This window comes from Devosia chinhatensis, from assembly GCF_000969445.1.
In the GTDB taxonomy this organism is placed as follows: Bacteria; Pseudomonadota; Alphaproteobacteria; order Rhizobiales; family Devosiaceae; genus Devosia; species Devosia chinhatensis.
In genome coordinates this window covers 1,309,186-1,424,528 of record NZ_JZEY01000054.1, presented here as the reverse complement: position 1 = coordinate 1,424,528, position 115,343 = coordinate 1,309,186, and the positions used below count along the sequence as shown (strand labels likewise).

The window sequence follows — 115,343 nt, the reverse complement described above, 5'->3', positions numbered from 1 at the left end:
CGCAATGGGCGCTCATATCGCCTATATTTATGTGCGCGGCGAATTCATTCGCGAGCGCCAGCATCTGGAAGCTGCCGTCCAGCAAGCCTATGACGCCCGCCTGATCGGCAAGAACAACGTACATGGCTGGGACTTCGACATCGTCGTTCATCACGGCGCCGGCGCCTATATCTGTGGCGAGGAAACGGCACTGATGGAATCGCTGGAAGGCAAGAAGGGCCAACCCCGCCTCAAGCCTCCATTCCCGGCAGCGATGGGCGTCTATGGCAATCCGACCACGGTCAATAACGTCGAATCCATTGCTGTCGTCCCCGAAATCCTGCGGCGCTCGGGTGCGTGGTTCGCGTCCATCGGCCGGGCCAACAATACCGGCACCAAGCTGATGTGCGTCTCGGGCCATGTGAACCGGCCGGCGACGTTCGAAGAGGCGATGGGCGAAAGCTTCAAGGACATCATTGAAAAGCATTGCGGCGGCGTTCGCGGCGGGTGGGACAATCTGCTGGCCGTCATTCCCGGCGGTGCCTCGGTGCCTTGCGTGCCTGGCGAAAAGATCCAGAACGCCATCGTCGATTTTGACGGTCTGCGCGAGGTGGGATCATCCATGGGCACGGCTGCGATCATCGTCATGGACAAGTCCACCGATATTATCCGGGCCATCTGGCGCCTCTCGGCCTTCTACAAGCATGAGAGTTGCGGTCAGTGCACGCCCTGCCGCGAAGGTACTGGCTGGATGATGCGCGTCATGGCGCGCATGGTCGAAGGTCGTGCGCAAAAGCGGGAGATCGATATGCTGTTCGAGGTGACCAAGCAGATCGAAGGTCACACCATTTGTGCCCTGGGCGACGCCGCTGCGTGGCCGATCCAGGGCCTTATCCGCAATTTCCGTCATGTGATCGAAGAGCGGATCGACCAGTATACCTATTCGTCTACCAGCGACGGCGCCGTGCCGTCGATCGCTGCGGAGTAACTCGATGGCACAGATCAAGGTCGACGGCCTGCTCGTCGAAGTTCCCGATCATTACACGCTCATGCAGGCCGCAGAGGCGGCCGGCGCCGAGATTCCACGCTTTTGCTACCATGATCGACTGTCGGTCGCGGGCAATTGCCGCATGTGCCTTGTCGAGGTAAAGGGCGGGCCGCCAAAGCCGCAGGCCTCCTGTGCCATGTCGGTGAAGGACCTGCGTCCTGGACCCAACGGCGAAGCGCCAGAAATGTTCACCAACACGCCCATGGTCAAAAAGGCCCGGGAAGGCGTGATGGAGTTCCTTCTGATCAACCACCCGCTCGATTGCCCGATCTGCGATCAGGGCGGCGAATGTGATCTGCAGGACCAGGCCATGGCCTATGGTGTCTCCGGCTCACGCTTCTTCGAAAACAAGCGCGCCGTTGAAGACAAGTATATGGGCCCGCTGATCAAGACCTCGATGAACCGCTGCATCCATTGCACGCGGTGCGTTCGCTTCACCACCGAGGTGGCGGGCATTTCCGAACTGGGTCTTATCGGTCGCGGTGAAGACGCAGAGATCACACCTTATCTCGAGCGTGCTCTGTCGAGCGAGCTGCAGGGCAATGTCATTGATCTTTGCCCGGTTGGCGCGCTGACCTCCAAGCCATATGCGTTTCACGCTCGTCCGTGGGAACTGAGCAAGACCGAAAGCATCGACGTCATGGATGCCGTCGGTTCGGCAATCCGCGTCGATAGCCGTGGCCGCGAGGTCATGCGCATCCTGCCGCGTGTGAACGAGGCGATCAACGAAGAGTGGATTTCCGACAAGACGCGCTTTGTGTGGGATGGTCTGAAGAGCCAGCGGCTCGATCGGCCCTATGTGCGCAAGGGCGGTAAGCTGCAGCCTGCAAGCTGGGACGAGGCGATCACCGCCGTTGCCGGCCGCATCAAGAAGGCCGGTAATAAGGTCGGTGCCATTGCCGGGGATCTGGCCGCTGTCGAGGAGATGTATGCGCTCAAGGCGCTGCTTGCTTCGATTGGCTCGGGCATGACCGACGTCCGTCCGGCGATGTCGGGCATAGACCCCTCGATGCCGCGTTCGGCCTATATCTTCAACCCCACAATTGCGGGTATCGAAGAGGCCGATGCCATCGTCATCATCGGGTCCAATCCTCGCAAGGAGGCCTCAATCATCAATGCGCGCATTCGCAAGACCTGGCGCGCTAAGGGCCTGCCTATTGCCGTGATCGGCGAACAGGCCGACCTGACATACGATTACACGTATCTGGGTAATGGCCTCGAGACGCTGGCCGACCTTGCAGCGGGTAACGGTGCCTTTGCCAATACCCTCGCCAACGCACAGCGTCCCTTGATCATCGTCGGGGAGGGGGCCGTTTCGCATGCTTCCGCCGGAAAGCAGGCTGGTCGGGACACGATCGCGCTGGCGGCCAAGCTTGCGCGCGGCGCCAATGTTGATGACGGTTGGAACGGCTTTGCGCTGTTGCACAGCGCGGCAAGCCGCGTCGGCGGTCTCGATATCGGCTTCGTGCCCCATGATGGTGGTGTCTGCTCTGCCGACCAGATTGCGATGGCTGGCAAGGGCGAGCTCGATGTCCTGTTTCTTCTCGGGGCAGACGAGTATGACACCTCCGCCATGGGTAAGGCCTTTGTGGTCTATATTGGCTCGCATGGCGACAAGGGTGCTCATCGGGCAGACGTGATCCTTCCGGGCGCGACCTACACCGAAAAGTCGGGCACCTACGTCAATACCGAGGGCCGCGTCCAGGTCACGACTCGCGCAATTTTCCCGCCCGGCGACGCGAAAGAAGACTGGGCAATTATCAGGGCGCTCTCGGGTGCCATCGGCCAGCCGCTGCCTTTCGCTTCGCTGGCTCAGCTGCGCTCCACGCTTTATGCCGAATTCCCGCATCTGGCGCGCATCGATGAGATCGCTCCTGGTTCGGTCGGCGATGTCGCCAAGCTGGCCAAGGCTGCCATCAAGACCAAGTCAGCGTCCTATGCCACGCTGATCGACGACTTCTACCTCAGCAATCCGATCGCGCGGGCTTCCGCAACGATGGGCGAGTGTGCCGCCATGGCCGCTGGTCTCAGGCAGGCGGCGGAATAGGGGAGCATTATGGACTTTCTTCTCGCTGCCCTAGACTACCTGCTCGGTATTCCATTTCTCGGATGGGGGACGCAGATCGGCTTCATTTACAAGGCCCTGGCGCTTTTGGTGGGCCTGCTGATCTTTACTGCATTCATCCTTCTGGGTGACCGAAAGATCTGGGCTGCGGTGCAATTGCGCCGCGGTCCGAACGTGGTGGGTCCATTTGGTCTGTTGCAGTCCTTTGCCGATCTCTTGAAGTTTGTGTTCAAGGAAGCCATCATTCCGGCCGGCGCGGATAAGGTATTGTTCCTAGCTGCGCCGCTGATCACCGGTACGCTTGCCCTTGCAGGCTGGGCCGTTGTTCCGGTGGCTGACGGCTGGGCTATGGCCAATATCAATGTGGGTATCCTCTACCTGCTGGCCATCTCCTCGCTGGGGGTCTATGGCGTGATTATCGGTGGCTGGGCTTCGAACTCGAAGTACCCGTTCTTCGGCTCCATCCGCGCCGCTGCGCAGATGGTGTCCTATGAAGTGTCCATCGGCCTCGTCATCATCACGGTCTTGCTCTGCGTTGGCTCCCTGAACCTGAACGACATCGTCATCGCGCAGTACGAGATGGGTCTTGCCCATGCCCTGGGCGTGCCGTGGCTGAGCTTTCTCAACTGGTTCTGGCTGCCGCTCTTCCCAATGTTCGTGGTGTTCTACATCTCGGCCCTGGCAGAAACCAACCGTCCGCCCTTCGATTTTGCCGAGGGTGAGTCGGAACTGGTCGCAGGCTTCATGACTGAATATTCGGCCACGCCTTATCTTCTGTTCATGTTGGGCGAATACATCTCGATCCTTTTGATGTGCGCCATGACCACGATCCTGTTTCTCGGGGGCTGGGCTGCACCGATCGACCTGCCGCCCTTCACCTGGATTCCCGGGATATTCTGGTTCTTCATCAAGGTAACCCTCGTTTTCTTCATGTTTGCCATGGCAAAGGCTATCGTGCCTCGCTATCGCTACGACCAGCTCATGCGGATCGGCTGGAAACTGTTCCTGCCGCTTTCGCTGATCATGGTCGTCATCGTTGCATTCGTGCTTCAGCTGACTGGCTGGGGCTGGAACGGAGGGGTCGCCTGATGCGCGCCGGCCAACTCGTCAATACGCTTCTGCTCAAGGAATTCGTTTCGGCCTTCTTCCTGGCCATGCGCTATTTCTTCGCGCCCAAGCCCACTATCAACTATCCGTTCGAAAAGGGTGCGGTCAGCCCGCGCTTCCGGGGCGAGCATGCCCTGCGCCGCTACCCCAATGGGGAAGAGCGTTGCATTGCTTGCAAGCTGTGCGAGGCCATCTGCCCGGCCCAGGCCATCACCATCGAAGCCGGCCCGCGCCAGAATGACGGCACCCGGCGTACCGTGCGCTACGACATCGACATGGTGAAGTGCATCTATTGCGGTTTCTGCCAGGAAGCGTGCCCGGTGGATGCCATCGTGGAAGGCCCCAACTTCGAATTCGCAACCGAAACGCGCGAGGAATTGTACTTCTCCAAGGAGAAGCTCCTCAGCAACGGTGACCGTTGGGAGCGTGAAATCGCCGCCAACCTCGCCGCTGATGCGCCCTATCGCTGAGAGGGAAGACGATGAGCCTTCCACTATTTTTCTTCTATGTATTCTCGGCGGTCGCCGTCGCTTCGGCCTTCATGGTCATTTCGGCGCGCAATCCGGTGCATGCGGTCCTGTTTCTGATCCTGACCTTCGTGAATGCTGCCGGCCTGTTTATGTTGGCGGGTGCAGAGTTCCTGGCACTGATCCTGATTGTCGTCTATGTGGGCGCCGTAGCGGTTTTGTTCCTCTTCGTCGTCATGATGCTCGATGTCGACTTTGCCGAGCTCAAGTCGGGGCTGTTGCAATATGCTCCAATCGGCATTCTGGTCGGGGTGGTTCTTTTCCTTGAGCTACTGCTGGTTGCCGGTAGCGCCTTTATCTCTCCCGAGATCACGGGTGGAGCCGCGCTCCCGATCGACAACACAATCGAAAACACGCGTGCCTTGGGCCAGGTGCTCTACACGCGCTACGTGTTCCTGTTCCAGGGCGCTGCTGCCGTATTGCTGGTCGCCATGATTGGGGCGATCGTCCTTACGCTGCGGCACCGTCCAGGCATCAAGCGGCAGAGCACTGCCTCGCAGATCGGTCGCAAGGCCGGCGATACGCTCAAGGTCGTCAAAGTCAAATCGGGCCAGGGGCTTTAGGGGGTTATCATGGGTCTGGAAATCGGGCTCGGTCATTACCTGACCGTCGCTGCCATCCTGTTCACGCTTGGCGTGTTCGGCATCTTTATCAACCGCAAGAACATCATCGTCATCCTGATGTCTGTCGAGCTGATCCTGCTTGCCGTCAATCTCAACCTGGTGGCCTTTAGTGCGCAGCTCAACGACCTGCAGGGTCAGGTGTTCGCGCTGATGATCCTGACCGTGGCCGCTGCTGAAGCTGCCATCGGTCTGGCCATCCTCGTAATCTTCTACCGCAACCGTGGCACAATCGCGGTTGAGGACGTCAACATGATGAAGGGCTAGGGCACCCGCTATGATCATTCAGGCGATTGTTTTCCTGCCCCTTATCGGGGCGCTTATTGCCGGCCTTTTGGGCCGCCAGATCGGACATCGTCCGGCTGAGTTCATTACCACCGGACTCCTGAGCGTAGCAGCGGTGCTCAGCTGGGTCGTGTTCCTTCCGGTCGCTTTTGGCGACGGGCTGGTGGGTGCCGTGGGCGACGGCCATGCGGCCGTGCTCAAGGTCGAGATCATGCGTTGGATCCAGGTCGGTGACATGGACCTGCGCTGGACCTTACGCGTCGATACGCTGACTGCGATCATGCTGGTGGTGGTCAACACGGTTTCAGCACTCGTTCACGTCTACTCCATCGGCTACATGAACGAGGATCCGCATCGCTCGCGCTTCTTCGCTTACCTGTCGCTCTTCACCTTCGCCATGCTCATGCTGGTGACTGCCGACAACTTCCTCCAGATGTTCTTCGGGTGGGAAGGCGTAGGTCTTGCGTCGTACCTGTTGATCGGGTTCTGGTACACCCGGCCGTCTGCCACCGCTGCAGCGATGAAAGCCTTCGTGGTCAATCGCGTCGGCGATTTCGGTTTCGCGCTCGGTATTTTCGGCGCCTTCATGGTGCTCGGCCACATCGATTTCGACGGCGCCTTCCAGGCCGCCGATGAATTTGCGACTACCGGCCTGCCGGTGATCCAGTTCCTGGGTTGGCAGCTCGACGCCATGACGGTGATCTGCCTGCTGCTTTTTATGGGCGCTATGGGCAAGTCGGCGCAGTTCCTGCTGCACACCTGGCTACCGGACGCCATGGAAGGCCCGACGCCAGTATCGGCTCTCATCCACGCCGCTACCATGGTGACTGCCGGTGTCTTCATGGTCGCTCGGCTTTCGCCATTGTTTGAAACGTCACCTGTGGCGTTGACAGTGGTCATCGTGGTCGGCGCCATCACGGCATTCTTTGCCGCTACCGTCGGCCTCGTGCAGAACGACATCAAGCGGGTGATTGCTTATTCGACCTGCTCGCAGCTCGGCTATATGTTCGTTGCTTTGGGGGTTGGCGCCTATTCTGCAGGCGTGTTCCACCTGTTCACGCATGCCTTCTTCAAAGCCCTGCTGTTCTTGGGAGCAGGTTCGGTCATCCATGCGATGCATCACGAGCAGGACATGCGGAACATGGGCGGCCTGCGCAAGAAGATCCCCATCACCTATGCGATGATGATGATCGGTACGCTCGCCCTCACCGGCGTGGGCATCCCCGGCACCAATTTCGGCTTTGCTGGCTTCTTCTCCAAAGATGCCATTATCGAAAGCGCCTATGCGTTCGGCGGCAATGCGGGCACGATGGCGTTCTGGCTGCTGGTGATTGCAGCCCTGTTCACCAGCTTCTATTCCTGGCGCCTGGTCCACCTGACGTTTCACGGCTCACCCCGCGATGCCCAGCATCACGGTGAAGGTCCGCATCCGGACCCGGCTCATTCGGCCCTGGAAAGCCACGACGAGCCGATCGACGACAGCAATGCGGACGATCACGGCCATCATGGTCACCACCATGGCTCGGCTTATGACAATGCGCATGAATCGCCAAATGTCATGCTGGTGCCGCTTTATGTCCTCTCCGTGGGTGCAGTGCTGGCAGGCGTGGTGTTCTACGGCATGTTCTTCCACGACGTTGAACATATTGAACACTTCTTTGCCGGGTCGATCTTTGTCGATCACCAGATCATCGAGGACGCACATCATGTCCCGACCTGGGTGAAATGGAGCGCAACCATCGCCATGATCGCGGGCTTCGTTGCGGCCTGGTTCATGTATATTCGTCGCCCGGAAACGCCGGCAAAGCTCGCGGCGTCCAATCCGGGGCTCTACAAGTTCCTGCTCAACAAGTGGTACTTCGATGAGCTCTACAACACGATCTTCGTGCGCCCCGCGCTCTGGATCGGTAACGCGATATGGAAAGGGTTCGATGACTGGCTGGTTGACGGCAAGATCACCGAAGGCCTTGGCCGTCGCGTTCAGAATGTCACCAGCTGGGTCGTCAAACTGCAGTCCGGCTATCTGTACCATTATGCCTTCGCCATGCTCATCGGCATTGCGGCGCTGCTGACCTGGGCCATTACGGCCGGGGGGCTCCTCTGATGACCTTCGACAATTCGATACTCACGATTGTAACCTGGCTGCCCATTCTGGGTGCGGCCCTTTTGCTGGCGACACCCAAGACGTCGATCGGGGCGATCCGCTGGATTTCGCTCGCGACCACGCTTGTGGTCTTCGCGCTGTCGCTTGCGCTCTGGAATGCGTTCGACGCGTCCAATGCCGGTTTCCAGTTTGTCGTGAACATGCCGTGGATTGGCGACAATATAGGCTACCGGGTCGGCGTGGACGGCATTTCGGTGCTGTTTGTGGTCCTGACCGCGCTTCTGATGCCGGCGGTCGTGCTTGCCAGCTGGGAAGTCGAGACGCGGCTCAAGGAATACATGATAGTCTTTCTGGTGCTCGAGACGCTGATGATCGGCGTGTTCACCACGCTCGACCTGGCCATGTTCTACGTGTTCTTCGAAGGTACGCTTTTGCCGATGTTCCTGATCATCGGCATCTGGGGCGGATCACAGCGCATTCAGGCGGCATACAAGTTCTTCTTCTACACCTTCGTCGGCTCGGTGCTCATGCTCCTGGCCATGATGGCGATGTATTGGGATGCCGGAACGACTGATATTTCGCGCCTGTTGAACCACGATTTTCCGGCAGGGATGCAGACGTGGCTGTGGCTGGCCTTCTTCGCGTCGCTGGCAGTGAAAATGCCGATGTGGCCGTTCCACCGCTGGTTGCCCGAGGCTCACGTTCAAGCTCCGACCGCAGGTTCGGTGATTCTGGCGGCTATCCTGCTCAAGTTGGGCGGCTATGGTTTCCTTCGCTTCAGCCTTCCCATGTTCCCGGATGCCTCTGCTCAGTTCGCCAACTTCGTCTTTGTCCTGTCGGTGGCCGCCATCATCCTGACCTCGCTGGTCGCGCTGGTGCAGACCGACATCAAGAAGCTGATTGCATACTCGTCCGTGGCACATATGGGCTTTGTGACCATGGGCATCTTTGCGGGCAATGCGCTCGGCATTCAGGGTGCGATGTTTCAGATGATTTCGCATGGCATCGTTTCGGGCGCGCTGTTCCTATGCGTTGGCGTGATCTACGACAGAATGCACACTCGTGAAATTTCGGCCTATGGCGGGCTGGTCGAGCGCATGCCGCAATATGCCTTCGCCTTCATGGTCTTCACGATGGCCAATGTTGGACTGCCGGGCACTTCGGGGTTTGTGGGCGAGTTCCTCACCATGATGGGCGTATTCCAGGTCAATACCTGGGTGGCGTTCGGTGCTGCGTTCGGCGTGATTTTGTCGGCCTGCTACGCGCTCTGGCTCTATCGTCGGGTGATTTTCGGCGCACTCACCAAGGACAGCCTTAAGGGCATCCTGGATCTCAACCTGCGCGAAAAGATCGTGATTTATCCGCTGATCGTGCTCACCATTGTGTTCGGCTTTTACCCAGCGCCAATCCTGGATACGACGGCGGCAGCCGTCGACAATCTGGTGGTGCAGTATTCGACCGCCGTTGGTCGCGACGCTGCAGTGGACCTGGCCGACCAGCGCATCCAACTCGATTACGCCGCGCCCACGGGCGAGGCACAGCCGGCCACAGCGCCTGCTTCGCACTAGGAGACAGTCGTGAATTCTGACATTACCGATTTTGCGAGCCTGGCTCCGGCCTATCCGGAACTGCTGATGGCCGTCGGTGCGCTGGCGCTGTTGCTCGTCGGCATCGTGGTCAACAAGGAGAAGTCCAGTCTGGTCAACTGGTTGGCTATTGGTCTTCTGATCGCTACCGGTCTTCTGGTTGTGCTGCAACCTGCCGATGGCATCATCTTCAATGGCCTTTTCATTGCAGACGGCTTTGCCCGCTACATGAAAGTGTTGGTGATCGGTGGCGCCGCGCTGGCATTGATCCTGGGTCTTTCCAATGCCGAAGAGAACGGCATTCATAAATACGAATATGCAATTCTGGCCGTCCTCGCGACGCTGGGCATGATGGTGATGGTTTCGGCCAATGACCTGATGAGCCTCTATGTGGGTCTTGAGCTGCAGTCTCTGGCGCTCTATGTCATGGCCGCCATCAAGCGCGACGATAGTCGCGCCACCGAAGCGGGCCTCAAGTATTTCGTGCTGGGCGCGTTGTCGTCGGGCATGCTGCTTTATGGCGCCTCATTGGTCTATGGCTTTACCGGCCATACCAACCTCTCCGAGATCGTCATCGCGATTTCGAACGAAGGTCGTTCGGTTGGGCTGATCTTTGGCATGGTATTTCTGCTGGCAGGTGTCGCCTTCAAGATTTCTGCGGTTCCGTTCCACATGTGGACGCCGGACGTCTATGAAGGGGCTCCAACGCCGGTCACCGCCTTCTTCGCCATGGCGCCGAAAGTTGCGGCAATGACGTTGATGGTCCGCTTGGTCATGGACACATTCTCGCCCATCACCAGCGACTGGCAGCAGATCGTCATTTTCCTGTCGATCGCTTCCATGGTTCTGGCAGCCTTCGCAGCCATCGGGCAGAGCTCGATCAAGCGTCTGATCGCCTATTCGTCGATCGGTCATGTGGGGTTTGCCTTGGTGGGGCTATCTTCCGGGACCCAGGTCGGGGTCGAGGGCGTTGCAATCTACATGGCGATCTATGTCGGCATGACAGTCGCGCTGTTTGCCTGCCTTCTGTCGCTGCGCACCGAAAAAGGTTATGTCGAGACCATTGAGGACCTGGCAGGAGCGTCCAAAACCCGTCCTTTCGTTGCGGCGGTCATGGCGATCGTCATGTTCTCGCTGATCGGTCTGCCGCCGCTGGCTGGATTTTTCGCGAAGTGGCAGGTGTTTCTGGCCGCCATCGAAGCCAATCTTTATGTCCTGGCTGTCATCGGGATGCTGGCATCTGCGATAAGCGCCTTCTATTACCTGCGCGTCGTCAAGGTGATGTATTTCGATGAACCAAGATCGGATTTCATCGCCGTGCCCGGTGAGCTCAACATCATCATGGCGGTGTTTAGCTTCCTCATCGTCACGTACTTCTTCACGGTGGGCAATCCGCTCTCGGCCCTGGCGCACAATGCTGCCGGAAGCCTCTTCTAGGTGAGTGACTTCTCGCTGGGCCCCAACGCGCGGTCAGCCGGTTACAGGCTGACCGGTTTCGATGAAATCGGGTCGACAAACAGCGAAGCGCTTGCCGCGGCGTCATTGGGCGATCCCGGCGGAATCTGGTTTGCGGCCCGCCACCAGACGGCAGGTCGGGGCAGGCGGGGCCGCCAATGGCACAGCGTGCGTGGAAACCTGGCCGCAAGCCTTCTCATTGTGCCCGATGCTGCGCCAGAGCAGATTGCGACCCTGGGGTTTGTGGCCGGTGTCGCGCTTAATCGGGCTTTGGCCGCCGTCCTGCCGCAGGGTCGCTTCCGAGTTGGCATTGACGGAATGGACGGGGCAGATGGCCGATCGCGCATTGCGCTCAAGTGGCCAAACGACGTCTTGGCCGATGGCGAAAAGCTCTCGGGTATCCTCCTTGAAGCCAGCAAGACACCCGATGGTCGCAGCGCAATTGTCATCGGTTGCGGTGTCAACGTGGTTGCCGCGCCAGAGGGCACGCCTTATCCGGCAACAAGCTTGCTGGCCCTTGGGGTGGAACGCAGCGCCGAGCAGGTCTTCGAGGCTTTGTCAGATGCCTGGGTAGATGTCTTTGCCCTCTGGGATGACGGCCGTGGCATCGCTGCCGTTCTTGAGCTGTGGCGGAGTTCGGCAGCGGGTATCGGTGCTCCGGTAGCGGTATCGCAGGATGGCGTGGTGCGACGTGGAATCTTTGAAACTATCGATGCTGCCGGTCGGCTGATCATTCGCGACGAAGACGGTTCGCGCTTTCCGATCACCGCAGGCGATGTGCATTTTGGGGCAACGGCCAGCGCCCGAAGCTGACCACAACAGACGTGCGGCGACCGGCGACCAGAGTTCGCGCGGCGCAGCGTCAATTAGAAGGAAAACCCATGGCTAAGACCCAAAGGGATGAACTCGTCTTCGTACCGCTTGGCGGCGTTGGCGAAATCGGAATGAACATGGCTGCCTATGGCTTCGGTCCAGAGCGGTCGCGCAAATGGATCGTGGTGGATTGCGGCGTCAGCTTTGGCGGTCCGGACCTGCCAGGCATCGAACTCATCATGGCCAATCCGGAATTTCTTGAGGAGAATGCCGACGACGTCTTGGCCCTGGTTCTCACCCATAGCCACGAGGACCATTACGGGGCCGTGCTCGATCTCTGGCCCGTCTTCGACAAGCCGGTCTATGCCACTCCGTTTACCGCCGCCATGTTGGCTGCCAAGCGGGCAGGGGACGGTATCGTCGAGAATGTCGACATCACCATCATGCGCCCAGGCAAGCCGTTTTCAGTCGGGCCCTTTACCATCGAGCCGATCAATGTTGCCCATTCGATCCCTGAATCCAATGCGCTGCTGATCACGACGCCGGTTGGTCGGGCGCTGCATACCGGGGACTGGAAGCTCGATCCGACGCCGATCACCAGTGCTCCTACGGACGTTGCGCGTCTCGAAGCGATCGGCGCGGAAAGCGCGTTGCCCTTGGCTTTGGTCTGCGACTCCACCAATGCGATGAAGGATGGCGAGAGCCCAAGCGAACAGGAAATCGGAGACAATCTGGCCCGCCTGATTGCCGAAGCGCCGCACCGGGTCGCTGTCACAACCTTTGCGTCCAATGTTGGTCGCGTCGTCTCCATCGTTCGCGCGGCCCATAAGGCGGGGCGCGAAGTTGTCATGTCTGGCCGCTCGCTGCACCGCATCATGGGCATTGCCAAGGAGCTTGGCATGCTCGAGGGCCTGCCGACCCTGCATGATCAGGACATGTATAAGTCAATCGCACGCGACAAATGCGTGTTGATCTGTACGGGCAGTCAGGGCGAGGCCCGCGCCGCCATTGCCCGCATCGCGCGAGGCGATCATCCTGTGATCGATCTGAATGCTGGCGATCGCATGATCTTCTCGTCCTGGGCCATTCCCGGCAATGAGCGCGAGGTGCAGGACATCCAGAACCAGTTGATCGACAAAGGCGTCGAGGTCATCACAGCCAATGACGCACTGGTTCATGTCACTGGCCATCCGCGTCGTGGCGAATTGCGCAAGCTCTATTCCCTGGTCAAGCCGGAGGTGCTGGTCCCGGTCCACGGCGAAGCCGCGCATCTGGCAGCTCACGCCAAACTCGGCCGCGAGGCTGGCATCGCCAATGTCTGCGAGGCGCGGAACGGCGATCTGGTTCGTCTCTTCCCTGAGGCTATGACCTTTCCGGCAGAGGTGCGTACGGGCGAGCTTTATCTTGATGGCCTGGTTCTCTGCACACCCGAGGAGAGCGGCGTCAAGGGACGGCGGAGACTGTCTTTCGGCGGCATGATCATTGTCAGCTTGGCCGTCAATGGCAGCGGCCATGTCGTGTCTGGCCCGGAAATGGTAATCGAGGGGCTACCTGAAACGGAAGAAGAATCGGTCGCCGAACTGGTCGAAGACACAGTCAGTGGGGTCATCAAATCAATGCCGCCAAAGCGGCGGTCCGATACCGAGGTGCTCAATTCTGCGCTGTTCAAGGCAATCCGCAATGAGGTCAATGCATTCTGGGGACGCAAGCCCAATGTCAGCGTCTTCGTGCATCGGGTTTGATATGGGGTCTCGCATCTGCCCCGGCATCTTGCCGGGGCGGCCTGCTACCCGCGACACGTTGGCTGCTTCCGCTAGCGGCCTGTGACGGCTAAGAAGGCAATATGCAAATTGCTTCGATCATCGCGGTTTATTTCGTTGTCTGGTGGCTCACCTTCGTCATGGTGCTGCCAATCGGCAATCAAAGTCATCATGAGGCCGGTGCCGAGATCGTGGCAGGTTCCGATCCTGGCGCACCGCTGAAGCCGAGGCTGTTGTACAAACTGCTGCTGGCAACCGGCCTGTCAGTGGTGTTCACGGCGCTGCTGCTTTGGGGCCTCTCCAACGAGACACTCTATCAATACTGGAATCGCTGACCTGCCTGAGCGTTCTTTGCCATCAGGCTACGCTGTATGAACAGCGTCTCAGGAAAAGCCTTCGGACAAGGCAATAGCTGGTTGATCCAAAACAAAAAAGCGGGGCTCGAAGGCCCCGCTGAATTGAGTTTGTTCGACAATACATTGGTCTTAGGCGCGCTACAAAGCGGCAGCCAATGCTCCTCCCTTGACGTTGTCGACGTCCGGCGGTTTGGGCCGCCTTTGTTTTATTGGCCCGGACCCTAACAACACTTTTTGGGTCTGCCAAGTAGATTCTGCATAGCTTGCATGCTTGCATCGAATGGACGGTTAGGATTTGAGTGGGCATCAACTGTCGTCACGAGTCGAAGCACCTGTTTTGTGGAGTTCCCATGCGTCTTTCGAGATATTTCCTGCCGGTGCTGCGCGATGTGCCCAAGGAAGCCGAGATCGTTTCGCATCGGCTTATGCTGCGCGCTGGCATGATCCGCCAGCAGGCTTCGGGCCTCTATTCGTGGCTGCCCATCGGCTACAAGGTGCTGATGAAGGTGCAGAAGATCATCGAGCAGGAGCAGAACCGCGCCGGCGCGGTGCAGCTGCTGATGCCGACGATCCAGTCTGCAGACCTTTGGCGCGAGTCTGGCCGGTATGAGGCCTATGGCAAAGAGATGCTGCGCATCGAGGATCGGCACGAGCGCGAATTCCTCTATGGTCCGACCAATGAGGAGATGATTACCGATATCTTTCGGACCTATGTGAAGTCCTATAAGGACCTGCCGCTCAACCTCTATCATATCCAATGGAAGTTCCGCGACGAGGTGCGCCCGCGCTTCGGCACCATGCGCAGCCGCGAGTTCCTGATGAAGGATGCCTATTCCTTCGATCTCGATGAAGCCGCGGCCGTGAAGGCCTTCCAGCGCATGTTCGTGGCCTATCTTCGCACTTTCAAGCGCATGGGCCTGGTCGGCGTACCAATGCGTGCTGATACCGGCCCGATCGGTGGCAACCTGTCCTACGAATTCCACGTGCTGGCGGATACAGGCGAGAGCGAGGTTTTCCTGGACAAGGACCTGCTCGACAAACCCGTTCCCGGCGCCGACACCGATTTCTTCGGCGACCTTGAGCCGATTTTTAGGGATTGGACTTCGCTCTTTGCCGCTACCGACGAGATGACGACCGAAGAGGCCTTCCGCGAGGCCGTGCCGGCCGACAACCAGCTCAAGGCGCGCGGCATCGAAGTTGGCCACATCTTCTACTTCGGAACGAAGTATTCCGAGCCGATGAAGGCCAATGTCACCGGTGCCGACGGCAAGGATACGCCCGTCCATATGGGCTCCTACGGCATCGGGCCGACGCGCGTAGTTCCCGCGATCATCGAGGCTAGCCATGATGAGAACGGCATTGTCTGGCCCGTTCCGGTTGCCCCATTCGAAGCGGTGCTGATCAATCTCAAAGCGGGTGATGCCGACACCGACGCTGCTTGTGACGCGCTTTACGAGCAGCTGTCCGGCGCCGGTCTCGACATGCTGTACGACGATCGAGACCAGCCCGCCGGCAGCAAGTTTGCGACGGCCGATCTTGTCGGCATTCCTTATCAACTGATCGTGGGGCCGCGTGGCCTTAAATCGGGCGAAGTCGAGATCAAGCATCGCAAAACCGGAGAGCGCGAAACGTTGCCGCTTTCGGGGGCCGTCGAGCGCCTCAGGAGCCTGATAGAACCTCAGCGGATGACCGACATTTGACCCTTAGCACGCAAGACGCCCCGGCGAGCCGGACACGACCTTTCGCCCGGTTCGAGTGGATGATCGCCGGACGCTATCTACGCGCCCGGCGCAAAGAGGCCTTCATTTCCGTCATTGCCAGCCTGACCATGGTTGGTGTGGCAATCGGCGTAGCAACGCTGATCGTCGTGATGTCGGTAATGAATGGCTTTCGTGGCGAATTGCTGGACAAAATTCTTGGTCTCAATGGGCACTTCACTGCCTATCCGATCGAAAGCCAGTTCACCGATTACAAGGAAACGGTCGCGGCGCTCGAGGAGGTGGATGGTGTCCGTTTTGCGGTCTATTTCGTCGAGGGCCAGGTGCTGGCCTCAGGGCAGGGCAGTTCGTCCGGCGTGACTGTGCGTGGGATGGATGAAGAGAACCTGCGTAAGCTGACCTTGCTGTATAATGGTGCAGAGCAGGGCGGGTTCGACCAGTGGGACCAGAGCCGTGGTGTTGCGATCGGTTATCGGCTAGCCCAGACCCTGGGTGTGGGGATCGGCGATCAAGTTCAAATCATCAATCCCGAAGGCACGATGACGCCCTTTGGATCGACGCCGCAGATCCGTTCGTATCCCGTCAATGCCATCTTCAACTTGGGCATGGTCGAGTTCGACTCGTACTTCATGTACATGCCGCTCGAGCCGGCGCAGGATTATTTCAAGCTCGTGGACGAGGTTCTCAAGCCCGGTATGGGGCCGCTCGATCCGCTTGCGACAGACGCGGAAATCGACGCCGCCTATCAGCGCATTCCGCGGGCATCGGCGGCGGAAATTTTTATTACCGATCCCGATGCAGTCGGGGTGATGCGCGAGCGCCTGCAAGCCGCATCGGGCGTACGTCCTCTGATCCTGACCTCCTGGCAGGAACGCAACCAGACTTTCTTCTCGGCCCTTCAGGTCGAGCGGGTCGTGATGTTCACCATCCTGTCCATGATCATCCTTGTCGCCGCGTTCAACATCATTTCCAGCCTCATCATGCTCGTGAAAGACAAGAGCGCCGATATCGCCGTCTTGCGTACCATGGGCGCGACACGCGGCTCGATCATGCGGATTTTCTCGATCACCGGAACGGCGATTGGGGTCATCGGCACCTTAGTAGGCTTCGTGCTGGGGCTCATCATCGCCTCTAATGCGGAAGCCATCCGCGCTTCGATCTCGAATTTCCTCGGCGTCACGCTGTTTCCGCCCGAGGTGTTCTTTCTCTCGTCACTCCCTAGCCGTGTTGATGCGGTGGAAGTGACCGTTGTAGTGTCAATGGCTCTGGGTCTGAGTTTCCTGGCAACGCTTTATCCGGCGTGGCGCGCTGCCCAATATGATCCGGTAGAGGCCCTGCGCTATGAATAAGCCCCATCTCCGCCTGGCAGGCGTACATCGTCATTACGGCGAAGGCGAACGGATGGTTCGCGTTCTCGAGGCTGCCGACCTGACGGTAGAAAGTGGCGAGATGGTCGCGCTTGTGGCGCCGTCCGGCGCCGGCAAGTCCACGCTCTTGCATCTTTGTGGTTTGCTGGAATCGCCCCAATCGGGCGAGATCGAGATTGTCGGCCAGCCGACCAGTAAGCTCAACGATCGGGGGCGGACCCAATTGCGGCGCTCGACTGTCGGCTATGTCTATCAGTTCCATCACCTGCTGCCGGAATTTACCGCACTCGAAAACGTTGTGATGCCGCAACTGATCGCGGGCAAGGACGGCAAGCAGGCCGAACTTCGGGCGTTGGAATTGCTTGACCTCCTGGGCGTTGCCTCCAGGGCTGCCCACAGGCCGGCCGAGTTATCCGGCGGCGAGCAGCAACGTATCGCCATTGCCCGCGCCGCGGCCAATCATCCGCGGGTCATCCTCGCCGACGAGCCGACCGGCAATCTCGATCCCGAGACCAGCGACCGCGTCTTCGAGGCTCTGAAGGCTCTTATCCGCAATGAAGGCGCTGCAGCTCTGATCGCTACCCACAATTATGACCTTGCCAGGCGTGCCGATCGCATCGTGACGATCAAGGGTGGTCTTGTGGTACCGCACACGCTCTGACCAAAGTCGTTCCGCACGCTCATTGATCGCGGCATTGAACACGCACGCCCCGATGACCATTCGGGAAGCTTCCCGATGCAAAGGGCATACGTAAGGCTGCAAGGTCTTGCGAAAAATTCCGGCTGCGCGCTGAAAGTTTTGAACCACAAGCAAGAGAAGCGTCTTTGCCCAAGGCGTGGCGGCGGTCACAACACCCTTGATAGGGTGAGGCCGCACCAGTCATTGCCCGCAATGTTGTGCGGTGCGAGTCCTAATGCGGCAGAGACTTTTCCTAACGCTTTCCTAACCAATTAACCTCCGTCCCCGGTTTCACCAATGTTCCCAGGTGGACAGGAACAAACAAGGAACATATAAGAACAATACAGAAACAAAGGAGACAGAGATGCTCGATTTTGCCAAGGACTTCGCCGCTTTCGTGACCTTGGGTGTCTTCACCTTCGGTTCGCTGACCTGGATGGACATCCTGACCAAGCTGATGTGATCGGTTGTGGATTGAACGCTCTGTGGTTTGACCTGAGGGAGTGGGTACCACAGAGTCGGAGCAGGAGATGCTCATGCACGGCCCCGGCTTTATTCACCTTCACGTCCATTCTGCATTTTCCCTTCTAGAGGGAGCTCTTCAACTCGAAGCCATATTGAAGATGGCCGCCGAGGATGAGCAGCCTGCCTTGGGCATTGCCGATACAAACAATCTGTTCGGGGCGCTTGAGTTTTCCGAGAAGGCGACCAAGAAGGGCATTCAGCCGCTGATCGGCGTTGAAATCCCTGTTGATTTTGCCGCACACGAAGAGCGCCTGAGTGAACGCGGGCATATGGCGTGGACGGGCAAGTCCAGCATCGTGCTGATGGCGCAGTCCGAGCACGGTTTCTCAAACCTGTCGCAACTTGTGTCCCGCGCTTATCTCGAAAGCGAGGACGGACTGGCCCGTGTCAATCTCGACTGGATGAGCCGTGACAGCCTGAGCGGCATCATTTGTTTGTCCGGCGGACCGGAGGGCGCTATCGACATGCCCTTTGCCCAAGGGCAGGATGCCAATGCCCTGCGACGGCTCGACAGGCTTGCCGAGATCTTCGGAGACCGCTTCTATATCGAACTGCAGCGGCATGGCCGGCCAATGGAAGCAGCCGTAGAACCGCGGCTCGTGGATTATGCTTATCGCAAAGGCATTCCGCTGGTCGCGACCAACGAGCCATTCTTCAAGAGCGCTGCCCAGTTCGAGGCGCATGATGCACTCCTCGCCATCGCTGGCGGTTCCGTGCTCGCCCAGACAGAACGCCGCAAGTTGGGCGACCAGTACTATTTCAAGTCTCGCGCCGAAATGGTGGCGCTTTTCTCGGACCTGCCCGAAGCCCTCGATTCCACTATCGAGATTGCCCAGCGCATCGCCTACCGACCACGGACGCGTGGGCCGATCCTGCCCAAATTCGCGGCCGGATCGCACGCAACGGAAGACGAGGTCGTGGCAGCGGAAGGCGCAGAATTGCGCCGGATCGCCACAGAAGGACTCGACAAGCGGCTTCAAGTAACCGGTATTGCGCCGGGCAAGACGGAAGCCGAATACCGTGAACGGCTCGACTTCGAGCTTAACATCATCGAGAAGATGAAGTTCCCCGGTTACTTCCTTATCGTTGCCGACTTCATCCAGTGGGCAAAGGCGCATGATATTCCCGTAGGTCCAGGTCGCGGCTCTGGTGCCGGCTCGCTTGTGGCCTATGCAACGACGATCACTGACCTCGACCCTCTTCGGTACAATCTGCTGTTCGAGCGATTTCTCAATCCCGAACGCGTATCGATGCCCGACTTCGACATCGACTTCTGCCAGGACCGGCGCGAAGAGGTCATCGACTATGTTCAGGACAAGTATGGGTCCAGCCAGGTCGCGCAGATCATCACCTTCGGAACGTTGCAGGCCCGCGCCGTCCTCCGCGACGTGGGACGTGTCCTGCAGATGCCGTATGGCCAGGTGGATCGCATCTGTAAGCTCGTGCCCGCCAACCCGGCCGATCCCTGGTCGGTTGAGCGGACGCTCAAGGAAGTGCCGCAGTTCAAGCAGATGGTGGACGAGGACGAGACCGTCGCTCAACTGGTCGAGATCGCCCAGGCGCTCGAGGGACTGTTCCGCCATGCCTCGACCCACGCCGCGGGCATCGTGATCGGGGATCGGCCCCTTCAGGAATTGCTGCCGCTCTATCGCGATCCGCGCTCCGATATGCCGGTGACGCAGTACAATCTCAAATGGGTCGAGCCGGCCGGCCTCGTCAAATTCGATTTCCTCGGCCTCAAGACGCTGACCACGATCCGCTATGCCGTGGACATGGTGAAGAACAGGGGCATTGCACTCGATATCGACGCGATCCCGATCGACGATGCGGCCACCTACAAGCTCTACGCGCGTGGCGACACCTACGGCATCTTCCAGTTTGAATCTGCGGGCATGCGCCGGGCCTTGATGGAGCTCAAGCCCGACCGTATCGAAGACCTTATCGCCATGAATGCTCTCTATCGGCCGGGCCCGATGGACAACATCCCGAGCTTCATCAATCGCAAGCACGGCACCGAGGACGTGAGCTATCCTCACCCTGCCTTGTCGACCGTGCTCGACGAAACCTATGGCATCATCGTCTATCAGGAGCAGGTGATGCAGATTGCCCAACTCCTGTCGGGCTATTCGCTCGGCGAGGCCGACATGCTGCGACGCGCCATGGGTAAGAAGATCAAGGCGGAGATGGACAACCAGCGCATCCGCTTCCGAGAAGGATCAGGCCCCAACGGCGTGAGCGAGGCGCTGGCCGACGAAATCTTCGATCTTCTGGCCAAGTTCGCCAATTACGGCTTCAACAAGAGCCACGCGGCCGCCTATGCCTGGGTTTCCTACCAGACCGCTTATCTCAAGGAGCATTTCCCGCACGAGTTCTATGCGGCGTCCATGACGCTCGACATGGCGCAGACGGACAAGCTGTCCGACTTCCGGCGCGAGGCCGGCAAGAAAAAAATCGAGGTCGTGCCGCCCTGCGTCAACCGCTCGGAAGTCGTTTTTTCCGTCAAGGAAGACCGCATTCATTATGGTCTTTCGGCGGTCAAGGGTGTCGGTCGAGCGATGGCGGAGCATATCGTCGAGGTGCGCGGCGATGTGCCATTCAAGGATCTGGGTGACTTCGCGCGGCGGGTGGATCCGCGCGTGCTGAATAAGCGTACGCTCGAGACCCTCGTCAATGCAGGCGCTTTTGACGCGCTGGCGCCGCGTCGGGAAGTGGCGTTTGCGGCCGTGGAATCGGTGATCGCCACGGCGCAATCGCTAACGGCAGATCGGTCCAGCGGACAGGTGTCCATGTTCGATAGCGTCGAAGAAGAGCCGTTCCGCCTGCCGACGGGCGTGGCGGTCTGGAACTCTACCGAGCGCGCCGATCGGGAATTGTCAGCAATCGGCTTCCATCTGTCGGCACATCCGCTCGATGCCTATGCCGACATGTTCGAAAAGCTGCGAGTGCAGCGGTGGAGCGATTTCGAGAGGGCGGTGAAGGACGGCGCCGGGGCAGGGCGATTGGCCGGAACCATTTCTTCTCGAAACGACCGGCGCACCCGCAAGGGCACGCCCATGATGATCCTGACCCTGTCCGATCAAAGCGGGACGTTCGAATGCATCGCCTTTTCCGAGCAGATCAATGAATTCGGCTCGATTCTGCAGCCGGGCAATTCGGTCATTCTGCAAGTTGGAGCCGACGAGCGGGCGGAGGGCATCAGCCTGCGCTTGATCTCTGCAGAACCCATAGAGGGAATGGCGGAACGCGTGGACCGGCAATTGACGATCTTCATGGCCGACGCCAAGGCGCTGGGGCCGACGACTGCACAATTGAAACGCGGCGGCAACGGGAAGGTCAATTTTGTCGTCATCCGCGACGGGGGGGCGCGTGAATATGAAATCGAGCTTCCCGGCAAATATGCCGTCACGGCCGAGGTCGCCGGAGGGATCAAGGCGCTGGACGGGGTTACGGATGTGCGCTTCGCGTAAAGCGCAGGAGAGGCGAGCCTGAGCCCTTCCTCTCCCGCTTTGGGGCTTTCACCCTTGGCCCCGCGTCGCGGCGCGGGTCCATGAATTGAAAACCGGCGGCCACCGTATCGGTTGCTTGAAGTGTTCGTGAAGAGGTCAGCAGGTAGCGGCCACGGGGCAATTCGCTTGCGCACCCGGCAATGATGGCCTATATGGCGCACGCGTTCGGCGTGGTGCTGGACGTGATCACACACACGAAACGGGCTTTCGCATCAGCGAAATCCATCCGGTGGCGGGTTTCCGTCGCAAGGTTTCGTGGAGGCATCAACCGGTAAAGGAGCAGCCCATCATGGCACTGCCAGAATTCTCCATGCGTCAGCTTCTGGAAGCTGGCGTTCACTTCGGTCATCAGAAGCATCGCTGGAACCCGAAGATGGAACGCTATATTTTCGGCGTTCGCAACGATATCCATATTCTTGACCTGTCCCAGACCGTGCCGGCTCTCAGCCGTGCGCTGCAGCTGGTCAGCGACACCGTCGCCGATGGCGGCCGCGTGCTGTTCGTCGGCACCAAGCGCCAGGCCGCACCGCTGGTGGCTGACGCCGCCAAGCAGTCTGCACAGTACTATGTGAACTCGCGTTGGCTCGGCGGCACGCTGACCAACTGGCAGACCATTTCCAATTCCATCGCCCGCCTGCGCGAGCTGGAATCGATGAGCGAAGCCGATCTGGCTCTGCGCACGAAGAAGGAACGCCTGATGATGTCGCGCGAGCAGGAGCGTCTCGAGCGCGACCTGGGCGGCATCAAGGACATGGGCAACCTGCCGAACCTGCTGTTCGTGATCGACACCAACAAGGAAGCCAACGCAATCAAGGAAGCCCGTCGCCTGGGTATTCCGGTGGTGGCAATCGTCGATACCAATTGCGATCCTGACACCGTCGACTACGCCATCCCGGGCAACGACGACGCCAGCCGTGCTCTCGAGCTCTATGTGTCGCTGATCTCGCGCGCTGCCATCGACGGCATCGGCCGCTCGTCGAGCGCTCTCGGCGCCGATATCGGTTCGTCGTCCGAAGCTCCGGCCGAAGATCTGCCGGCTGAAGGCGAAGCTGCCGTCAACTAATCGTCGTTTCGACGTGATTTGCGTGGGAAAGGCGGGCTCCGCCTTTCCCAAAAGCATTTAGGGCCCGGCATTCGGGCTGATTTTTCGAACAATTTCCCCTCCGAGGAGGGGCCGCCAAGAGGTGAACCCATGGAAATCACTGCTGCAATGGTCAAGCAGCTCCGCGACTCGACCGGCGTCGGGATGATGGACTGCAAGAAGGCCCTTGCCGAAACCAATGGCGACATGGAAGCAGCGGTCGACTGGCTGCGCACCCGTGGCCTGGCAAAGGCTGCCAAGAAGGCCGATCGCGTCGCCGCCGAGGGTCTGGTCGGTGTCGCAACTGCCGGTACCAAGGCCGCTGTGGTCGAAGTCAATTCCGAGACCGACTTCGTTGCCCGCAACGAGCAGTTCCAGAACATCGTCGGCAACATTGCCAAGCTGGCGCTCGACGCCGATGGCGATGCCGTCAAGCTCGGCGAAATGCCGTTTCCCGGCAGCGGCCATTCCGTTTCTGCGGAACTCACCGAAGCCATCGCCAAGATCGGCGAGAACATGAACCTGCGTCGCACCCAGACCGTCGAAGTGACCGACGGTGTGGTCGAGAGCTACATCCACAATGCCGTTAAGCCGGGTCTTGGCAAGATTGGTATCCTGGTGGCTCTCGAGTCCACCGGTGACAAGGCTGCCCTCTCCGCGCTGGGTAAGCAGCTGGCCATGCACATTGCTGCCGCTCAGCCGCAGGCAATTGCACCCGAAGAGCTGGATCAGGACGTTGTCGCGCGTGAGCGCGCCATCATTCTCGAGCAGGTCAAGGAAAGCGGCAAGCCGGCCGATATCGCCGAGAAGATGGTCGATGGCCGTATGCGCAAGTACTTCGAGGAAGTCACGCTGCTCAGCCAGGTCTTCGTCATCGATGGCGAGACCAAGGTTGCAGACGCCATCAAGAACGCCGAGAAGGATGCCGGCGCTCCGATCAAGCTGACCAAGTTCGTTCGTTACGCGCTCGGCGAAGGCATCGAGAAGGTCGAGTCGGACTTCGCCGCCGAAGTGGCTGCAACGGCCGGCGTGAAGTAAGACTGACAGCATTTCCGGGCGCGCCTTTGTGGCGGGCCCGGATCTCTCCGGTGCGCCCGTATCCGGATCGAGTTATCAATATCTCATTCAATGCATGCGCAAGTTCGCCTTCTTTTGAAGGACGTTTTGCCATAGGGTCTGCCCGGTCCCCGGGAATCGGCGGCCATCACTCCAGTTCGAGGTCCGTCCATGTCTTCTGCCTGTAAGCGCATATTGCTCAAAGTTTCGGGCGAAGCGTTGGCGGGAGACAATTCCTTCGGTATCGAGCCTCCGTTCCTGCAGGGCGTTGCGGCACAGATTGCCGATGTGGCGAGAGGCGGCACACAGGTCGCCATTGTCGTCGGCGGCGGCAATATCTTTCGCGGCATGGCAGGCGCTGCCGATGGCACCGATCGGGTCACTGCAGATCTCATGGGCATGCTTGGCACCATGATCAATGCGCTAGCCCTGAGCAACGCGATTTCGCGCCAGGGCATCAAGTCCAAGCCGTTCAGCGCCGCGACAATGCCATCGGTGGCAGACACGTTCACCGCGCGCGACGCCAAGCTGGCCCTCGAAGAGGGTTTTGTGGTCGTTCTGGGCGGGGGCACAGGCAATCCCTTTTTTACCACCGATACGGCGGCCACTTTGCGTGCCATCGAGCTGGAATGCGATGTGGTGCTCAAGGGGACCAAGGTCGATGGCGTCTATTCCGCGGATCCGATGAAGGACCCCAGTGCGACACGCTACTCGCAGATCAGCTATGACGAGGTGATCGGCCAGAACCTCAAGGTCATGGATACCGCGGCATTCGCACTTGCCCGTGACAATTCCATGCCGATAATCGTGTATGCTTTGGACGATGCGGCCGGCCTTGCCGGCGTGTTGGAAGGGAGAGGCCGCTCAACGCGCGTGGGCAAGCCCGTCGACGACAAGTAAATTGGGTCTCGCCGGCGCATTGCCGGACGCGACATGTTAAGCTGACGACCGGGGGCACACCCGGCGCCTCCAGCGACTGGAAGGACTATGGCAATGGCCAGCTACGATCTGAAGGACCTCAAGACGCGCATGCAGAAATCGATCGCCTCGCTCAAGGACGAGCTGGGTGGTCTGCGCACCGGGCGCGCGAGCGCCAGCCTGCTCGAGCCAGTGACTGTCGATGCCTATGGATCACGCATGCCGCTCAACCAGGTGGCCACCGTGACCGTGCCCGAGCCGCGCATGCTTTCCGTGCAGGTCTGGGACCGCGGCATGGCGAATGCCGTGGAGAAGGCCATCCGCGACAGTGGGCTGGGGCTCAACCCGATGGGCGAAGGCCAGGTGATCCGGGTTCCGCTGCCGGAGCTCAACGAGCAGCGCCGCAAGGAACTGGCCAAGGTTGCCCATACCTATGCCGAACAGGCACGTGTCGCCGTGCGCCATATTCGTCGTGACGGCATGGACGCCTTGAAAAAGGCGGAGAAGGACGGCGACATGAGCCAGGATGACGCAAAGAAGCAGTCCGAGCTCGTGCAGAAGGCTACCGATGACGCCGTCTCCGAGATCGACACCATCGTGGCGACCAAGGAACAGGAGATCATGCAGGTCTGATTGACCCGCTGGTCTCGCGCCGGGAGGGCGTCGATGGCAGGGGAACCCGCCGCGCATTTGACATCGCAGACAGGGCCGGGGTTACGTATTCCGGTCCATCTGGGCGTTATCATGGACGGCAATGGGCGCTGGGCGAAGCTGCGTGGCAAGCGCCGGACGGAAGGGCATGTCGAGGGCGTCAAGTCGCTTCGTGGGCTTGTCGAGCATTGCATCTCCTATGGCGTGTCCTACCTGACCGTCTTCAGTTTTTCCTCCGAGAACTGGGCGCGCCCGGCCGAGGAAGTCTCGTTCATCTTCAATCTGCTGCGCCGGTTCGTCGCGTCTGACCTTCAGCGGCTGATCCGCAACAACGTCAAGGTGCGCATTATCGGCACGCGGGAAGGGCTGGAACCGTCCCTGGTTCGGCTGATCGACGACGTGGAAGCCAAGACCGCGCACAATTCGGGCCTCACGCTGGTTGTGGCTTTCAATTACGGATCCAAGGCCGAAATTGTCGCCGCTGCCCGGCATCTGGCCCGTGAAGTCGCCGCGGGTCGTCTCCACCCTGATCAGGTCGACGAGGATCGCCTGGCCTCATCCCTGTTCACCGCCGGCGTGCCTGACCCCGATCTCATCATCCGCACCAGCGGCGAGCAGCGGCTTTCCAATTTCCTGCTTTGGCAGGCAGCCTATGCAGAGCTCGTCTTTGTCGAGGAGAACTGGCCGGATTTCAACGAGGCCAGTTTCGTTCGTGTTCTCGAGGCTTATACGCTGCGCGACCGGCGTTTCGGTGGAATAGGAGCGTAACGGCATTGACGACACCCGGGGGGCCACTTCCTGATCCGACGCCGCCCGGCCGCCGTTCGTGGTCCGATATCGGGCCGCGCCTTGCCTCGGCATTTGTGCTTGTCGCCCTTACGACCACGGCGCTTTACATCGGAAGCTATCTCTTTGCGGCCGTGGTGGGCGCAGTCTATGGCGGTGCGTATCGGGAATGGGAAGCGATGGTCTCTCGCGCTCCCATAACGCCGCTTGGCATGGTGCTCGTCGGACTGGTGGCGCTGTCCGGTTTGATATTTCCTTTGCTTGGCGCTGTCTGGTCTCTGGTCGTAATCGGTATTGCCTGTCTCGTCGCCCTTGCCATGGGGCGGGAGGGGTTTGCATGGCGGGCAGGCGGGCTTGTCTTGTTTGGACTGCTCATTGTTTCTGCGTTGACCATGCGTGGCGAGGGATCGATCGGCATCTGGGCCGGCGTTTACCTGGGAACAGTGGTTTGGATGACCGATTCCGCGGCTTTCTTCACAGGGCGGCAGATCGGCGGTGAGAAGCTTGCGCCGGAAATTTCTCCGTCCAAGACCTGGTCCGGCGCCCTGGGAGGGCTCGCGCTCGGGACTGGTGCGGGATTGCTTGTCTGGGTGCTCGTGACCGATTCACCGATCTGGATCGGACTGATCCTGTCTGCGTCAATCAGCATACTGGGCCAATCGGGCGATCTGGCCGAGAGTGCCATCAAGCGCCATTTCCGCATCAAGGACAGCGGGGACATCATCCCCGGTCACGGTGGGCTCATGGATCGCTTGGACAGCCTCACATTCGGCGTGTTCTTCATCGTCATAGTGGGCGGGCTGCATGCGGGTTTCGGCGCCGTGGCAAAAGGACTGCTCTACTGGTAGCGCCGAGCCGCCTCGTTCAGGAAGCATCATGTTGGATTTCGTCTTCTGGCTCCTCTCCTACGTCGTTCCGTTTCTCGCAGTCTTGACCATCATCGTGTTCGTTCACGAGATGGGCCATTACCTGGTCGCTCGGTGGAACGGCGTGGCGATCCAGACCTTCTCGGTCGGCTTCGGACGGGAGCTGATCGGATGGAATGACCGACACGGCACGCGCTGGCGGCTGTCTGCCGTTCCTCTGGGAGGCTATGTGCGCTTCGTTGGGGATATGAACGCTGCCAGCATTCCAGATCCGGAGGCGAACGCGAACGTCGATCCCGCCCTCGCGCCGCGGCTTTTCGTCAACAAGTCGGTTTGGCAGCGTATTGCGATCGTCGCCGCCGGACCCATCGCGAACGTGCTGCTGACCTTTCTCGTTCTCTACGCGCTGCTTCTCGGTTATGGGCGTTATACGATCCCGCCGGTGATTGGAGAGGTCGTGTCCGGCTCTGTGGCGGAATCGGCAGGGTTCGTACCAGGCGACAGGATCACGGCCGTCGACGGTTATGCCGTGCATGGTTTCGAAGATTTCCAGCGCTACGTGGCAACGAGCCCGGAGCGTCAGGTCGTGGTGGAACTGTTGCGGGACGATCAAGCGGTGACGCTGTCGCTGGTTCCCGAGGCGGTACAGGTCGAAGATCGGTTCGGCAATAATCAGCGGATTGGCCGAATCGGGGTGGCCCGCAGCGTCGAGGAAACCGACGTGACGCTCTATAGACCCGGTCCGGTTGAAGCCATCGGCATGACCGTCGAGGAGATCCGTTTCATCATCCAGCGCACGGCGGCGTTCATCGGCGACTTTTTCGTCGGACGCGGCGATGTCGAGCAATTGGGCGGGCCGGTGAAGGTGGCCAAGGTATCCGGCGAGGTAGCAACGCTCGGCATCGTGGCGCTTATCAACCTGATGGCCTTGCTGTCGCTCAATATCGGTATCTTCAACCTCCTGCCCATACCGATGCTCGATGGCGGACATCTGATGTACTACATCGCCGAGGCCATTCGGGGACGGCCCCTCAGCATGCGCGTGCAGGAGATCGGCTTTCGTTTCGGGTTTGCACTGGTGATGGCGCTGATGGTATTCACCCTGTTCAACGACACCATATTCGCGCACTTCGGAATTTTGCGCTAACCCCTTGTTAACCTTGGTTTGCAAGGTGTTGCACGAATACAAGGGCGCCAATGAATTGCTAACCGCGTGACGACAGGCCGCTTGTTCCTGGTTAAAAAAACAGTAAAACACTTCAATGGAGTTAGCTTGGGGGAGCGCTGTGCATGGCGATTCTCCGGGCCGGTGCAGAAGGCAATAACAATATGATCCACCCCACCAAGCTGATGCGCGGCGCGGTTTCCGCGATCGCCATTCTCGGGGCCGCGCCCATGGCAGCCGGTCTTCCCGTTCTTGGCGTGACGGCTGCGCAGGCTCAGGAGCAATTGGTTGCGGCGGTGCTTTTCGAGGGCAACCGGCGATTCCCTGATTCTCAGTTGCTGGCGATGGTCGATATCTCGACCAGCGGCATCTTTACACAGCAGCGGCTGGCCGCGGATATCGAGAGTATCCGCCAGGCTTATGATCGTGATGGCTTCATGTCCGTCTCGGTTACTGCAAGGACCGAACAGACCAGCGATGGTCGGGTGCGGGTCATCTTCACCGTGAACGAAGGTGATCGCGCCGGTATCGCCGCGATCAACTTCACCGGCAACAATTCTATCGGCGCCAATAATCTCAAAGGGGCGATGCTCACCAAGGAGACCGGCATTCTCAGCTGGCTGGTGCGCGACGATACCTATGACGAACAGAAGATGGCCGTCGATCGCGAGCGGATCCGTCTGTACTACGCCAATCGGGGTTACCCGGACGCGCAGGTGAATTCCGTTGCCGAGTACGATGCGTCGCGCAACGCCTATTTCGTGAACGTCACCGTGAACGAAGGTCAGCGCTACAATATCGGCAATGTCGGCATCGAAACCAGCATCAACGGGCTCAACACCGATGTGCTGCGTGGCACTGTCCGCACGGGGCAGGGTGCGACCTATTCCGCCGCCGATCTGCAGCGCAGCATCGAGGATATGGCTTACGAGGCCACTACGCAGGGTTATTCCTTCGCCGACGTTCGTGCCCGCCTCGATCGCGATGTTGCGACCAACACCTTCAATGTGACCTATCTGGTCGACGAGGGTGCGCGGGTCTATGTCGAGCGCATCAACATCACCGGCAACGTCAAGACGCGCGATTTCGTCATCCGTCGTGAGCTGGCCTTTGCCGAAGGCGACCCGTTCAACCGCTCTATGGTCATTCGTGGCCGCACGTCCATCGAAGCGCTCGACTTCTTCTCGCGCGTCGATATTTCGACGGCTCCGGGTTCGTCCGCGGACAAGATCGTGCTCAACATCAACGTCACCGAGAAGTCGACGGGTGAGTATGGCGCGACCGCCGGCTATTCCACGCAGGATGGCATCCTGGGCGAGCTCTCGCTCACGGAGCGGAACTTCCTGGGTCGCGGCCAGTATCTGCGGGCTGCCGTTGGCGCCTCGCAGTCAGGCCGTACCTTCGACTTCTCGTTCACCGAGCCCAAGTTCATGGGCCTCAATGTTTCGGCCGGCATCGATGCTTATCGTCGCATTTACGACGAGACCGCAGCCAGCTTCTACGGCTCGGAAGTGACCGGTGGCCAGGTGCGCTTTGGCGTTCCGCTGACCAGCGCGCTGACCGCCAGCGTGTTCGGCGGCTACGAGCATCGGGTCATCCGCGATGGCGATGCCACCAAGAACCCGCCGTTGCCGACCGATTCCAGCCTCGTGACCAACGGGCAGGAATTCCAGAAAGCCTTTACCGGGTACACGATGACCTGGAACGGCGTGGATGATGTGCGCAATCCGACCGAAGGTCTTTATGCGACCTTCAGCCAGCAATACATCAACCTGAACTACAGCAACACCACCGACCACCTGCTCAAGACCGAGGCTCGTGCCCGTTACTTCGTGCCGATCCTGCAGGATAGCGGCATCGTGGGTAGCGTTCGTGGCCAGGCCGGCGTGATCAACAATCTCGGCGGTGGCGGTGTCCATGTCGTCGAGGCCTTCTCGCCAGGCTCGCAGCTGGTGCGTGGCTTCCAGGGTCGCGGGTTCGGTCCGCGCCTGGGGACGGGTGAATATCTCGGAACGACGATGTTTGCCGGTATTTCCGGCGAAATCGAGTTCCCGATCCCTGGCCTGCCTGAGAATTATGGGCTGTCGGGTGCGGTGTTCGCGGATGCGGCCTGGATCGGCGATGCCAGCGACATCATCAGCAGTGGCGGCCTGAACGGTACCAATGCGGTTGCAGGCAGCAATGACGAGCCATGGCGCGCCTCGGTTGGTGCATCCCTGATCTGGGATTCGCCGTTCGGACCTCTGCGTGGCGACTTCGCCCACGTTCTGAACAAGTCGACCGACGACCGGACGCAGGTGTTCCAGTTCACCATCTCCACCTTGCTGTAAGCCCAGCCGTGTGAGACGTTTTCGAGCCGCGGGGCGGTAGCACCGCGGCTCGCTTTTTTTGAGTAGCTCATGGTCGATACTCGTTTTCACCGCTTCGCGGGGCCTGTCGCCATAGGCGCGCTTTTCCATCAGATCGGGCTGGGTGAGCAGGTCGGCTCCCTGGCCGATCCGGAACGGTTGGTGACCGGTGCAGATGAGCTTGAGCGCGCCGAGCCTGGCGACATCGCATTGGCCGCACAGTCCAGTTACGCGGACGATCTCCGCAGGACGTCAGCCGGCATCGTCCTGGTTTCTGCAGCGCTGAAGGAAAAGGTGCCGGCTGCAAGCTCGGCAATCGTGCTTGACCGGCCGCATGAGGCTTTCGCCTCCATCCTGCAGGCACTTTACCCAGACAGTACCCGCAACACGATTGCCGGTGTCCGCGAGGATCTCGGTGCTCCCTTTTACGAACGGGACGTGACGCTGGGCACCAATGTGGTGATCGGTGCCGGCGTCGAGATCGGCCGGGGAACAATCATCGGAGCCAATACCGTCATCGGGCCGGGGGTCACCATTGGTCGAAACTGCATCATTGCAGCCAATTGCACCATTGAATGCGCCCATTTGGGCAATGATGTCGTGATCCATTCTGGCGTCCGCATCGGGACGGAAGGTTTCGGCTGGCTGGATCTTGGGCGGTCCAACCGGAAGATTCCACAATTGGGGCGCGTCATCGTGCAGGACCGGGTCGAAATCGGCGCGAACAGCACGATAGATCGCGGAGCGCTGGGCGACACTGTGCTCGGTGACGGGACCAAGATCGATAACCTGGTTCAGATCGGGCACAATTGCCGCATCGGCCGCAATTGCCTGATCGCCGCCATGACGGGTTTGGCGGGGTCAACCATTGTCGGTGACGGTGTGCTGATGGGCGGCAATGTCGGCACCTCCGGTCACCTGACCATCGGCGCGGGATCAGTGGTCAACGGCCGCGCGGCCGTGACCAAGGACTGGCCCCCGGGCTCCAAGCTTGCCGGTGCGCCGGCGCAGGATATAAGAGATTTCTGGCGTGAACTCGCCGTTTTGCGCAAACTGTCCAAGGGGGAGAAGCGGGGATGAACGAGACCGTCGCCAGCGCCACAGAACTCGACGCCATGAGCATTGGCGAAATCCTGGAGGCGCTGCCGCACCGCTATCCATTCCTGATGATCGACCGGATCGTCGAGATCAATGGCGACGAATCGGCAGTCGGCATCAAGAACGTCACGTATAACGAGCCGATCTTCCTCGGACATTTTCCCGGCAACCCGATCTTTCCCGGTGTACTGATCATCGAAGGCATGGCGCAGACCGCCGGTGCGATCGTGATCAAGCACGATGCCAATGTCGGCGGCAAGAAGATCGTGTTGATGCTCGGTGTCGACAATGCCCGTTTCCGCAAACCAGCCGGGCCCGGCGACACGATTGAGTTCCATATCGCCAAGATGCATCGCCGTCGCAATGTCGGTCGCTACAAGGCCGAAGCCAAGGTCAATGGCGCGGTGATCGCCGAGGCGGAAATCACCGCCATGATCGTGAGTGCCGATCAGTGACAGCTGCCGTAATTCACCCGTCCGCCATCGTCGCCGACGGCGCACGGTTGGGATCGGGGGTTAAGATCGGACCCTATAGCATGGTCGGTCCGCGTGTCGTGCTCGGCGATGATGTCGAGTTGGTGTCCCACGCCGTAATCGATGGGAACACGACTATCGGAACGGGAACGCGTATCTTTCCATTCGCATCCATTGGACACGAGCCACAGGACCTCAAGTTTCACGGCGAGGATTCCCGGCTGGAGATCGGCGAGCGCTGCACGATCCGCGAGGCGGTGACCATCAATCCCGGTACTGAAGGTGGCGGGATGCTGACCCGCATCGGCAATGATTGTCTGATCATGGCCAATGCGCATGTCGCCCATGACGCGATCATCGGCAACAATGTCATCATGGCCAATTATGTCGGTATTGCCGGGCATGTCCATGTCGGCGACAACGTGATTTTCGGTGGCACGTGCGTGATCCACCAGTTCACGCGCATTGGCTCCCATGCCTTTGTCGGTGCGCAGTCCATGGTCGATGGCGACGTCATCCCCTATGGGATGGCCGTAGGCAACCGCGCCGCACTGACCGGCCTGAACCTCGTGGGTCTTAAGCGCCGCAAGTTCGATCGCGAAGCCATTCACCGTTTGCGGGCCGCTTACCGGCAGATTTTTGCCAGCGAAGGCACGCTGATCGAACGCGTCGAGGATGCTGCCGAGCTGTTCGAGCACGATCAGCTGGTGCAGGATGTCGTCGCCTTTATCCGCGACGCAAAGGACCGGCCCATCCTGTCCCCCCGCCATTCCAACGAAGGCGAATAAGGCGGAGCGGAACATGCCTCAATCGCTGCGCCTGTTCATCCTGGCCGGCGAGCCATCGGGCGACCGGATCGCTGCCGACCTCGTTGCCCGGCTGAGAGAGCGTGTAGACGTGACGCTCGCGGGTGTCGGTGGCGATGAACTGATCGGGCAGGGTCTCGTGTCGCTCTTTCCGATGTCCGACCTGGCAGTGATGGGCGTCACCGATGTTGTGCTCAACCTACCGAGGCTCCTCTGGAGGCTGGAACAGGCTGCGAGGCATATTCTGGCGTTCCGGCCTGATGTCGTGGTTTTGGTCGACGCGCAGGACTTTTCAAAGCTGCTGGCCGCGCGCCTGCGCAAACGGGGCTATACCGGCACGCTGATCCTTTATGTGGCGCCTTCCGTCTGGGCGCGGAATCCGGAGCGGGCCGCCAAGCTCAAGCCCATCTTCGACGCCGTGCTGGCAGTGCTGCCTTTCGAGCCGGAGGTGATGGCGCGGCTCGAGGGTCCGCCCACATTCTATGTCGGCCATCCGGCCCTGGGGGAGAGGCTTCAAACTGCTGCCGCGCCTGAGAGCGGTCCCATCGTGATCTTGCCCGGTAGTCGGGAGGGTGAATTGCGGCGTCACCTGCCGATACTCAGGGATATGGCTGAGGCACTGAGCAGGATCGACGGGGCGACGCACCTGGCCTTGCCGACACTGCCTCGCCTGCGCAGCCGGCTTGAACGGGAAGTGGCGACCTGGCCGGTGCCGGTGTCAATCATCGATCGCCGCGCGGATCGCCACGCGCTTTATGCCGATGCATTGGGGGCCGTTTGTGTGTCTGGAACAGTGACGCTGGAGCTGGCGCTCGCGCGGGTGCCGATGCTGGTGCTCTATGCGCTCGACAATCATCAGGCGAAGATATTTAAGACGCTCGGGCGGCCACAGGTGTCCCTGCCCAATATCATTCTGGACCGGCGTGTCGTGCCGGAATTTGTCGCCACGCCTCTGGTCGCGGGCGAAGTCCTGCCGGCAGCGCTTGCGCTTCTGGGCAATAAAAATGCCCGCCAGGCGCAGGTGGACGCATTTGGCGAGCTTTCAGATATGATGGAGGCGGGCAGGCCGCCGTTTGGACGTCAGGACCCGGCTGAGCGGGTCCTGGAGATATGGGGCCGTCAGCGACCGCTGATCGGCTCGTAATCGCGAGCAATCGAGCCGTTATAGAGCTGACGCGGGCGACCGATCTTCTTTTGCGGGTCGCCGATCATTTCCTTCCACTGGCTGATCCAGCCCACGGTGCGCGCCACAGCAAAGAGCACTGTGAACATGGAGGTCGGGAAGCCGATGGCGTCCAAGATCACGCCGGAATAGAAGTCGACGTTCGGATAGAGCTTGCGGTCGATGAAGTACTGATCCTCGAGCGCGATGCGCTCGAGTTCCTGAGCCACCTGCAGGGTCGGGTTGTTTTCGACACCGAGAATCGCCAGGACTTCCTTGGCGGTCTGCTGCATGACCTTAGCGCGCGGATCGAAGTTCTTATAGACGCGATGGCCGAAGCCCATCAGGCGGAACGGATCGTTCTTGTCCTTGGCGCGGGCGATGAACTCGGGAATGCGATCCACCGAGCCGATTTCGCGCAGCATGTTGAGGCAGGCCTCGTTGGCGCCGCCATGAGCCGGGCCCCAGAGGCAAGCCACGCCAGCTGCGATACAGGCGAAGGGGTTGGCATCGGACGAACCGGACAGGCGCACAGTGGAGGTCGAGGCGTTCTGCTCGTGATCGGCATGGAGCGTGAAGATCAGGTCCATGGCCCGGGCGATCTTGGGATCGACCTTGTATTCCTCGGCCGGAACCGAGAAGCACATGTGCAGGAAATTGGACGCATAATCGAGGTCGTTACGCGGGTAAACGAAGGGCTGACCCACCGAATACTTATAGGCCATCGCAGCGATGGTCGGCATCTTGGCAATCATGCGGATCGAGGCGATCTCGCGCTGCTGCGGATCGTTGACGTCCGTGGAGTCGTGGTAGAAGGCGGCCATGGCGCCAACCACCCCGGTCATGATGGCCATGGGGTGCGCATCGCGGCGGAAGCCGCGATAGAAGTAGTGCATTTGCTCGTGGACCATGGTGTGGCGCGTCACGAGCTGCTCGAACTCGGCAAACTGGGTCTTGCTCGGCAGTTCGCCATAGAGCAACAGATAGCAGACTTCGAGGTAATTGGAATTTTCGGCCAATTGTTCGATGGGATAACCGCGATACAGCAGCTCGCCCTTGTCGCCGTCGATATAGGTGATGGCGCTATCGCAGGCAGCCGTCGACGTGAATCCGGGGTCGTAGGTAAACAGGCCCGTCTTGGCATAGAGCGAGCGGATATCCATCACATCGGGACCAACCGAACCACTCAGTATCGGGAATTCGTGGGTCTGGTCTCCGATGACGAGTTTGGCGACTTTATCTGTCATTGGGCTCTCCTCGTTTCACCTGCGCGCCCGCCAAAGCATAAGCGATTCCAACGGCGCGAGGGCCGGCGCCTTGGAAGCGCCGATTTGTCGTGCAGAGGTATCAGGTCTTGCCTGCGGCAAGCAACTGATAGGTAAATATGACTTATCCACCTGACGCAGCCATTACGGGCGTGCCAGGCCTTGTCAGCCGGTGACCTGGTCGCCGAGTCGGGCCATGCTTTCCTCGCGACCAATCAGCACCATGACCTCGAAAATGCCCGGAGATACTGTGCGTCCGGTCAACGCTGCGCGCAGAGGCTGAGCGAGTTTACCGAGCTTGAGCCCCTTTTGCTCGGCCAGTTGGCGCATAGCCGCATCGATTGCAGGCACTGACCATTCGGCAAGGCCCCCTAACGTTTCGGCAATGCCGGCGAGGACTTTTCGGCTGTCCTCGGTCAGGAGCGCGGCTGCCGCCGCATCGGGCTGGATCGGACGAATGGCATAGATGAACTGCGCGAGGTCGATCAGCTCCAGAACCGTCTTGGCGCGAGGCTGCAGTTCGGGCAGGGCGGCCAGCACCGTTTCGTGGTTGGCGCGCAGACCCTTGGCATCCTCGTCGCGGCCGACTTCCTCGGCGGTTTCGACCATGACCTGATAGAGGTAGGTTGGATCGGCTTCGCGGATGTAGTGGCCGTTGATGTTCTCGAGCTTGACGAAGTCGAACCGGGCCGCGCCCTTGTTGAGCGCTTCGAGGCTGAACCATTCGACCATCTTGTCGGTGGAGAAAATTTCGTCGTCGCCGTGGCTCCAGCCCAGACGCGCGAGGTAATTGCGGACGGCCTCGGGTAGATATCCCATCTGCCGATAGGCCTCGACACCGAGCGCTCCATGGCGCTTGGAGAGCTTGGCCCCATCCGGGCCGTGGATCAGCGGGATGTGGGCCATCTCGGGGACGGTCCAGCCCATGGCGTTGTAGATGACGATCTGCCGGGCGGCGTTGGTGAGGTGATCGTCGCCGCGGATGATGTGGGTGACGCCCATGTCATGATCGTCGACAACCACGGCATGCATATATGTCGGCGTACCGTTCGATCGCAGGATGATGAAATCGTCGAGGTTCTCGGTCTTGAACACCACGTCGCCCTGCACATGGTCATGCACGACGATTTCGCCACTAAGGGGCGACTTGATGCGGATGACCGGCTTGACGCCCTCGGGGGCTTCAGACGCGTCGCGATCGCGCCAATAGCCGTTGTAACGGGGAGGCTTGCCGGCGGCGCGGGCCTCCTCGCGCATCTGGTCGAGTTCCTGGGGCGAACAATAGCAATAATAGGCGTGCCCCATGCGCACCAGCTCATGCGCCACTTCGGCGTGGCGCGCGGCGCGGGCGAACTGGCTGATCGGCTCGCCGTCCCAATCCAGGCCCAGCCACTTGAGGCCATCGATCAGCGCGGTCACGGCCGCATCGGTCGAACGCTCGCGGTCGGTATCCTCGATGCGTAACAGCATCTTGCCGCCCTTGTTCTGGGCATAGGCCCAGGAGAACAGCGCCGTGCGGGCACCACCGATATGCAGATAACCGGTGGGCGAAGGAGCGAAACGGGTGACGACCTGAGACATGGCAACCAAGATATTTGAGGAATTGCGGGCCGTGTGTACCATAGGCCCGCTTGAGCGCAAGGGCAGGGGCGCGGCGTGGCCGAGATGGACGCGGGGAGAAGCCGGGTAGGGGCGGTCAATCGACGGCAATGGCCACCGATTGCCGAGAAGTCCAACCTCGCGCAAGAATGGCTTATCGGTCTGCGGTCCGCGCTGGTCGACGCAGCCGACAATCGCCGGCTTTTCGTGCTCTTGCCATTCAGTCTCATTGCCGGGCTGGCGCTTTACGCGTCGCTGTCCAGCGAGCCTTCTCTGCCACTTCTGGCGGGAGGCGCGACGGCAGCGCTCAGCCTCGCCCTCTTCGCACTGCTCTTGAAATCCCTCGTGGTGCTGCGCCTTGCCGTGCAGGCAATTGCCTTCGGCGCCGGGCTTGTATTGCTGCCCGTTCATGCCGCCCTGTTCGGGACGAGCATGCTGAGCATTCCGGCCTATGGCATCTACGAGGCCGTGGTCGATGAGGTGCTGTCGGCCGATGACAGCCAGCGGCGGATCATTGTTTCGGCACTTGTGCCACTAGAGGGCGCACGCAATCCGGGCGTCCGTCGTGCGCGACTTTCACTGCCGGCCGACCCGGAATTGCGGCCGGGCGACAGGCTGCGCGCCTCCCTGAGGCTGGCGCCCGTCCCGGGCCCGATCCTGCCCGGATCGCATGACGGGCAGTTCCACGCCTATTTCAATGGCGTCGGGGCCTATGGCTCAGCCACGGGCAGCGTCGAGCGGATCGGAGACGGCAATGACGCCGACTTTGCCCGCACCGTGCAGGGGCTGCGCGCCCATATCGCGGCCAGGATCGACCTCGCGCTCGATGGGCCCAGCGCCGCTATCGGCAAGTCGATGGTGATGGGAGACCAGAGCGACATTTCCGACGAGACGCGAGACATCATGGCGGCCTCGGGGCTGGCGCATGTCTATTCGATTTCGGGCCTGCACCTCTCTATCGTCGCCGGCGGCATCTATTGGATCGTCCGCCTGCTCCTCGCCTCGCTGCCGGGGCTTGTGGGATGGCCGAACAAACAGATCGCCGCACTGGTGGGGATCGTCACGGCCTTTCTCTACCTGCTGCTGGCAGGAGGCGTCGACAATGTGCCGGCGTTCCGCTCGACTTTGATGCTGGCGCTCATTTTCGGCGCCGTGCTGGTGGGACGACGGGCCCTGACGATGCGCAACGTGACGATTGCTGCGCTCGCCATCATTCTTATCGATCCCGCCAGCGTGTTTCGGCCCAGTTTCCAGCTATCCTTTGCCGCCGTCATCGGCCTGATCGGCATTTACGAAATGCCAAGGCGCTTTGCGCCACCCAATACGCGTCTCGAGCGATTGTGGCATCTCATCGCCGCCACGGCCTGGACGAGCTTCATTGCCGGCCTCGCGACCCTATTGTTCTCAGCGTACCATTTTCAGCAGACAGCGCCTCTCAGCGTGCTGGGCAATGTCATGGCACTGCCGTTTGTGGGATTGATCATGTGGGCCGGCGTCGCTGCGATGCTGGTCATGCCGATCGGGCTCGACGGCCTCTGTTTCCAAATCATGGGCTGGGGCATCGAGGGAATGCTGGCCGTGGCAGAGCTGGTTGCCGGCTGGAGCGAGGGCCTGACCGGTAACCCATTGCTTGCCAGTTGGACGCTGGTGGGTGGCTTGGCCGCGCTGGGCTGGTTCGCCTTTGTCGAAACGCGCTGGAGGCTGGCTGCTCCGATATTGCTGCTGCCGGCCGTATTCCTGTTTGGCATCGATCCGCGCCCAGACGTGCTGGTGTCGGACACGACGCAGGCCGTGGCGGTGCGCGATGGTAGCGGCATGGCGCTGGCCAGTGGCAAGACAGGCAGCTTCGCCGTCGATGTGTGGAGCCGGAATTACCAGACCCAGATCGCACCTATGCATCAGGGGGCTGTGTGCGACGGGCTGGGCTGCATCGTTTCGACCCCCGATTATTCCATCGCCATCGTCCGCAATGCCGCGGCTTTCGCCGAGGATTGCGGAGGGCACGATCTTCTCATCGCACGCGTGCGGCCGCCCGGCTCATGCGCTGCGGAGCAGATGCTTATCGGCCCCGACGACCTCGCTGGTGGTGGGGTGCACTGGCTGCACTGGAATGAGGGTGCCGGGCGATTCGATGTTCGCCCGGCAATGGTCAATCGCGACCGGCCGTGGCGAGTTTCGCCACGGTGACACCGGCAGCTTCCATCTCTGGACCACCCAGCACATAGCCGGCTTCGTCGGGTGCGGGGGCAAGGGTCTGCGGTCCGGATGAATAGTTGACGTAGACCCGGAAGTGGTTGCGAGTCCGGCAGCGCACGCCGGCCGGCAAAGCCAGCGTGGGCGTATCTGCCTCGGCGATCAGGTAATCTGCAACCCGCTGGATCAGCGCCCGGTCGCCGCTGGCTGTGAGGTAGAACAACTTGCCCTGGGACAGCAAGACGGGAACGCCTTCGACATCCTCCATTATGACTTCGGCACCACCCTCGGTCTTCTCGCGCCAGAGCCGCGCTGCGCCACCACCCTTGACGGGCACCTCGACCCCGGCAGGCAGGCTGTCTACCCGGATGACACGGGCATCGAGCTGGTTCTGGGGCAGGTCTGGTCCCAAGCGGGCCGGAATGGCGAAGTTCTGGTCCTTTGAGCCTGTGCGGGGGCCGATCAGGACGTGGCCTTCGAAATCGCCGATTGCGGCACGCAGCTCATCGGTCCAGGCGAGCAATGCGGGGATGGCGACAATGTCATACCCAGCCAGGCTCGCTGTCGACGTGGGCAACACATCGACGTCGATGCCGTGTTTGCGGAATGCCGAATAGAGGGCGCGCACATGATCGCCGTGGCGGAAGCCGGCGGCCTGAGGCTGGATTTCCCAGGCCCATTCGCTCTGGTAGTCATAGACCAGAGCGACACGGCCCTTATTGGCGACGCCGCCGATCGCGGTTTCGGCGAGTTCGCGGGCCACCTGGCCGGCTTCGTGATAGCCGGGCGCCGGCTCGCTGTCCGGCCGCAACAGGCCGGCGTGCATCTGCTCCTGCGCGAAGGGAGCCTGACGCCAGCGGAAGTAGGAGACGACTTCGGCACCGTGCGCGAAGGCTTCCCACGCCCAGAGGCGCGCCATGCCCGGCAGTGGATCGGGATTGGCCTGCCCCCAGTTCACCGGCCCCGGCTGCTGCTCCATGATCCACCAGCGGCCATGACCCACCGACCGGTAGAGGTCGTGATGGAAGGCGGCGTTGTCCGGGTCGCCCTGGCGAAGATAAAGCCGCTTGATGTCGTCTGGTTCGTTGCTCGTCGCCAGGTGGCCGATGGGATAGGAATCCCAGGACGCGATATCGAGCGTCTGGCCCACGTCGAAGTGATCGAACTCGGCATAGCGGCTCATGAAATTGTGGATGACCGGCAGGTCGGGACACGCGGCCTTGAGGATGTCGTACTGGACCTTGTTGAAGGCGGAGACCTGATCGGACGAATATCGCCGGAAATCCAGCTCATGCGCAGGGGCTGCCTCGCAGACCAGCAGGTTCGGCAGCTCGATCTGGTCGAAGTGGTTGTATTCCATCGACCAGAACACATTGCCCCAGGCGTGGTTCAGCGCGTCGATAGAGCCATATTTCTGCTGGAGCCAGAGCCGGAAGCCGTCGCGGGCAGCCGGCGAATAGGAATAGGTTGTGCCGTGGCAGCCATATTCGTTGTCGGTCTGCCAGCCGGCCAGCGCGGCATGGTTGCCGAGCGCGTCCGCCAGGATCTGGGTGATGCGCGCCGCTTCCTCGCGATAGCCGAGATGGGAGAAGTCGTAATGGCGGCGCGAGCCGAAGCCTTTACGGCGGCCCTGGGCGTCGACGGCGAGCATATCGGGATGCTTGTCGATCATCCAGCGCGGCGGAGTGGCGGTAGGGGTGCCGACGATGACCTTGAGGCCGTGCTGGCCCAGGACATCCATGGCGCGGATCATCCAGTCGAGCTGAAGATCGCCTGGCTGTGGCTCGAGCCGCGACCAGGCAAATTCTCCGATCCGCACGACCTTGATGCCGAGTTCGGCCATTCGCCGGGCGTCTGTCTGCCACCAGTCTTCAGGCCAATGTTCAGGGTAGTAGCAGACGCCAATCGCGGGGTTCATCGTTGGTCTCAGAGTTGGATGCGCGCTTCGGGCAGGCCGGCGACATCAAGGTCGATGTAGAACAGGCCACCGGCGACCTTTTCCTTGGCCAACTGCTCGGGCGACATGGTCTTGTTGGCCGTGGTGATATAGAGGCGCTTGAGGTCGCGACCCCCGAAAGCCGGGCAGGTGACCTGGCTCACCGGCAGTTCGACGATGCGGTCGATCGTGCCATCGGGAGCATAGCGGATGACGCAGCTTCCGCCCCAGCGAGCGTTCCAGAGATAGCCTTCGCTATCGAGCACGGCGCCATCGGGATAACCGCGATGGTCCGCGACATCGGCAAAGACCGACCATTCGCCCAGGGGCATGCCGGTCTCCGGATCTGTCTGGCAGGTGAGGATTTTCTGTGTGGGGGTATCGGCCCAATAGGCGGTGCGGCCATCCGCGGTAAAGCAGGTCGCGTTGGGGATGGATGCGTCGGAGATGATCTTGCTGACGCTGCCGCGGCGATAATGATAGACCGCGCCTTTGTTGCTGCCTTCATCCTTGACCATGGTGCCGATCCAATAGGCGCCGGAGGGGTGGACGCGGCTGTCATTGGTGCGGTTGGAGGGCACGTCGCGCTCGATATCGACGAGGTGCTCGACCGCGCCTGTGGTCAAGTTGAGCCGCTTGAGGCCGGTTTCCGCGGCAAGCGCCAGGTTTTCATCGTCGATGATCGCGGCTGCGGCCACGATCTCGTCGAAATGCCACTCGCCTTTGGCTTCCCCGTCCTCGTCGGCGGCGAACAGGGTGCGATTGTTGATGTCGAACCAGAAGATCTGCTGGCGGCCATCATGCCAGAAAGGGCCTTCGCCCAAGGCGCACTGGCTGTCGATGAGAAGTTTTGCTGTATCGGTCACGCATTGGCTCCCTTGTCGTAGGCGGCAACGGCCAGGGCGGCCCGGTCGGCGACTTCGGCGACACTCATGCCCGGCTTGAAGAGGTAGGTGCCCAGACCGAAGCCGGTGCAACCCACGGCGAAGAATTCGTGGAAATTGTCGGGATTGGCGCCGCCCACGGCATAGACGGGCAGAGCAGGCGGCAGCACCGCCTTCATGGCCTTGATGCCTTTGGCGCCCAGGATTTCGGCGGGAAAGAACTTGAGCCCCGTGGCACCGGCGCGGATCGCGGCGAAGGCGTCGGTGGGGGAGAAGACGCCGGGATAGGACTTGAGCCCGAGCGAGACCGTTTCGGCGATTACGGCCGGATTGGTATCGGGCGAGACGATGAAGGTGCCGCCCGCGCCGGCTACGGCTCGTACATCTTCTGGCGAGAGCACGGTGCCGGCGCCGATCTCGGCGCGGTCAGCGAGCGCCTGTGCAGCCTTGCTGATGCTCTCGACAGCATTGGGAGAATTGAGCGGTACTTCGATCAGCGTGATGCCGGCATCGACCAGCGCGGTACAGACAGGCACCGCTTCTGCGGTGGTGATGCCCCGCAGGATGGCGATGATGTGGCGATGAGTCATGACGATTTTCCTTGGTGCAGTCGGGCATGGGCGAGCCTGAGACCGGCGAGCACAGCCTCTGTCGCGTCGATCGGGCGACCGCTGGCGCCAGCCATGTCCAGGACGCGGGCATAAAGCCTGCAGAGTACGGTCGAGCCGATCAGCGGCACCGGATCGGTGCCGAACTGGTTACGGTTGGCAGCGATTTCCGTTCCGATCAGCAGGCCGGAAAGATAGCCCGCGCTCCAGGGGGGGCTGCGGTCGGAGAGGAGCATTCCTGCGCGGACCTTGAACAGGCGGCCCAGCAGGTCCTCGGGATGATTGAGGCCTTCGCGGGCGCCGCTATCGAACCCATCGTCCCGCTCGGCGTCGTCGAGCGGACCGGAGAGCGAATGTCGCAAGACGGAATGGGTCTTGAGCAGGTCGAACATCTCGCCTGTCATGGCGGTGGTGAAGCGGGCGATATGCGTGCCGTTCAGCACCGCCCATTTCGAATGTGTTCCGGGCATGCAGACGATGCCCGCATAGCCCGGGACAAGCTCGGAGAGGCCCAGAAGCTGGGTTTCTTCCCCGCGCATGACGTTTTCACCGCCCTGGCGCTGGCAGACGCCCGGCAGGATGGACACGGAGAGCGGCATGTCGCCCATGGGCGGACGCACCGCACGGCCAGCCAGATCCAGGAGGTCGGCCGGCGCGTCGAGATAAGGCGCTTCCATCCAGCCCTGGCGCGCGCCGGCCATGCCGCAGACCAGCACCTCCACCGGGCCCGCAGGCAGCGGAAGATTGGCCAGGACGTCCGTCAGCGCGGCCGGAAACTGACCAGGCGCAAGCTTGCCCATGCCCTTATCCGATCCGGCGGAAGCGACGATGTCCCCTTCAGCGCCCAGACCCCAGGCGCGCAGATTGGACGTGCCCCAATCCACCGCCACCCATTCGATGCTTGTCGTCAAACTCGATCCTCACCCATAATTATGGTCCCGGCATGCGGCACCTTTAGCGGCGCTGCGTCCGCGTCGCCAGCCGCGAAGAATTTGCTCCCGTCCTAGCCCGGGCGGGCCGGTTCTGGCTTGCCGGCCAGTAAGATGGAGCAATCGCTGCGGCAGATGTCTAGCATTTCCATCGGCCCGAAGGAATTGTATGATTTTTTCGCCGGAGGACATTCACATGTTCGGCTGGCGTGCTAGAAGGGTTTCCAGCAAGGCCTCCAAGTCCGGATGCGGACGATTTAGGATGATGATGATGAGTGCAGACACTGGCGGCGCGGGCAGCCGCAAACTGAGATCGCGCGCCTGGTTCGACAATCCCGACAACCCGGACATGACCGCGCTTTATCTTGAGCGCTACATGAATTACGGCGTGTCGCGCGAGGAATTGCAGTCGGACAAGCCGATCATCGGCATTGCCCAGACTGGGTCGGACCTCAGCCCCTGTAATCGCCACCACATGGTTCTGGCCGAGCGCCTGCGCGAAGGCATTCGCGAAGCCGGCGGCATTGCCATCGAGTTCCCGGTGCATCCGATCCAGGAAACGGGCAAGCGCCCGACGGCAGGTCTCGACCGCAACCTGGCCTATCTCGGCCTGGTCGAAGTTCTCTATGGCTACCCGCTTGACGGCGTCGTGCTGACCATCGGCTGCGACAAGACCACCCCGGCCATGCTGATGGGCGCGGCCACGGTCAACATCCCCGCCATCGCTCTGTCCGTGGGGCCGATGCTGAACGGCTGGCACAAGGGTGAGCGGACCGGTTCGGGCACCATCGTCTGGAAGGCGCGCCAGCTCCTGGCCGCTGGCGAGATCGATTATCCCAAGTTCATCGAGCTGGTGGCCTCTTCCGCGCCGTCGACCGGCTATTGCAACACGATGGGCACGGCTTCGACGATGAATTCTCTGGCCGAGGCGCTGGGCATGCAGCTGCCCGGTTCTGCGGCTATTCCGGCGCCCTATCGCGACCGTCAGGAGATGGCGTACCGCACCGGCAAGCGGGCGGTGGAGATGGTGCACGAGGACCTCAAGCCCTCCGACATCCTCACCAAGGAGAACTTCCTCAACGCCATCGTGGTCAACTCTGCCATCGGCGGCTCGACCAATGCCCCGATCCATATCAATGCCATTGCCCGCCATATCGGCGTCGACCTCAATATAGACGAATGGCAGAGCCACGGGCTCAAGGTGCCGCTGTTGGTGAACCTGCAGCCGGCGGGCGAATATCTGGGCGAGGACTATTACCATGCCGGCGGTGTTCCGGCGGTGGTGAACGAGCTGATGGGCCAGGGCCTGATCCACGAGAATGCGCCCACGGTCAACGGCAAGACCATCGGCGAGAATTGCCGGAACACGGTGATCGAGGACGACAAGGTCATCCGGCACTTCGACAATCCGCTCAAGGCGGAGGCCGGGTTCCTGGTGCTGCGGGGCAATCTGTTCGACAACGCCATCATGAAGACCAGCGTGATCTCGCCCGAGTTCCGGGAGCGCTACCTCTCGGACCCGGTTCATCCGGGTATGTTCGAGGGCAAGGCGGTGGTGTTCGACGGTCCGGAGGACTATCACCACCGCATCGACGATCCCTCGCTCGAGATCGACGAACATACACTGCTGTTCATGCGCGGCGCGGGCCCGATCGGGTATCCGGGCGCCGCAGAAGTCGTCAACATGCGGCCGCCCGATTACCTGATCAAAAAGGGCGTGCATTCGCTGGCCTGCATCGGTGACGGTCGGCAGTCGGGCACATCGGGTTCGCCTTCCATTCTCAATGCGTCGCCGGAAGCAGCGGCGGGTGGCAACCTCGCTATCCTCAAGACCGGCGACCGGGTGCGGATCGACCTCAACAAGGGCGAAGCCGATATCCTAATCTCGGATGAGGAAATTGCATCACGCCGTGCGGCTCTCGAGGCCGATGGCGGCTACAAATTCCCCAAGCACCAGACACCCTGGCAGGAGATTCAGCGCGGGCTGGTCGACCAGCTCGGCAGCGGCGCGGTTCTACGTCCGGCGGTCAAGTATCAGCGGATCGCCCAGAATGAAGGCATTCCGCGCGACAATCACTGATTGCTTCGCGCCATCACATATGGCCGGCCCCGAGATGATTGGGGCCGGCTTTTTTTTCGAAGCGAACCCGGCGAGGCGTGGCCTCGGGTAAAAGGTGCGCAAAAGGGGTGAGACGTCCGCCTCGCCGGGTCGACAGGCCAGTGTTCCGCTTCTCTCGCCCCGTGCCGACATGCCTGCCCGCACCGGATCGACTGGACTTCATCTCCGGCGCTGTTGCCGCAAGATGTCGCCGAGATGGCAAGACAGCCACCATCCTGGCAATCCGCAGCCCGGCTTATGGGTCTGCAGGGAGAAAAACGGGCTTCGATATGGGCGACCCCACATCACCTGCCATTGCCGCCCAACCACTCGTCATGACCGCGCTTCAGGAAGCAATGGCGCAAGGATAGGCTCAGCGAATGGTGCCGGGGATAAGTGGCTTGGTGACAATCGGGCGCAAACGCAAAAAGCCCGCCATGGGCGGGCCTTTCCGACAGCGCAGACATTTGCTCAGTATTTGCGAAGCAGGCCCACGAGACGACCCTGGACCTTCACCCGATCCGGCGGGAATATGCGGGTTTCATAGGCGGGGTTGGCCGCCTCGAGGGCCACCGTGTCGCCCTTGCGGCGCAGGCGCTTGAGGGTTGCTTCCTCATCATCGACAAGCGCCACGATGATCTCGCCGGTGGATGCATGTTCCTGCTTCTTGATGAGCACGGTATCGCCATCGAAAATGCCGGCTTCAATCATCGAATCACCACGCACCTCAAGGGCATAATGCTCGCCTGCGCCGAGCATTTCGGGCGGCACAGCGATGGTGTGGGAATGGCTCTGAATGGCCTCGATGGGCGTACCAGCGGCAATGCGCCCCATGACGGGAATGGAAACCGGACGGGCATAATCATCGGACAGACCGCCCGAGCGGGCCGGCGGGGACGCCACCTTGCCCAGATTGCCCTCGATGACGGAGGGCTCGAAGCGCGCCTTGCGACCGCCCAGGGACGGGTTCATCGAATCGGGGAGCTTGACGACTTCAAGCGCGCGGGCGCGATTGGGAAGACGGCGGATGAACCCGCGCTCTTCCAGCGCAGTGATCAAACGATGGATGCCGGACTTGGACGCCAGATCAAGCGCATCCTTCATTTCATCGAAGGAGGGCGGAATGCCGCTTTCTTTCATCCTTTCGTGGATGAACATCAGCAATTCATGTTGTTTGCGCGTCAGCATCGGCCCTCGACCCCAGAATCGGAACATAGACGGAACGACTATAAGTGTTCCATTTATGTTCTGCAATAACCCGTGCGGAATTCTAGAAGGCGTCGATGGGCAGGGCTTCAACGAGCGTGCCCGCGCGCTGGCCGGGATCGTTCTCGGGTTGCACGATCAGCATGTCCGCGCCCGCCAAGGACGAGGTGTGGCCGCTGTCGGTCTGGGCAATCGGCAGGAGGTGCGGTCCTTCCGGCAAGTGGACCAGGCTTGCGCGCATGAAATGGCGACGGGCGGCATTTGGCGGCGTATCGGCCGCCAGCGGAAGACGCCAATGCTCGGGCTCATCGAGACCCAGCCAGGCGCGCAGGGTCGGCTTGATGAAGACCAACGCCGTCACCATGGCCGACACCGGATTTCCGGGCAGGCCGAAGACGAGCGTCTTGCCGCGCGTTCCGAACATCAGCGGCTTTCCGGGTCGCATGTTAATGCGCCAGAAGTCGAGGGTGACGCCCATATCTTTCAAGGCATCCTGCACCAGATCGTGTTCGCCGACCGATGCGCCCCCGGTGGTTATCAGAATGTCGGGGGCGGCGGCAAAGGCGTGCTCCAGCCTGTCGCGAAGAGCGTTAGCTTGGTCCTCGACGATGCCGTGGTCGGTCATCGCTTCGGCATAGGGGGCGAGCATGGCGCCGAGGCCGAAGCTGTTGGACGCCACGATCTGATCCTGGCCAAGGGGCGTGCCGGGCAGAACCAGTTCGTCGCCGGTGGCCAGGAGGCCGATCCGCGGGCGGCGGGAGACGGCGAGCGTCGCGGCATTTGCGGCAGCGGCCACCGCGATGCGCATGGGCGTCAGGCGCGTGCCGATGTCGATGAGGCTCTGGCCATTGGTGAAATCATTGCCGCGCGGGCGGATGCTGTGGCCAAGGCGGGCAGGGGCAGTGAACCGGACAAAATCGCCCTCGCGCACGGCCTGTTCCTGCATGATGACGGTATCGGCGCCGGCGGGCACGGGCGCGCCAGTGAAGATGCGAACCGCTTCCCCTGGAGCAATGCTTCCGGCGAACGCGGCGCCGGCCTGAGACATCCCGACGATCCTCAGGCGTGCGCCTTCCGCGACATCGGCGGCGCGCATGGCATAGCCGTCCATGGCGCTGGCATCGAAGGGCGGCTGGTCATGGCGTGCGAGGAGCGGCTGGGCCAGGACGCGACCCTCCGCGGAAGACAGAGGGACCTCTTCGGCCACGATTTCGGGCACATGGGCGAGAATGGCCCTGAGGGCGTCTTCGACGGGCAGGAGGCTCATGACGTGCGCACGAAATCGCCGGACTTGCCGCCCGACTTTTCGACCAGGCAAAGATCGGACACGACCATGGCGCGATCGATGGCCTTGGCCATGTCGTAAAGGGTGAGCGCGGCGGTGGACGCGGCCAGCAAGGCTTCCATTTCCACACCTGTTTGGCCGGTGGTTTCGGCGCTGGCGAGGATCAGTAATGAGGCTTCGCCATCGGCTTTTATGTCCACGCTGACATGGGTCAGCGGGATGGGGTGGCACAGGGGAATGAGATCTGCGGTCTTCTTGGCAGCCATGATCCCGGCAATGCGGGCCGTGGCCAGCGCATCGCCCTTCTTGAGCCCGCCTTCGAGAATCGTGGCGATGGTCTCGGCCTGGCCGGACAGGCGTGCCTGCGCGACAGCCCGGCGACGCGTAACCGCCTTGTCACCGATATCGACGATGTGGGCCTCGCCCTTGTCATTGAGATGGGTGAGGCGCGGGGAAGTCATGGGCTGACCGTTTCGGGAGCGCCCTTGAGCAGGGTGCGCGTGGCGGCAATGACATCCTCCTGTCGCATCAGGCTTTCGCCGACAAGGAACGTGGCGACGCCGCAGCGGTCGTCGAGCATGCGCAGATGTTCGTGGTTGACGATGCCGCTTTCGCTGACCAGCGTGACGCCGTCGGGGATGCCGGCCGCCAGGGTGATAGTGGTTTCCAGCGTGGTCTCGAAGGTGCGCAGATTGCGGTTATTGATGCCGATGAACCTCGATTCGAGCGCCAAGGCACGGTCCAGTTCGATGCGGTCATGGACTTCCACCAGCGCATCCATGCCCCATTCATTGGCGGCGTCGATGAGGTAGCGGGCCACGTCGTCGCCAATGGCGGCGAGGATGATCAGGATGCAGTCCGCGCCCCAGGAGCGGGCCTCGGCGACTTGATAGGTTTCGAACAGGAAATCCTTGCGCAGCACCGGCAGGTTGGTGGCGGCGCGGGCCTCGATCAGGTAGCTCGGCGAGCCCTGGAAGCTGGGGCGATCGGTGAGCACGGAAAGGCAGGCCGCACCAGCCGTTTCGTAGTCGCGGGCGATCTGGGCCGGATTGAAATCGGCGCGGATCAGTCCTTTGGAGGGGCTGGCCTTCTTCACCTCGGCGATGAGCGCGTATTCGCCCCTGGTCCGCTTGTCCTTGAGGGCCTTGAGAAAGCCGCGCGGAGGCGGCTGGTCATGGGCCTCGGCAACCACTTCGGCCCAAGGTCGCATGGATTTGGCGGCGGCGATTTCCGCGCGCTTATAAGCTTCGATCTGCTTGAGAAAGTCGGTCATTCCGCTCGTCCGTTCGATACCGCCACGAGGCGGGCGAGAGTTGATTTGGCCTTGCCGCTGTCGATGGCCTCGGCGGCCATTGTGATCCCTTGTGCAAGATCAGGCACCTTGTCGGCGACGAAAAGGGCTGCGGCGCTGTTCATCAGAACAATGTCCCGATAGGGGCCGGGCGCGCCATCGAGAAGCCGAGTGAGCGCGGCTGCGTTGTCGGCCGGATCGCCCCCGCGCAAGTCGTCTAGCGTGACCCGCTGGATGCCGAACTGCTCGGGCGTGATCTCGAACGTGGTGAGGCTGCCGCCCTCGATCTGGGCGACATGGGTCGGGCCGGTGGTGGTGATCTCGTCGAGGCCATCGCTGCCATGAACGACCCAGGCCTTGATGGCACGGTTGGCGAGAAGGGCAGCGGCGACCGGCTCGACCCATTCCTCGGCATAGACACCCAGGACATAGCGGCGGACGCCAGCCGGATTGGATTGGGGGCCCAAGAGATTGAAGAGGGTGCGCGTGCCCATGTCGACGCGAGTCGGGCCGACATGGCGCATGGCCGGGTGATGATTGGGCGCGAACATGAAGCCGATGCCGGCATCGCTGACGCAGCGGGCAATGGCGTCGGGGCTGAGATCGAGCTTTACCCCAAGGGCCTGCAGGGCTTCGGCGGAGCCGGACTTTGACGACAAAGCGCGATTACCATGCTTGGCAACCGGGATGCCGGCGGCGGAGACGACGATGGCGCTGGCGGTGGAAATGTTGAGCGTTCCGGCGCCGTCACCGCCCGTGCCGACGATGTCGATGGCATTTTCGGGGGCGGCAACGGGGATCATCTGTTCGCGCATGATGGACACCGCGGCGGCGATCTCCACCACGGTTTCCCCCTTGACGCGCATGCCCATGAGAAATGCGCCGATCTGGCTGGGCGTGGCTTCCCCGGCCATGATCAGCCGCATGACGCCGCGCATTTCCTCACCGGTCAGATCCCGGCGAGACGCGATCTTGTTCAGAGCCGACTTGATGTCCATTACGCCGCCTTCCTGCTGTTGAAGTCGCGGGCGATGTTGAGAAAGTTCTGCAGCAGGGCATGGCCGTTTTCGGAGGCGATGCTCTCGGGGTGAAACTGCACGCCATGAACGGGCAGGGACTTGTGCTGCATGCCCATGATGAGGCCATCGTCGGTGGTGGCGGTGACTTCGAGGACATCGGGCAGCGTCTCGGCCTTGACGATAAGCGAATGATAGCGCGTGGCTTCGAAGCCGGCATTGAGGCCGCGGAAAATGCCTTTGCCGTTGTGGGTGATCCTGCTGGTCTTGCCGTGAAAGAGGCTGGGTGCGCGGATGACGTCGCCGCCCAAAGCCTGACCCATTGCCTGATGGCCGAGGCAGACGCCCAGCATCGGGATTTCACTCTTGAAGCGGTCAATGACAGCAAGGCAGATGCCAGCTTCATTCGGGGTGCAGGGGCCGGGGGACAAAACGATCGCCTCGGGCGCCATGACGGCGATGTCCTCAAGGGTAATCTTGTCGTTACGGCGCACAGTGATGTCGGCGCCAAGTTCGCCCAGGAAATGGACGAGGTTGTACGTGAAACTGTCGTAATTATCGATGACGAGGGTCTTGGTCATTTGGGCGCTGCTTCCTAACCATGGGGTCGTTCCCGCGCTTGCAGGAACCTCTTTATCAGAGCTGACCCCGCCATCGAAAAACGGAGGGCCCCGCATATGCGGGGATGACATGGTGTGTGCCGACGATCGTGCTCACTGTCCCACCTTCGCTTCGCCGGCATAGCGTAGCGCCTCTTCGGCGGCGCTGAACAGGGCCCGCGCCTTATTCTCGCATTCAAGCTGTTCCAGCTCGGGCTGGCTGTCCGCGACGATGCCGGCGCCGGACTGCACATAGAGCTTGCCGTCCTTGACGATGCCGGTGCGCAGGACGATGCAGGTGTCCATGGTGCCATCGGCGCCGAAATAGCCGACGCAGCCGCCATAGATGCCGCGACGCGAGGTTTCGAGTTCGTCGATGATCTCCATGGCGCGAACCTTGGGCGCGCCCGAGACGGTGCCGGCGGGGAAGCCGGCGGAAAGGGCGTCGACGAAATCATATTGCGGATCGAGCACGCCGACCACGTTGGAAACGATGTGCATGACGTGGGAATAATATTCGAGGAAGAACTTGTCCGTAACCTTAACGCTACCGGTCTTGGCAACGCGGCCGACATCGTTGCGGCCCAGATCGAGCAGCATCAGGTGCTCGGACAATTCCTTGGGGTCCGACAGCAATTCATCCGCCAGTTCCTTGTCCCGGGCGGGGGTCGAGCCGCGCTTGCGGGTGCCCGCGATGGGCCGGATGGTGACGTCGCCGTCCTGGACCCGCACCAGGATTTCCGGGCTTGAGCCGGCGACCGCGAAGTCGCCGAAATCGAGGAAATACATATAAGGGCTGGGATTGGTGCGGCGCAGCGCCCGGTAGAGGGCGGTGGGGGGCAGGGTAAAGTCTGCCGAGAAGCGCTGGCTGAGCACGACCTGGAAGATGTCCCCGGCCGTGATGTAGTCCTTGGCACGGGCGACCATGCCGAAATAATCCTCCCGCGAGGTGTTGCTGGTGACCTCGATGGCTTCGAGGTCCGGCAAGGCGGGCGTCGTCGGCAAGGCGCGCGACAGGCGGGCAATGGCGTCGTCGATCCGGCTTTCGGCAGCCTCGAGCGCCTGCTGGGCACTGATGCCGGCCCGCACATAGGCCGGCGCCGTCAGATATAGCTCGTCCTTGACGGTATCGAAAATGGCGAGCAGGGAGGGGCGCATCAGCACGGCTTCGGGCGTCTTGAGATCGTCCGGGTTGCCGTTGGGCAGCACTTCCATATAGCGGACCATCTCATAGCCGAGATAGCCGTAAATGCCGGCCGATTGCGGCGGGAGACCCGCGGGCATGTCGATCTGGCTTTCTGCCACGAGGCTGCGCAGGGCATCGAGCGGCATGGCGTCGACAGGTTCGAAAGCGTCGGGGGACGACTGGGCCTGGCGATTGATCGCGGCGGCGCCGTTCTCGACCTTAAGGATCAGATCGGGCAGGAGACCGATGATGGAATAGCGACCACGGGTCGTGCCGTCCTGCACGCTTTCGAGCAGGAAGGAATGCGTGCGCCCCGCGGCCAGCTTGAGATAGGTGCCGATGGGGGTTTCCAGATCCGCCACGACGCGACGCCAGACAAGTCCAGACTTTCCGGCATCGTATTGCGCGGCAAAGGTCTTGGAAAAGTCGTCGCCCATTTGATCTGGTTCCGTTGGTTTGAAGTCTATTCGCCGAAGTTCTGGACGAGCAGCTGACGCAGCGCCTGCTGGTTTACACGCAGGCCGGCATCGTCACGCAGGGCAGCCACGAACTCCGCATAAAGGGAATTGCGCGCCTCGCTGTCGAGATTGGCGATGACCTGATCGTCCAGCGCGGCGGCGGGAGCGGCGTTGTCAACGACGTCAAAAACGATGAACTCGCCGCTTTCGTTGACCACCGAGCCCTTGTGATCGGGGCCGCCTGCAAAGGCCGCGGAGGCCACCGTGCCATCAACGAAGCCATCTTCCGATCCGAAGCGGGTGAAAGCGGAGCTGATCTGCGGGAACGTGTTCAATTCAAACGCGATATCGGCCAGCGCTTCACCGCTTTCCAGGCGACCGACGATTTCCTCGCCCAGCGCCATTAATGCTTCATTGGTCCGCTCTTCAGTGATGGCGGCGACGATCTGGTCCCGCACCTCATCGAGTGTCTGGTCGCGAGCCGGCTCGACTGCCTCGAGATCGAACCACAGATGAGCATTGCCCGTCAGCGGCACGCTGGGGATGAGCTGTCCGTCCTCGGCGCGAAAAATGGCCTGAGAGACACGCGCAATGTCTTCCGGCGCGAGGTTCGGCAGGGCGGACAATTCCGTGCCGGTTGCGGTCACTTCGAGATCATAGACCGGCAGGCCGAAGCGCTCGGCAATGGTGTCGATGGGCTGGAAGGCCGCACGCAATTCCTCGACCTGATCGAGCACTTCGTTGATTTCGGTGCGCGCCGTGGCGGTGCCAAGGCGCGTAATCACGTCGTCGCGTGCCTCTTCGAGCGTCGGCTGCCCCTGGGCCTCGATGGCCGATACATGCACGGCGCGGCGACCGCCAATGCCATCGATGATCGCAAAGCCACCTTCGGGCAGCGCGAAGGCGGTTTCGGCCAGCCGCGCATCGGTCACCTGGCTGCGTGCCAGAGTGCCCAAGGTCGAGGGCGTGACGCCCGTCTGTGCCACGAGAGTTGCAAAATCGGTTCCTGCCGCGAGGCCGGCTTCGAACTGGGCGAGCTGATCGGCATTGAGAGCAACCTGTTCGATGGTACGGCGCTCGGGCGTGGACAGCGAGTCCCGCACGCGTTCGTACTCGGCTTCGATCTCGCTTTCGTCGAACTGCATGGTGCTGGCCAGCGACGCCAGCGACAGATCGAGAATTTTCACCCGGCGGGTCTCGACGGTGCGGTATTCGGCCTGATGCTCGGACAGATAGGCGGCCAGTTCTTCCTCGGTCGGTTCGATCGTCAGGTCCAGACTGGTCTCGCTCAGCGTGATATAATCGATGGTGCGCGTGGCCGAGGCATAGTCGTTGATCAGCGTGCTGGCGACGGCCGGCAGGGACACATCTGCCATCAGCGTGTTGGTCAGCTGTTCGCGACGGGCCTCATCCCCACGGGCTTCGAAATATTCGGCCTCGGTCCAGCCGGCGCGCTGAAGCGTCTGGCTGAAGAGGGCCGGCTCGAATGTGCCGAGCGTCCCATGGAAGGAGGGGTCCTCGCGCAGCATGCGGGCCAGTTGCGCATCGGAAACGCCGAGGCCGAACTGGTCTGCGAGCCCATCGAGGGCGGCTCCTTCGGAAAGACGCATCAGCACGGCGCTGGGGATGCCCAGGGATTCCGCCTGCGTGGTGGTGGGGATCGATCCCAACTGGGTCGAAATGGCATTAACCTGGGTTTGGTACGCCCGCAGGAATTCACGCGAGTTGATTTCCTCGTTGCCGACGCGGGCCACGGTATTGCTGCCCAGATCGACAATGACATTGTTGATCCCGAAGCCGGCAACGCCCACGAGCAGAAATGCTCCAAGGATCTTTCCCGGCCAGGATTTTGCAAAGTCACGCAAACCATCGAGCATTTCGAACGTTCCAGTTTGGGGTCCGAGACTTTACCCTGGGGCGAAGCCTGGACTAGTAAGACAATTCGACTGCCGGGGTTAGGGCAAACCCCTCTCCGGCGCAAGAGGCAGGAGTAGCAAGATTGACGACCATATCACCGCTGATCGCCGGAAACTGGAAGATGAACGGGCTCACCCACTCGCTCGACGAGTTGGCCGAGCTGGCACGGCTTCTGACCACCGGCGCGGCTCCGCGTGCCGTCGTCGTCGTGTGTCCTCCCGCAACGTTGCTGGCGAGCGTTGCCGCGCAGGGAGCCTCCAGCGGCATCCTTGCCGGAGGGCAGGATTGCCATGCAGAAGCCTCGGGCGCCCATACCGGGGACATTTCGGCCAGCATGCTGGCCGATGCCGGAGCCCAATTCGTCATCGTGGGCCATTCGGAACGCCGTGCCCATCACGGCGAAACGGACGCCGTGGTCTGCGCCAAGGCCGAGGCGGGGATCGGCGCCGGGTTGCGCCCGATCATCTGCGTCGGTGAAACCGAGGCGGAGCGCGATGCCGGTGAGGCCGAAGCCGTCGTGGCGCGCCAGTTGGCCGCATCCATTCCGGACGCTGCCGGGCAGCACGACATCGTTGTCGCCTACGAGCCAGTCTGGGCCATCGGCACCGGCCGCACGCCGACACTGGAAGACATTGCCAGCATGCACGGCACTATTCGTGCTGCATTGTGCGAACGGTTCGGCCAGGAGCGCGGCGACGCGTTGCGGATTCTCTATGGTGGTTCGATGAAGCCGCAGAATGCCCGCGAGATTTTGTCGGTCGAAAACGTCAATGGCGGCCTTGTCGGCGGCGCCAGCCTCTTGGCAAAGGACTTCTATACGATTATCTCCGCGGTGTAGCGGAATGGCAGGCTGATCGGTTGGGGCGAATAATCGCCTCCACCGGCTGGTATTTGCCGTTCCAGGGGTGTATGACCCCGCATCCTTTCATAACCGGGGCTGGTTGATCTTGCCTGGCCCCGGCCTGACGCGAAGACAAAGACTGACATGGCCAATGTTCTGCTCGTCGCCTATCTGCTGATCGTCCTGGCACTGATAGTCGTCATCCTGCTGCAGCGCTCCGAGGGCGGCGCCCTTGGTATCGGAGGCGGCAACAATGGCATGATGACGGCACGTGGATCGGCCAACCTGCTGACCCGGACCACGGCGATCCTGGCGACATTGTTCTTTGCATCGGCCATTGGCCTGACCATCCTGAGCGAACTCGACCGCACGACCTCCAGCATTCTGGACAGCGCTGTTTCGACGCCTGACGGCGCCCAGCCCAGCACCGTGCTCGACGCGCTCAATGCCCTTCAAGGCGACCTTCCCGTTCCTGCCCAGTCAGAGACACCGGCTGCTCCTGCGCAGAGCACGGGCACCGACCTGCCGGTCCCGGCTGCGCCCGCTGAAGTGGAAGCACCTGCCGCAACCGCGCCGACGCCCGAGGCTCCCGCGGCAGTGACGGCTCCGGCGCCAGAGGCTCCTGCGGGCACAGAGACAGCGCCGGCGGCGCCGACGGGTAACTAATCCGCCGCAAGGCGTAGCGAAAAAGGGGATGGCAACATCCCCTTCTTCTTTTTGTGTAGAGCGGGATGACCCCTCTGCGAATCGTTGTTGATATGCTTATGGTGATCGCCCATGGCTCGGTACGTTTTCATCACCGGAGGCGTGGTTTCCTCCCTTGGCAAAGGTTTGGCTTCGGCGGCGCTCGGCGCCGTGCTGCAGGCTCGCGGCTACAAGGTCCGCCTGCGCAAGCTCGACCCCTATCTCAATGTCGATCCCGGCACGATGTCGCCGACCCAGCATGGCGAGGTTTTCGTCACCGATGACGGTGCGGAAACCGACCTGGACCTGGGGCATTACGAGCGCTTCACAGGTCGGTCGGCGAACAAGCGCGACAATATCACAACTGGTCGCATCTATTCGGACCTGCTGGCCAAGGAGCGCAAGGGGGAGTTCCTGGGCGCCACGGTGCAGGTCATTCCGCATGTGACCGACGCGATCAAGAATTTCGTTCTCGATGGCAATGAGGACTTCGATTTCGTTCTGGTCGAGATTGGCGGCACGGTCGGCGATATCGAGGGGCTTCCGTTCTTCGAGGCGATCCGCCAGCTGGGCAATGACCTGCCGCGCGGACACGCCGCCTATCTCCACCTCACGCTGATGCCCTATATTCCATCGGCGGGGGAACTGAAGACCAAGCCGACCCAGCATTCGGTCAAGGAATTGCGCTCGATCGGCATTGCGCCGGACGTGCTGCTGGTGCGCTGCGACCGCCCCATCCCCGAGGGCGAGAAGAAGAAACTCTCGCTGTTCTGCAATGTGCGCGAAACCGCGGTCATTCAGGGGCTCGACGTCGGGTCGATCTATGACGTGCCCATGGCTTATCACCAGGAAGGTCTCGACCGCGAAATCCTGGCAGCGCTCGGCATCACCGATGCGCCCGAGCCGGACATGTCGGCTTGGGAAGAGGTGTCGCGCCGCCACCACAATCCCGAGGGCGAGGTCAATATCGCCATCGTGGGCAAGTATACCGGCCTCAAGGATGCCTATAAGTCGCTGTCCGAAGCGCTGACCCATGGGGGTATCGCCAATAAGGTCAAGGTCAACCTGCAATGGATCGACTCGGAAGTGTTTGAGCGGGACGATCCCGCGCCCTATCTTGAGCATGTGCATGGCATCCTCGTGCCGGGCGGTTTCGGCGAGCGCGGCTCGGCCGGCAAGATCGAAGCGGCCCGTTTTGCCCGCACCAAGGACGTGCCTTATTTCGGTATCTGTTTCGGGATGCAGATGGCCTGTATCGAAGCAGCCCGGAATACGGCGGGAATCAAGTCGGCATCTTCCACCGAATTCGGGCCCACCAAGGAGCCTATCGTGGGCATGATGACCGAGTGGGTGAAGGGCAACGAAACGGAAAGCCGCGCGTCGGATGGCGATCTCGGCGGCACGCTGCGCCTGGGCGCCTATCCGGCACAGCTCACGCGCGGCTCGCGCGTTGCCGACATCTATGGCTCGACCCGGATCTCGGAACGCCATCGTCACCGCTACGAGGTGAACATGGACTACCGCAAGGTGCTGGAAAAGAACGGCCTGCTGTTCTCCGGCGTCTCGCCCGACGGCAAGCTGCCTGAAATCGTCGAGCGCACTGACCATCCGTGGTTCATCGGCGTGCAATTCCATCCCGAGCTGAAATCCAAGCCGTTCGAGCCGCATCCGCTGTTCACCAGCTTCATCGCCGCAGCGATGGACCAGAGCCGTCTGGTTTAAACGTGCATGAGGCCGTGAGGGTCTGGACTTGTCCATTCTGACCCTTACGACATCCATGCCAGAGGTGACATTGCGGCAGCTCGAGCCGAGCGATGCGGCCTGTCTGTTCGGCTAGTGCAGGTTAATGCAAACCACCTGACGCGATGGGGCGACTATGCCGATCTGGTGGCATCAAGCATTGAGGATATCGCGGAGGGGCTGACAGACGAGCCCGACCGCCATTATCGCTTCGGTATTTTGCTTTCGGGCGACATGATTGGGCGGGTCGATCTCATCGGCGTCGCGCCGCCAATTTATGGCCTGGGCTATTGGTTAGCCGCATCGCATGTCGGTCGGGGCGTGGCGCAAGCGGCGGTTCGGCGGGTCGTGCACTTTGCCTTCGACACATGTGCCGCCAGCGACATTTATGCGGGTGTCACCCATGGCAATGATCGCAGCATGAGGCTTCTAGGGCGCCTCGGATTTGAAGCGATATCCCGCTTCGACAACTATACTCGTTTTCACCGCAGGCTGCGTTGAATGGGGCGGTGTGGACTGATCCTGCCCGTCGCCAGACCAGGTCGCGTGGGGTTTATGCGTTCTCGCATCGTCCCGGCAGTTGCAACGCCCCGGCAAGCCCGCTAAGCACTCGACTGAATTCAGAATATCACTCAGGACTGCCAAGTGACCCTCGTCGATACCCGCACCCCTGACAAAAAGCGCCTGATTTCCGGTTCGACCGGCGATTGGGAAATCATCATCGGCATGGAAGTGCACGCACAGGTGACGAGTGAGAGCAAGCTGTTCTCCGGGTCTTCTACGGAGTTCGGCAACCCGCCCAATGCCAATGTCAGCTTCGTGGACGCAGCGATGCCGGGCATGTTGCCGGTCATCAACGAGGAATGCGTACGACAGGCCGTGCGCACCGGGCTGGGCCTCAAGGCTCAGATCAACAAGCGCAGCGTGTTCGACCGCAAGAACTATTTCTACCCCGACCTGCCGCAGGGTTACCAGATCTCTCAGTTCAAGGACCCGATCGTCGGCGAAGGCAAGGTGTTGCTGGACGTCGATGGGGAGCAGATCGAGATCGGTATCGAGCGCCTGCACCTCGAGCAGGACGCCGGCAAGTCGATCCACGACCAGCATCCGAACATGAGCTTCGTCGATCTCAACCGCTCGGGCGTGGCGCTGATGGAAATCGTCAGCAAGCCGGACTTGCGCTCGTCAGAGGAAGCCAAGGCGTATCTGTCCAAGCTGCGCACCATCCTGCGCTATCTGGGCACGTGCGACGGCAATATGGAGCAGGGCTCCATGCGGGCCGACGTGAACGTTTCGGTGCGTCGTCCGGGCGGCGAATTCGGCACGCGTTGCGAGATCAAGAACGTCAATTCGATCCGGTTCGCCGGTCAGGCCATCGAATATGAGGCGCGCCGTCAGATCGACATTCTGGAAGATGGCGGCTCCATCGACCAGGAGACGCGCCTGTTCGATCCCAAGAACGGCGAGACGCGCTCGATGCGGTCCAAGGAAGAAGCGCATGATTATCGCTACTTTCCCGACCCGGACCTGCTGCCGCTCGAATTCGACGATGCGTTCATCGCAGCGTTGGCGGAAAACCTGCCGGAACTGCCGGACGAGAAGCAGGCGCGCTTCGTGGCCGATTATGGAGTGACGCCCTATGACGCGCATGTGCTGACGCTGGATCGCGAAACCGCAGATTATTACGAGGCCTGCGTCGCCCATAACGGCAGCAAGCGCGACGGCAAGGCCGTGGCCAACATCCTCAACGGCGACGTGGCCGCCTTTGCCAACAGCCAGGGCCTGGCCGTTTGGGAAACCCATATCAAGCCCGCCCAGATTGCCGGGCTCGTCGACCTGATCGCAGGCGGCACGATCTCGTCGAAGGGCGGCAAGGATGTCCTGCAGATTCTCATCAGCGAGGAGCCCGAGGGGGATCCGGCGGACATCGTTGAGCGCCGCGGCCTCAAGCAGGTGACCGATCTGGGGGCTATCGAGAAGATCGTCGACGAGATCATCGCCGCCAACCCCGATCAGGTGGAGAAGGTCAAAGCCAAGCCGACGATGATCGGCTGGTTCGTTGGCCAGGCGATGAAGGCTTCGGGAGGCAAGGCCAATCCGCAGGCCCTCAACGAGCTGATGAAGCAAAAGCTCGGCATCGAATAAGACAAAGGCGGCGCTGAGCGCCGCCTTTTTTCACGGATTGATGTCGTGGCCCGGTTCCGGCGGCAATGCCGGATCGGGCCTTTCCGTATCCTGGTCATGCCGCAGCGGCGAAGTGTGGGGATTGTCTGCGTCGCCCGTCGGCAGATGCACCGGCATGGGTGGCGCGGGCTCCGGGTGGCTATGGGGGATATCGGGATCGTGGCGATGCGGATCGGTCATCTAGACCTCTCTTGGTTGCGGTTCGTGGCCGGGTTCGGGCGCAATTTCGGGTTCGCGCGGGGGTAGGGGCTCTTCCACCGGCTGGTCGGGACTGGGAGCCTCTTCGGGTCCCGGCGGCACCGGATCGACTGGCTGAGGCTGCGGCGGTTCGGGCTGTGGCACGATCTCGGGAATCGGGCGCGGATCGATGTCGGGTCTGGGTTCGGGCATGGTCATCTCCTCGCTGGCCAACGGCGGGATGGGAGAATTGTTCCGCCGTTAACCCGGCTGGCCCACCCGCCAGATGCGTCGGACCCGTCCGTCAATGAACAGCAGACCGAGGAAAATGACGAGCATGCCCAGAAGCTGGATGGGCAGGATGGTTTCGCCGAGAACGGAGACGCCGATGATGAGTGCGGAGATCGGCGCGATGAAGGTGGTGGTGGCAAAGTTGGTGGCGCCCACCCGCGGCAGGATGCGATACATGATCTGGAAGGTGAAGGCGGTGGACAAAAGGCCGATGGCGAGTGCCGCGCCCCAGCTTTCCGGTCGGGTCATGACGGGAAGCCCTTCGGCCAGCAAGGCCAGCGGAATGGCGATGACGGCCGCGACGGTCAGGGCAATGGCCGCAAAGGCAGTGGGCTCGACATGCCTGTAGCTGCGGGTGATGTTGAGCGAGAGCGCATAGCACAGAGTGGCGCCCAGGCAGGCGGCGACGGCCCAGAGCTGCGAGCTTCCCCCCGATGCGAGCGCCGGCGACACCAGGATGGCCGCGCCGGCAAAGCCGATCAAGACGCCGGTGAACTTGGTGCGCGTGGCTTTCTCCCCGCCGATCCAGAAATGGGAGACGATGGCAGTGACCATCGGCGTCAGGGCGTTGATGATGGCCGCAATGCCGCTGGCGAGATGGGCCTGGGCGAGCGGGAACAGCGCAAAGGGAACGGCATAGGCAATGACACCGAGCGCGCCCAACTGCAGCCAGAGCCTGGGCTCGCGTGGGATCGGCTTGCGCAGGGCGAGCAGAAAAGCCCAACAGCCGAGGGCACCGATGCCGACACGCAGTGAGGTGACCCAGAGCGGACCGATCTCCCGGATCAGGATGGCATTGAAGACGAAGGAGCAGCCCCAGATGGCGCCCAACATGATGATCAAGGCCCAGTCACGCAGACTCATGGCGTCCCCTCCGTAAAGGCCGGCACGCTATTCCTGACGCTGCACCAGGTCGAACCGATTTTGACGATGGACCGGATCAATTCCAGTGATGGACGATCAGATGTGGACCTCACCGGCGGCCAGCATTCGCAGGGCCTGGGGATAGATGCGATGTTCCTCGACCAGCACGCGGGCGGAGAGGGTCTCGGGCGTATCGGTGGCGAGGACCGGCACCCGGGCCTGGAGAATAGCCGGGCCTTCATCAAGGCCTGGGGTGACGAAATGGACCGTGCAGCCATGCTCCGTCGCGCCGTCCGCGATCGCGCGCTCATGGGTGTGAAGGCCTTTATAGGCGGGAAGCAGCGAAGGGTGAATGTTGATGAGCCGGCCCTGCCAGCGATCAACGAAGTCCTCGCCAAGGATGCGCATGAAGCCGGCGAGGCAAACGATCTCCGTTTCCCAGCTTTCAAGCACCTGGGTCATGGTGTCTTCGAACATATCGCGGCTGGGGAACTTGCTTTGGGCGAGCGATGCCGTGGCAAGGCCATGGGAAGCTGCGAGCGCAAGGCCTGGGGCGCTGGCCCTGTTGGACAGCACGCCGACGATCTCCGCGGGATAATCCGCGGCCTGTGCAGCCTCGATCAGCGTGGCCATATTGGAGCCACGGCCGGAAATCAGGATGGCGACCTTTTTGCGGGTCACAGCGCGAGCTTGCCCCGGAAGGTGACGGCGTCGCCGTTGCGTTCCGCCAATTGGCCGACAATCGAGGCAATTTCGCCCGAAGCCGTCAGGCTCTCAACCAGCTTGTCGGCATCCTCGGGGGAAACGGCGACCAGCATGCCGACGCCGCAATTGAAGGTGCGCAGCATTTCACGCTCTTCCATGCCGCCGGTCCTGCTGAGCCAGCCAAAGACCGCCGGGACGGTCACCGCCGCAAGATCAATGTCGGCCGCCAGGTGCTCGGGCAGGACGCGCGGTATATTGTCGATAAATCCGCCACCGGTGATGTGGGCGAGCGCCTTGATGGCAAGGCCGTCTTTGAGGGCGGCCAGGAGCGGCTTTACATAAATGCGGGTCGGCTCGAGCAGCGCTTCGGCCAGGGTCTTGCCGTCGGCAAAGGGTGCGGGAGCATCCCAAGCGAGGCCGGATATATCGACGATCTTGCGGACCAGCGAATAGCCGTTCGAATGCACGCCGGAAGAGGCAATGGCCACGAGCACGTCGCCTGCGCCGATATCCTTGCGCGGCAGCAGATTGTCGCGCTCGGCAGCGCCGACGGCAAAGCCGGCAAGATCATAGTCGTTGCCGTGATACATGCCGGGCATTTCGGCGGTCTCGCCGCCAATAAGGGCGCAGCCGGCCAGGCGACACCCATGGGCGATGCCTTCGACAATGGCCGTGCCCTGGGTAACGTCCAGCTTACCGGTGGCGAAATAGTCGAGGAAGAACAGGGGTTCGGCGCCCTGGACGACAAGATCGTTGACGCACATGGCCACGAGGTCCTGGCCGATAGTGTCGTGCCTGCCGGTGTCGATGGCGATCTTGAGCTTGGTGCCGACGCCGTCATTGGCGGCCACCAGGACCGGGTCTCTGAACCCGGCGGCCTTGAGGTCGAACAGACCACCGAAGCCACCGATCTCGCCATCGGCGCCGGGGCGACGCGTTGAGCGCACAGCGGGCTTGATGGCTTCCACAAGGGCATTTCCTGCGTCGATGTCGACGCCTGCCTGCTTGTACGATAGACCGTTTGGTGGCAGGTTTTGCGCGTCGGACATGAGCCTCAATGCCAATGCTGGGGATTGCGGGCGCAATGGGATGCGCGCATTCCGGGTTGGTTGAATTTTTCGGTGCTGGCCGTTAGACGGCCTGATAGCTTTTCGCTTACTCATACGCAAGGGCCGCCCGGCACCATGTCGCTTCGAAATCAAGTGCTCATCTGGATCGGCCTGCTCCTGGCATTGATCCTGGTCCTGTGGGTGTTTCGCGGCATCCTGCTGCCCTTCGTCGTGGGCACCGCGTTGGCCTATCTGCTGAACCCGCTGGCCACGCAGCTGCAGAAATGGCGCTTCAACCGGGTGTGGGCCAGTGTGGTGGTGCTGCTGAGCATGATGACAATCGTGGTCAGCCTGTTTTCGATTTTCGTGCCGCTGATCGGCCAACAGATCATCGGGCTGATCCAGAGGCTGCCGGCCTATTTCAGCGATCTGCAGGAACTGGCGACCCGCTATTCGCCCGAACTCAACGAATGGCTCGGCCCCGAACGCGCCGCTCAGGTGCAGATCACCATCAACGACCTGACGCGCAGCGCACTTGGCTTTATCGCCACATTGCCGGCTGAACTGGTCAATATCGGGCTGACCGGCGCCGCAGTGGTGGGCTTCACCATCCTTTCGCCCGTGGTTGCCTTTTACCTGCTGCTCGACTGGCAGGGCATGGTGCGGGGCATCGACGGCCTGCTGCCGAAAGCGCATAAGAGCGAAATCAAAGGTATCCTGCGCGATATTGATCGGTCGATGGCGGGCGTTATTCGCGGGCAGGGTGGCGTTTTGCTGATCGACGCGGCCTTTTACGCCACAGCGCTCAGCCTGATCGGCCTGAATTTCGGCCTCGCCGTGGGGCTCATTTCCGGGCTGATCAGCTTCATTCCGTTTGCGGGCTTCACGCTCGGCCTCAGCCTGTCGGTCGGCATAGCGATCGTTCAGTTCGCACCCAATTGGTGGATGGTCGCCGGTGTCGCCAGCATCTTTTTGTTCTGGCAGTTCATCGAGGGCAATGTGCTCTATCCCAAGCTTGTCGGGTCTTCGATCAACATCAATCCGGTATGGATGATGTTTGCGCTCCTGGCACTGGGAGCGGTATTCGGTTTTGTCGGCCTGCTGCTGGCCGTGCCGATGGCGGCCATTGCATCGGTGCTGGTGCGCTATGGCGTGCGCAAGTACAAGGAAAGCTCGCTCTATCTGGGACAGGGCGATACGCCGGGTAACGATGCCGCTGCGTGAGGACGGACCGCGGCAATTGCCGCTCGACCTGGGGCATGAACCATCCCACGCCGAGGACGACTTCCTTGTTGGGGAGGGCAATGCGCTGGCGCATGGCCGCATCCTTGCCTGGCCGCACTGGCCTGATGGCATGACCCTGCTGATCGGTCCGGCGGCATCGGGCAAGTCTCATCTGGCGCGCATCTTTCTCGACCGCGCCCATGCCAACACGGTAACGCCTGAGACAATCGCATCCATCGCGGCGGCTGGTGGCCGAGCAGCGCTGCTGATCGAGGACGTGGACCGGGCCGGTTACGACGAGCATGCTCTGTTCCACCTTCTCAACCAGGCGATGCGGGGCGAACGGGCCCTGCTGATGACGGCGCGGGCCGAGGTCGGCGACTGGCCCCTGGTGACAGACGATGCACGCTCGCGGGCCCGCCGGGCGGCAACCTTTCGGTTACGTGTGAGCGATGACATTGAACTGTCACAGATGTTCGTGAAATTATTCGGGGACCGGCAAATCAAAGTCGACCCCCGGGTCATCGGCTATATCGTGCCGCGCATGGAGCGCAGCCCCGAAGAAGCTGCTGCCCTGGTTGAGCTTCTTGACCGGCTGGCCCTTGCCAAGGGGACGGCCGTTACCCGCAACTTGGCCGCAGAGGCGCTGGCGCAGAGGCAGGACTTGCGCGAAGCCGCCGAACAGGATTGGGACGCAGATCACGATGAATGACATGAGCGAGTTCGCCGAAACCGGCTCGGCCGGCCCCGATGCGGAGGCCCTGCGCACCAGCCCGGCGCGGTTCGTCAACCGTGAGGTCAGCTGGCTGCAATTCAACATGCGAGTGCTGGAGGAAGCCGGAAACACGTCCCATCCGCTGCTTGAGCGGCTCCGCTTCGTTTCGATCTCGGCCAACAATCTCGACGAGTTCTACATGGTTCGGGTCGCCGGTATCAAAGGCCAGATCCGGGCCGGGCTTTCCAAACAGAGCGCCGACGGGCTGACCCCGAGCGAACAGCTCGAGGAAATCGCCACGCTGGCCCAGCATCTCCAGCTCGAGCAGCAGGACCACTGGAAGGAACTGCGCGAGGAATTGTTCGCGCAGAACGTGGTAATCCACGAGGCCGACGATCTCAGTGCCGAGCAGATCGCCTATCTCCAGAAGCTGTTCCGCGAGGAAATCTTCCCGGTCTTGACCCCCATCGCCGTGGACCCAGCGCATCCGTTTCCCTTCATCCCCAATCTGGGATTGGCGCTGGCCTTCGAGCTCAAGCGTCCCAACAGCGACCAGAACCTGACCGCCTTGGTGCGTATTCCAGGCAATCTCGATCGCTTCATCAATCTGCCCTCAGGGCTGGTGTCGGAGGGACGCAGCGAAGTCGTCACCATCGATACCCTGGTCAAGCTGTTCTTCCACAAGATGTTTCCCGGCCATGAAGTGGTGGGCTCGGGCGCGTTCCGCATCATTCGGGACAGCGAAATCGAAATCGACGACGAGGCGGCCGACCTGGTGGTGGAGTTCGAATCCGCCCTGCGGCAGCGTCGGCGCGGTCAGGTGATCCGGCTCGAAATCGAACGGTCCATGCCGCGTGCGCTGAAGCGACAGATCGGCGAGCAATTGGGCGTCAAGGAAGCCGATGTCTTCGAGGTGCAGGGCTTCCTGGGCCTCGCAGATGCGCGCAAGATCTGCGACATCGAGCGGCCGGACCTCAAGTTTTCGCCCTATCTTGCGCGTTTCCCCGAACGTATCCGCGATTACAATGGCGACAGTTTCGCCGCCATCCGCGCCAAGGACATATTGGTGCACCATCCGTTCGAAAGCTTCGACGTGGTCGCGCAATTCCTGATGCAGGCCGCCCGCGATCCAGACGTGGTTGCCATCAAGCAGACGCTTTACCGCACATCTTCGGACAGCCCGATCGTCAAGGCACTGATCATGGCAGCCGAAGCGGGCAAGTCGGTGACCTGCCTGGTCGAGCTCAAGGCGCGGTTCGACGAGGAAGCCAATATTCGCTGGGCACGCGATCTCGAACGGGCGGGTGCGCAGGTCGTGTTCGGCTTCATCGAACTCAAGACCCATGCCAAGCTCAGCCAGGTGGTCCGGCGCGAAAAGGGCAAGCTGGTGAGCTATTGCCACATCGGCACCGGCAATTACCACCCGATCACCGCCAAGATTTATACCGACCTCAGCTACTTCACCATCGACCCTGCCATCACGCGGGACGTGGCGCGGGTGTTCAATTTCATCACCGGCTATGCAAGGCCGACGGAGCTGGAAACGTTGGCCGTATCGCCGGTAAACCTACGCCAGACCCTGCTCGACAATATCGCTCGGGAGATCGAGCTGTCGCGCAATGGGCAGCCGTCGCATATCCTGCTCAAGATGAACTCGCTGGTAGACCCGCAGGTCATCGACGCGCTTTACGATGCGAGCCAGGCGGGGGTGAAGGTCGAGCTGATCGTGCGGGGCATCTGTTGCCTGCGTCCGGGCATTCCAGGCTTCTCGGATAATATTCGGGTCAAGTCCGTGGTTGGCCGCTTCCTCGAGCACAGCCGCATCTATTGCTTCGGCAATGGCGAATTGATGCCGTCAGCAAGGGCGAAGGTATATATTTCCTCTGCCGACCTGATGGGGCGCAACCTCGACGGTCGTGTCGAGGTGATGGTGCCCATCCTCAACAAGACGGTTCACAAGCAGATCCTCGACCAGATCATGGTTGCCTATCTCAAGGACAACCAGCAAAGTTGGGAAGTGCTCCCGGACGGCAGCTCGCACCGTGTCCGGATGAACGAGGGCGATGAACCTTTCAACGCCCATAACTATTTCATGACCAATCCGTCGCTGTCGGGTCGCGGCAGCGCGGGCATGGTGGACTCCGACGAGGGTTAAGCTTGGTCCAGTTCTGGGGCGTCGACGCCGATCCGACCGCGCAGGGGCGCATCAAGGGTGCCCGTCCCGTTGCGGTGCTGGATATCGGCTCAAATTCAGTGCGCCTGGTGGTCTATGAACGCCATGCGCGGGCGCTGACGCCGCTCTACAACGAGAAATCCTCGTGTGCACTGGGCCGGGGCATTGCCAAGAGCGGCAGGCTCTCGGACGCCAGCATGGCCACGGCCATCGACGCCATCCGCCGCTTTGCGATGGTGGCCAGAATGATGCGGGTCGGCAAGGTTCATATCCTTGCCACTTCCGCTGTGCGCGAGGCCAGCAACCGGAAAGAGTTTGTCGCTGCCGTCGAAGCCGTGATGGAGACCTCCGTCAATGTGCTGAGCGGCGAAGAGGAGGCCCATTTCGCTGCCCTTGGTGTCGTGGCCGGCATACCGGGCTTCTCGGGCATTGTCGGCGATCTGGGGGGCGGTAGCCTCGAATTGTCCGCCATTGCCAATGGTGCCGATACGAATGGGGAAAGCCATGAGCTAGGCGTCATCCGTCTTCAGGACGATGCCGACGGATCTCCGGTAAAAGCTGCCGAGTTGGTGCGGGCGCAACTGAGCAAGAGCATTCTGGCCGGTACCTCGCCCGGGGGGCGCTTTGCGGCCATCGGCGGAACCTGGCGATCGCTCGCCAAGCTGCATCAGGCCCGCACAGATTATGCCCTGCACATGGTGCAGAACTATGTCGTGTCAGCCGCCGAGATGATTGCGTTCTGCCAGTCCATCGTCGACGCGGATTCCTGCAAGAATTATCCCGGGTCGGGTTCGGTCAGCTCGTCACGGCGGGAACTGGTGCCGATCGGTGCAGCCGTCATGGCCGAGGTTCTCAAGGCCGGTCATTTCGAGAGTATCGTCTTTTCGGCGCTCGGCGTGCGCGAGGGCTATCTCTACGGCAAGCTGGACCAGCGCGAGCGCAGCATCGACCCGCTGATCCAGGGCGCCGAAGAGCTTTCGGTGCTGCGATCGCGCTCGCCCGCCCATGCCAATGACCTCATAGAATTCACCGGGCAATATCTCGGCGCGGCCAATATCCTGGAAACGCCTTCGGAATTTCGCCTGCGCACGGTGGTATGCCTGCTTTCCGATATCGGCTGGCGCTCGCACCCCGATTATCGCGGCCCGCAAAGCGTGGACGCGGTGGCCTATGGATCATTGACCGGTGTCGATCATCCTGGCCGCGCCTTTCTGGCCCAGGCCATTGCCGTTCGCTATGACGGGCTCAAGAGCAAGGCGGCGCAGGCGCTGGTGTCGCTGGGTACGCCAGAGCAGACCGCGCGAGCCCGGCTCATTGGCGCACTGTTCCGGGTTGCCTATCCCATGACTGCGGCCATGCCCGGCATTTTGCCCAGGACACGGTTCAGCCTCGTCGACACTTCGCTGGTGCTGCATCTGCCGACCGACTTCGCGTTTCTCAACGGCGATCACCTGCGCAATCGCCTCCGCCAATTCGCGGAGGCCGCCGGCCACAGCGAATCCCGGATCGAAATCGGCTGACCTATTCGGCTGCGGCGGCGCGGTCGACCGCGATTTCCACAATACCCTTGCGCGTCGCCACAAGACCGACGCGACCATGCTTGATGGCCAAGGCCTTCTCGCCGAAGAGCTTGCGCCGCCAGCCCCTCAGGGCAGGCACATCGGCCTCGTCGTCGAGCACCAGCGCATCGATTTCGTCGGACGTGGCAATGATGCGGGCGGCCACGCCGTGCTGTTCCGCGACGGCCTTGAGGAGGACGCGGATGAGATCGCCTACGGCGCCCTTGGGGGAGGGGCCGCGATAGCGCTCCGGCATCGGCGGCAATGCAGCCTTCGGCAGCGCCTCGACATCCTTGAGCAGGGCAATGATCTCACCGGCAGCTCCACTGCGACCGAAGCCGCGGGGCACGGCCCGCAGTTTTTCGAAAGCATCGGCAGTCAGAGGGCGCTGGGTGGCGAGCTCGGCCAGAACGTCGTCCTTGAGAATGCGGCTGCGCGGCTGGTCCGTCTCCTGGGCGCGCCGTTCACGCCATTGCGCCAGTACCTTGAGCGCCGCGATGTCGCGGGGGCGGTTGAACTTCATCTTCAACCGTTCCCAGGCCTGCTCGGGCTTGACCACGTAGGTATCGATGCTGCGCAGGGCCGTCATTTCATCCTCGACCCAATCCCAGCGACGGGCCGCTTCCACCTGGCGCCGCAACTCACGATAGATGTCGCGCAGCCAGGTCACGTCGGCCAAGGCGTAGGAAAGCTGCTTTTCCGACAGCGGACGTGCCGACCAGTCGGTAAAGCGCGAGGACTTGTCGAGCTCGATCTTGCAGATCGAGCGCACGAGGCTGTCATAGGACGCACTGTCTCCAAAGCCGCATACACTGGCCGCCACCTGGGTATCGAAGATGTTGTTCGGCACGGCGCCGGTCAACTTGACGAAGATTTCTATATCTTGGCGTGCGGCGTGGAATACCTTGGTCACACCGGGATTGGCCAGAAGCGCGAAGAATGGGGCCAGGCGGATGTCGGGCGCCAGAGGATCGATGAGCACAGCCTCATCGTCCGTAGCGACCTGGATCAGACAGAGGCGGGGCCAATAAGTTGTTTCGCGGAGGAATTCGGTATCGACCGTAACAAATTCATACTGGGCAGCGCGCTCGCAGAACGCGGCGAGCACGTCTGTGGATACAATCAAGTCCATACCGGCAACCGTCCTAAAAAAGTCAATATTCTTACTAGCAGGTGTTGCCCGATTGCTCCACCGTCGATTTCCCTTGCGGACGAGCGACAAAAGCCGATATGCCCCGCAGCTTGACAAGGGCGGGTGGCCATGCGCTTTTCCGCCCCACAATCCGGCCTTTTCCCTAGCAAAATCCGAGCTTCGACATGACCCTACATCGCTACCGCACCCACACCTGTGGCGCCCTGACGGCGGCTGATGCTGGCAATAATGTGCGCCTGAGCGGCTGGGTTCACCGCGTCCGAGACCATGGCGGATTGCTGTTCATCGACCTGCGCGACCATTATGGAATCACCCAGTGCGTGATCGACCCCGATTCTGCCGCCTTCCCGCTGGCCGAAAAAGTGCGCTCCGAATGGGTGCTGCGCATCGACGGCGAGGTGAAGCTGCGCGACGCATCGGCGGTCAATTCCAACATTCCGACCGGCGCCATCGAAATCTTTATCCGCGAGATCGAAGTTCTCTCCGCGGCCAAGGAATTGCCGTTGCCGGTCTTTGGTGATGCCGATTATCCCGAGGATATTCGCCTGCGTTACCGGTTCCTGGATCTCCGTCGCGAGAAGCTCCACAACAATATCGTCAAGCGCACCAAGATCATTTCGGCCATGCGCGCCGGCATGGGCGGGGCAGGGTTCACCGAATTCTCGACCCCCATCCTGACCGCATCATCGCCTGAAGGCGCGCGCGACTTCCTCGTGCCGAGCCGCATTCATCCCGGCAAGTTCTTCGCGCTGCCGCAGGCGCCCCAGCAATACAAGCAGCTGCTGATGGTGGCGGGCTTCGATCGCTACTTCCAGGTCGCGCCTTGCTTCCGCGACGAAGACCCGCGTGCCGACCGGCTTCCGGGCGAGTTCTACCAGCTGGACCTGGAAATGAGCTTCGTGACCCAGGAAGACGTGTGGAACACTGTCGAGCCGGTCATGACCTCGGTGTTCGAGCAGTTCGCCGATGGCAAGCGCGTCACCAAGGGCTGGCCGCGCATCCCCTATTCCGAGGCGATCCGCAAGTATGGCTCAGACAAGCCGGACCTGCGCAACCCGATCGAGATCCAGGCTGTTACAGAGCATTTTGCCGGCTCTGGCTTCAAGGTTTTCGCCAACCAAATCGAGGCCGATCCGAAGGTCGAAGTCTGGGCCATTCCCGCCAAGAATAAGGTTGGCGCCGAGCCGATCGGCCGTGCGTTCTGCGATCGCATGAATGCCTGGGCGCAAGGCGAGGGCCAGCCTGGTCTGGGCTATATCTTCTTCAAGGACGGTGCCGGTTCGGGCCCGATTGCCAAGAATATCGGCGAAGAGCGTACGGCTGCCCTCAAGGCACAGCTGGGTCTGGGCGATGGCGATGCGGTGTTCTTCGTCGCCGGCCGTCCGGAGAAGTTCTACAAGTTTGCCGGCGAGGCCCGTACCAAGGTCGGCACTGATCTGGGCGTGGTCGACACCGAGCAGTACGCGCTGTGCTGGATCGTCGATTTCCCGTTCTATGAGTGGAGCGAGGAAGAAAAGCGCATCGACTTTGCGCATAATCCCTTCTCCATGCCCCAGGGCGGGATCGATGGCCTCAATAGCGACGATCCGCTGTCCCTGAAGGCCTACCAGTACGATGCCGTCTGCAATGGCTTTGAAATCGCTTCCGGTTCGATCCGTAACCAGGAACCCGAGACCATGGTCAAGGCGTTCGAGTTGACCGGCAAGTCGCGGGAAGAGGTCGAGGAGCAGTTCGGCGGTCTTTATCGTGCTTTCCAGTATGGCGCGCCGCCGCATGGTGGTGCGGCCTTCGGTATCGACCGCATCGTGATGCTGCTGTGCGGCGTGCAGAACCTGCGCGAGATCACGGCCTTCCCAATGAACCAGCAGGCCGAAGACCTGCTGATGGGCGCACCGAGCCCGGCAGACAACAAGCAATTGCGCGAACTGAGCATTCGGCTGAACGTCCAGAGCTGAGCTGTTCACCAACACAATCAAGGGGCGGTCCGGTGGGCCGCCCCCTTGTTATCGTTAGCACGCGTTAAGTGTCGTTAATGGGACGTTAAACCCTTCATTGCTACCGCTTGAGTGCCCTCTATCGAGTGGATTCGCGGTGTGAAATCCAATCTGTCACATGTCCTGATGCTGATCGGCGCCATACTGGCGTTCGTGCCGATCGTTGCCGTGGACTATCTGCTCGATGCCTATGTGCGCTACCGCGAGAAAACCGTGGTTCAAGACTATGTCGACACCACCAGTTCCCACATCAATGCCAGTGTCATGGATGGCGTCGCTGCCCTGCGCAGGGTCATTGCCGACACACCCTCCCTGTGTACTCCGACTTTCGTCACCAATGCGCAGGCGGCCATCGAATCCAGCCTCAACATCAAGCAGTTCCTGGTCGAAAATAATGACGGTGTGCAATATTGCGACGCCTATGGCCGCGTCGTTACCCATTCGCCGATGTCCTCGCCGCTGCCGGTGCCGGGGCTGACCGAAACGATGAGCGTGGTCAAGTTCGGCGACATGGAAATGCCCGCCATCAAGATCACTCAGGTCTTTGGCCAGATGCGGCGGGTTTCGGTGTTCGTCCCGCTGCTGGGACAATCGGAAAGTGCGCTGTCCGACACCATGCAGGACGCCGCCATGATGCGCGTCACGCTTACGAACGGCTTGCCGATCCTGACCATCGGCGATCCGAGCGGTTTCGATCGGCGTTCCGCCAACACCGAATATGTTAGCGGGCAGAGCTATGCGGGGCAATTCCCGATCAAGGTCGAGCTTGCCGTGCCATTTGCCATGGTCCGCGCCGGCTATGCCGATCTCGACGCGGTATTTACAGTGCTCGCCTGTATTGCCAGCGCCATTTTCCTGTTGCTCAACCTGCGCTATGTGCGGCGCTCGCGCATGCCGGCCTTCGATCTCGAACGGGCAATCGAGCGGAACGAGGTCAAGCCCTATTACCAGCCGGTCATCAATCTGCGCACTGGCGAACTGGTCGGCTGCGAGGTTCTGTGCCGCTGGGAAAAGCGCAATGGGGAAGTGATACCGCCCGGCGCCTTCATCGATTACGCCGAGGTCACGGGTCTGGCGATTCCCATGACGGTGTCGCTGATGCAGCAGGTGCGGAGCGATCTGGGCGAATTGTGCAAGACTTTGCCGAAGATGAAGATCTCCATCAATCTGTTCGAGGGCCATTTCCGCGATGTCGGCATCGTGGAAGACGTGCAGGCCATTTTCGGGCAATCGCCAATCGGTTTTCAGCAATTGGTGTTCGAAATCACCGAGCGGCGACCGCTCAACAATTCAGTGGCGACCACAAGTGTCATCGCAGGGCTGCATGCATTGGGCTGCAAGCTGGCGATGGACGATGCGGGTACCGGCCATTCGAACCTGGCCTATCTCGCGACGCTGGGCGTCGATGTCATCAAGATCGATCGCATCTTCGTGGACATGATCAAGCCGGGCACAACGCAGGTGCCGGTGCTGGACGGGCTGATTGCCATGGCCAAGGACCTTGACTGCGAGATCGTAGCCGAAGGCGTCGAGACCGAGGAGCAGGCACTCTACCTGAGGGCCCGCGGCGTGCTGCATGCGCAGGGCTATATTTTCGCCCCGGCGCTGAGGATCGTGGCGTTCCGTGAACTGGCACTCGCACTCAACTCTGCGACCGCTTTGCAGCCGGACCTTTCCGGTGTTGCCAACGCCGCCTGACGCCGTAATTTCGCCGGTAAGGGCCATCATGGGCGAATGGCCCCTTTTCATTGCCGGCGATTGGTGGCACCAACGCGGCGCAAGCGGGCTGGGAGGTCTTTGACGTGTCGAGCGATATCAACGAACAGCGCAGGGCATTGCGTGAGGCCGCGCTGCATTTCCATGAATTTCCGAAGCCCGGAAAGCTGGAAATTCAGCCGCTCAAGCCGCTGGGAAACCAGCGCGATCTTGCGCTGGCCTATTCGCCCGGCGTTGCCGCTCCCTGCGAAGAAATCGCCGAAAACCCAGAATCGGTTGCTCGCTACACGTCCCGCCAGAACTTGGTTGCGGTCATTTCCAACGGCACGGCCGTGCTGGGCCTTGGCAATATCGGCGCCCTTGCCTCCAAACCGGTAATGGAAGGCAAGGCGGTCCTCTTCAAGAAGTTCGCCGGCATCGACGTTTTCGATCTCGAAATCGACGAAATCAATCCGCAGAAATTCATCGACGCCGTCAGCCCGCTTTGGCCCACCTTCGGTGGCATCAATCTCGAGGATATCCGCGCACCGGACTGTTTCGAGATCGAGGAAGCGCTGCGCGAACGCATGCCGATCCCGGTATTCCATGACGACCAGCATGGCACGGCCATCATCGTCGGCGCGGCCGTTCTCAACGGGCTGGAACTGGCCGGCAAGAAGATCGAGGACGTCAAAATCTGCACGTCCGGGGCAGGGGCGGCGGCCATTGCCTGCCTCAATGTGCTCGTGGCACTCGGCGCAAAGCATGAAAATATCTGGGTTGCCGACAAAGACGGCCTCGTCACCCACAAACGTAACGATGTGAACGACAAGTGGCGCGGCCAATTCCGCCGGACCAGCGACGCGACGACGCTGGCCGAAGTCATCGATGGCGCCGACGTCTTCCTTGGCCTTTCGGCGGCCGGCGCCCTCAAGCCGGAAATGCTTGCCAAAATGGCGCCGCGTCCGCTGATCCTGGCGCTGGCCAATCCCAATCCGGAAATCATGCCGGAAGTGGCACGCGAGGCCCGTCCCGATGCCATGGTCTGTACCGGCCGCTCGGATTATCCCAACCAGGTCAACAACGTCCTCTGCTTCCCTTTCATTTTCCGCGGTGCGCTCGACGTGCATGCCACCACGATCAATGAAGAGATGAAGCTCGCCGCCGTGCGCGCCATTGCCAAGCTGGCCCATGAGCCAGGCCTTGAGGTATCGCCATCCGGCGCGCCAGCCGTCTATGGCCCCGAGCATATCATTCCCAATCCCTTCGACCAGCGCCTCATCCTGCGCATCGCGCCTGCCGTGGCGCGGGCTGCCATGGAATCGGGCGTGGCCAAGAAGCCGATCGAGGACTGGGACGCCTATCTCGACAGCCTCAACCGCTTCGTGTTCCGCTCCGGCCTGGTGATGAAGCCAATCATCGACCGTGCGCAAGGGCAGGGCAAACGCATCGCCTTCGCCGATGGCGAGGACGAGCGCGTGCTCCGTGCGGCGCAGGTGCTGCTCGAGGAGCGCATTGCGCGGCCTATACTGATCGGACGTCCGGCGGTGCTCGAAGCGCGCATCGAGCGGTTTGGTCTCAGCATCCGGCCGGGTGTCGACTTTGAGGTCATCAATCCCGAGGACGATCCGCGCTACCGCGATTATGTCAGCCTGTTCCATTCTCTGGTCGGTCGCAACGGGGTGACGCCAGACACGGCCCGCACCATCGTGCGCACCAATACAACGGTGATCGCTGCGCTCGCGGTGAAGCGCGGTGAGGCTGACGGGCTGATCTGTGGCTTGCAGGGCCGTTACATCAAGCATGTGCGCGACATCCGCTCGATCATCGGCCTGCAGGATGGCGTCAGCGACGTTTCGGCCATGTCCATGCTGATCATGCCACGCGGCGCCTTCTTCCTCACCGATACCTATGTGAACCAGAGCCCCAGCGCCGACGAGATCGTGGCAATTGCCTTGCAGGCGCGGGCCCATCTCAAGCGCTTCAATATCGAGGCGCGAGCCGCGCTGCTGAGCTATTCAAACTTCGGATCCCGCGACGGCGACAGTGCCTTCAAGATGCGCGAGGCCTATGAGAAGCTCAAGTCGGCGGCGCCGGACTTCATCGTCGAGGGCGAGATGCAGGGCGACCTCGCGCTCAACGAGGGCCTGCGCGAGCGCTATGTGCCCGAGACAGTGCTGCGCGGCGAAGCCAACCTCCTGATCTTCCCCGATCTCGATGCGGCCAATCTGTCGATGACGCTGCTCAAGGAGATGAACAATGCGCTTTCAGTCGGGCCGATCCTGATGGGCACGCAGGCGCCGGCGCATATCCTTGCGCCCTCGGTGACGAGCCGGGGCATTGTCAACATGGCCGCAATTGCAGCCAATGAAGCGCTGGGGCATGATCTATGATCCGGCACACCGTCGTCTTTTCGCTCAAGCATGAAGCCGGCTCGGCCGAGGAACAAGCGTTTCTCGAGGCGGCGCTGGTCCTTGCATCCATTCCCGGCGTGCAGAAATTCGAACGTCTGCGGCAGGTGAGCCCAAAGGCCGATTTCGACTTTGGCTTCTCCATGGAGTTTGCCGATCAGGCTGCCTATGACGGCTACAATTCCCACCCTGACCATGTTGCATTCGTGGACGGTCGCTGGCTGCCCGAAGTCGCGCGCTTTCAGGAAATCGACTACAGGCCGCTGTGAACATCTGGCCGGGTCCTTCTCGATCCGGCCCGCCTTCAACTCCGCATTAATCCCTTCTTTGGCATAGTGGCGACACCTCGAACGGTTTGCCCATGCCCACCCGACTCAAACGTCCACCCTTCTGGCGCCCACTTGCCCTGACAGCGACTTTGCTCGCCTTTCAGTTCTACCTGGGCTATTCGGCGATCTCGGGCCAGTTCGGCATCGAGAGCCGGGAAGAGATCAAGGCGGAAATCGAGATTCTGGCGGATCGCAGCTCGGCGCTACAGGCGGAAATTGAGGCCTTCAAACATCGCGTTACCCTGATGAATCCCCGCCACCTCGATCCGGATCTGGTGACCGAACGGGCCCGGGCGATGCTCAATATGGCGCATGCCGACGACGTGCTGATCATGGTCAATCCCGAGAACGGTAAACCAATTTCCGGTCAATTCGTAGAATTAATCGACGATCAGTTAATCTCGATTATTCAATCAGATTCAACGCTTTAAAGCGTTTTTTGCAGCTTGGCGACGCAATGTTATTGCGGCGCGCCTTGCGATATAGTGCCCGTCGTGGCCTGATCGGGCCTAGCGGCAAATCCCCGACCCAAGCGGAGTGTAGCATGGCGCGCAAGGCGACGGCCACCAAGGCCCAGACGCAGTCCAATGTCCCCCAGTTTTCCAGCGAGCAGGATCTCGAAGCATTCCGCGAGATGCTGCTTATCCGCCGCTTCGAGGAAAAGGCTGGCCAGATGTATGGCATGGGCCTGATCGGCGGTTTCTGCCACCTCTATATCGGCCAGGAAGCCGTCGTCACCGGCATCACCATGGCTTCGGAAAAGGGCAAGGATGCCCAGATCACCGGGTATCGCGATCACGGCCACATGCTGGTCATGGGGCTTGATCCGAAGGGTGTGATGGCCGAGCTGACCGGGCGGCAGGGCGGCCTGTCCAAGGGCAAGGGCGGCTCGATGCACATGTTCTCCAATGAACATCGCTTCTACGGCGGCAACGGCATCGTGGGTGCGCAGGCTTCGCTTGGTACGGGCCTCGCCTTTGCCAGCAAGTATTCGGGCGATGGTTCGGTCTCGATCACCTATTTCGGGGACGGCGCAGCCAACCAGGGCCAGGTCTATGAGAGCTTCAACATGGCCAAGCTCTGGAACCTGCCGGTGGTCTACGTGATCGAAAACAACAAATATGCCATGGGCACATCGATCGAGCGCGCGGCTGCGACGACGGATTTTTCCATGCGCGGCGCCTCGTTCGACATTCCGGGCGAGCAGGTCGACGGCATGGATGTGCGCATGGTCTATGATGCCGCCCAGCGCGCCATCGAACACGCCCGCTCCGGCAAGGGGCCCTATATCCTCGAAATGCTGACCTACCGCTATCGCGGACACTCCATGTCCGACCCGGCGAAGTATCGCTCGAAGGACGAAGTGACCAAGTATCGCCAGGAACGCGATCCGATCGAACAGGTGCGCGCGCGCCTGATCGAAGGCGGAGTGGTGAGCGAGGACGATCTCAAGAAGATCGAGACCGATATCCGGGCCATCGTGACCGAGGCTGCCGATTTCGCCACCAACGATCCCGAGCCCGATGCGTCCGAATTGTGGACCGACATCACCATCGAAGCGTAAGGCAGGCCGGCCCATGGGCCGGCATTCCCATCGCTTGTGTTGAGTTTCGCCGTGCGGCCAAGGTGCCCGGCGCCGAATTGCTGGAGAGCTGATATGCCCCAAATCCTCATGCCTGCTTTGTCGCCCACCATGGAAGAAGGCAAGCTGGCCAAGTGGCTCGTCAAGGTTGGCGATAGTGTCAAGTCCGGCGACGTGCTGGCTGAAATCGAGACCGACAAGGCCACGATGGAAGTGGAGTCGGTGGACGAGGGCGTCGTCAAGGAAATCCTCATCGAGGAAGGCACCGAAGGCGTGAAGGTCAATACGCCCATCGCGCTGGTTTTGGGCGAAGGCGAGGAAGTGGGCGAGGGCAATCGGCCTGCCGCTCAGGCTTCTTCGTCCGATCCGGAAGGAGAATCGGCTGTTGCCGAGGCAAAGCCGGTGCCGGCGGAAGCCAAGAGTGCGTCGGGCGCAGACGCCCCGAAATTCGTGGCCCAGAATGACCCCGATCTGCCGGCCGACGTCGAAATGGTCGAGATGACCGTGCGCCAGGCGCTGAATGAGGCCATGGCGGAAGAGCTGCGCCGCGACAAGGACGTCTTCATCATGGGTGAAGAGGTCGCCGAATATCAGGGTGCCTACAAGATCACCCAGGGCCTGCTGCAGGAATTCGGCCCGCATCGCGTCATCGACACCCCGATCACCGAGCATGGCTTTGCCGGCCTCGCCGTGGGCGCAGCCTTCGCGGGCCTCAAGCCGATCGTGGAGTTCATGACCTGGAACTTTGCCATGCAGGCAATCGACCAGATCATCAACTCGGCCGCCAAGCAGCTTTATATGTCGGGCGGCCAGGTGCAGGCGCCGATGGTGTTCCGCGGCCCGAACGGCGCTGCCGCCCGCGTTGGCGCACAGCACAGCCAGGATTATTCGGCATGGTACAGCCACGTTCCCGGCCTGACCGTTATCGCGCCCTATAGCGCGGCGGACGCCAAGGGCCTGCTCAAGGCCGCCATTCGTTCGCCGAACCCGGTCGTCTTCCTCGAGAACGAAATTCTCTACGGCTCCACTGGCCTCGTGCCGAAGGTCGATGATTTCGTGCTGCCGATCGGCAAGGCCCGCATTGCCCGCAAGGGCGCGGACGTCACCATCGTCTCGTTCTCGATGGGCATGCGCTATGCGACCCAGGCCACTGAAAAGCTGGTGGCTGCCGGTGTGGATGTCGAGCTGATCGACCTTCGCACCCTGCGCCCGCTCGACAGCGACACGGTCATCGAATCGGTCAAAAAGACGGGGCGTCTCGTCACGGTCGAAGAGGGTTGGCCGCAGGGGGGTATCGGCTCCGAACTGTCGGCGCGCGTCATGGAACAGGCCTTCGACTATCTCGATGCGCCGGTCATGCGTGTCACCGGCAAGGATGTCCCTATGCCCTACGCTGCCAACCTCGAAAAGCTGGCGCTGCCCAACGTTGATGAAGTGATCGCGGCGGTCAACGCCGTGACCTATCGCTCGTAAGGAGACCCGGGATGCCAATCGATATCACCATGCCGGCGCTTTCCCCGACGATGGAAGAGGGCAAGCTCGCCAAGTGGCACGTCAAGGAAGGCGATTCTGTCTCTTCCGGTGATGTGATCGCCGAAATCGAAACCGACAAGGCCACGATGGAAGTCGAGGCCGTGGACGAAGGCAAGATCGGCAAGATCCTCGTTGCCGAAGGCACCGACAATGTGAAGGTCAACGCCGTCATCGCCGTGTTGCTGCAGGACGGTGAAGATGCCAGCGCCATTGGATCGGCAAAGCCGGCAGAGGCGCCAAAGGCCGAAAGCAAGGCGGATGCCGGCACGGTCGAGCGCGCCGATGCCCAGACGCAGACGGCACCAACCGCAAAGGCCGATCCGGCACCGGCAAAGTCAGCGACTTCCGCCAACAGCAATTCGGGCTCCAGCGCTCCGGCGAAGTCGGTGCAGGCAAAGTCCGAAGGGGGCAAGGTTTTTGCCTCGCCGCTGGCGCGCCGCCTCGCCAAGGAAGCCGGCATCGACGTCGCCGCCATTTCCGGCACGGGTCCGAAGGGTCGGGTGGTCAAATCTGACGTTGAGGCCGCCAAGTCGGGCAAGGCCCCGCTCAAGGCCGCTGCGCCGGCCTCTACGTCATCTGCTGCTTCCGCTCCGGCCAGCGGCATGAGCAAGAACCAGGTGATCGCCCTTTACGAGGAAGGGTCTTACGAACTCGTGCCCAACGATGGCATGCGCAAGGTCGTGGCCGCGCGCCTGACCGAAAGCAAGCAGACCGTTCCGCACTTCTACCTGACCCTCGATTGCAAGATCGACGCCCTGATGGCTGCCCGTGAGCAGATCAATGCGTCTGCGCCAAAGGGCAAGGACGGCAAGCCGGCCTTCAAGCTCTCGGTCAACGACTTCATCATGAAGGCGTGGGCCATAGCGCTGCAGCGCGTGCCGACCGCAAATGCTACCTGGGCCGGCGACTCGATCCTCTATCACAAGCGCAGTGACGTAGCGGTTGCCGTGTCCGTGCCGGGCGGCCTTTTCACGCCGGTGGTGAAGTCCTGTGACACCAAGACCCTGCGGGAGATTTCCGAAGAAGTTAAAGACCTCGCCACGCGCGCGCGCGGCAAGAAGCTGGCCCCGCACGAATATCAGGGCGGTTCGACTTCGGTTTCCAACCTCGGCATGTTCGGCATCAAGCACTTCGCCGCAGTGATCAACCCGCCGCATGGCACGATCCTGGCAGTCGGTGCCGGCGAGGAGCGGGTTTACCCCGAGAACGGCCAGATCAAGATCGGCCAGTTTATGACCGCGACGCTGTCCTGCGATCACCGCGCAGTCGACGGAGCCCTTGGCGCTGAAGTTCTCGGCGTCTTCAAGGGGCTGATCGAAAATCCGGTGATGATGCTGGCATAGGGGCCGAGGCGATGAAGACGATCCTCGCCTTTGGCGACAGCCTGACTTATGGGGCAGACCCGCATGGCGGTCCGCGCCATGCCTATGAAGACCGCTGGCCAACCGCGCTAGAGCGAGGCCTCGCCGGCCAGGCACGGGTGATTGCCGAAGGTCTGGGAGGTCGCACCACGGTGTTCGACGACTTCTCCAGCGCTGCCGACCGCAATGGCGCCCGGGTGCTGCCGACACTGCTCGACAGCCACAAGCCGCTGGACCTCGTGGTCATCATGCTGGGCACAAATGACCTCAAGGTCTATCTCAACGGCACGGCATTCGGCGCCGCCATGGGGGTGAAGCGGCTGGTGCAGATCATTCGTCAGCATCCCTATGATGCTGGTCAGCCGGTGCCGGAAGTGATCATCGTGGCGCCGCCGCTGACGGTCGAGACGGACCATGCGGACCTGCATGCGATGTTTGCGCCTCGGGCAGACGAAGCCAAGCTGTTCGATGTCTATTACAGCCGGGTCGCGCGCGACCTGGGCGCCGGTTATTTCAACGCGGCCAACGTTGCCGTTGCGGATCGGGCTGACGGCGTGCATCTCGATGCCGCCAATACCCGCGCTATCGGCGACGGCCTCGTGCCGCTCGTCAAACAGGTACTGGGCTTCTGAGCCTGACAATTTCTGGAGGCCCTCATGGCTGACCAATACGATCTTCTCGTCATCGGCGCCGGCCCCGGCGGCTACGTTGCCGCCATTCGTGGCGCACAGCTGGGCATGAAGGTGGCCATTGTCGAGCGTGAGCACATGGCCGGCATCTGCTCCAATTGGGGCTGTATCCCGACCAAGGCACTGCTGCGTTCCGCCGAAATCTACGGTCATATGAGCCACGCCAAGGATTATGGCCTTACGGCGGAAAAATTTGGCTTTGACATCGACGGCGTGGTCAAGCGCTCGCGTGCCATTGCCGCGCAGATGAACAATGGCGTCCAGTTCCTGATGAAGAAGAACAAGGTCGACATCATCTGGGGCGAGGCGGTCATCACCAAGCCAGGCGAGATCAAGGTTGCCCCGACCAAGAAGAAGATCGTGGAGCCGCAGGGGCCCGTACCCAAGAATGCGCTTGGCGAGGGCACGTACAGGGCCAAGAACATCATCATCGCCACCGGCGCACGTCCGCGCGTGCTGCCCGGTATCGAGCCGGATGGCGACAAGATCTGGACCTATTTCGAGGCAATGAAGCCTGCCGCGATGCCCAAGTCACTTGTGGTGATGGGCTCGGGCGCGATCGGTGTCGAGTTTGCCTCCTTCTATCGCTCGATGGGTGCGGACGTCACCATTATCGAGCTTTTGCCGCAAATCATGCCCGTGGAAGACGCCGAGATCGCCGGGCTGGCGCGCAAGCGCCTGGAGAAGCGTGGTATCAAGATCCTGACCGATGCCAAAGTCGCCAAGGTTGATAAGACCGGTAACGGCGTGGTTGCGCATGTCGAGACCAAGGACGGCAAGACTCAGCAGATCACCGGCGACAAGCTGATCTCAGCCGTTGGCGTGCAGTGCAATATCGAGGGCCTGGGCCTTGAGACGGTCGGCGTGAAAACCGAGCGCGGCGCCATCGTCATCGATGGCTATGGCAAGACCAATGTTGATGGTATCTGGGCCATCGGCGACGTTGCTGGCCCGCCGATGCTCGCGCACAAGGCCGAGCACGAGGCGGTTATCACGGTCGAAAAGATTGCGGGCCTCAAAGTTCATGGCCTCGACAAGTCCAAGGTACCGGGCTGCACTTACTGTGAGCCGCAGGTTGCTTCGGTCGGCCTGACAGAAGCCAAGGCCAAGGAAGCGGGTCGCGAGATCAAGGTCGGCCGCTTTCCGTTTGTGGGCAATGGCAAGGCCATTGCGCTGGGTGAGCCCGACGGGTTGGTAAAGACGATTTTCGATGCCAAGACCGGTGAATTGCTCGGCGCGCATATGGTCGGCGCCGAAGTGACCGAACTGATCCAGGGTTTCGTGGTGGCAATGAACCTCGAAACCACGGAGGAAGAGCTGATCCACACCATCTTCCCGCATCCCACGCTCAGCGAGACCATGAAGGAAAGTGTCCTTGACGCATATGGTCGCGCCCTGAACATCTAGCGCTTTCGTTCGTTGGTCCGGTCGACGGCCGGGCCAACCCATTTCGCCCGCGCTCAGGAACGTACAACCAAAGGAGTTTTCCACATGGTCAAGGCAATCCAGATCGGTCTGGGACATTGGGGTTTCAGCTGGTCCAAAGAGGTTATCCCCAAAGTTCCCAGTGTCGAAATGGTCGGCTATGTGGATACCAGTCCCGAGGCCACCGGCAGGGTTCAGGAAGAGCTGGGGATCGATCCGAAGCTGTGCTTCAACAGTCTCGAGGATGCTTCGCATCGGACCGATGCGACCTTGGCGATCTGCACGCTGCGCACCGAAGCCCATTATCCGGTGGTAAAGCGCTGCTTGGAACTGGGCTACAACGTGCTGGTGGAAAAGCCTTTCACCACGACGATTGCGCAGGGCAAAGAGCTGGTGGCGCTCGCCAAGGCGCAGGGCAAGGTGTTGATGGTCAGCCAGAACTATCGGCACCAGCCGGCGCCAATCGCGGCCGCCGAGCTGATCGCCGAAGGTAAATTCGGCGCACTGAACATGGTGTCGATCGACTTCCGTCGCCACGGGCCGAGCCAGGGCTATCGTTATTGGGATATGCCCGATCCGCTTCTGGCCGACATGTCGATCCACCATTTCGACCTGATGCGCTACGTGCTTGGAGACGAGCCGGTTCGCCTGTCGTGCCGCACGTGGAACCCGCCTGGCAGCCCGTTCCGCTACGATCCGAGCGGCGTCGCCATGATCGAGTTTTCGCGCGGCACGATCGTGTCCTATCGGGCCAGCTGGATGAATTCGGGCCCCGTGACGCCCTGGGCGGGCGAATGGGTGATGGATGGTGCGGAAGGGCAGATCGCCTGGTCGTCGCGCGACCATTTCCGTGACAAGGCGGGCCCGGATGTGCTGACGCTGCTGCCGCTCGATGGCAAGGCAGAAAAGGTCCGCCTCGACGAAGTGAAATACCCCGATCGACGCGGCACGCTCAATACGATCGCAACGGTGCTCGATACTGGAGCGGTGCCGCGCGGGTTCAGTTCGGGCGAGGACAATCTGGGCTCACTGGCGCTGGTGCAGGGCACCATTCTCTCCGCATCGCGCGGCGGCGACTGGGTCGACATCGAAGAAATCATGGGGTAGCGCGCAGCGCATGGCTGCCCTTCATCCATAAGGCCGGGTTGAACCGGCCGCTCATGGGAGCGATATAGGGCTTATCTCATGTGGTCGTGCTTGCAGACGGCGAAAAGGTATCCTCTTTGCCTTGGAAACAGACGGCCCAGACAGGACTAGTATGGTCACGCTCATCGACAATGCGGCTCGTCCGCGCCATCCCGAAAAGGCCAATCGGCCGGACAGCATCGTCCTGCGCAAGCCGGACTGGATTCGCGTCAAGGCGCCTGGCTCGCCGGTCTATAACGAAACTCAGAAGATCGTGCGCGAGAACAATCTCGTCACGGTCTGCGAGGAAGCCGGCTGCCCCAATATCGGTGAGTGCTGGAGCAAAAAGCACGCGACCATGATGATCATGGGCGAGATCTGCACGCGTGCCTGCGCCTTCTGCAATGTGCGAACCGGGTTGCCGACCGCGCTTGATCCGAACGAACCAGAAAATGTCGCCAAGGCCGTTGAAAAACTCGGCCTTGAACATGTGGTCATCACCTCGGTGGACCGCGACGATCTGGCCGATGGCGGCGCGCAGCATTTCGCCGATGTCATCCTTGCCATCCGCGCTCGCAATCCCAAGACGACGATTGAAATCCTGACGCCTGACTTCCTGCGCAAGGAGGGGGCCCTTGAGATCGTCGTGGCGGCCAAGCCAGATGTCTTCAATCACAATCTGGAAACAGTTCCATCAAAGTACCTGAAGGTCCGGCCGGGTGCGCGGTATTTCCATTCGATCCGCCTGCTGCAACAGGTCAAGGAACTCGATCCGACCATCTTCACCAAATCCGGCATCATGGTCGGCCTGGGCGAAGAACGGAACGAGGTGCTGCAGCTGATGGACGACCTGCGTTCGGCTGATGTGGATTTCCTGACCATCGGCCAGTATCTGCAGCCTACCAAGAAGCATTATCCCTTGCAGCGTTTCGTCACGCCCGAGGAATTCAAGTCGTTTGCGACCGTCGCGACGTCCAAGGGGTTCCTTTTGGTGTCGTCAAGTCCGCTGACGCGGTCATCGCATCATGCTGGAGAGGATTTTGCGCGCCTGCGGGCAAATCGGATGGCGAGGCTCGGCCACTGAATGAAACGTTTCTACGAACGGCACGTCCCGCATCTGCCCGAGCGGATGTTCGATATCGTTGCCGATCTCAATGACTATCCGCGCTTTATCCCAAATTGCAGCGCCATGCAGGTGCGTCCCGATCCGGTCGCGACGATGGGTGACGTGCGCCTAGCCAAGATGACCATCGCCTTTGGTCCGATCACGCAGGCCTATACCAGCCGCGTAACCCTAGACCCGGTGGCGCGGACCATCAGGGCGAAAGCCGTAGACGGTCCCTTTGCCTATCTCGACAGCGTGTGGAGTTTCGAGCCGGAAGGGCAGGGCACACGCGTGCGCTTCGAGATCGACTTCAAGATTTCCAATCCATTGATTGCGGCGATCGCCGAGCCGGCCTTCGCTGCCAAGCAGGAAGAAATCATGCGCGCCTTTTGCGACGAGGCGGATCGGCGCTTCGGCGTCTAGGCGCCAAAAAAGACAGGCCCGAAGCGTCATTGCGTCAGGCCTGTGTAGTAATTTTGGGTAGTGGGCTGCCTGCCTATGCCGGATCGCTGGTTAGGACCTGAAGCACCAGGTCGAGCGCCGCCTGAACCGTCGCCTTGCGCACAGCATCTCGGCCGATATCGCCGAAGCGGTGCTCGATAACGACAGTCGCCAATTCGGAAGACACGGCAACATAGACGAGACCCACCGGCTTCTTCTCGCTACCGCCATCGGGCCCAGCAATGCCGGTGACGGCAACAGCGTAATCCACCCGGGCAGTGTTTCTCGCACCATCGGCCATGGCGCGCGCCACTTGATTGCTCACCGCGCCATAGTCGCGGATCAGGCGTGGCTGCACCTGGATCATGCGCGACTTTGCAGCATTGGCATAAGTGACATAGCCGCCATAAAGCGCTGCGGAAGCACCGGGAATATCGGTGAGCGCTGCCGCGATCATGCCGCCGGTACAGCTTTCGGCCGTGACCAGGGTCTGTTTGTTTGCGGTCAGAATGTCGATGATCTGGTTGCCCGTATCGGGTTTTGCCTTAACTGCCATTCAGTCGATCCTCGGCACTTCCACGCTTGCACTTGCCATTGCCACGATCCCTTCCTCCCGCCCGATGAAACCGAGCTTTTCGTTCGTTGTTGCCTTGACCGCCACGCGGCTCGCCGAAATTCCCAGGGTCTCGGCGATCACCGCGCACATGGCCGGGGCGTGTGTCGCAATCCTCGGCGCTTCTGCAACGATTGTCACGTCGCAATTGACAATCCGGCCGCCTTGCCTGGCGATGAGATCGGCAGCGTGGCGCAAAAATATGGTCGACGCGGCGCCTTTCCACTGCATATCGCTGGGCGGGAAGTGCACGCCGATATCCCCTTCGCCGATGGCGCCCAGAAGCGCGTCGGTCAGGGCGTGAAGAGCGACGTCTGCGTCTGAGTGGCCGTTGAGCCTTGCACTATGGGGGATGCGGACGCCCCCGAGCCAGACGGCGTCGCCGGGTTCGAAGGAATGAACGTCGTAACCCGTTCCGATGCGGGTTTCCATGCTCCGGCCTCCCATGAGGATTTGTTCACCGCGGACGAAGTCTTCCGGGTGCGTGAGTTTGATATTGTTGGGATCGCCTGTAACCATGGCGACGCGGAGTCCGGCCCATTCGGCAATCTCGGCATCGTCGGTAAAGTCGCGACGCACCGAGCCTGCGCGCATATGCGCCGATAAGATCTGACCAAAGCGGAAGCCCTGCGGGGTCTGGGCAGCGGACAACTGCCGGCGATCCTCTGTCGCCACAACTTCCTTGCCGTCCAGGCTCCGCTTGACCGTGTCCGTGAGGGGCAGGCCGGGCAGGGCGCCGTCATAGGACTGAAGGATTTCTATGACATCACCGATGAGATCGGCACTGACAAAGGGGCGCGCAGCATCCTGGATAAGCACCAGGTCCGGCCGTGACGGGGCGAGGGCCTTTAGCCCCTCAAGCACCGAGGCCTGACGGCTGGCACCCCCATGCACGGGCGGCAACAGCCGCCGGTCGGACAGGCCGAGAGCCTCATAGCGGTCAGCGTGGTCGCTGTTGATGACCGGGAGGACCTGCGTCACCTGTGGATGAGCAAGAAAGGCCTTGATCGTCCGGACCAGCACGGGAATTCCCGCAAGCGCCCGGTATTGCTTGGGGACGGCGTTACCGTCCGTGCCCATGCGCTCGCCTTTTCCCGCTGCGACGACAATGACGGCTATGGATTTTGAACGCATGAATATATAGGCACTGAGCTGGGGACCGTCATGTTCATACCGGTCTATCGCCCGCCTAGCCATGCGGCAAGAGCAGGGCTGATTTCATTAGCAGTCTGCACTTGAAGCGGTTGCGCGACAGTCCAAAATGATTATTGTGCGGGCACCATTTCGACTTTGACCATTTCTGGGGCATTTCGTGGCAAATAGTGCCTGCGCATTAAGCATTGGGGGGCATGCGTTCCGCAACCGCGCCCTCCTTGCGCCTATGGCTGGCATCACGGACAGGCCGTTTCGCGAGATTGCGGAGCGTTATGGCGCCGGCATGGTGGTGTCCGAGATGGTGGCCAGCGCGGCCCTCAGCACCGGTCATGGGGATATGGTGCGCAAGCTCAGCCGTTCCGGCCAATTGCCGCACATAGTGCAACTGGCCGGCTGCGAGCCCGGCTGGATGGCCGAGGGCGCCCGGATCGCCGAAGCGTCGGGAGCCAACATCATCGACATCAATTTCGGCTGCCCCGCCAAGCGCGTGACCAGCGGATATGCGGGGTCGGCGCTGATGCGCGTGCCCGACCAGGCGCTGGCTATCGTCGAGGCCGTCGTGAAGGCCACGAGCCGTCCGGTGACCGTCAAGATGCGCCTGGGCTGGGACGACGATAGCCTCAACGCGCCACAAATCGCGCGCCTGGCAGTCGACGCCGGAGCGCAGATGATCACGGTCCATGGACGGACGCGGCAGCAATTCTACAAAGGCGTGGCGCGCTGGCAATTGGTGCGTGCCGTGGTTGACGCCGTTGCTGTTCCTGTTGTCGTCAATGGCGACATCGTCGATGCAGACTCGGCAAAAGAGGCTCTGGAGCAGTCCGGCGCGGCGGCGGTCATGCTGGGTCGGGGGGCCCAGGGCCAACCCTGGCGCGTCGGGCAGATCGGCGCCGCACTGGAAGGACGACCGATTGAGCCCGCGCCGCAGGGCAAGGCGCTCGTCGCCCTCATTCAGCAGCACTATAGCGACATGCTGAGCGATTATGGCGTCGACGTCGGGCTGCGGGCAGCGCGCAAGCACCTGGGCTGGTACGCCGAAGCCGCAGGCCTTGCCTTCGATAAGCCGACACGCTCCAGCCTGCTGGACAATGATGATCCCAAGCAGGTTCTGTCGCTGATCGACACTTTATTTTCCGGCCAATGGAGGGCTGCGGCATGACCGCCCCCAGTCTCGACGTCGATTCCGTGCCGGCACGCGCGGTCCTGCAGGCGCTGCCGCAACCGATCCTGGTACTCGACGAGAAGCGGGGCATCCTTTTCGTGAACTACGCAGCCGAAGCTTTCTTTGGTGCTTCGCTCAGCGTTCTCACACGGCAAAACCTGGATGACCTCATCGCCTTCGGTTCGCCGATCATCTCCCTAGTCGAAACGGTGAGCATGCGCCGGGCGCCGATGACGGAATACCGGGTTCGGGTCGGGTCTTCGCGCTTCGGTGACGAGCGGATCGCCGACGTCTTTGCCAGCCCTATTTCTGACAATGACGGACGGGTGGCGGTGCTGATCCAGGAGCGGACCATGGCGGACAAGATCGACCGCCAGATGGTATCGCGCGGAGCGGCGCGATCGGTCACTGGGCTTGCCTCGATGCTGGCCCACGAAATCAAAAACCCTTTGTCAGGCATCCGTGGGGCGGCACAGCTTCTCGAGCAGTCGGTTCCATCCGAAGAAGTGCCGCTGGCCCGGCTGATCCGGGAGGAAACCGACCGGATCGTCGGGCTGATCGACCGGGTGGAAGTGTTCGGAGATGAGCGTCCGCTGGAGCGCGAGCCGATCAATATCCACGTGGTGCTCGATCGGGTGAAGCTGCTGGCCCGCAATGGCGTTGCGCGCGGCATCACGTTCTCGGAAGAATATGATCCCTCGCTGCCGCCGGTTTTCGGCAATCGGGATCAGCTCATCCAGATTTTTCTCAATCTCATCAAGAATGCGTCTGAAGCGCTCGAACGGACACAGAAGCCCGAAATCCGGATTTCGACCGCGTTTCGACCGGGTATTCGCATCAGCGTGGCTGGCGTCGCCGAACGCATCTCGCTACCGCTCGAAATCCTCATCGAGGACAATGGACCGGGCGTGCCGCAGGATATCCTGCCGTTCCTGTTCGATCCGTTCGTGACCACCAAGACCAATGGCTCGGGCCTCGGACTGGCGCTGGTTGCCAAGATCGTCGGTGACCATGGTGGGGTGATCGACTGCGATAGTCGTCCAGGCCGAACCCGCTTCCGCATCCTGCTGCCGGTTGCCAGTGGACCCTTTGAAATTAAAGCCGAAGCCGAAGAGGGTTCGAACCCATGAGCCATGTCGTTCTGCTCGCCGATGACGATGCCGCCATCCGCATGGTGCTCAACCAGGCCCTGACGCGGGCCGGATATGAGGTGCGCCCGACCGGCAACATATCGACCATGTGGAATTGGGTCAGCCGCGGGGAGGGGGATATTCTCATCACCGACGTCGCCATGCCTGACGGCAATGCCTTCGAGGTTATGCCCAAGATCAAGAAGCTGCGGCCTGACCTGCCCATGATCGTGATGAGTGCGCAGAACACATTCATGACGGCCATTCGCGCCTCGGAAGTAGGGGCATACGAGTATCTGCCGAAGCCATTCGACATCACCGAAGTGCTTTCGGTCGTGGCGCGCGCGCTGGCCGACGCCAAGAAGCCCAGCGCAGCCGAACGAAAGGCAGAGGAGGCCGGCGAGACGATGCCGCTGGTCGGCCGGTCGACCGCCATGCAGGACATCTATCGCGCCTTGGCCCGGCTGATGCAGACGGACCTCACCGTCATGATCACCGGCGAGAGCGGCACGGGCAAGGAGCTGGTCGCGCGGGCTCTGCATGACTTCGGCAAGCGCCGCAACGGCCCATTTGTTGCCATCAACATGGCCGCCATTCCACGCGACCTCATCGAAGCAGAATTGTTCGGGCACGAAAAGGGTGCCTTCACCGGCGCCAATACGCGCTCATCGGGTCGGTTCGAGCAGGCGGAAGGCGGCACGCTGTTTCTGGACGAGATCGGCGACATGCCGATGGATGCACAGACACGATTGCTGCGCGTTTTGCAGGAAGGCGAGTACACCATGGTCGGGGGGCGCAGTGCCATCAAGACCAATGTGCGCATCGTCGCCGCCACCCATCGCGACCTCAGCCAGATGATCCGGCAGGGTCTGTTCCGCGAGGACCTGTACTACCGCCTTAACGTTGTGCCGATCCGACTGCCGCCGCTGCGGGAACGGGTCGACGATATTCCCGATCTGACGCAGCACTTCCTCAGGCTGGCGCAACGCGAGGGTGAAGCACCGAAGACCATTTCGTCCGATGCCATCCGCCTGATGCAGAACTATTCCTGGCCCGGCAACATCCGCGAACTGGAGAATCTCGTCCGGCGCTTGTCGGCGCTTTATGCGGACGAGCAGATTTCACCCGAAATCGTCCAGAACGAGCTCAATATCAGCGATCGTCCGAGCGTGTCGGGTGGCTCGGGCCCGGTGGACATTTCCATGGCCGTGGAGACACATGTCGGCCAGATCCTGCGCGAATACGAGCCGAACCTGCCACCGGCCGGCCTTTATCAGCGGGTTATCGACAAGGTGGAAGCGCCATTGATCGCCATGGCGCTCAATGCCTGCGGCGGCAACCAGATCAAGGCCGCGGACCTGCTCGGGCTCAATCGCAACACCCTGCGCAAGAAGATCCGGACGCACAGCATCGAGATCGTCAAGCATAGCCGGCGCGGTGGGTGAAGGTAGGGGGGCCTGGCTTGCTACCCGGTAAAGCTGCGGACCAGCGAGCCTGCGACCAGGTACCAGCCGTCTACCAGCACAAAGAAAATGAGCTTGAACGGCAGGGAGATGACCACGGGGGGCAGCATCATCATGCCCATGCTCATCAACACCGATGCCACGACCATGTCGATGACGACGAAGGGCAGGAAAAGCAGGAAGCCGATTTCGAAAGCGCGCCGCAATTCCGAGATCATGAAGGCTGGCACGAGCAATTGCAGCGGGATGGCCTCGGGCACCTCGGGCGGCTCGGCATTTGTCAGGTCGAAAAAGAGCTCGAGATCCTTGTCACGCACATTGGCGCGCATGAATTCATGGATCGGTGCCGCGCCCGCTTCGAAGGCCTCTCCGATCTCGATCTGGCCGGCCATGAGCGGAGCAATGCCTTGGTCGTAGCTCTGCTGGAGCACGGGCTGCATGATGAACAGAGTGAGAAACAGCGCGAGCGAGATCATCACCGAATTCGGCGGCGCCGTCTGCAGGCCGATCGCCGTGCGCAGCAGCGACAGGACGACCACGATGCGGGTGAAGCTGGTGACCATCACCAGGATGGAGGGCGCCAGAGACAGAAGGGTGATCAGCCCGATGAGCTGGATCGCCCTTTCCGTCAGGGTCGTTTCGTCGCCGAAGTCGATGCTGAGGTCCTGGGCGCTCACGCCAACCGAGAAGGCAAAGACCAAGAGACCGGCCAATACGCACGGTAGAACCAGGCGCCAAGGGCGCCCGGGGGCTGGTTCAGCCTCTATTGGCTTCGTTGCTGCCGTCGTGCTCAAGCGCCGCGCCTTCGCTGGTCCCGCTTCTCTCGCCCTGTTTAGCTGAGTCGGTCGCGACTACGCTTCTTATGTCTGGGTTTTGCCCTGTTTCAGGGCCCAGTGGCCGCAGCAGGCCGGTCTGGCGCAGCGACACCCGCGTCTTGCGATCGCCGGCATGGCCAGATTGCTGAAGCTGATCCAGCAGCGTTTCCGGCTCGCGCCTTGGCGCAGGGGCATTGGGGCGGACGGTATCGACAACGGGTGGAGGCGTCGTGGGGCCGCTGCGGCGCGCCATGGGCTGTTGAACGGGACGACGGCCAGCAGGGGCGACAGTTTCCTCGACGGGAATACCCGTCTCGACAACGACATCGTGTGCGCCGCCCGTGAGAATGAGATGTTCGACATTGTCACGCCGTACAATCATCAATTGCCGCTTCTGGTCGATCACCAGAGTGTCGATGACGGCCAGGCGGCGATTTCGCCCCCGCACGCTGTTTCCCGACACCTTGGACAGGACCTTGAGCAGCCAGACGGCGAGAACAATCAGGACGATCACCGCGCCGAGGGCGAAGAGCATTGTCAGGACAGTGTTGCCGCTGCCGCCGAAGAGGCTGGAAATGAATTGCAAGGCCCGAGCTCCAAACCGCGTCCAAAGTCTTTTGGACGCTTGTATCCGATTCTAGCCGACAGACAGCCGGCGCGCCGAAGACGAATCCGCCACCGGCATTTCCTGCCTACTTATCGCAGCAATTGTGCAGATTGCGAGGCCAGTGCAGTGCATGACAGGGCTTCGTTAACGCTTGATTAACCATCAATCGGCAAGATTTGCCTATCTGGATGGTTTGGGGAGCGCGGCCGATGGGCCTCATGGACATGCCGGTTTTTTCGGCGCTGACCGATAAAATGCGCTGGCATCAGACCCGGCAAGGCTTGCTTGCTGAAAATGTCGCCAATGCCGAGACCCCCGGTTATCGCGGCCGCGACCTCAAGCAGTTCGATTCCGGGACAATGAGCGCCTTCAGTTCGGCATCGCTGTCCACCTCGGCGACCCAGCCGATGCATTTTTCGGTCTCGTCAGGCGTCGGTGGCTTCGATGCCCAGCGCATGGCCAATTTCGAGATTACGCCGGAAGGCAACGGCATCACGCTCGAAGAAGAGATGATGAAGGTCACCACCAACATGATGGACTACCAGGCCGCCACCAGTCTTTACCAGAAGTCAGTTCGTATCCTGCGCGTCGCGCTCGGCAAGAACGCCTGAGGAGGCCGGTCATGGATTTCAATTCCTCCCTTCGGATTGCGGCAACAGGCCTTCAGGCCCAGACGGCGCGTATGCGCGTCATCGCCGAAAACATCGCCAATGCCGATTCTGCAGGCAAGGCTCCTGGCGACGAGCCATATCGCCGTCGCATTCCTACCTTTCAGACTGTGTTCGACAACGAGGTCGGCGGCCGCGTGGTCGAGGTGGGGCGAATGGCCTACGACATGAGCGACTTCACATCGCGATACGAGCCTGGCCACCCCGCAGCCGATGCAACCGGCTATGTGCAGTATCCGAACGTAAACACATTGATCGAAACCGTGGACATGCGCGAAGCCCAGCGCAGCTACGAGGCCAATCTCAACGTCGTCACCGTGACCCGCCAGATGCTCGGGCGCACGCTCGATATCTTGCGCGGCTGACGGCAACATAGGGGCATACCGAGATGGCAATTTCTACACCGTTCAACGCAGCTACAGCCGCCTACGGCAATGCGAGCCGGCTGATCAACCAGGCGGCGCGCCCAAGTACCGACCTGACCGCCAAAGCCAGCGAGGGCGCCAATTTCGCCGACATCCTGGCGCAGAATGTGCAGGGCGTCGTCGAGCAGGGCAAGACTTCGGACCAGATGGCCATGGACATGGTCAACGGCAAGGCCAATGTCGTGGACATGGTCACCGCATTGTCGGAAACCGAAATGGCTATCGAAAGCATGGTGACGATCCGCGATCGCGTGATCTCCGCCTATGAAGAAATCATGCGTATGCCGATCTGACGGCAACTTGTCGTGGATGGATCGCAAACTTGCCCGTGACCGCGATGCACCCCAGCCGTCGGGGGTATAGTCTGGTTTCGTGATTCCACTGGAAAGCCCGTTATGACCGGCGCGGAAGTCCTCGATATTGCCACCCAGGGCATCTGGACCCTGCTCATCGTATCCATGCCGATGATGCTGGTCGGGCTTATCGTCGGCGTCGTGATCGCGCTGTTCCAGGCCCTGACCCAAATTCAGGAAATGACCTTGGTCTTCGTGCCCAAGATCATCGCCATTTTCATCACGATGCTGATTGCGCTTCCTTTTTTGGGCGCTACCATGTCCGCCTATATGGATCGCGTCGTGGACATGATCATCGTGGGCTTCTGAGGTGACGATCAGCCTCGACTGGCTCCCAGCCACGGCTTTTACCTACATTATTCTCTTTGCCCGCATCGGGGCGATGATGATGCTCATGCCCGCATTGGGCGAGCAGATGATACCGGTCCGGATGCGGCTCAGCTTTGCGCTCGCCTTTACCCTGGTGCTGTTCCCGCTGCTGTCAGAAGTGCTGCCCGCGATGCCGGCAGACCTGGGGGGCAGTGTGGGTCTTCTGGCGCATGAGCTGGCGGTCGGGCTTATCATCGGCGCCATTATCCGCATTACCGTGATGGCGACCCAGGTTGCCGGTGCCATCGTGGCTTTCCAGACGGGTCTTTCCGGCGCGCTCGCCGCCGACCCGACGATGAGCGGCATGCAAAGTGCGGTTTTTGCCAGCTTTCTTTCGTTTTTGGGCGTCACGCTGATCTTTGCGACCGACCTTCATCACATGGCGCTGGCGGCGATCTACGACAGCTACATGGTGTTTTCGCCGACCGACCCGCTGATGTTCGAGGATGCCATGCAGCTTGCCGTGCGCACGGTTTCTGGCGCATTCACCGTTGGGGTGCAGATGTCGGCCCCGTTCATCGTGTTCGGTCTCGTGTTCAATCTCGGCGCGGGCATCCTGGCGCGGTTGATGCCGCAATTGCAGGTCTACTTCGTGCTCATGCCCGCCAATATCATTGTCGGCCTGCTGCTGTTCGCCATTTTGCTGACAATGATGATGGGTTGGTATCTCACGGCATTCGAGAACCATCTCGCGATGTGGAGGGGGTGATCGATGTCCGATGAAGCCCCTGACAAGGACTCCAAAACAGAAGACCCCTCCCACAAAAAGCTCGAGGACGCGCACAAAAAGGGCGATGTTGCCAAGAGCCAGGAGGTGACCACCTGGTTCATGCTGCTCGGATCGGCCATCGTCTTCACGGCCATGGCTCCGTGGGCAAGCGCACATCTCAGCGCGACCTTGAGCCTTGCCCTCATGAATGCCGACCAGTTCGACCTTACAGGCTCCGGCTTTGCCGATTTTTTCAATGGCCTGGCGGTGACCATGTTGGTCGTCGTCCTTGCGCCGCTCTCGGTTCTCTATGTGTGTGGCGTGGTGGCCAACCTGATCCAGCATAAGCCGGTCTGGTCCGCGGAGCCGGTGACACCAAAACTCTCCAAGATATCGCCCCTCTCGGGCGCGAAGCGCCTCTTCTCCACCGAGGCCCTGGTCAATTTCGCCAAGGGGCTGTTCAAGATCGCGGTGGTGGGCACCGTCGTTGTGGTCGTCTGCTGGCCCGAGCGAGATCGGCTCGATACGATGGTCACAGCCGATCCACTCTTCATCCTGCTCGATTTCCAGGAAATCGGTATCAAGATCTTTGCAGCCACCCTGGCGATCGTTACGGCTGTTGCAGCCGCCGATTATTTCTACGTCCGCCAGAAATGGTGGAAGCGCCAGATGATGACAGTCCAGGAGACGCGCGAGGAATATAAGCAAATGGAGGGTGACCCGCACGTGAAGGGTCGAATCCGTCAGCTGCGTCAGGATCGTGCCAGAAAGCGAATGATGTCAGCAGTGCCTGACGCCACAGTGGTGGTGACGAACCCGACCCACTTTGCCGTTGCGCTGAAGTACGACAAGTCGATGGCTGCACCCAAGTGTGTCGCCAAGGGAGCCGACGCGGTGGCCCTGCGCATTCGTGCAGTGGCAACGGAAAATGATGTGCCCATTGTCGAAAATCCGCCCTTGGCCCGTGCGCTGTTCGCCTCCGTCGAGGTCGATGAAGCCATTCCCAATGAACATTTCAAGGCGGTAGCGGAGGTCATCGGGTTCGTGATGAAGCTGAAAAAGCCTAGTTCCGGCTGGAAAGCTGGGGCCTGACAGAACCCGTGACACGTCAGTGTCACATTTTGGCAACAATTCTCTTGAAGGGTCCGCCGAATTGGGTCAGGCTTCCTCTTCACCTCGGGCCTAGGTCATTTGGCACGACGGGACAGATGCCGCCGCCAATGGCGCCGGGCAAACAGGAGATGTAGCCAGTTCATGACCGATGTGGTCACCCCACCAATGGATGAGACCGCCGAACGTCCGCAGAAGGCGCCAAGGTGGCGGATTCCCCGGTTCGGAATGGAGCAGAACCGCTCCCTGCGCGTGCTCGGCTTCGTGGTGGTGTGTGCGTCTGTGCTGATGTCGACGATCTCGTTCCTGATCCTGTCGGGAACAACCGGGATCGAGCCGTCGCCCGGAATTTGGACGGTGATCTGGATCGTTACGGGGCTTTTGGTCCTCCTCGTGATCGCGCTGGTGGTCACCGAGGCCATGCTGCTGGTTCAGGCCCGCATGCGCCGGGTTCCAGGGTCCGGCATGCAGGTCCGCATGGTGACCATGTTTGCAGTGGTGGCCGGAGTGCCGGCGGCACTGGTGGCCGTGGTGGCGACCATCGCGCTCAATCAGGGTCTCGACCAATGGTTCTCCGAACGGACGCGGTCCATGGTCGAAAGTTCGCGGCTTGTGGCGCGGTCATACATGCTCGAGCACGCTCAGGTCCTGCGGGACGATATCATCTGGGTCGCGTCCGAACTCGAACAAGCCCGCAACACCTATGAGAGCGATCCGCAGCGGTTCGAGCGCGTGCTGACGGCCCTGGCTGTGACCCGTTCATTGCCCTACACGTCACTGCTCGACCGGTCGGGTGCGGAAATCATGCGGGCGCAGATTTCGGTCGGCAGCAATTATCCGAGGCCGCCTCCAGACATTACCGAGGGCGTGGTGGAGGGCATTCCGACACAGATCGCGCCCGGTTCCACGCAGTTCATCGGATCGATCGTCAAGCTGCGTGGCTACGAGGAAACCTATTTGTTCGTGGTGCGTCCGGTCGATGCGGAAGTACTTCAATATATGCGGCTAACTGACGAGAATATCACTGAATATCGTCAGTATGCCTCCAACCGCCTTGTGTTTCAGATCACCTTTACGATCATGTATGTGGGTCTGGCTGTGGTCTTGCTTCTGGCCGCTCTGTGGATCGGGATCGCACTGGCGAACCGCTTCGTGGATCCGATCCGAAACCTGATGATCGCATCGCGCCGGGTCAGCGGCGGCGACCTCGACGTGCAGGTGCCGGTGCAGGAGGGCAGGGGCGATCTTCGTGACCTGTCCAACGGCTTCAACCGCATGACGCAGCAACTCAAGACGCAGCGCGAGGAGCTATTGAAGGCCAACGAGGTCAACGAGAAAAGGCGCCAATTTACCGAGGCAGTGGTGGAGGGCGTCTCGGCGGGGATCATCGGACTTGATCCCTATGGAGCCGTTACCCTGGTCAATGCACGCGCGTGCGACATGCTGGGCAAGAGCGAAATCGAGCTGATGGGCGAGAAAATGGAAGACATCCTTCCCGAGATCGCCCCGACGATGGAGAAGGCTCGCTCGGCGCGCCGTGGTCAGGTTCGCGATCAGATCCAATTGGGCAACGAAACGGACCGCCGAATCTACCAGGTACAGCTGACACGCGAAGGCACGATCACCGAGTCCAAGGGCTATGTACTGACGTTCGACGACATTACCGATCTGGAATCGGCGCAGCGCACCAGTGCGTGGGCGGACGTCGCTCGCCGGATCGCCCACGAGATCAAGAACCCGCTGACGCCCATTCAGCTGTCTGCGGAGCGTCTGCGTCGGCGCTATGGAAACAAGCTCGAGGACGACCGGGAAGTATTCGAGAAATGCATCAACACGATTGTCCGTCAGGTGGGCGACATCGGTCGCATGGTGGACGAGTTTTCTTCCTTTGCGCGCATGCCTGAATCTGCCCCGGAAATCGCGGATCTCAGTGATACGGTGCGGCAGGCCGTGTTCCTCGAAAGCGTGCGCCTGCCAGAAGTCAATATCGTCACGCTGCTCCCCGAAGACGCCATCGAAGCCTGGTTTGACACCAGACTTGTGTCGCAAGTCCTTACAAATCTGATCAAAAATGCCGTGGAGGCGTTCGAGGGGCTGGCCTTGTCCGAGGATTGGCAGCCTACGATCACCGTCGAAGCCCATATCGAAGGAAAACACGCGCGCATCGCGGTGTCGGACAATGGCAAGGGGTGGCCCAAGGAGAACCGCCAACGGCTGCTCGAACCTTACATGACCACGCGCGAAAAGGGCACCGGACTAGGCCTTGCCATTGTCGCGCGCATCATCGAACAGCATGGCGGCATCGTGGAACTGATCGATGCCGAGCCCGACCCGCAGGGCAGGGTGGGTGCCTGCGTCACCTTTACGCTGCCGATGCATTCCCCTGCTAGCAATTCAAGCGAGGACGAAGCCGCCTCTGCGGCAATGTCGTCCCACAAGGAGGAGCCGCGTCTTGCTGCGGCTATTCATAAGTAAATGGCTTTGGACATCCTGATTATCGATGACGAGGACGATATCCGCGACCTGATCGCGGGCATTCTCGATGACGAAGGCTTCGAAACCCGCCAGGCACATGACGCCGACAGCGGGCTTAACGAAATCGCGCGGCGGCGTCCGAGCCTGGTCTTCCTGGACATATGGATGCAGGGTTCGCGTCTCGACGGACTGCAATTGCTGGATGTGTTTCAAAGCCAGCATCCGGATATGCCCGTGGTGATGATCTCCGGGCATGGCAATGTCGAGACGGCGGTTTCCGCCATCCGTCGCGGCGCATACGACTATATCGAGAAGCCCTTCAAGATCGACAGGCTGCTGCACATCACACAGCGGGCGATGGAAGCAACGCGCCTCAGAAGCGAAGTGGCCGAGCTCAAGGAGCGTTCGCCCAGCAAGAGTGCCGAAATGGTGGGTTCGTCTCCGGCCTTGCAACAGGTTAAGGCGATAATTGAAAAGTCCGCGCCCACCAATTCGCGCATCTTCATTTCCGGCCCCTCAGGCGCCGGCAAAGGCCTGGTTGCGCGGTTGATTCACCATCGCAGCCCGCGAACCAACGCGCCCTTTGTCGAGATCAATGCGTCGCTTTATGCCCCGGACGAAGTTGCCGTCGTGCTCTTTGGTCGGGAACAGCGGGAGAAGACCGGACTGCTCAAGGTCGAAGTCGGTGCTCTTGAACGCGCACATGGAGGCACGCTGTATCTCTCCGAGGTCACGACGCTTCCGCAGCCCGTACAGGCTGCGCTGCTGCGCACACTGGTCGAAAACCGCTTCAACCGGGTCGGCGGATCGCAGGCCGTGCCGATCGATGTGCGGATCATTGCATCGAGTTCGCAGAACGTGGCCTCGCAGATCGATGCCGGCGAGTTCCGGTCCGATCTCTTCCACCGGCTATCCATCGTTCCCCTGCCATTGACGCCGCTGCGTGATCGACGAGAGGACGTGCCGCCGCTGGTCTCCGTGTTCATCGACCAGGTCTGCCGCATGCACAATTTGCAGCGCCTGACGATCGGTTTGGACGCAATGGCGGTGCTGCAGGCACAGGACTGGCCTGGCAACGCGCGGCAATTGCGCAATTCGATTGAGCGCCTGCTCATCCTGATGAAGGACCAACAGCCCGAGGACGGAGTGATTACAGCCACCATGCTGCCGTCCGACATCGGCGAGGTGCTTCCCACAGTGGGCGACACGGATTCGTCCGCCCATCTGATGAGCCTGCCGCTCCGAGAGGCGCGGGAGGTTTTCGAGCGGCAATACCTGCTGGCGCAGATCGAGCGGTTCGGCGGCAATATTTCCAAGACGGCCGAGTTCGTCGGCATGGAGCGCAGCGCCTTGCATCGAAAGATCAAATCGCTCGGCTTGTAACCAGATGAGAATGCTTTCGTGCCATGCATGCGGCGCGGGTAGGCATCACGAACCTTGTGTGCCATAGTGCGAGACATAAGAGAAATCCGGGCATGAAGAACTGGGCGGCAGTTCCTTGGGTCCGGGCGCAAAATACTGCGACGACAACAGCGACAATCAATGCCGCGATAAAAGAGGCCACGAATGGCTAGCGAAAAGCAGCAAAACCTGCAGGATTCCTTTCTCAATCACGTCAGAAAGCAGAAGGTCCCGGTTACCATCTTCCTGGTGAACGGCGTCAAGCTCCAGGGTGTCATCACCTGGTTCGATAATTTCTGCCTGCTGCTTCGGCGTGACGCGCAGTCGCAACTGGTTTATAAGCACGCCATCTCAACGATCATGCCCGGGGCGCCGATCCAGCTTTTCGATCCCGAGCAAAATCAAGATCACGACTGACGGATTTACATGGGCGAGTTTGACGAGGACGGGGACGCCATTTCGGGCGGCCCCAAGCCGTATATAGATCGGCAGGAAAAGCCGACCCGCACTGGCCTTGTCTGCCCAGACGTTCGTGGAAAATTGAGTTCTCACGACATTGATGCCCGACAGGCCGAATTCGAGGGCCTGGCAGGCGCAATCAGGCTTGATATCGCCTTTTCCGAAGTGGTCAAGGTGCGCGAAATTCGGCCCGCGACCTATATGGGCGCAGGCCATGTCGAGGCGCTCGCGGAACGAGTCAAGGCCGAGCATATCGAACTGCTTCTGGTCGATGCAGCCTTGTCCCCGATCCAGCAACGCAATCTTGAGCGGGAGACCGGCACAAAGGTTCTCGACCGAACCGCTCTGATCCTTGAAATTTTCGGAGAGCGCGCCGCCACTAGAGAGGGTGTGCTGCAGGTCGAACTCGCCCATCTTAATTATCAGAAGGGGCGTCTCGTGCGCTCCTGGACCCACCTCGAACGCCAGCGTGGCAGCGGCGGCATGGGGTTCATGGGCGGTCCTGGTGAAACCCAGATCGAAAGCGACCGCCGGCAAATCAGCGACCGCATCGCTTTGCTTGAAGCCAGGCTGGACAAGGTCAAGAAGACACGTGCCCAGCAGCGTAGCCAGCGAACACGGGCACAGATCCCTGTGGTCGCCCTAGTCGGCTACACCAATGCCGGCAAGTCGAGCCTTTTCAATCGCTTGACCGGGGCAGGGGTGTTTGCCGAAGACCTGCTGTTCGCTACGCTGGACACTACGGTTCGCAAGATCGAGCTCCCTCATGGTCGCGAAGTCATGCTCAGTGACACTGTGGGCTTCGTCGCTGATCTGCCGCATGATTTGGTGGCTGCGTTTCGCGCCACGCTCGAAGAGGTTACCGACGCCGACATCATTCTGCATGTGCGCGACATCGCCAATCCCGATCACGCCGCACAGGCCCAGGACGTGTTGACTGTCCTCGAAGAACTTGGCGTCTCGTCGGAGGTAACGCCGATAATCGAGGTCTGGAACAAGATCGACCTCCTGGATGAGCCTGGCCTGGTTCTTGCGGCGGCGACGCCCGTGGGCAAGGTGCTCGCCACCCTGCCGCTTTCGGCGCATACGGGGCAGGGTGTCGATCAATTGCTTCTGCAGATCGAAACGTCACTGGGTGAGCAAAGCCGGACATATCACGTGCACGTGCCGCACACGGCAGGCAGCGATATTGGCTGGCTGCACAATCATGCCGAAGTGATTTCCCGGGACGAGCCTACGGAGAAGGGCTCCGACTTCGTCGTGCGCGTCGATCCACGCCATCGCTCGGCCTTTCTCGAACGCTTCAACGGCAGGATCGCAACAAGCGAAATCTAGGACTTGTCGCGCGCCCGGATCTCGTTCCAATAGCCGTCCAGCCGCTCCAAGCCGGCCGCTTCAGGGGCGATGGCGTCTTCGCGGCACCGCGCTTCGACGTGATGAAAACGGCGGGTGAACTTCGAGTTGGCATCACGCAGGGCGGCTTCAGGATCAATTCCGGCCTTGCGGGCCAGATTGGCCACGGCAAACAGCAGATCGCCGACTTCCTCATGAATGGCCGCCGCATCGCCCGATAACTCGGCGTCGGCGACCTCTGCCAGCTCCTCTGCCACCTTTGCCCGAACGGCAGGCAGGTCCGGCCAATCGAAGCCGACTTTGGCGGCCCGCTTGGTGAGCTTTTCCGCACGGGCGAGGGCGGGCAGGACTTGTGGCACGTCATCAAGGACGGACGGTTCCGTATCGCCCTTGCGTGCGGCCTTCTGGGCGCGCTCGCCCACCTTGATGGCTTCCCAGCGGTCCTGTGCATCGTCGGCGCCGTCCGCAATAACGTCGCCGAAGACGTGTGGATGTCGACGGATCAGCTTCTCGGTGATGGCATAGACGACGTCGCCAATGTCGAAGTGGCCAGCCTCCTTGGCCATTTGCGCGTGATAGATCGGCTGCAAGAGCAGGTCGCCCAATTCCTCGCGCAGATCGACGAAATCCTCGCGCTCTATGGCGTCGGCAACTTCATATGCCTCTTCGATCGTGTAGTGACGGATCGACCGAAAATCCTGCTCAAGGTCCCATGGGCAGCCGCCATCCGGATTGCGGAGCGCTGCCATGATTTCGATCAGTCGGGAGATATCGCGGGACGGCTGCATGGGATGGTTCTCGGGTGGCTGAATCGTCGGCGCACCATATCGCGCATCTCGTCAGGGTTCAGCACTTTTGCCATCGGCAGTGGGGTCTATGAGAATGTTCCGCCCCAAAACGGCAAAGCATTAGTTCGCATAATATATAGACCCGCGCCCCATAACCCCGCTCGATTGTATCGAAAGGGGACACAATTGCAGAATGCAATCAAAAAGTATCTGTTGGAGCCGCTGCTGCCTCGCATCGGCACCGCAGTCGCGGGGCCGATGATTGCCTACGGGCTTAATGCGGACCTGTCGCATGCGACCGGCGCATTTGTCATCGCGGGCGTGGGGCTCGCCTATGATTGGGTCGCCCACTTCGTCACGCTGCGCATGGCGAAGGACAAGGCCGTTACCAACTTCGTCAACCGGAACGCCCTCTGATGAGCGGCTACTGGATTGACGACGACGCCAACCCGTTCAACCAAATGAGTTGGACGCGTGGCGGCGGTGGGTACGACAATTCCGGTACCCACAAAAGCAATGAGCTACGCTCGGAAGCGATGGAAGGCGCGGGCGCTGCGGCGCTCCCGCATTTCGCAAATGCCGGTGTGGCTGCGGCGTCCACGCCCGGCCTTTCATATGTCGTCGTTGGCGACAATGTGCTTCGCGTCGACGGGCGCAATGCGCCCGGTTCCGGGCCGGGCGTCGGGCAAGCTGCGACCGGTTCCGGCGACACGTCTGGACCTGGTGCTGGCGCAGTAGCTTCGACAAGCGCCAGAACGTCCGGCGCGGGGTCGTCGCTCGTCATTAATTCCGGGGGTCTCAAGACGACAGACCTGTTTGTCGGCGGGCGCAAACTCGCCAAGGACGAGGGGACCTCGGACGGCGGAGACTTTGAAGATCGCTGGGGCGAGTGGGGCGGAGCTATCGCCGGTATCGGCGTAATGCTCTCGGATCACTGGCAAATCCTGCAGGAGTACAACCGCGCTTCGGTTGAGGCGGAGCCTCTGCGCGGCGGCGGCGGGTTTGACCGTATCGTCAAGTCTTGGGGCGAGATGGTCCAGCAGAATTCTAGCGCTCGCCTTCGTCAAGACGGCGTCGTCGTCAAAACCGGGGGCGGGTTCTGATCACCAGCTGATACCGCCCGCCATGGTCAGCACTAATACGGCCATGGCGGTGAGCGCCAGCAAGTTCAGGCCGAACCTAAACATCGGTTTAGTCCACATGAAAAGAACCCCCTGCAAGGCCTGCGCGCGTCGTCGGAAGGCAATCGCGCGTGTCTGGAAAAAAGTAACACGTCTCACAAATAGGAGAACCAAGTGAAGAACGTCAATCGAATGTCAGTTGAGGAACTTTCGTTTCCTCGTACCAACCGCAATCATGCGGTTGCGGTGCTGTCCAGCACCATGCCGGGAGTGTGCCAGCCAGTGGCAGCAATCCCGATGCTCCGTGAAGACGCTCTGCGCGGGGCCATTTCCATTAACTTGGAAATGCTCGAGACAAAAGAGATCCTCATGAACCCGGTTAACGCCCGGGTTACAGCGTGGCTCGTGCCGTGGCTGGCGGACCCCCGGTTCGAGGGATCGGAAGATCAGTTCAATCGCTCGTGGGCGGGCCGCGCCAAGATCAACGGCGGCGCTACTGTGCCGTTCTTCGAAACCCATGCCATGCCCGCCCATGGTCAAGACCCGATATACAAGGCGCTGGGCATGCATGCCCCCGTGGGTGCGCAGGTCAACAACTGGTATCGCAAGGCGTATAACCTGATCTGGAATTATCGCGCGGCAAACCGTTCCCGTCACCTCGACGAGCGTCTGCTCGACGATACTTCCCTCGCCCCGGCTTTCTGGCAGCATTCGCGCTTTGCCCACATCGTGCCTGACTTCGATGATGCGATGTTCGAGGGCGAAGTCGCCTTGAATATCGTGGAGCAGCGTCTCCCCATTTCGGGCATTGGTGTGCCGACCGTGGCCGTGGGCCAGAGCGGGCCTCTTCAGGTCCGTGAGACAATGCGCGGCGGAGACGCGCAGGTGACGAATTACGGCATCGGCATGTCGACCACGACGAGCAGTCCCAACTTCTTTTGGATGCGTGGTGTGTCGGGTCCGGGCGGCTATTTCGTCCCGGATATTTATGCCGAAATGCAGCAAGGCGGCGTCACCATTTCGCTCGCCAATCTCGAATTGGCCAAGAAAACGCAAGCCTTCGCGCGGCTGCGGCAGCAATTCGAGGGGCATGACATTGACGACGAATGGCTCGTCGACATGTTGATGTCGGGCCTATCCATTCCCGACATGGCGCTCCGGCATCCGATTATGATTGCGGATCGAACCGTTCGGTTTGGCCAGGCGAAGCGCTATGCCACCGACGCGGGCAACCTCGATGAAAGCGCCGTGTCCGGCGCGGCCCGCGTCAACCTTAACCTGCGCGTCCCGCAACTGCGGACGGGCGGCGTTGTCATGGTTCTGGTTGAGATCCTGCCGGACCAGTTGTTCGAGCGGCAGGCTGACCCGTTCTTCATGACCAATGACGAGCGCCAGGGCGATACGTTTAAGCACCTGCCGGACGCGCTGCGGGACACGCTCGATCCGCAGCCGGTCGATATCGTTCTTAACAAGGAAATCGACACGGACCACGCAAGCCCGAACGGGCGGTTCGGCTATGCGCCCATGAACTGGAAATGGAACGCGTCCGGTCCGAAGGTTGGTGGCAAGTTCCTGCGGCCTGCGGCCAATACCAGCTTTGATGAAGCGCGCCAGCGCATTTGGGCTGTCGAGCAGGTCAATCCCGGCCTGACGCAGGATTTCTATATCTGCCGGTCCATCCATACCAAGCCGTTCCTCAATGAGGTCGGAGACCCCTTCGAATACACCGCGATGGGCAATTGCGTCCTGAACGGTCTTACGCAGTTCGGCGCTGGTCTCATTGAGGCGACCGGCAATTATGACAAGGTCGCGGAAAAAGCTCCCGTCGACCGCATTCAGGCGGAGTAAGCGCAAATGGCTATCAAGATCGGCAAAATCTCCAAGTTCATGGTCATGCCTTCCGGCATGGCCCTGAACCTCGACCGGCAGGAGGCGCGCAAAGTGCGCCTCGAATTCAACTGCGAACGGGAAACCCGTTTCGACGTGGTCCAGGACGGAAATGTCTATTTCCTCGCCTGCGTCCAAGCCGGGCATGAAACCATCGAATTCATTGTCGATGGCCCCTGTCAGGTCCAGCCAACGAGCGACGGCGAGGTGTGGCTTTATACGGACGAAGGTCCGCACCTCGTCTACGAAAGCGACGAAGCGTCCTTTGTCGAGCTCGATTTCACGAAGTCGCCAGAGCTTACGCAGTTCGAGCGCATTCAGGCCATTGCCCGCCTGAAACTTGAGCAGCGAGAGGCGGAAACCCGCCAGCTTCTGGATGATCTTCGGGCCGAAAAGGCCGCACGTGACAAGGAGAACGGCGATGCAACAGCAACGGAAAAGTCTGCAAACGCTCCTGCGGGAAGCAAGGGAGCGAAGGGAGCAGCAAATCAGGGCGACACCGAACCTGAAAGCGGCGGGGCGGCATCCGACGAAGGAGCTACCTCCGGAGCTAGCGGAGCCTCCAAGTCCGCCAAGTGATTTGCAAGCCGCGCTGAGGGAAATGGTCGACAGGCCATTTCTCCAGTCGCAGCGGTACGCTGATCAGCAGAAGCGGGCCAAGCTCGAAGGGGCGCACCCCGACATTGTCGAGTTCGTCCGCGTGCTTCCTAAGCGTATGGCAAAGCATGGTGTCCCCATGTTCGCAAGTGAGGTCTGGCGTTCAGACGAGCGGCAGAACCAGCTTTTCGAGCAAGGCTTCTCCAAGGCTCGGGCCGGGCAGGGTCCGCACCCCTTCGGGTGCGCGGCAGACTTGGTGCATGGCGTTCGCGGCTGGAATTTAAACCGCGATCAATGGCGGCTGGTCGGTCATATCGGCCAGGAGCTTGTCACCCAGAAGGGGCTGAACCTCGTCTGGGGTGGTAACTGGCCGGATTTCTATGATCCGGCCCATTGGCAGGTCGCGGACTGGAAAGTTCAGGCCGCAGACTTCCCGTTCCCGCGCATCGAAAAGTGGGAACGCAACTGGAAAAAGCGGCTTGAGGCCGCTTTGGCGCAACAGGCCACGTTAGCGGCCAAGTGAGCATGCCGGGCGGATTTTGGATCCAAAATCCGCCCGGCCCCATACATACCTTGTCCCCATATGCAGTTAGTGACACGCGATAGGAGAATCAAATGCAAAAAGACCGGGAATTGATTGAGCGGATCGCCAAAGCCCTTTTCGAGGAGGTGCAAGCCTGCGAACCTCATCACGCCGCCTCCCTGTGGGAGGCTCTGCCTGATGAGCACGATAGGTACGTGGATAAAAGGTATTACCGCGAGCGCGCTGAAAGGGTCGCGTACCCTGATGTGTAAATCACCGGGATACCTCGCAGACGGTACGCAAATCGCGTGTCGCAACTGCTCGCTATGCAAAGCCCGGACCCGTAACGATTGGATCGGGCGCTGCATAGCGGAAAGTAAAACGGCCAAAGCCTGTCATGTGATCAACCTGACGTATGGCCGTAATAGCGCTGGGGACGTTCTCCACGAGCGCTCTGTGCTCCTGACCTATTCTGACGTTCAGAAATTCCTCAAGCTCCTGCGCCGTCACGGCTACCCCGTGCGTTACTTCGTAACCGGCGAATATGGGAGCGATAAGGGCAGGGCACACTGGCACCTGATCCTGTTCTGGCAAGACAAGGTGCCGGACTTCGCCGGATGGGACCAATACGGCGAATGGCTAACCCGCGCCTCCGATGAACAGCGCTTCAACTGGGTGCGGGTAGACGAAAACAAGCGGGCCGTTATGGACCCGCAAACCGGCGAACCTTCATGGCTTTGGCCTCACGGCTTCGCCTTTGTCCAACCTGTGACGCAACAGACTATCCAATACGTCTGCTATTACGTCCTCAAGGAATTGGACCATGAGGGGCGGCAATATCATTGCGCGCAAAGCAAAAAGCCGCCTCTCGGAATGGCCTATTTTGAGCAGCTGGCCGAACGCATGGTCGAGGCCGAAATCGCCCCCCAAAGCCCGGAATACAAGTTCCCGGGCGTCACAAGACGCAAAAAGGCTGGGGGCAGGGAAGTTATTCCCTTCTGGCTCAAGGATAGGCCCCTCGAAATGTTCCTAGACCACTTCATAGCAACGTGGGCGGAACGCAACGGCGACCAAAAGCGGCCAGCAAGCCCGCTTGTCGACCTCTACGAGGAATGGGGGCGCGTCGTCTCGGAAGAATACGCAACCGAGATCGGCGTGGCTGAATGGCAAGCCGAAACAAAATTCCAGATGCTGGAAGACGGCAAGCCGCTCCCATTCCAAAGGGCTCCGGAAGAGCCCAACAAATATGCCGCATGGGACCCGTTCTTTGCGGAGTGCAACTGGTGGAACGTCTATTTCAAGGGGTTTGGCGATGGCGAAGAAAGACAGAGACACGAACAAGACGTCCATTACCACGAGCGCCTCGTCGCCAAGTGGGAGCAGTGTCAGCAAGTCTTCGGGGACCCACCGGGGCATTGGCAGCACAGTCGTCAATGGTATGAAGACGCCTGTAGCGCCCTCGCCAATTATCACCGGTTCCAAAGCGTCGATGAGTGGCAGCGTTTCCGCCAGGGCGAATGCGACGATCTCGACCAACTACGTGGGGACGGTGAACGGCTCGGCCCCGTTGGCACGTGGAACAAACACTATCCCCGACAATCCGGGGACGGTGCCGGTGGCGCCAGACCCGGTCCGGGGGGCCAGCCGTAACCCGCAACACCTCCGCTCCAAGCTCGTCATATCAGCGCCCAATAATACCAAGGCAAAAACCGCCAGCCCGACCAAAGAGAGGTCACCTAATCAGGTGCGCGAAAAGGCGGACAGTCCTATGTGCAAGGCGCGGCCAAAGGACAATAAGCCCAAAGGCGGCGGAGGAAGCGGAAAACGGTTTGTGCCGTGGAAGGGCACAAAATTCGGCTGCTAGACCAAAGGCCGTACGCCGACCGCCTTTAGCGCGGCCCTGCGTTCGGCTTCGCGCCTGTCAAAGTCCGCTTTCCATGCGGCTGCGCGTAACGGGGCCTCGTAGGTCCACCATGATGCAAATTCCTGTGCATCAAGTTCGGAACGAAAAGACCAATAAGAGCGGCGGCCGGCACATAATTTGCGGGCCGCCGCTTGGCCTTTCACCACGGCAAAAATCTCGCTTAACTCATTGACGCAAACAAAATACTTGTGCGGACGCATTGGCTTCCTCGGTGGGAGACATCGGGCCAATGCGCGCTTATCAAATAGCGCTGTAGCGAGGCCCGATGCGGTGAGCCACGGTGTTGACAAATCCCGCAAATCACCGCAACGGTTTTGGCGGGTTATGGTTCGCATAATATATATTATGGAACTTTTATGCGTTCGTTTTGGGGTGTCACAGGATCGCGGTGATAACGCTGGCCAGACTAGCATGTACTTATCGCCCGAGGATAAGTCAGCCTCAGCGATTGAGAATTTGACCCGTGAGAACGTCGATACGCATGCCGTCGAAGGCCGGTGTGACGTTGTCCGGCGTCGCCGCATCGGTGGCGGCGTAATCGAGGTCGATGTGCATGTCCGTAAGCACTGCCTGTCGCGGACGGAACTGCGCAATCAGATCAAGGCTTTCGCCCAAGCTCAAATGGCTCGGATGCGGCGTCGGTCGCAAGGCATCGAGCACCCAGAGCGCAAGGCCTTGCAAAGCCTCATGGGACGTGTCGGAAAACCCAGACAGATCACAGCTATAGGCGAAGTCATGCACGCGGAAGCCGAGCGACGTGATATCTCCGTGCTGTTGCTCGAAAGCCAGAAGTTCCAGACTGCCGCCAGGCCCGTCGATGCTCAGCATGTGACCTGGCTCGATTTCGTGCGCGTTGAGGATCGGCGGGTAGCTGCTTCCCACGGGCGTGGTGAAGCAATAACCGAAAGCCTCGCGGATACGTTGGCCGCATTCAGTGGTGAAATAGACGTCGACGCGGCGGCGATTGTGCAGTGCCAGGACGCGAAGATCGTCGATGCCATGGGTGTGGTCGGCATGTTCATGCGTGTAGAAAACGGCGTCGACGCGGTCTACCCGAGCGTCCAGAAGCTGCTCGCGGATATCGGCTCCGGTGTCGATAAGTACCCGTGTCGGTTCGCTAATTCCGTCACGCCAAGCCTCTATGAGCAAGGCACAGCGGCGCCGGCGGTTACGCGGCTCGGTGGGGTCGCACACGCCCCAGTCATTGCCGATGCGCGGCACGCCGCCGGAGGATCCACAGCCCAGAATGGTCGCGATAATCCGGTCCGGTTTCGCCATCATCTCAAGCCGGTCTTGGAGAACAGACGGGCAAAATTCGCCGTGGTTTCCTGGCCAACCTGCTCAAGGCTAAGCCCCCGTAATTCCGCAACTTTTTCGGCCGTGTGGCGCACGAAACTGGGCTCGTTGGACTGACCGCGATGCGGGATCGGCGCCAGGTATGGGGCGTCCGTCTCGACCAGATAGCGATCGGCCGGGACCATTTTGGCGACGGCCTGAATTTCCTGAGCGTTGCGGAATGTGACAATACCGGAAAAAGATATGTAGCCACCAAGACTTAGCGCGGTTTCAGCGAGAGCCATGCCGGCGGTGAAACAGTGGAGCACGAAGGGGAAGGCCCCCTGCCCGGTCTCTTCCTCGAGGATCGCAGCCATGTCCTCGTCGGCGGCGCGGCTGTGGATAACCAGTGGAAGACCTGTGATTCGCGCTGCGGCGATATGGCGGCGCAGGCCGATGGCCTGGGCCTCGCGCGGGGCATTGTCGTAGAAGTAATCGAGGCCCGCTTCGCCGATGGCAACGCAGCGCGCATGGGCGCTTAGCCGAACCAAGTCCTCGATTTCTATATGCAATTCCTGGTCGGCGTGATGCGGATGCGTGCCCACGGAGCACCAGACGTTGTCGAAACGTTCCGCGAGGCCGGCATAGGTGGAAAAGTTATCCACCCTTGTGGAAATCGTCACCATGCCGCTGACGCCAGCCGCCGCACAGCGCGCCATGACCCCGTCCAGATCGGCGGACAGAGCCTCGAAGTCGAGGTGGCAATGGCTATCGATCAGCATGTTACTCGGCCGGTTTTTCGAGACGCGCAAACACACCCTGAGGTAGCGGCAGCTCGCAATTCGCTAGCAGACTGTTGACGTTGAGCGCCGCATCAAGGGTCCTAGCGTCATTTTCGACGCCCAATTGGTCAAGAAGGCGCGCAGCAGATGCTGGAACGAAGGCAAGCATGGGGATAGCGAGCCGACGAACCGTGTCGGCTGTCACATAAAGCACGGTCGCCATGCGGGCCGGATCGGTCTTCTTGAGCGCCCAGGGCTCCTGCGCGGCGAAGTAATTATTGGCCGAGCTCAGCGCGGCGATGATCGCACCGGTCGCCTCGTGGACCAATTGCTGGTCCATGGCCTTCTGCGCCGTTTCCAGCGCCTCGGTGACTTCGGCAATGATAGCCTTGTCGGCGTCGGTCAACGCACCCAGTTCGGGCACCCTGCCCTCGCAGTTCTTGTTGATCATCGAGAGCGAACGCTGGGCGAGATTGCCAAGATTGTTGGCGAGGTCGGCATTGACGCGGTTGACGAGCTTTTCGTTGGAATAGTCGCCGTCATTGCCGAAGGACACTTCGCGCAGGAAGAAGTAGCGCACGGCGTCGGGGCCAAAGGTTTCGACCAGCTCAAACGGGTCGATGACATTGCCCAGCGACTTGCTCATCTTCTGGCCATCGACGGTGAGGAAGCCGTGGGCGAAGACGCGATGCTGCACATCGAGGCCGGCGCTCATGAGGAAAGCGGGCCAATAGACGGTGTGGAAACGGATGATGTCCTTGCCGATGACATGCAGGTCAGCCGGCCAGAATTTCCTGAACAGCGCGCTCTGCACGTCGGGATAGCCGACGCCGGTGATGTAATTGGTCAGCGCGTCGACCCAGACATACATGACATGGCCCGGCGCATCTGGAACGGGAATGCCCCAATCGAAAGTAGTGCGGGAGATGGAGAGGTCCTGCAGGCCACTCTTTACGAACGAGATGATCTCGTTGCGACGTTCCTTGGGTGCAATGAAGTCGGGATTGGCTTCGTAGAGGTCGAGCAGCCTCTGCTGATAGGCCGAGAGGCGGAAGAAATAGGTCGGCTCCTCGACCCATTCGACCTCGGCGCCCGACGGCGCGAAGCGCTTGCCATCCTTCTCGGTGAGCTCGGCCTCATCGAAATAGGCCTCGTCGCGCACCGAATACCAGCCCTTGTAGGTGGACTGGAAGATGTCGCCGCCAGCGTTTTCGGCCATCTTTTTCCAGATGGCCTGCGAGGCGTCGTGGTGGCGCGGCTCGGTTGTGCGAATGAAATCGTCGTTGGACAGGTTGAGCGCAGCAGCGAGGTTCTTGAACTCGCCGGCATTGCGGTCGGCCAGCTCGCGGACGGGAATGCCTTCCTTGGCCGCGGTCTGTACCATCTTGATGCCGTGCTCGTCCGTGCCGGTCAGGAAATAGACCTCCCTGCCCTCCAGCCGCTTCCAGCGGGCGATGGCGTCGGTGGCGATCATCTCATAGGCGTGGCCGATGTGAGGGGCGCCATTGGGATAGGAAATCGCGGTCGTGACGTAGAAGGGCTTGGCGGTCATGCTGGCTCGACGGGATTGGCGGACAGGGCGCAATGCTTCCGGACGGAATCGAAGATCACGACCAGCGTCTGCTTCATATCGAGGTTGACGCTGTCGGCTTCGGCCAGAAGTGCGTTTGCCTTCTCCCATAGCTCGGTGGCGGAGGCAAGCCGCCTGCGCTGGCCGGGCTGAGTCGCCGCCTCGCGCAATTCGCTGGCCATCCAGTCGTTGAGGATCTCGCGCGCGAAGGACATGTCAGGCCCCTGCGCATTGGCACCCAAGGCATCGGCAAGCTGGAGCTGCGCCGAAATGGGCGCGGCGTTAGGGCCTTGCAGCCAGAGGATCAGCGCCCCGACCGGTGAATCTGGCGCAAGGGCAAGCGTTTCGAAGGCGCGTCTCGGGCGACCGCCGGCCAGCTGCACGGCGCGATCCAGCGCGGCGGCATCGATAGCGGGAAGGCTTTCGGTGACGATGCGGGTCAAGACCGCATCGGGCAAGGGCCGCAACGCGACGTTATGGCAGCGCGACTTGATGGTCGGCAGCAGTGCCCCGGGCCGATGGGAAATGAGAAAGAACGTGGTATCGGCGGGCGGCTCTTCCAACGTCTTGAGCAGCGCGTTGGCGGCATTGGGATTGCAATCGTCGATGCTGTCGAGGATGGCGATGCGATGCCCGGTGCGGCCGCGCGTCTGCTGCAGGGTATCGCGCAGATCGCGCACATCCTCGACCCGGATGACCGAGTAATAGCTCTTGCTGTCCTTTGGCCGGCGGCGCAGGACGGACAGATTGGGATGGGACAGGGCAGCCACCTGTTCGCGGACGCGCAAGGCGCCCTCATCGCCAGTCGCCTCAAGGATGGTGGTCGCCAACTCGAAAGCGAAGGTCGCCTTGCCGATACCCTGTGGCCCATGCAGCATGATGGCGCCGGGCAGACGATGTTCGGCGAGTTGCGCCAGAATGGCGGCTCGCGCGGCGTCATGGCCGAGAGCCAATTGCCGCTGCTCGGGCAGCATCACGCCGTCCAGTGCGTTTGGGTCGGTCACGCCAGCGACCTGCCCTGCAATTCCGGAAAGCGCTCGCTCACGACGGTCCAGATGGCAGTCTCGAGCGCTTCCTCGTCCTGCTCAGCCGAGACGACGACGCAGCGGTCGGGATTGTTGCGGGCAATGTCGAGGAAATTGGCGCGGAGCAATTGGTGCCACTCGATTTCCTCCTTCTCGAACCGGTCGCCGGTCGCCTGGAGACCTTCCTCGAGCGTGCGCTGTTCGACGCGCTTGAAGGCCGTCAGCGGGTCCATATCCAGGACGATGGTGAGATCGGGCGTATGGCCATCGAGCGCCAAATCTTCGAGGGCATTGATGAGGCGGTCGTCCACGCCCCCGGTCAGCCCCTGATAGGCGCGGGTGGAATCGCAGAAGCGATCGGAAATCACCCAGGTGCCCTTGGCCAGATTGGGCGCGATCATTTCATTGACGTGATCGAGACGGGCTGCGGCGAAGAGCACGGCCTCGGCTCCGGCGCCCCAGGCCTCGGAGCGTCCCTGAAGAATGAAGGACCGGATGGCCTCCGCCTTCGGCGTTCCGCCGGGCTCACGGGTTCGGACAACATCGATGGCGCGCTGGCTGAGATTGGTGAGCAGTCGGCGCACCTGCGTCGACTTGCCGACACCTTCACCCCCCTCGAAGGTGATGAAGCGGGCGGGACGTCGATTTGGCGCTTCGAGCATTGGCAGGTCGATTCCTTGGATCACTTCCCTTTTACGGCACACGTCCCGAAGGGAAAAGGGAGCTGGTCCACTTACCGGGCCGACACCGGCGCAAGGTGGGGTCTGTATCGCTCCACTGGAGCGATTTGCCCTGCGGGACGGCTCTGCCCGCCCTTCGAGCATAGCTCTCCGGGCCTTTTCGCCTCAAATCTTTCCACTGGAGCGATTTGCCCTGCGGGACGGCTCAAAGCCAGCCGATGGCGAGTTGTTTCAGGGCGTCGGTGGCACGGCGGACGAGGTCGCCTTGCCTGACGTCTTCGGCAGCGTAGAGAGGCGCGGACTGAACCAGCTGATCGTTGCAGAAGACCCGCAATTCGCCGATCCGGTCGCCCTGGCGCACGGGCGGCAGAAGCGGACCGTTATAATTGAGTGTGGCCGAGAGGCATTGCCGGGAGCCGCGCGGCAGGTAGAGCGCGATCTCGCCCTGCCCCACCATGGCGACGCTGGAGGCCTCGCCGCCATAGACATCGGCATAGCCGACCACGGCGCCGGCGGCATAGGGTGTGATGCGCTCAAAGGCGCGCTGGCCCCAGGTGAGGAGCTTGCGGCCCTCCTCGGCGCGTTCGCGCATGGAGGTGAGGCCATGGACCACGGCAATCAGGCGACGATCCCCCTGGGCGGTGGAGATCACCGAACCATAGCCGGCAGCATTGGTGTGGCCGGTCTTGAGGCCATCGACGCCGATACCGACATCGATCAGCGAATTGCGGTTGGGCTGCCGGATATTGTTCCATTCCATCTCCGGCTCGGAGAAGTAGTGGTAATATTCGGGGAATTCGCGGATCAGGTAGCGGCCGATCTCCGCCAGGTCCCGAGCTGTGGAATATTCGTCAGGATCTGGAAGCCCGGTGGAATTGGTGAAGTTGGAGCCATCGAGACCAATGGTGCCGGCCAGCTCGTTCATCATCGAGGCAAAGGTGGCTTCGCTGCCAGCAATCCCTTCGGCCAGAACGATGGCCGCATCGTTGCCCGACTGGATGATGACGGAGCGGACGAGGTCTTCGACGCGGATCTGGGAATTGAGCTCGGCGAACATGGTCGAGCCGCCCGAAGTGGCGCCGCCCGTGCGCCAAGCATTTTCCGAGACGAAGAAGGTGTCATCGAGACTGATGCGGCCGGCGCGAATTTCGTTGAAGACGACGGCCAGCGTCATGAGCTTGGTCATGCTGGCCGGCTCGAGCCGCAGGTCCGCGTCCTTCTGGAAGATGATGGCGCCGGATTCGTAATCCATCAGCACGGCGAACCGCGCCTTGGTGTCGAAATCGACCTGGGCCGACACGCTTGCGGCCATGGCCAGAAAGGCAATGACAATGGCGCTCAATACTCTCACGGCGTCGCTCCTCATCCCGCACGAAACCGCCCCGAAAGACCGGGGCGGCACCGTTCTCTGCTAATAAGGGACTATGTCCCCCAGGCCAAGTTCCCGCGCCAGCCCCGAAACGTCCTCGCGACCC

Annotated in this window: 105 protein-coding genes (2 of these 105 only partly in view); 72 read left to right on the top strand and 33 right to left on the bottom strand. The window is 61.2% G+C overall.

Going from position 1 to position 115,343, the window contains the following annotated elements:
• From nuoF to VE26_RS06670, 28 genes are all read left to right on the top strand, one after another.
• Positions 1-967, top strand: the 3' portion of a protein-coding gene (gene nuoF, locus VE26_RS06805; RefSeq protein ID WP_046104286.1) for an NADH-quinone oxidoreductase subunit NuoF. It extends 347 nt beyond the left edge of the window; only the last 967 of its 1,314 coding nucleotides appear in the window; its start codon lies off the left edge, out of view; its stop codon occupies positions 965-967.
• Between the two features lie 4 nt (positions 968-971).
• Positions 972-3,074, top strand: coding sequence for an NADH-quinone oxidoreductase subunit NuoG (gene nuoG / locus VE26_RS06800; protein ID WP_046104285.1), 2,103 nt, complete (start codon positions 972-974; stop codon positions 3,072-3,074).
• 9 nt (positions 3,075-3,083) lie between these two features.
• Positions 3,084-4,181: an NADH-quinone oxidoreductase subunit NuoH gene (gene nuoH / locus VE26_RS06795; RefSeq protein ID WP_084620067.1), complete on the top strand. Its 1,098-nt coding sequence runs from the start codon at positions 3,084-3,086 to the stop codon at positions 4,179-4,181.
• Positions 4,181-4,669 carry an NADH-quinone oxidoreductase subunit NuoI gene (gene nuoI, locus VE26_RS06790; RefSeq protein ID WP_046104284.1) on the top strand — a complete coding sequence of 163 codons (489 nt, stop codon included), beginning with the start codon at positions 4,181-4,183 and terminating at the stop codon, positions 4,667-4,669. Before nuoH ends, nuoI begins: the two co-directional genes overlap by 1 nt.
• A gap of 11 nt (positions 4,670-4,680) precedes the next feature.
• Positions 4,681-5,289, top strand: coding sequence for an NADH-quinone oxidoreductase subunit J (locus VE26_RS06785; protein WP_046104283.1), 609 nt, complete (start codon positions 4,681-4,683; stop codon positions 5,287-5,289).
• 15 nt (positions 5,290-5,304) lie between these two features.
• Positions 5,305-5,613 carry an NADH-quinone oxidoreductase subunit NuoK gene (gene nuoK / locus VE26_RS06780; protein ID WP_046105112.1) on the top strand — a complete coding sequence of 103 codons (309 nt, stop codon included), beginning with the start codon at positions 5,305-5,307 and terminating at the stop codon, positions 5,611-5,613.
• A gap of 10 nt (positions 5,614-5,623) precedes the next feature.
• A complete protein-coding gene (gene nuoL, locus VE26_RS06775) occupies positions 5,624-7,735 on the top strand; it encodes an NADH-quinone oxidoreductase subunit L (protein WP_084620065.1) in 2,112 nt (703 codons plus the stop codon).
• Positions 7,735-9,303 carry an NADH-quinone oxidoreductase subunit M gene (locus VE26_RS06770; RefSeq protein WP_046104282.1) on the top strand — a complete coding sequence of 523 codons (1,569 nt, stop codon included), beginning with the start codon at positions 7,735-7,737 and terminating at the stop codon, positions 9,301-9,303. The genes nuoL and VE26_RS06770 overlap by 1 nt, the downstream gene beginning before the upstream one ends.
• A 9-nt stretch (positions 9,304-9,312) precedes the next feature.
• Positions 9,313-10,758 (top strand): NADH-quinone oxidoreductase subunit NuoN, encoded by a 1,446-nt coding sequence (nuoN, locus tag VE26_RS06765; protein WP_084620063.1) that lies wholly within the window; start codon positions 9,313-9,315, stop codon positions 10,756-10,758.
• On the top strand, positions 10,759-11,589 hold the full coding sequence (locus VE26_RS06760; RefSeq protein ID WP_046104281.1) for a biotin--[acetyl-CoA-carboxylase] ligase: 831 nt from the start codon (positions 10,759-10,761) through the stop codon (positions 11,587-11,589).
• Between the two features lie 68 nt (positions 11,590-11,657).
• Complete coding sequence (locus VE26_RS06755; protein ID WP_046104280.1) at positions 11,658-13,331, top strand: ribonuclease J; 1,674 nt, start codon at positions 11,658-11,660, stop codon at positions 13,329-13,331.
• 101 nt (positions 13,332-13,432) lie between these two features.
• Positions 13,433-13,684 (top strand): DUF1467 family protein, encoded by a 252-nt coding sequence (locus VE26_RS06750; RefSeq protein WP_046104279.1) that lies wholly within the window; start codon positions 13,433-13,435, stop codon positions 13,682-13,684.
• A 371-nt stretch (positions 13,685-14,055) separates the two neighbouring features.
• Positions 14,056-15,405, top strand: a complete 1,350-nt coding sequence (gene proS, locus VE26_RS06745) for a proline--tRNA ligase (RefSeq protein WP_046104278.1) — start codon at positions 14,056-14,058, stop codon at positions 15,403-15,405.
• Between the two features lie 59 nt (positions 15,406-15,464).
• Positions 15,465-16,772 carry an ABC transporter permease gene (locus VE26_RS06740; protein WP_046104277.1) on the top strand — a complete coding sequence of 436 codons (1,308 nt, stop codon included), beginning with the start codon at positions 15,465-15,467 and terminating at the stop codon, positions 16,770-16,772.
• Entirely contained in the window at positions 16,765-17,451 is a 687-nt protein-coding gene (locus tag VE26_RS06735) for an ABC transporter ATP-binding protein (protein ID WP_046104276.1), read from the top strand. Before VE26_RS06740 ends, VE26_RS06735 begins: the two co-directional genes overlap by 8 nt.
• 554 nt (positions 17,452-18,005) lie before the next feature.
• Entirely contained in the window at positions 18,006-21,461 is a 3,456-nt protein-coding gene (dnaE, locus tag VE26_RS06730; RefSeq protein ID WP_046104275.1) for a DNA polymerase III subunit alpha, read from the top strand.
• Between the two features lie 328 nt (positions 21,462-21,789).
• Entirely contained in the window at positions 21,790-22,563 is a 774-nt protein-coding gene (gene rpsB / locus VE26_RS06725; protein ID WP_046104274.1) for a 30S ribosomal protein S2, read from the top strand.
• 129 nt (positions 22,564-22,692) lie between these two features.
• Entirely contained in the window at positions 22,693-23,619 is a 927-nt protein-coding gene (tsf, locus tag VE26_RS06720; protein WP_046104273.1) for a translation elongation factor Ts, read from the top strand.
• A 189-nt stretch (positions 23,620-23,808) separates the two neighbouring features.
• The gene (gene pyrH, locus VE26_RS06715) at positions 23,809-24,537 is read left to right on the top strand and encodes a UMP kinase (protein ID WP_046104272.1); all 729 of its coding nucleotides are present in this window, start codon (positions 23,809-23,811) and stop codon (positions 24,535-24,537) included.
• A 93-nt stretch (positions 24,538-24,630) separates the two neighbouring features.
• On the top strand, positions 24,631-25,188 hold the full coding sequence (gene frr, locus VE26_RS06710) for a ribosome recycling factor (RefSeq protein ID WP_046104271.1): 558 nt from the start codon (positions 24,631-24,633) through the stop codon (positions 25,186-25,188).
• A 33-nt stretch (positions 25,189-25,221) separates the two neighbouring features.
• A complete protein-coding gene (locus VE26_RS06705; protein WP_046104270.1) occupies positions 25,222-25,974 on the top strand; it encodes an isoprenyl transferase in 753 nt (250 codons plus the stop codon).
• Between the two features lie 5 nt (positions 25,975-25,979).
• Entirely contained in the window at positions 25,980-26,840 is an 861-nt protein-coding gene (locus tag VE26_RS06700; RefSeq protein ID WP_160297815.1) for a phosphatidate cytidylyltransferase, read from the top strand.
• Complete coding sequence (gene rseP / locus VE26_RS06695) at positions 26,797-28,005, top strand: RIP metalloprotease RseP (protein WP_342018398.1); 1,209 nt, start codon at positions 26,797-26,799, stop codon at positions 28,003-28,005. Before VE26_RS06700 ends, rseP begins: the two co-directional genes overlap by 44 nt.
• Positions 28,006-28,148: 143 nt before the next feature.
• Positions 28,149-30,353: an outer membrane protein assembly factor BamA gene (bamA, locus tag VE26_RS06690; protein ID WP_052715727.1), complete on the top strand. Its 2,205-nt coding sequence runs from the start codon at positions 28,149-28,151 to the stop codon at positions 30,351-30,353.
• Between the two features lie 69 nt (positions 30,354-30,422).
• Complete coding sequence (gene lpxD, locus VE26_RS06685; RefSeq protein ID WP_046104268.1) at positions 30,423-31,451, top strand: UDP-3-O-(3-hydroxymyristoyl)glucosamine N-acyltransferase; 1,029 nt, start codon at positions 30,423-30,425, stop codon at positions 31,449-31,451.
• On the top strand, positions 31,448-31,924 hold the full coding sequence (gene fabZ / locus VE26_RS06680; protein WP_046104267.1) for a 3-hydroxyacyl-ACP dehydratase FabZ: 477 nt from the start codon (positions 31,448-31,450) through the stop codon (positions 31,922-31,924). Before lpxD ends, fabZ begins: the two co-directional genes overlap by 4 nt.
• Positions 31,921-32,730 (top strand): acyl-ACP--UDP-N-acetylglucosamine O-acyltransferase, encoded by an 810-nt coding sequence (gene lpxA / locus VE26_RS06675; protein ID WP_046104266.1) that lies wholly within the window; start codon positions 31,921-31,923, stop codon positions 32,728-32,730. The genes fabZ and lpxA overlap by 4 nt, the downstream gene beginning before the upstream one ends.
• Before the next feature lie 13 nt (positions 32,731-32,743).
• The gene (locus VE26_RS06670) at positions 32,744-33,892 is read left to right on the top strand and encodes a lipid-A-disaccharide synthase (RefSeq protein ID WP_052715726.1); all 1,149 of its coding nucleotides are present in this window, start codon (positions 32,744-32,746) and stop codon (positions 33,890-33,892) included.
• On the opposite strand, the gene gltA is transcribed toward VE26_RS06670, so the two are convergent.
• Both gltA and gltX read right to left on the bottom strand, forming a co-directional pair.
• The gene (gltA, locus tag VE26_RS06665) at positions 33,868-35,157 is read right to left on the bottom strand and encodes a citrate synthase (protein ID WP_046104265.1); all 1,290 of its coding nucleotides are present in this window, start codon (positions 35,155-35,157) and stop codon (positions 33,868-33,870) included. The genes VE26_RS06670 and gltA overlap by 25 nt on opposite strands.
• A 183-nt stretch (positions 35,158-35,340) precedes the next feature.
• Positions 35,341-36,756, bottom strand: a complete 1,416-nt coding sequence (gene gltX, locus VE26_RS06660; RefSeq protein ID WP_046105106.1) for a glutamate--tRNA ligase — start codon at positions 36,754-36,756, stop codon at positions 35,341-35,343.
• A gap of 84 nt (positions 36,757-36,840) precedes the next feature.
• Here gltX and VE26_RS06655 point away from each other — a divergent pair, with 84 nt between their 5' ends.
• A complete protein-coding gene (locus VE26_RS06655) occupies positions 36,841-38,961 on the top strand; it encodes a ComEC/Rec2 family competence protein (RefSeq protein ID WP_046104264.1) in 2,121 nt (706 codons plus the stop codon).
• Here VE26_RS06655 and VE26_RS06650 read toward each other — a convergent pair.
• Genes VE26_RS06650 through VE26_RS06635 form a run of 4 tightly spaced genes read right to left on the bottom strand, consistent with a single transcriptional unit; the run spans position 38,924 to position 43,306 of the window.
• A complete protein-coding gene (locus VE26_RS06650) occupies positions 38,924-40,885 on the bottom strand; it encodes a beta-galactosidase (protein WP_046104263.1) in 1,962 nt (653 codons plus the stop codon). The genes VE26_RS06655 and VE26_RS06650 overlap by 38 nt on opposite strands.
• Positions 40,886-40,893: 8 nt before the next feature.
• On the bottom strand, positions 40,894-41,769 hold the full coding sequence (locus VE26_RS06645; RefSeq protein WP_046104262.1) for an SMP-30/gluconolactonase/LRE family protein: 876 nt from the start codon (positions 41,767-41,769) through the stop codon (positions 40,894-40,896).
• A complete protein-coding gene (locus tag VE26_RS06640) occupies positions 41,766-42,377 on the bottom strand; it encodes a 2-dehydro-3-deoxy-6-phosphogalactonate aldolase (RefSeq protein ID WP_046104261.1) in 612 nt (203 codons plus the stop codon). Before VE26_RS06640 ends, VE26_RS06645 begins: the two co-directional genes overlap by 4 nt.
• On the bottom strand, positions 42,374-43,306 hold the full coding sequence (locus tag VE26_RS06635; protein WP_046104260.1) for a 2-dehydro-3-deoxygalactonokinase: 933 nt from the start codon (positions 43,304-43,306) through the stop codon (positions 42,374-42,376). Before VE26_RS06635 ends, VE26_RS06640 begins: the two co-directional genes overlap by 4 nt.
• A 289-nt stretch (positions 43,307-43,595) precedes the next feature.
• Between VE26_RS06635 and VE26_RS06630 the strand changes: the two genes are divergently transcribed.
• Positions 43,596-45,404: an IlvD/Edd family dehydratase gene (locus tag VE26_RS06630; RefSeq protein ID WP_152658745.1), complete on the top strand. Its 1,809-nt coding sequence runs from the start codon at positions 43,596-43,598 to the stop codon at positions 45,402-45,404.
• Between the two features lie 489 nt (positions 45,405-45,893).
• Here the strand turns inward: VE26_RS06630 and lexA are convergent, their stop codons facing one another.
• From lexA to VE26_RS06590, 8 genes are all read right to left on the bottom strand, one after another.
• On the bottom strand, positions 45,894-46,610 hold the full coding sequence (lexA, locus tag VE26_RS06625; RefSeq protein WP_046104259.1) for a transcriptional repressor LexA: 717 nt from the start codon (positions 46,608-46,610) through the stop codon (positions 45,894-45,896).
• Positions 46,611-46,692: 82 nt separating this feature from the next.
• Positions 46,693-47,895 carry a molybdopterin molybdotransferase MoeA gene (locus VE26_RS06620; RefSeq protein ID WP_046104258.1) on the bottom strand — a complete coding sequence of 401 codons (1,203 nt, stop codon included), beginning with the start codon at positions 47,893-47,895 and terminating at the stop codon, positions 46,693-46,695.
• A complete protein-coding gene (gene moaC, locus VE26_RS06615; protein ID WP_046104257.1) occupies positions 47,892-48,374 on the bottom strand; it encodes a cyclic pyranopterin monophosphate synthase MoaC in 483 nt (160 codons plus the stop codon). Before moaC ends, VE26_RS06620 begins: the two co-directional genes overlap by 4 nt.
• Positions 48,371-49,186: an indole-3-glycerol phosphate synthase TrpC gene (gene trpC / locus VE26_RS06610; RefSeq protein ID WP_046104256.1), complete on the bottom strand. Its 816-nt coding sequence runs from the start codon at positions 49,184-49,186 to the stop codon at positions 48,371-48,373. Before trpC ends, moaC begins: the two co-directional genes overlap by 4 nt.
• Positions 49,183-50,202, bottom strand: coding sequence for an anthranilate phosphoribosyltransferase (trpD, locus tag VE26_RS06605; RefSeq protein ID WP_046104255.1), 1,020 nt, complete (start codon positions 50,200-50,202; stop codon positions 49,183-49,185). The genes trpC and trpD overlap by 4 nt, the downstream gene beginning before the upstream one ends.
• Complete coding sequence (locus tag VE26_RS06600; RefSeq protein ID WP_046104254.1) at positions 50,202-50,801, bottom strand: anthranilate synthase component II; 600 nt, start codon at positions 50,799-50,801, stop codon at positions 50,202-50,204. The genes trpD and VE26_RS06600 overlap by 1 nt, the downstream gene beginning before the upstream one ends.
• 132 nt (positions 50,802-50,933) lie before the next feature.
• Entirely contained in the window at positions 50,934-52,442 is a 1,509-nt protein-coding gene (trpE, locus tag VE26_RS06595) for an anthranilate synthase component I (RefSeq protein ID WP_046104253.1), read from the bottom strand.
• 26 nt (positions 52,443-52,468) lie between these two features.
• Entirely contained in the window at positions 52,469-54,340 is a 1,872-nt protein-coding gene (locus VE26_RS06590) for a peptidylprolyl isomerase (RefSeq protein ID WP_046104252.1), read from the bottom strand.
• A 122-nt stretch (positions 54,341-54,462) separates the two neighbouring features.
• Here VE26_RS06590 and tpiA point away from each other — a divergent pair, with 122 nt between their 5' ends.
• The 5 genes from tpiA to gatB all read left to right on the top strand — a co-directional run bounded on the left by tpiA (position 54,463) and on the right by gatB (position 59,790).
• Positions 54,463-55,218 (top strand): triose-phosphate isomerase, encoded by a 756-nt coding sequence (gene tpiA, locus VE26_RS06585; protein ID WP_084620055.1) that lies wholly within the window; start codon positions 54,463-54,465, stop codon positions 55,216-55,218.
• Positions 55,219-55,365: 147 nt separating this feature from the next.
• Positions 55,366-55,887: a preprotein translocase subunit SecG gene (gene secG, locus VE26_RS06580; RefSeq protein WP_046104250.1), complete on the top strand. Its 522-nt coding sequence runs from the start codon at positions 55,366-55,368 to the stop codon at positions 55,885-55,887.
• A gap of 111 nt (positions 55,888-55,998) precedes the next feature.
• Positions 55,999-57,627, top strand: a complete 1,629-nt coding sequence (locus VE26_RS06575; RefSeq protein WP_046104249.1) for a CTP synthase — start codon at positions 55,999-56,001, stop codon at positions 57,625-57,627.
• A gap of 114 nt (positions 57,628-57,741) precedes the next feature.
• The gene (locus VE26_RS06570) at positions 57,742-58,146 is read left to right on the top strand and encodes a GNAT family N-acetyltransferase (protein ID WP_052715725.1); all 405 of its coding nucleotides are present in this window, start codon (positions 57,742-57,744) and stop codon (positions 58,144-58,146) included.
• 144 nt (positions 58,147-58,290) lie between these two features.
• Entirely contained in the window at positions 58,291-59,790 is a 1,500-nt protein-coding gene (gene gatB, locus VE26_RS06565) for an Asp-tRNA(Asn)/Glu-tRNA(Gln) amidotransferase subunit GatB (protein ID WP_046104247.1), read from the top strand.
• 30 nt (positions 59,791-59,820) lie between these two features.
• On the opposite strand, the gene VE26_RS17755 is transcribed toward gatB, so the two are convergent.
• The 5 genes from VE26_RS17755 to purM all read right to left on the bottom strand — a co-directional run bounded on the left by VE26_RS17755 (position 59,821) and on the right by purM (position 62,915).
• On the bottom strand, positions 59,821-60,009 hold the full coding sequence (locus VE26_RS17755; protein ID WP_152658744.1) for a hypothetical protein: 189 nt from the start codon (positions 60,007-60,009) through the stop codon (positions 59,821-59,823).
• Positions 60,010-60,219 carry a hypothetical protein gene (locus tag VE26_RS06560; protein ID WP_152658743.1) on the bottom strand — a complete coding sequence of 70 codons (210 nt, stop codon included), beginning with the start codon at positions 60,217-60,219 and terminating at the stop codon, positions 60,010-60,012.
• A 48-nt stretch (positions 60,220-60,267) separates the two neighbouring features.
• Positions 60,268-61,161 (bottom strand): DMT family transporter, encoded by an 894-nt coding sequence (locus VE26_RS06555; protein ID WP_046104245.1) that lies wholly within the window; start codon positions 61,159-61,161, stop codon positions 60,268-60,270.
• 96 nt (positions 61,162-61,257) lie between these two features.
• Complete coding sequence (purN, locus tag VE26_RS06550) at positions 61,258-61,842, bottom strand: phosphoribosylglycinamide formyltransferase (protein ID WP_052715724.1); 585 nt, start codon at positions 61,840-61,842, stop codon at positions 61,258-61,260.
• Entirely contained in the window at positions 61,839-62,915 is a 1,077-nt protein-coding gene (gene purM / locus VE26_RS06545; RefSeq protein ID WP_046104244.1) for a phosphoribosylformylglycinamidine cyclo-ligase, read from the bottom strand. Before purM ends, purN begins: the two co-directional genes overlap by 4 nt.
• Positions 62,916-63,068: 153 nt before the next feature.
• Here purM and VE26_RS06540 point away from each other — a divergent pair, with 153 nt between their 5' ends.
• The 4 genes from VE26_RS06540 to VE26_RS06525 are packed head-to-tail and all read left to right on the top strand — an operon-like array spanning position 63,069 to position 68,547.
• A complete protein-coding gene (locus VE26_RS06540; protein WP_160297814.1) occupies positions 63,069-64,139 on the top strand; it encodes an AI-2E family transporter in 1,071 nt (356 codons plus the stop codon).
• The gene (locus VE26_RS06535) at positions 64,126-64,851 is read left to right on the top strand and encodes a P-loop NTPase family protein (RefSeq protein ID WP_046104242.1); all 726 of its coding nucleotides are present in this window, start codon (positions 64,126-64,128) and stop codon (positions 64,849-64,851) included. The genes VE26_RS06540 and VE26_RS06535 overlap by 14 nt, the downstream gene beginning before the upstream one ends.
• Entirely contained in the window at positions 64,844-67,009 is a 2,166-nt protein-coding gene (locus VE26_RS06530) for an RNA degradosome polyphosphate kinase (protein ID WP_052715723.1), read from the top strand. Before VE26_RS06535 ends, VE26_RS06530 begins: the two co-directional genes overlap by 8 nt.
• Before the next feature lie 2 nt (positions 67,010-67,011).
• The gene (locus VE26_RS06525; RefSeq protein ID WP_046104241.1) at positions 67,012-68,547 is read left to right on the top strand and encodes a Ppx/GppA phosphatase family protein; all 1,536 of its coding nucleotides are present in this window, start codon (positions 67,012-67,014) and stop codon (positions 68,545-68,547) included.
• A 1-nt stretch (position 68,548) separates the two neighbouring features.
• Here VE26_RS06525 and rnd read toward each other — a convergent pair whose 3' ends face one another.
• Positions 68,549-69,718: a ribonuclease D gene (gene rnd / locus VE26_RS06520; RefSeq protein WP_046104240.1), complete on the bottom strand. Its 1,170-nt coding sequence runs from the start codon at positions 69,716-69,718 to the stop codon at positions 68,549-68,551.
• A 185-nt stretch (positions 69,719-69,903) separates the two neighbouring features.
• Between rnd and aspS the strand changes: the two genes are divergently transcribed.
• The 13 genes from aspS to VE26_RS06455 all read left to right on the top strand — a co-directional run bounded on the left by aspS (position 69,904) and on the right by VE26_RS06455 (position 85,411).
• Positions 69,904-71,694: an aspartate--tRNA ligase gene (gene aspS / locus VE26_RS06515; protein WP_046104239.1), complete on the top strand. Its 1,791-nt coding sequence runs from the start codon at positions 69,904-69,906 to the stop codon at positions 71,692-71,694.
• A gap of 138 nt (positions 71,695-71,832) precedes the next feature.
• Positions 71,833-73,431, top strand: coding sequence for an EAL domain-containing protein (locus VE26_RS17065; protein ID WP_152658742.1), 1,599 nt, complete (start codon positions 71,833-71,835; stop codon positions 73,429-73,431).
• A gap of 104 nt (positions 73,432-73,535) precedes the next feature.
• A complete protein-coding gene (locus tag VE26_RS06505) occupies positions 73,536-75,821 on the top strand; it encodes an NADP-dependent malic enzyme (protein ID WP_046105101.1) in 2,286 nt (761 codons plus the stop codon).
• Positions 75,818-76,108, top strand: a complete 291-nt coding sequence (locus VE26_RS06500; RefSeq protein ID WP_046104238.1) for a Dabb family protein — start codon at positions 75,818-75,820, stop codon at positions 76,106-76,108. The genes VE26_RS06505 and VE26_RS06500 overlap by 4 nt, the downstream gene beginning before the upstream one ends.
• A 92-nt stretch (positions 76,109-76,200) precedes the next feature.
• The gene (locus VE26_RS06495; RefSeq protein WP_084620052.1) at positions 76,201-76,599 is read left to right on the top strand and encodes an FtsB family cell division protein; all 399 of its coding nucleotides are present in this window, start codon (positions 76,201-76,203) and stop codon (positions 76,597-76,599) included.
• A gap of 113 nt (positions 76,600-76,712) precedes the next feature.
• Complete coding sequence (gene pdhA / locus VE26_RS06490; RefSeq protein WP_046104237.1) at positions 76,713-77,732, top strand: pyruvate dehydrogenase (acetyl-transferring) E1 component subunit alpha; 1,020 nt, start codon at positions 76,713-76,715, stop codon at positions 77,730-77,732.
• Between the two features lie 93 nt (positions 77,733-77,825).
• Positions 77,826-79,223 carry a pyruvate dehydrogenase complex E1 component subunit beta gene (locus VE26_RS06485; RefSeq protein ID WP_046104236.1) on the top strand — a complete coding sequence of 466 codons (1,398 nt, stop codon included), beginning with the start codon at positions 77,826-77,828 and terminating at the stop codon, positions 79,221-79,223.
• 11 nt (positions 79,224-79,234) lie between these two features.
• Positions 79,235-80,626: a pyruvate dehydrogenase complex dihydrolipoamide acetyltransferase gene (locus VE26_RS06480; protein WP_046104235.1), complete on the top strand. Its 1,392-nt coding sequence runs from the start codon at positions 79,235-79,237 to the stop codon at positions 80,624-80,626.
• Between the two features lie 11 nt (positions 80,627-80,637).
• Positions 80,638-81,276, top strand: a complete 639-nt coding sequence (locus VE26_RS06475) for an SGNH/GDSL hydrolase family protein (RefSeq protein WP_046104234.1) — start codon at positions 80,638-80,640, stop codon at positions 81,274-81,276.
• Positions 81,277-81,300: 24 nt separating this feature from the next.
• Positions 81,301-82,740 carry a dihydrolipoyl dehydrogenase gene (gene lpdA, locus VE26_RS06470; RefSeq protein ID WP_046104233.1) on the top strand — a complete coding sequence of 480 codons (1,440 nt, stop codon included), beginning with the start codon at positions 81,301-81,303 and terminating at the stop codon, positions 82,738-82,740.
• Between the two features lie 84 nt (positions 82,741-82,824).
• Complete coding sequence (locus tag VE26_RS06465; RefSeq protein WP_046104232.1) at positions 82,825-83,865, top strand: Gfo/Idh/MocA family protein; 1,041 nt, start codon at positions 82,825-82,827, stop codon at positions 83,863-83,865.
• A gap of 151 nt (positions 83,866-84,016) precedes the next feature.
• Positions 84,017-84,967, top strand: coding sequence for a lipoyl synthase (gene lipA / locus VE26_RS06460; protein WP_046104231.1), 951 nt, complete (start codon positions 84,017-84,019; stop codon positions 84,965-84,967).
• Positions 84,968-85,411 (top strand): type II toxin-antitoxin system RatA family toxin, encoded by a 444-nt coding sequence (locus VE26_RS06455; protein ID WP_052715720.1) that lies wholly within the window; start codon positions 84,968-84,970, stop codon positions 85,409-85,411.
• Between the two features lie 73 nt (positions 85,412-85,484).
• On the opposite strand, the gene VE26_RS06450 is transcribed toward VE26_RS06455, so the two are convergent.
• Together VE26_RS06450 and VE26_RS06445 are read right to left on the bottom strand one after the other, a co-directional pair.
• Positions 85,485-85,985, bottom strand: coding sequence for a CinA family protein (locus tag VE26_RS06450; RefSeq protein WP_084620050.1), 501 nt, complete (start codon positions 85,983-85,985; stop codon positions 85,485-85,487).
• Positions 85,986-87,176 carry a bifunctional 2-C-methyl-D-erythritol 4-phosphate cytidylyltransferase/2-C-methyl-D-erythritol 2,4-cyclodiphosphate synthase gene (locus VE26_RS06445; protein ID WP_046104230.1) on the bottom strand — a complete coding sequence of 397 codons (1,191 nt, stop codon included), beginning with the start codon at positions 87,174-87,176 and terminating at the stop codon, positions 85,986-85,988.
• 178 nt (positions 87,177-87,354) lie between these two features.
• On the opposite strand from VE26_RS06445, the gene dusB reads away from it, so the two are divergent.
• Genes dusB through ntrC form a run of 3 tightly spaced genes read left to right on the top strand, consistent with a single transcriptional unit; the run spans position 87,355 to position 90,934 of the window.
• Positions 87,355-88,356 (top strand): tRNA dihydrouridine synthase DusB, encoded by a 1,002-nt coding sequence (gene dusB, locus VE26_RS06440; RefSeq protein WP_084620048.1) that lies wholly within the window; start codon positions 87,355-87,357, stop codon positions 88,354-88,356.
• Positions 88,353-89,489: a two-component system sensor histidine kinase NtrB gene (locus VE26_RS06435; protein WP_046105097.1), complete on the top strand. Its 1,137-nt coding sequence runs from the start codon at positions 88,353-88,355 to the stop codon at positions 89,487-89,489. Before dusB ends, VE26_RS06435 begins: the two co-directional genes overlap by 4 nt.
• Entirely contained in the window at positions 89,486-90,934 is a 1,449-nt protein-coding gene (gene ntrC / locus VE26_RS06430; RefSeq protein ID WP_046104228.1) for a nitrogen regulation protein NR(I), read from the top strand. The genes VE26_RS06435 and ntrC overlap by 4 nt, the downstream gene beginning before the upstream one ends.
• Before the next feature lie 20 nt (positions 90,935-90,954).
• On the opposite strand, the gene fliP is transcribed toward ntrC, so the two are convergent.
• Positions 90,955-91,665: a flagellar type III secretion system pore protein FliP gene (gene fliP, locus VE26_RS06425; RefSeq protein WP_244465640.1), complete on the bottom strand. Its 711-nt coding sequence runs from the start codon at positions 91,663-91,665 to the stop codon at positions 90,955-90,957.
• A 43-nt stretch (positions 91,666-91,708) separates the two neighbouring features.
• Entirely contained in the window at positions 91,709-92,353 is a 645-nt protein-coding gene (locus tag VE26_RS06420; RefSeq protein WP_046104227.1) for a flagellar biosynthetic protein FliO, read from the bottom strand.
• A gap of 230 nt (positions 92,354-92,583) precedes the next feature.
• Between VE26_RS06420 and VE26_RS06415 the strand changes: the two genes are divergently transcribed.
• The 10 genes from VE26_RS06415 to hflX all read left to right on the top strand — a co-directional run bounded on the left by VE26_RS06415 (position 92,584) and on the right by hflX (position 101,678).
• Positions 92,584-92,985 (top strand): flagellar basal body rod protein FlgB, encoded by a 402-nt coding sequence (locus tag VE26_RS06415; RefSeq protein ID WP_046104226.1) that lies wholly within the window; start codon positions 92,584-92,586, stop codon positions 92,983-92,985.
• Between the two features lie 11 nt (positions 92,986-92,996).
• Positions 92,997-93,407 carry a flagellar basal body rod protein FlgC gene (flgC, locus tag VE26_RS06410; protein ID WP_046104225.1) on the top strand — a complete coding sequence of 137 codons (411 nt, stop codon included), beginning with the start codon at positions 92,997-92,999 and terminating at the stop codon, positions 93,405-93,407.
• A gap of 23 nt (positions 93,408-93,430) precedes the next feature.
• Positions 93,431-93,760 carry a flagellar hook-basal body complex protein FliE gene (fliE, locus tag VE26_RS06405; RefSeq protein WP_152658741.1) on the top strand — a complete coding sequence of 110 codons (330 nt, stop codon included), beginning with the start codon at positions 93,431-93,433 and terminating at the stop codon, positions 93,758-93,760.
• 102 nt (positions 93,761-93,862) lie between these two features.
• Positions 93,863-94,129 (top strand): flagellar biosynthesis protein FliQ, encoded by a 267-nt coding sequence (gene fliQ, locus VE26_RS06400; protein WP_046104224.1) that lies wholly within the window; start codon positions 93,863-93,865, stop codon positions 94,127-94,129.
• A 1-nt stretch (position 94,130) separates the two neighbouring features.
• Positions 94,131-94,898, top strand: coding sequence for a flagellar biosynthetic protein FliR (gene fliR, locus VE26_RS06395; RefSeq protein WP_046104223.1), 768 nt, complete (start codon positions 94,131-94,133; stop codon positions 94,896-94,898).
• A gap of 3 nt (positions 94,899-94,901) precedes the next feature.
• A complete protein-coding gene (gene flhB / locus VE26_RS06390; RefSeq protein WP_046104222.1) occupies positions 94,902-95,990 on the top strand; it encodes a flagellar biosynthesis protein FlhB in 1,089 nt (362 codons plus the stop codon).
• Between the two features lie 162 nt (positions 95,991-96,152).
• Positions 96,153-98,483 (top strand): sensor histidine kinase NtrY-like, encoded by a 2,331-nt coding sequence (locus tag VE26_RS06385; protein ID WP_084620046.1) that lies wholly within the window; start codon positions 96,153-96,155, stop codon positions 98,481-98,483.
• Positions 98,484-99,866 (top strand): nitrogen assimilation response regulator NtrX, encoded by a 1,383-nt coding sequence (gene ntrX, locus VE26_RS06380; RefSeq protein ID WP_046104221.1) that lies wholly within the window; start codon positions 98,484-98,486, stop codon positions 99,864-99,866. It begins immediately after the preceding gene.
• A gap of 183 nt (positions 99,867-100,049) precedes the next feature.
• The gene (hfq, locus tag VE26_RS06375; RefSeq protein WP_046104220.1) at positions 100,050-100,301 is read left to right on the top strand and encodes an RNA chaperone Hfq; all 252 of its coding nucleotides are present in this window, start codon (positions 100,050-100,052) and stop codon (positions 100,299-100,301) included.
• Between the two features lie 9 nt (positions 100,302-100,310).
• Positions 100,311-101,678, top strand: a complete 1,368-nt coding sequence (gene hflX / locus VE26_RS06370; protein WP_084620044.1) for a GTPase HflX — start codon at positions 100,311-100,313, stop codon at positions 101,676-101,678.
• Here hflX and mazG read toward each other — a convergent pair.
• Entirely contained in the window at positions 101,675-102,484 is an 810-nt protein-coding gene (gene mazG / locus VE26_RS06365; protein ID WP_046104219.1) for a nucleoside triphosphate pyrophosphohydrolase, read from the bottom strand. The genes hflX and mazG overlap by 4 nt on opposite strands.
• A 186-nt stretch (positions 102,485-102,670) precedes the next feature.
• Here mazG and VE26_RS06360 point away from each other — a divergent pair, with 186 nt between their 5' ends.
• From VE26_RS06360 to VE26_RS06325, 7 genes are all read left to right on the top strand, one after another.
• Positions 102,671-102,901 carry a hypothetical protein gene (locus VE26_RS06360; RefSeq protein WP_046104218.1) on the top strand — a complete coding sequence of 77 codons (231 nt, stop codon included), beginning with the start codon at positions 102,671-102,673 and terminating at the stop codon, positions 102,899-102,901.
• Positions 102,901-103,587, top strand: coding sequence for a hypothetical protein (locus tag VE26_RS06355; protein ID WP_046104217.1), 687 nt, complete (start codon positions 102,901-102,903; stop codon positions 103,585-103,587). The genes VE26_RS06360 and VE26_RS06355 overlap by 1 nt, the downstream gene beginning before the upstream one ends.
• A 192-nt stretch (positions 103,588-103,779) precedes the next feature.
• Positions 103,780-105,453 (top strand): hypothetical protein, encoded by a 1,674-nt coding sequence (locus VE26_RS06345; RefSeq protein WP_152658740.1) that lies wholly within the window; start codon positions 103,780-103,782, stop codon positions 105,451-105,453.
• Positions 105,454-105,459: 6 nt separating this feature from the next.
• The gene (locus tag VE26_RS18030) at positions 105,460-106,071 is read left to right on the top strand and encodes a hypothetical protein (RefSeq protein ID WP_046104214.1); all 612 of its coding nucleotides are present in this window, start codon (positions 105,460-105,462) and stop codon (positions 106,069-106,071) included.
• A gap of 1 nt (position 106,072) precedes the next feature.
• Positions 106,073-106,612, top strand: coding sequence for a M15 family metallopeptidase (locus tag VE26_RS06335; RefSeq protein WP_160297813.1), 540 nt, complete (start codon positions 106,073-106,075; stop codon positions 106,610-106,612).
• Positions 106,613-106,704: 92 nt separating this feature from the next.
• Positions 106,705-106,884, top strand: a complete 180-nt coding sequence (locus VE26_RS06330; protein ID WP_046104212.1) for a hypothetical protein — start codon at positions 106,705-106,707, stop codon at positions 106,882-106,884.
• Positions 106,811-108,262 (top strand): rolling circle replication-associated protein, encoded by a 1,452-nt coding sequence (locus VE26_RS06325; RefSeq protein WP_425283826.1) that lies wholly within the window; start codon positions 106,811-106,813, stop codon positions 108,260-108,262. The genes VE26_RS06330 and VE26_RS06325 overlap by 74 nt, the downstream gene beginning before the upstream one ends.
• Positions 108,263-108,472: 210 nt before the next feature.
• On the opposite strand, the gene VE26_RS17750 is transcribed toward VE26_RS06325, so the two are convergent.
• The 8 genes from VE26_RS17750 to VE26_RS17055 form a co-directional block, all read right to left on the bottom strand.
• Positions 108,473-108,736: a hypothetical protein gene (locus VE26_RS17750; RefSeq protein WP_152658737.1), complete on the bottom strand. Its 264-nt coding sequence runs from the start codon at positions 108,734-108,736 to the stop codon at positions 108,473-108,475.
• Between the two features lie 241 nt (positions 108,737-108,977).
• Positions 108,978-109,817: an MBL fold metallo-hydrolase gene (locus VE26_RS06320; RefSeq protein ID WP_046104210.1), complete on the bottom strand. Its 840-nt coding sequence runs from the start codon at positions 109,815-109,817 to the stop codon at positions 108,978-108,980.
• Complete coding sequence (locus VE26_RS06315) at positions 109,814-110,593, bottom strand: TatD family hydrolase (RefSeq protein WP_046104209.1); 780 nt, start codon at positions 110,591-110,593, stop codon at positions 109,814-109,816. The genes VE26_RS06320 and VE26_RS06315 overlap by 4 nt, the downstream gene beginning before the upstream one ends.
• A 1-nt stretch (position 110,594) precedes the next feature.
• Complete coding sequence (gene metG, locus VE26_RS06310; RefSeq protein ID WP_046104208.1) at positions 110,595-112,145, bottom strand: methionine--tRNA ligase; 1,551 nt, start codon at positions 112,143-112,145, stop codon at positions 110,595-110,597.
• Entirely contained in the window at positions 112,142-113,167 is a 1,026-nt protein-coding gene (locus VE26_RS17060) for an AAA family ATPase (protein ID WP_052715718.1), read from the bottom strand. Before VE26_RS17060 ends, metG begins: the two co-directional genes overlap by 4 nt.
• A complete protein-coding gene (tmk, locus tag VE26_RS06300; RefSeq protein ID WP_046105091.1) occupies positions 113,164-113,850 on the bottom strand; it encodes a dTMP kinase in 687 nt (228 codons plus the stop codon). The genes VE26_RS17060 and tmk overlap by 4 nt, the downstream gene beginning before the upstream one ends.
• Positions 113,851-114,073: 223 nt before the next feature.
• Positions 114,074-115,219, bottom strand: coding sequence for a D-alanyl-D-alanine carboxypeptidase family protein (locus VE26_RS06295; protein WP_244465639.1), 1,146 nt, complete (start codon positions 115,217-115,219; stop codon positions 114,074-114,076).
• Positions 115,220-115,279: 60 nt separating this feature from the next.
• Positions 115,280-115,343, bottom strand: partial view of a septal ring lytic transglycosylase RlpA family protein gene (locus tag VE26_RS17055; protein ID WP_244465638.1) — the 3' end only. 980 nt of this gene lie beyond the right edge of the window; the window shows 64 of its 1,044 coding nt (coding positions 981-1,044); its start codon lies beyond the right edge, outside the window; its stop codon occupies positions 115,280-115,282.

Coding starts and splice junctions, on each gene's coding strand:
- nuoG (WP_046104285.1), top strand. CDS start 972: ATGGCACAGATCAAGGTCGACGGCCTGCTCGTCGAAGTTCCCGATCAT.
- nuoH (WP_084620067.1), top strand. CDS start 3,084: ATGGACTTTCTTCTCGCTGCCCTAGACTACCTGCTCGGTATTCCATTT.
- nuoI (WP_046104284.1), top strand. CDS start 4,181: ATGCGCGCCGGCCAACTCGTCAATACGCTTCTGCTCAAGGAATTCGTT.
- VE26_RS06785 (WP_046104283.1), top strand. CDS start 4,681: ATGAGCCTTCCACTATTTTTCTTCTATGTATTCTCGGCGGTCGCCGTC.
- nuoL (WP_084620065.1), top strand. CDS start 5,624: ATGATCATTCAGGCGATTGTTTTCCTGCCCCTTATCGGGGCGCTTATT.
- VE26_RS06770 (WP_046104282.1), top strand. CDS start 7,735: ATGACCTTCGACAATTCGATACTCACGATTGTAACCTGGCTGCCCATT.
- VE26_RS06755 (WP_046104280.1), top strand. CDS start 11,658: ATGGCTAAGACCCAAAGGGATGAACTCGTCTTCGTACCGCTTGGCGGC.
- VE26_RS06750 (WP_046104279.1), top strand. CDS start 13,433: ATGCAAATTGCTTCGATCATCGCGGTTTATTTCGTTGTCTGGTGGCTC.
- proS (WP_046104278.1), top strand. CDS start 14,056: ATGCGTCTTTCGAGATATTTCCTGCCGGTGCTGCGCGATGTGCCCAAG.
- VE26_RS06740 (WP_046104277.1), top strand. CDS start 15,465: ATGATCGCCGGACGCTATCTACGCGCCCGGCGCAAAGAGGCCTTCATT.
- VE26_RS06735 (WP_046104276.1), top strand. CDS start 16,765: ATGAATAAGCCCCATCTCCGCCTGGCAGGCGTACATCGTCATTACGGC.
- dnaE (WP_046104275.1), top strand. CDS start 18,006: ATGCACGGCCCCGGCTTTATTCACCTTCACGTCCATTCTGCATTTTCC.
- rpsB (WP_046104274.1), top strand. CDS start 21,790: ATGGCACTGCCAGAATTCTCCATGCGTCAGCTTCTGGAAGCTGGCGTT.
- tsf (WP_046104273.1), top strand. CDS start 22,693: ATGGAAATCACTGCTGCAATGGTCAAGCAGCTCCGCGACTCGACCGGC.
- pyrH (WP_046104272.1), top strand. CDS start 23,809: ATGTCTTCTGCCTGTAAGCGCATATTGCTCAAAGTTTCGGGCGAAGCG.
- frr (WP_046104271.1), top strand. CDS start 24,631: ATGGCCAGCTACGATCTGAAGGACCTCAAGACGCGCATGCAGAAATCG.
- VE26_RS06705 (WP_046104270.1), top strand. CDS start 25,222: ATGGCAGGGGAACCCGCCGCGCATTTGACATCGCAGACAGGGCCGGGG.
- rseP (WP_342018398.1), top strand. CDS start 26,797: ATGCGGGTTTCGGCGCCGTGGCAAAAGGACTGCTCTACTGGTAGCGCC.
- bamA (WP_052715727.1), top strand. CDS start 28,149: ATGGCGATTCTCCGGGCCGGTGCAGAAGGCAATAACAATATGATCCAC.
- lpxD (WP_046104268.1), top strand. CDS start 30,423: ATGGTCGATACTCGTTTTCACCGCTTCGCGGGGCCTGTCGCCATAGGC.
- fabZ (WP_046104267.1), top strand. CDS start 31,448: ATGAACGAGACCGTCGCCAGCGCCACAGAACTCGACGCCATGAGCATT.
- VE26_RS06670 (WP_052715726.1), top strand. CDS start 32,744: ATGCCTCAATCGCTGCGCCTGTTCATCCTGGCCGGCGAGCCATCGGGC.
- gltA (WP_046104265.1), bottom strand. CDS start 35,157: ATGACAGATAAAGTCGCCAAACTCGTCATCGGAGACCAGACCCACGAA.
- gltX (WP_046105106.1), bottom strand. CDS start 36,756: ATGTCTCAGGTCGTCACCCGTTTCGCTCCTTCGCCCACCGGTTATCTG.
- VE26_RS06655 (WP_046104264.1), top strand. CDS start 36,841: ATGGACGCGGGGAGAAGCCGGGTAGGGGCGGTCAATCGACGGCAATGG.
- VE26_RS06650 (WP_046104263.1), bottom strand. CDS start 40,885: ATGAACCCCGCGATTGGCGTCTGCTACTACCCTGAACATTGGCCTGAA.
- VE26_RS06640 (WP_046104261.1), bottom strand. CDS start 42,377: ATGACTCATCGCCACATCATCGCCATCCTGCGGGGCATCACCACCGCA.
- VE26_RS06630 (WP_152658745.1), top strand. CDS start 43,596: ATGAGTGCAGACACTGGCGGCGCGGGCAGCCGCAAACTGAGATCGCGC.
- lexA (WP_046104259.1), bottom strand. CDS start 46,610: ATGCTGACGCGCAAACAACATGAATTGCTGATGTTCATCCACGAAAGG.
- VE26_RS06620 (WP_046104258.1), bottom strand. CDS start 47,895: ATGAGCCTCCTGCCCGTCGAAGACGCCCTCAGGGCCATTCTCGCCCAT.
- moaC (WP_046104257.1), bottom strand. CDS start 48,374: ATGACTTCCCCGCGCCTCACCCATCTCAATGACAAGGGCGAGGCCCAC.
- trpC (WP_046104256.1), bottom strand. CDS start 49,186: ATGACCGACTTTCTCAAGCAGATCGAAGCTTATAAGCGCGCGGAAATC.
- trpD (WP_046104255.1), bottom strand. CDS start 50,202: ATGGACATCAAGTCGGCTCTGAACAAGATCGCGTCTCGCCGGGATCTG.
- VE26_RS06600 (WP_046104254.1), bottom strand. CDS start 50,801: ATGACCAAGACCCTCGTCATCGATAATTACGACAGTTTCACGTACAAC.
- trpE (WP_046104253.1), bottom strand. CDS start 52,442: ATGGGCGACGACTTTTCCAAGACCTTTGCCGCGCAATACGATGCCGGA.
- VE26_RS06590 (WP_046104252.1), bottom strand. CDS start 54,340: ATGCTCGATGGTTTGCGTGACTTTGCAAAATCCTGGCCGGGAAAGATC.
- secG (WP_046104250.1), top strand. CDS start 55,366: ATGGCCAATGTTCTGCTCGTCGCCTATCTGCTGATCGTCCTGGCACTG.
- VE26_RS06575 (WP_046104249.1), top strand. CDS start 55,999: ATGGCTCGGTACGTTTTCATCACCGGAGGCGTGGTTTCCTCCCTTGGC.
- VE26_RS17755 (WP_152658744.1), bottom strand. CDS start 60,009: ATGACCGATCCGCATCGCCACGATCCCGATATCCCCCATAGCCACCCG.
- VE26_RS06560 (WP_152658743.1), bottom strand. CDS start 60,219: ATGCCCGAACCCAGACCCGACATCGATCCGCGCCCGATTCCCGAGATC.
- VE26_RS06555 (WP_046104245.1), bottom strand. CDS start 61,161: ATGAGTCTGCGTGACTGGGCCTTGATCATCATGTTGGGCGCCATCTGG.
- purM (WP_046104244.1), bottom strand. CDS start 62,915: ATGTCCGACGCGCAAAACCTGCCACCAAACGGTCTATCGTACAAGCAG.
- VE26_RS06535 (WP_046104242.1), top strand. CDS start 64,126: ATGCCGCTGCGTGAGGACGGACCGCGGCAATTGCCGCTCGACCTGGGG.
- VE26_RS06530 (WP_052715723.1), top strand. CDS start 64,844: ATGAATGACATGAGCGAGTTCGCCGAAACCGGCTCGGCCGGCCCCGAT.
- rnd (WP_046104240.1), bottom strand. CDS start 69,718: ATGGACTTGATTGTATCCACAGACGTGCTCGCCGCGTTCTGCGAGCGC.
- aspS (WP_046104239.1), top strand. CDS start 69,904: ATGACCCTACATCGCTACCGCACCCACACCTGTGGCGCCCTGACGGCG.
- VE26_RS06500 (WP_046104238.1), top strand. CDS start 75,818: ATGATCCGGCACACCGTCGTCTTTTCGCTCAAGCATGAAGCCGGCTCG.
- VE26_RS06495 (WP_084620052.1), top strand. CDS start 76,201: ATGCCCACCCGACTCAAACGTCCACCCTTCTGGCGCCCACTTGCCCTG.
- pdhA (WP_046104237.1), top strand. CDS start 76,713: ATGGCGCGCAAGGCGACGGCCACCAAGGCCCAGACGCAGTCCAATGTC.
- VE26_RS06485 (WP_046104236.1), top strand. CDS start 77,826: ATGCCCCAAATCCTCATGCCTGCTTTGTCGCCCACCATGGAAGAAGGC.
- VE26_RS06480 (WP_046104235.1), top strand. CDS start 79,235: ATGCCAATCGATATCACCATGCCGGCGCTTTCCCCGACGATGGAAGAG.
- VE26_RS06475 (WP_046104234.1), top strand. CDS start 80,638: ATGAAGACGATCCTCGCCTTTGGCGACAGCCTGACTTATGGGGCAGAC.
- lpdA (WP_046104233.1), top strand. CDS start 81,301: ATGGCTGACCAATACGATCTTCTCGTCATCGGCGCCGGCCCCGGCGGC.
- VE26_RS06465 (WP_046104232.1), top strand. CDS start 82,825: ATGGTCAAGGCAATCCAGATCGGTCTGGGACATTGGGGTTTCAGCTGG.
- lipA (WP_046104231.1), top strand. CDS start 84,017: ATGGTCACGCTCATCGACAATGCGGCTCGTCCGCGCCATCCCGAAAAG.
- VE26_RS06455 (WP_052715720.1), top strand. CDS start 84,968: ATGAAACGTTTCTACGAACGGCACGTCCCGCATCTGCCCGAGCGGATG.
- VE26_RS06450 (WP_084620050.1), bottom strand. CDS start 85,985: ATGGCAGTTAAGGCAAAACCCGATACGGGCAACCAGATCATCGACATT.
- VE26_RS06445 (WP_046104230.1), bottom strand. CDS start 87,176: ATGCGTTCAAAATCCATAGCCGTCATTGTCGTCGCAGCGGGAAAAGGC.
- VE26_RS06435 (WP_046105097.1), top strand. CDS start 88,353: ATGACCGCCCCCAGTCTCGACGTCGATTCCGTGCCGGCACGCGCGGTC.
- ntrC (WP_046104228.1), top strand. CDS start 89,486: ATGAGCCATGTCGTTCTGCTCGCCGATGACGATGCCGCCATCCGCATG.
- VE26_RS06415 (WP_046104226.1), top strand. CDS start 92,584: ATGGGCCTCATGGACATGCCGGTTTTTTCGGCGCTGACCGATAAAATG.
- flgC (WP_046104225.1), top strand. CDS start 92,997: ATGGATTTCAATTCCTCCCTTCGGATTGCGGCAACAGGCCTTCAGGCC.
- fliE (WP_152658741.1), top strand. CDS start 93,431: ATGGCAATTTCTACACCGTTCAACGCAGCTACAGCCGCCTACGGCAAT.
- fliQ (WP_046104224.1), top strand. CDS start 93,863: ATGACCGGCGCGGAAGTCCTCGATATTGCCACCCAGGGCATCTGGACC.
- flhB (WP_046104222.1), top strand. CDS start 94,902: ATGTCCGATGAAGCCCCTGACAAGGACTCCAAAACAGAAGACCCCTCC.
- VE26_RS06385 (WP_084620046.1), top strand. CDS start 96,153: ATGACCGATGTGGTCACCCCACCAATGGATGAGACCGCCGAACGTCCG.
- ntrX (WP_046104221.1), top strand. CDS start 98,484: ATGGCTTTGGACATCCTGATTATCGATGACGAGGACGATATCCGCGAC.
- hfq (WP_046104220.1), top strand. CDS start 100,050: ATGGCTAGCGAAAAGCAGCAAAACCTGCAGGATTCCTTTCTCAATCAC.
- hflX (WP_084620044.1), top strand. CDS start 100,311: ATGGGCGAGTTTGACGAGGACGGGGACGCCATTTCGGGCGGCCCCAAG.
- mazG (WP_046104219.1), bottom strand. CDS start 102,484: ATGCAGCCGTCCCGCGATATCTCCCGACTGATCGAAATCATGGCAGCG.
- VE26_RS06355 (WP_046104217.1), top strand. CDS start 102,901: ATGAGCGGCTACTGGATTGACGACGACGCCAACCCGTTCAACCAAATG.
- VE26_RS18030 (WP_046104214.1), top strand. CDS start 105,460: ATGGCTATCAAGATCGGCAAAATCTCCAAGTTCATGGTCATGCCTTCC.
- VE26_RS06330 (WP_046104212.1), top strand. CDS start 106,705: ATGCAAAAAGACCGGGAATTGATTGAGCGGATCGCCAAAGCCCTTTTC.
- VE26_RS06325 (WP_425283826.1), top strand. CDS start 106,811: ATGAGCACGATAGGTACGTGGATAAAAGGTATTACCGCGAGCGCGCTG.
- VE26_RS17750 (WP_152658737.1), bottom strand. CDS start 108,736: ATGCGTCCGCACAAGTATTTTGTTTGCGTCAATGAGTTAAGCGAGATT.
- VE26_RS06320 (WP_046104210.1), bottom strand. CDS start 109,817: ATGATGGCGAAACCGGACCGGATTATCGCGACCATTCTGGGCTGTGGA.
- VE26_RS06315 (WP_046104209.1), bottom strand. CDS start 110,593: ATGCTGATCGATAGCCATTGCCACCTCGACTTCGAGGCTCTGTCCGCC.
- metG (WP_046104208.1), bottom strand. CDS start 112,145: ATGACCGCCAAGCCCTTCTACGTCACGACCGCGATTTCCTATCCCAAT.
- tmk (WP_046105091.1), bottom strand. CDS start 113,850: ATGCTCGAAGCGCCAAATCGACGTCCCGCCCGCTTCATCACCTTCGAG.